The sequence below is a fragment of the Flavobacterium plurextorum genome, from assembly GCF_002217395.1.
GTDB lineage: Bacteria > Bacteroidota > Bacteroidia > Flavobacteriales > Flavobacteriaceae > Flavobacterium > Flavobacterium plurextorum.
The window spans coordinates 1-86231 of the sequence record NZ_MUHD01000035.1 but is presented as its reverse complement, the minus strand read 5'-3'; the positions used below and the strand labels follow the sequence as shown (position 1 = coordinate 86231).

Annotated in this window: 68 protein-coding genes; 40 read left to right on the top strand and 28 right to left on the bottom strand. The window is 34.1% G+C overall.

Annotation, left to right across the window (positions count from 1 at the left end; all coding sequences use genetic code 11):
• Positions 1-168: 168 nt before the first annotated feature.
• Positions 169-567 (top strand): hypothetical protein, encoded by a 399-nt coding sequence (locus B0A81_RS18470; RefSeq protein ID WP_123922208.1) that lies wholly within the window; start codon positions 169-171, stop codon positions 565-567.
• Positions 568-629: 62 nt separating this feature from the next.
• On the opposite strand, the gene B0A81_RS18465 is transcribed toward B0A81_RS18470, so the two are convergent.
• Together B0A81_RS18465 and B0A81_RS18460 are read right to left on the bottom strand one after the other, a co-directional pair.
• Positions 630-1754, bottom strand: a complete 1125-nt coding sequence (locus tag B0A81_RS18465; protein WP_089059367.1) for a glycoside hydrolase family 88/105 protein — start codon at positions 1752-1754, stop codon at positions 630-632.
• 22 nt (positions 1755-1776) lie between these two features.
• Positions 1777-4578 (bottom strand): glycosyl hydrolase, encoded by a 2802-nt coding sequence (locus B0A81_RS18460; RefSeq protein WP_089059366.1) that lies wholly within the window; start codon positions 4576-4578, stop codon positions 1777-1779.
• Between the two features lie 445 nt (positions 4579-5023).
• Here B0A81_RS18460 and B0A81_RS18455 point away from each other — a divergent pair, with 445 nt between their 5' ends.
• The 8 genes from B0A81_RS18455 to B0A81_RS18420 all read left to right on the top strand — a co-directional run bounded on the left by B0A81_RS18455 (position 5024) and on the right by B0A81_RS18420 (position 16491).
• Positions 5024-8167, top strand: a complete 3144-nt coding sequence (locus tag B0A81_RS18455) for a SusC/RagA family TonB-linked outer membrane protein (protein WP_089059365.1) — start codon at positions 5024-5026, stop codon at positions 8165-8167.
• 6 nt (positions 8168-8173) lie between these two features.
• Positions 8174-9709 (top strand): RagB/SusD family nutrient uptake outer membrane protein, encoded by a 1536-nt coding sequence (locus B0A81_RS18450; protein ID WP_089059364.1) that lies wholly within the window; start codon positions 8174-8176, stop codon positions 9707-9709.
• A 375-nt stretch (positions 9710-10084) separates the two neighbouring features.
• Positions 10085-11614, top strand: a complete 1530-nt coding sequence (locus B0A81_RS18445; protein WP_089059363.1) for a sialate O-acetylesterase — start codon at positions 10085-10087, stop codon at positions 11612-11614.
• Between the two features lie 264 nt (positions 11615-11878).
• Complete coding sequence (locus B0A81_RS18440) at positions 11879-12949, top strand: glycoside hydrolase family protein (protein WP_089059362.1); 1071 nt, start codon at positions 11879-11881, stop codon at positions 12947-12949.
• A 36-nt stretch (positions 12950-12985) separates the two neighbouring features.
• Positions 12986-13312 (top strand): L-rhamnose mutarotase, encoded by a 327-nt coding sequence (gene rhaM / locus B0A81_RS18435; protein WP_089059361.1) that lies wholly within the window; start codon positions 12986-12988, stop codon positions 13310-13312.
• 38 nt (positions 13313-13350) lie between these two features.
• Entirely contained in the window at positions 13351-14643 is a 1293-nt protein-coding gene (locus B0A81_RS18430) for a DUF4861 domain-containing protein (protein ID WP_089059360.1), read from the top strand.
• Between the two features lie 36 nt (positions 14644-14679).
• Entirely contained in the window at positions 14680-16008 is a 1329-nt protein-coding gene (locus B0A81_RS18425) for a rhamnogalacturonidase (protein WP_089059359.1), read from the top strand.
• A gap of 306 nt (positions 16009-16314) precedes the next feature.
• Positions 16315-16491, top strand: a complete 177-nt coding sequence (locus B0A81_RS18420) for a histone H1 (protein ID WP_029272605.1) — start codon at positions 16315-16317, stop codon at positions 16489-16491.
• Between the two features lie 214 nt (positions 16492-16705).
• On the opposite strand, the gene B0A81_RS18415 is transcribed toward B0A81_RS18420, so the two are convergent.
• Positions 16706-18187: a rhamnogalacturonan acetylesterase gene (locus B0A81_RS18415; RefSeq protein WP_089059358.1), complete on the bottom strand. Its 1482-nt coding sequence runs from the start codon at positions 18185-18187 to the stop codon at positions 16706-16708.
• 115 nt (positions 18188-18302) lie between these two features.
• Entirely contained in the window at positions 18303-21158 is a 2856-nt protein-coding gene (locus B0A81_RS18410; RefSeq protein WP_208861325.1) for a glycoside hydrolase family 2 protein, read from the bottom strand.
• A 330-nt stretch (positions 21159-21488) separates the two neighbouring features.
• Here B0A81_RS18410 and B0A81_RS18405 point away from each other — a divergent pair, with 330 nt between their 5' ends.
• From B0A81_RS18405 to B0A81_RS18380, 6 genes are all read left to right on the top strand, one after another.
• On the top strand, positions 21489-24896 hold the full coding sequence (locus B0A81_RS18405) for a DUF4450 domain-containing protein (protein WP_089059357.1): 3408 nt from the start codon (positions 21489-21491) through the stop codon (positions 24894-24896).
• A 330-nt stretch (positions 24897-25226) separates the two neighbouring features.
• A complete protein-coding gene (locus B0A81_RS18400) occupies positions 25227-27356 on the top strand; it encodes a hypothetical protein (RefSeq protein ID WP_089059356.1) in 2130 nt (709 codons plus the stop codon).
• A gap of 261 nt (positions 27357-27617) precedes the next feature.
• Entirely contained in the window at positions 27618-29471 is a 1854-nt protein-coding gene (locus tag B0A81_RS18395; protein WP_089059355.1) for a rhamnogalacturonan lyase, read from the top strand.
• A 274-nt stretch (positions 29472-29745) separates the two neighbouring features.
• Positions 29746-30207, top strand: coding sequence for a hypothetical protein (locus B0A81_RS18390; RefSeq protein WP_089059354.1), 462 nt, complete (start codon positions 29746-29748; stop codon positions 30205-30207).
• Positions 30208-30224: 17 nt separating this feature from the next.
• The gene (locus B0A81_RS18385) at positions 30225-30917 is read left to right on the top strand and encodes a hypothetical protein (protein WP_089059353.1); all 693 of its coding nucleotides are present in this window, start codon (positions 30225-30227) and stop codon (positions 30915-30917) included.
• A 12-nt stretch (positions 30918-30929) separates the two neighbouring features.
• Positions 30930-31643 (top strand): DUF1266 domain-containing protein, encoded by a 714-nt coding sequence (locus tag B0A81_RS18380; protein ID WP_089059352.1) that lies wholly within the window; start codon positions 30930-30932, stop codon positions 31641-31643.
• Positions 31644-31784: 141 nt separating this feature from the next.
• On the opposite strand, the gene B0A81_RS18375 is transcribed toward B0A81_RS18380, so the two are convergent.
• The 3 genes from B0A81_RS18375 to B0A81_RS18365 all read right to left on the bottom strand — a co-directional run bounded on the left by B0A81_RS18375 (position 31785) and on the right by B0A81_RS18365 (position 35051).
• Complete coding sequence (locus B0A81_RS18375) at positions 31785-32711, bottom strand: alpha/beta hydrolase (protein ID WP_089059351.1); 927 nt, start codon at positions 32709-32711, stop codon at positions 31785-31787.
• A complete protein-coding gene (locus B0A81_RS18370) occupies positions 32708-33763 on the bottom strand; it encodes a serine hydrolase domain-containing protein (RefSeq protein WP_089059350.1) in 1056 nt (351 codons plus the stop codon). The genes B0A81_RS18375 and B0A81_RS18370 overlap by 4 nt, the downstream gene beginning before the upstream one ends.
• 247 nt (positions 33764-34010) lie before the next feature.
• The gene (locus tag B0A81_RS18365) at positions 34011-35051 is read right to left on the bottom strand and encodes a GntR family transcriptional regulator (protein WP_089059349.1); all 1041 of its coding nucleotides are present in this window, start codon (positions 35049-35051) and stop codon (positions 34011-34013) included.
• A 394-nt stretch (positions 35052-35445) separates the two neighbouring features.
• Between B0A81_RS18365 and rhaT the strand changes: the two genes are divergently transcribed.
• The 9 genes from rhaT to B0A81_RS18320 all read left to right on the top strand — a co-directional run bounded on the left by rhaT (position 35446) and on the right by B0A81_RS18320 (position 50287).
• Complete coding sequence (gene rhaT, locus B0A81_RS18360) at positions 35446-36495, top strand: L-rhamnose/proton symporter RhaT (protein WP_089059348.1); 1050 nt, start codon at positions 35446-35448, stop codon at positions 36493-36495.
• Between the two features lie 24 nt (positions 36496-36519).
• On the top strand, positions 36520-38661 hold the full coding sequence (locus B0A81_RS18355; protein ID WP_089059347.1) for a bifunctional aldolase/short-chain dehydrogenase: 2142 nt from the start codon (positions 36520-36522) through the stop codon (positions 38659-38661).
• Positions 38662-39131: 470 nt separating this feature from the next.
• A complete protein-coding gene (locus tag B0A81_RS18350) occupies positions 39132-40406 on the top strand; it encodes a TIM barrel protein (RefSeq protein ID WP_089059346.1) in 1275 nt (424 codons plus the stop codon).
• Positions 40407-40442: 36 nt separating this feature from the next.
• Positions 40443-41804, top strand: a complete 1362-nt coding sequence (locus B0A81_RS18345) for an FGGY-family carbohydrate kinase (RefSeq protein WP_089059345.1) — start codon at positions 40443-40445, stop codon at positions 41802-41804.
• Between the two features lie 243 nt (positions 41805-42047).
• Positions 42048-42788, top strand: a complete 741-nt coding sequence (locus B0A81_RS18340) for a (Fe-S)-binding protein (protein ID WP_089059344.1) — start codon at positions 42048-42050, stop codon at positions 42786-42788.
• A gap of 195 nt (positions 42789-42983) precedes the next feature.
• Complete coding sequence (locus B0A81_RS18335) at positions 42984-44387, top strand: lactate utilization protein B (protein ID WP_089059343.1); 1404 nt, start codon at positions 42984-42986, stop codon at positions 44385-44387.
• Positions 44377-44964 carry a LutC/YkgG family protein gene (locus B0A81_RS18330; RefSeq protein WP_089059342.1) on the top strand — a complete coding sequence of 196 codons (588 nt, stop codon included), beginning with the start codon at positions 44377-44379 and terminating at the stop codon, positions 44962-44964. Before B0A81_RS18335 ends, B0A81_RS18330 begins: the two co-directional genes overlap by 11 nt.
• Before the next feature lie 416 nt (positions 44965-45380).
• Entirely contained in the window at positions 45381-49031 is a 3651-nt protein-coding gene (locus B0A81_RS18325) for a beta strand repeat-containing protein (protein WP_089059341.1), read from the top strand.
• 2 nt (positions 49032-49033) lie between these two features.
• Entirely contained in the window at positions 49034-50287 is a 1254-nt protein-coding gene (locus tag B0A81_RS18320; RefSeq protein WP_165768090.1) for a gliding motility-associated C-terminal domain-containing protein, read from the top strand.
• Positions 50288-50338: 51 nt separating this feature from the next.
• Here the strand turns inward: B0A81_RS18320 and B0A81_RS18315 are convergent, their stop codons facing one another.
• On the bottom strand, positions 50339-50671 hold the full coding sequence (locus tag B0A81_RS18315; RefSeq protein ID WP_089059339.1) for a YegP family protein: 333 nt from the start codon (positions 50669-50671) through the stop codon (positions 50339-50341).
• Between the two features lie 194 nt (positions 50672-50865).
• On the opposite strand from B0A81_RS18315, the gene B0A81_RS18310 reads away from it, so the two are divergent.
• Positions 50866-51351, top strand: coding sequence for a copper resistance protein NlpE (locus B0A81_RS18310; protein ID WP_089059338.1), 486 nt, complete (start codon positions 50866-50868; stop codon positions 51349-51351).
• A 71-nt stretch (positions 51352-51422) separates the two neighbouring features.
• Here B0A81_RS18310 and B0A81_RS18305 read toward each other — a convergent pair whose 3' ends face one another.
• The 4 genes from B0A81_RS18305 to B0A81_RS18290 all read right to left on the bottom strand — a co-directional run bounded on the left by B0A81_RS18305 (position 51423) and on the right by B0A81_RS18290 (position 54724).
• Positions 51423-51986, bottom strand: a complete 564-nt coding sequence (locus tag B0A81_RS18305) for a DUF2911 domain-containing protein (protein WP_089059337.1) — start codon at positions 51984-51986, stop codon at positions 51423-51425.
• 129 nt (positions 51987-52115) lie between these two features.
• Positions 52116-53300, bottom strand: a complete 1185-nt coding sequence (gene uxuA, locus B0A81_RS18300; RefSeq protein WP_089059336.1) for a mannonate dehydratase — start codon at positions 53298-53300, stop codon at positions 52116-52118.
• A 26-nt stretch (positions 53301-53326) separates the two neighbouring features.
• A complete protein-coding gene (locus tag B0A81_RS18295) occupies positions 53327-54139 on the bottom strand; it encodes an SDR family oxidoreductase (RefSeq protein WP_089059335.1) in 813 nt (270 codons plus the stop codon).
• A gap of 135 nt (positions 54140-54274) precedes the next feature.
• Positions 54275-54724, bottom strand: a complete 450-nt coding sequence (locus tag B0A81_RS18290; RefSeq protein WP_089059334.1) for a YhcH/YjgK/YiaL family protein — start codon at positions 54722-54724, stop codon at positions 54275-54277.
• A 191-nt stretch (positions 54725-54915) separates the two neighbouring features.
• Between B0A81_RS18290 and B0A81_RS18285 the strand changes: the two genes are divergently transcribed.
• From B0A81_RS18285 to B0A81_RS18270, 4 genes are all read left to right on the top strand, one after another.
• Positions 54916-55947: a LacI family DNA-binding transcriptional regulator gene (locus B0A81_RS18285; protein ID WP_317044424.1), complete on the top strand. Its 1032-nt coding sequence runs from the start codon at positions 54916-54918 to the stop codon at positions 55945-55947.
• 109 nt (positions 55948-56056) lie between these two features.
• On the top strand, positions 56057-56695 hold the full coding sequence (locus B0A81_RS18280; RefSeq protein ID WP_089059332.1) for an HAD family hydrolase: 639 nt from the start codon (positions 56057-56059) through the stop codon (positions 56693-56695).
• A gap of 558 nt (positions 56696-57253) precedes the next feature.
• Positions 57254-58279, top strand: coding sequence for an NAD(P)-dependent alcohol dehydrogenase (locus tag B0A81_RS18275; protein WP_089059369.1), 1026 nt, complete (start codon positions 57254-57256; stop codon positions 58277-58279).
• A 162-nt stretch (positions 58280-58441) separates the two neighbouring features.
• Entirely contained in the window at positions 58442-58816 is a 375-nt protein-coding gene (locus tag B0A81_RS18270; protein WP_089059331.1) for a SpoIIAA family protein, read from the top strand.
• 140 nt (positions 58817-58956) lie between these two features.
• Here the strand turns inward: B0A81_RS18270 and B0A81_RS18265 are convergent, their stop codons facing one another.
• The 3 genes from B0A81_RS18265 to B0A81_RS18255 form a co-directional block, all read right to left on the bottom strand.
• On the bottom strand, positions 58957-59238 hold the full coding sequence (locus tag B0A81_RS18265; RefSeq protein ID WP_089059330.1) for a hypothetical protein: 282 nt from the start codon (positions 59236-59238) through the stop codon (positions 58957-58959).
• A 274-nt stretch (positions 59239-59512) separates the two neighbouring features.
• Positions 59513-59896: a hypothetical protein gene (locus B0A81_RS18260; RefSeq protein WP_089059329.1), complete on the bottom strand. Its 384-nt coding sequence runs from the start codon at positions 59894-59896 to the stop codon at positions 59513-59515.
• Positions 59897-60194: 298 nt separating this feature from the next.
• Positions 60195-61112, bottom strand: a complete 918-nt coding sequence (locus tag B0A81_RS18255; RefSeq protein ID WP_089059328.1) for a DsbA family protein — start codon at positions 61110-61112, stop codon at positions 60195-60197.
• 165 nt (positions 61113-61277) lie between these two features.
• On the opposite strand from B0A81_RS18255, the gene B0A81_RS18250 reads away from it, so the two are divergent.
• From B0A81_RS18250 to B0A81_RS18235, 4 genes are all read left to right on the top strand, one after another.
• Positions 61278-61595, top strand: coding sequence for a winged helix-turn-helix transcriptional regulator (locus B0A81_RS18250; protein WP_089059327.1), 318 nt, complete (start codon positions 61278-61280; stop codon positions 61593-61595).
• A 61-nt stretch (positions 61596-61656) separates the two neighbouring features.
• The gene (locus B0A81_RS18245) at positions 61657-62055 is read left to right on the top strand and encodes a hypothetical protein (RefSeq protein WP_089059326.1); all 399 of its coding nucleotides are present in this window, start codon (positions 61657-61659) and stop codon (positions 62053-62055) included.
• 302 nt (positions 62056-62357) lie between these two features.
• Entirely contained in the window at positions 62358-62834 is a 477-nt protein-coding gene (locus B0A81_RS18240) for a TlpA disulfide reductase family protein (protein WP_089059325.1), read from the top strand.
• Positions 62835-62845: 11 nt separating this feature from the next.
• The gene (locus B0A81_RS18235) at positions 62846-63457 is read left to right on the top strand and encodes a thioredoxin family protein (RefSeq protein ID WP_089059324.1); all 612 of its coding nucleotides are present in this window, start codon (positions 62846-62848) and stop codon (positions 63455-63457) included.
• Positions 63458-63508: 51 nt separating this feature from the next.
• Here B0A81_RS18235 and B0A81_RS18230 read toward each other — a convergent pair whose 3' ends face one another.
• Both B0A81_RS18230 and B0A81_RS18225 read right to left on the bottom strand, forming a co-directional pair.
• Positions 63509-64243, bottom strand: coding sequence for an AAA family ATPase (locus B0A81_RS18230; RefSeq protein ID WP_089059323.1), 735 nt, complete (start codon positions 64241-64243; stop codon positions 63509-63511).
• 31 nt (positions 64244-64274) lie between these two features.
• Positions 64275-65006: a YggS family pyridoxal phosphate-dependent enzyme gene (locus B0A81_RS18225; protein ID WP_089059322.1), complete on the bottom strand. Its 732-nt coding sequence runs from the start codon at positions 65004-65006 to the stop codon at positions 64275-64277.
• Between the two features lie 161 nt (positions 65007-65167).
• Here B0A81_RS18225 and B0A81_RS18220 point away from each other — a divergent pair, with 161 nt between their 5' ends.
• Entirely contained in the window at positions 65168-65395 is a 228-nt protein-coding gene (locus tag B0A81_RS18220; RefSeq protein WP_089059321.1) for a thioredoxin domain-containing protein, read from the top strand.
• A gap of 281 nt (positions 65396-65676) precedes the next feature.
• On the top strand, positions 65677-65940 hold the full coding sequence (locus B0A81_RS18215) for a DUF2024 family protein (RefSeq protein ID WP_089059320.1): 264 nt from the start codon (positions 65677-65679) through the stop codon (positions 65938-65940).
• A 686-nt stretch (positions 65941-66626) separates the two neighbouring features.
• Here B0A81_RS18215 and pdxR read toward each other — a convergent pair.
• Positions 66627-68039 (bottom strand): MocR-like pyridoxine biosynthesis transcription factor PdxR, encoded by a 1413-nt coding sequence (gene pdxR / locus B0A81_RS18210; RefSeq protein ID WP_089059319.1) that lies wholly within the window; start codon positions 68037-68039, stop codon positions 66627-66629.
• A gap of 97 nt (positions 68040-68136) precedes the next feature.
• Between pdxR and B0A81_RS18205 the strand changes: the two genes are divergently transcribed.
• Together B0A81_RS18205 and B0A81_RS18200 are read left to right on the top strand one after the other, a co-directional pair.
• Positions 68137-68598, top strand: a complete 462-nt coding sequence (locus tag B0A81_RS18205) for a cupin domain-containing protein (RefSeq protein WP_089059318.1) — start codon at positions 68137-68139, stop codon at positions 68596-68598.
• Between the two features lie 12 nt (positions 68599-68610).
• Positions 68611-69501, top strand: a complete 891-nt coding sequence (locus B0A81_RS18200; RefSeq protein ID WP_089059317.1) for a dihydrodipicolinate synthase family protein — start codon at positions 68611-68613, stop codon at positions 69499-69501.
• 262 nt (positions 69502-69763) lie between these two features.
• On the opposite strand, the gene B0A81_RS18195 is transcribed toward B0A81_RS18200, so the two are convergent.
• From B0A81_RS18195 to B0A81_RS18185, 3 genes are read right to left on the bottom strand one after another with little or no spacing between them, the layout of a single operon-like run.
• The gene (locus B0A81_RS18195; RefSeq protein ID WP_089054716.1) at positions 69764-70057 is read right to left on the bottom strand and encodes a DUF3861 family protein; all 294 of its coding nucleotides are present in this window, start codon (positions 70055-70057) and stop codon (positions 69764-69766) included.
• 17 nt (positions 70058-70074) lie between these two features.
• A complete protein-coding gene (locus tag B0A81_RS18190) occupies positions 70075-70803 on the bottom strand; it encodes a LytR/AlgR family response regulator transcription factor (protein WP_089059316.1) in 729 nt (242 codons plus the stop codon).
• Positions 70804-70805: 2 nt separating this feature from the next.
• Positions 70806-71849, bottom strand: a complete 1044-nt coding sequence (locus tag B0A81_RS18185) for a sensor histidine kinase (protein WP_089059315.1) — start codon at positions 71847-71849, stop codon at positions 70806-70808.
• 267 nt (positions 71850-72116) lie between these two features.
• Between B0A81_RS18185 and B0A81_RS18180 the strand changes: the two genes are divergently transcribed.
• The 3 genes from B0A81_RS18180 to B0A81_RS18170 are packed head-to-tail and all read left to right on the top strand — an operon-like array spanning position 72117 to position 77875.
• Positions 72117-73280, top strand: coding sequence for an efflux RND transporter periplasmic adaptor subunit (locus B0A81_RS18180; protein WP_089059314.1), 1164 nt, complete (start codon positions 72117-72119; stop codon positions 73278-73280).
• A 2-nt stretch (positions 73281-73282) separates the two neighbouring features.
• Positions 73283-76450, top strand: coding sequence for an efflux RND transporter permease subunit (locus tag B0A81_RS18175; RefSeq protein ID WP_089059313.1), 3168 nt, complete (start codon positions 73283-73285; stop codon positions 76448-76450).
• Between the two features lie 18 nt (positions 76451-76468).
• Positions 76469-77875, top strand: a complete 1407-nt coding sequence (locus tag B0A81_RS18170; protein ID WP_089059312.1) for an efflux transporter outer membrane subunit — start codon at positions 76469-76471, stop codon at positions 77873-77875.
• Positions 77876-78232: 357 nt separating this feature from the next.
• Here B0A81_RS18170 and fucP read toward each other — a convergent pair whose 3' ends face one another.
• The 7 genes from fucP to B0A81_RS18135 form a co-directional block, all read right to left on the bottom strand.
• Positions 78233-79537: an L-fucose:H+ symporter permease gene (gene fucP / locus B0A81_RS18165; RefSeq protein WP_089059311.1), complete on the bottom strand. Its 1305-nt coding sequence runs from the start codon at positions 79535-79537 to the stop codon at positions 78233-78235.
• A gap of 151 nt (positions 79538-79688) precedes the next feature.
• A complete protein-coding gene (locus tag B0A81_RS18160; RefSeq protein ID WP_089059310.1) occupies positions 79689-80129 on the bottom strand; it encodes a MaoC/PaaZ C-terminal domain-containing protein in 441 nt (146 codons plus the stop codon).
• Positions 80130-80254: 125 nt separating this feature from the next.
• Complete coding sequence (locus B0A81_RS18155) at positions 80255-81313, bottom strand: Gfo/Idh/MocA family oxidoreductase (RefSeq protein WP_089059309.1); 1059 nt, start codon at positions 81311-81313, stop codon at positions 80255-80257.
• Positions 81314-81420: 107 nt separating this feature from the next.
• Positions 81421-82653, bottom strand: a complete 1233-nt coding sequence (locus tag B0A81_RS18150) for an extracellular solute-binding protein (RefSeq protein ID WP_089059308.1) — start codon at positions 82651-82653, stop codon at positions 81421-81423.
• 3 nt (positions 82654-82656) lie between these two features.
• Positions 82657-83793 carry a CaiB/BaiF CoA transferase family protein gene (locus B0A81_RS18145; RefSeq protein ID WP_089059307.1) on the bottom strand — a complete coding sequence of 379 codons (1137 nt, stop codon included), beginning with the start codon at positions 83791-83793 and terminating at the stop codon, positions 82657-82659.
• A 107-nt stretch (positions 83794-83900) separates the two neighbouring features.
• The gene (locus tag B0A81_RS18140) at positions 83901-85043 is read right to left on the bottom strand and encodes a CaiB/BaiF CoA transferase family protein (protein WP_089059306.1); all 1143 of its coding nucleotides are present in this window, start codon (positions 85041-85043) and stop codon (positions 83901-83903) included.
• Positions 85040-86188 carry an ABC transporter substrate-binding protein gene (locus B0A81_RS18135; protein WP_089059305.1) on the bottom strand — a complete coding sequence of 383 codons (1149 nt, stop codon included), beginning with the start codon at positions 86186-86188 and terminating at the stop codon, positions 85040-85042. Before B0A81_RS18135 ends, B0A81_RS18140 begins: the two co-directional genes overlap by 4 nt.
• Positions 86189-86231 lie beyond the last annotated feature (43 nt).

Here is an 86231-nt window from a genome sequence, read left to right as displayed (position 1 = left end):
AGACAAATGAGAGGAACATAAAGGAGTTGATTTCATTTGTAGAAAACAATGTAATTCATGTTGTGAAAGTATAATTGCAACTTGATGAAAAAATAATAGATAATTTTAAGAAAGATGATTAGGAAAGAGAGAGTTTTAGTGCGTGATAATAAGAAAGTTTTTTTAAAAATGTTCAAAAGAAAGTTTAAAGATGAATTTGAATTTTCTGAGGATTCTTTTTTATTAAAAAATGAAGAGAAATCGAAAGATTTTGATCGTTCTATTTTTGTTGTTTATGAAAAATCAGAATTAATCGATTTTTTAAAATTAGATAAAAAAGGAAGAAACGTTATGATTTGCTTTTCAAATAAGAATCTTTTGAGCGGTTTATTTTTTCTTGAAGATATAAAAAACCTTTGCTTAGTTGATATTACAAAAAGCAGAACGGAAATATTTAGAGATTTAAAAGTATATTTTAAAAATAAATCAGATTTGATGCCTAAACTGCCAGAAATTGCATTTTCAAATCCAAGTTTTACCCAGATGCAGTTTAATAGTTTTCAAAAGGCTTTATTTCAAATGTCATAACCTGTAGATTGAAAAGTAAGTAAAGAAATGGGCATATTTTAATATGCCCATTTTTATTTTTATTATTTCAACTTATAGATTTCTGATCCAGCCAGTAAAAAACATCCTAAACCATAATCTTCAAAATCCGGAATTTTGTCATAGGATAATGGTTGTCCATCTTTAGGTTCTTTTCCTGTTGATTGTAAATAGCCTAAAAAACCGTTTGAGTGAAGACTTTCAGTTGTTATGGCTTTCCATGCTTTTTGAATTACAGGAAGATAAGTCTCTCTTTTTAAAATGCCATTGTTTATACCGTATGCCATTCCGTAGATGAATAATGCGGTTCCAGAGGCTTCTTTTTCTCCAAAATTAGTTGGATCGTACAGACTTACATTCCAAAATCCATCCGCTCTTTGAATAGGAACTAGTGCAGCCGCCATGACCTTCAAATCTTTTACATATTGATCTCTATGCGGAGCATTTTCAGGAATAATAGTTAAAACCTTTGCAAGAGCAGCAATTACCCATCCATTACCGCGGCTCCAATAACAGTTTTTTCCATTTGGTTCTTTATAAGGCGGGTCAAAATCAGCATCACGCCACCATAAACCTTCTTTCGGATTGAATAAACCGTTGTCTCCATGTTTGTTTCTAGAGAACATATACATTTCATACATTTTTTCAAAATAGCGATTGTCTTTTTCTAAAACTCCCATTTTTGCAAAAACCGGCATTCCCATTTGTATAGCATCAATCCATGACCAGTCATTTACTTGAGGCGTATTTAAAAGCATATTAATGTTTGCCTTTGTATTTTTTAGTTTTTTAGAATCGGGTTCTAAATTATACAAATCGATATAGGTTTGTGCGGCGCAATAATTGTCAGCGTTTCGGGTTACGTTACCGCCATTGAATCCCCATTTATGAAATTCGGCCCATGCATAAGCATAATCATAAAATGAATCCTTAGGATAAATTTCATGAAGAGCCATTAATCCTTCATAATATACGCCTCGAGTCCAAATATTACTGGGACGTTCTTTGTTTGTAATTATAGTTTTTCCAGTATCAGGCCATTTTTGCATAAAATAATCATTTGCAAGTATCATTTGCTGCAGTACCTGTTTTTTATCAAAAGGCTCTTGCGCATTTAAGCAGCCTGACGAGAAAACAAATAGGAGTGAAAGAAAGAGTAATTTTTTCATTTTTCAATAGATGGTTATATAGTTAGTTTAGTTCTTTTAAAGGTGTCAGTGTTACTGGTCCTAAAAGCCCGGAAGGCATTGGATTCCATTTTGTCGCATCAAATTTTTTATAATCTTTGTCTACCATATTTATTTCATGGAAGATTTTCCATTCCTGTCCTTTTAATTCCATGTCTCTTATTCTGTTTACAGGCAGATTAGTCACTTCAATTTTCAGAATATTTTTACCGGGTTTTAATTTTTGAATATTCAATTTGTATGGAACAGACCAAGCAGTACCAGCAAAATCATTATTTATCCACACCTTGGCGCTTTCTCGAACATCGCCGAGATTAAGACTCCAATGGCTGATTTTAGGGTTTGGATTTTCAAACTGCAGCACATAAGCAGCTGTGCCTGAAAAAGCTTCAGCTTCTGTGCTTAATTTTGTCCAAGATTCTAACTTATTGATGGTGGTGCTTTGAGGTAATTTCGGCCCGCCTTTTTCAAAAGTTAGTTTCCAAGTTCCTGTCAATGGGAATTGTGTAGAAGCTGTTTCATAGTATTTCCATTTTTTTTGAGAAACTGTATTTTCAGTCTTTAAAAAATAGGATTGCCCTGGTTCTATTTTTATTTTAACGTAAGTCATTCCGTTCTTTTTCTCAATCAGAGCATTGCCGTATGCTTTTGTTAAAGGATCGAAAATAATGACTTCTTTATTTTCAATTTGCAACGGAATATAGTCATCTATCGTTTTTATAGTATGATTTACTAAGTAATAAATTTTTTCGCCGTCAATATCTCTTCTAATGAATTTCAGACCTGTGTTCACAAGACTTTCAGGTTGAATTTTGAAATCTTCTAAAGTTTTTAAAACATCAGAAACAGGCTCAATTATACTTTTATTTGAGACTAAAAGATTTTGAAGATTTTGTTCTTGTTTTTTATAATCATTGAAACCTGGGACTGATTCCGGCAGACCTTCAAAGATGATTACCGCACCTGCTTTTTTTAGTTCAATTAGTTTTTGCATTGTTGCAAATGGCATTTTTTTGCAAGCGGGAATAATCAGTGATTTATAACGTACTCCAGACACAATTATATTTCCGTTTGCAACTGCTGCATCAGAGATAAAATTATCAGAGATAAAATCAACACTATATCCTTTTTTCATCAGGCTTTTTGTAGTGTCATAGAAGGAAGTTCCATACAGCCACTCTGATAAAGAATGTATTTTGAATTGAAAGAATAAATTTCCGTTTTGAAACTTATCCCACGTGTCAAATATTGGCCAATAGAGAAGAATTTCATTGTCAGATTTTCCTTGTTGAAGCATCGATTGACAGTTTGAAATATAGGAGAACAAAGCGGGAGCATCTTCCCAAATTGTATTATTGGGATTAAAATTAACCGATGCGTAAAATTCCCATCCCGGCCATGCAGCACGTGTTGGAGAATAAGTCGAGCCATGAAGAAAAATATGATTGACACCATTAAGCATCAAATCTTCCGCTTCGGGCTTACATTGTGACAGTGCCGTTTTAAAATGTTCTCGCAGCCATGTGAAAGTTTCAGAAGAGACTAAATTTTTACCAGAAATATGTGCTGCCGATGAGGCAAATTTTAACATTACAGGATCAGCATCGCCTTCGCGAATGTCTTCTTTCTCGCGTCGAAAACCAGGAATATCAAATGGCATAGAACCAAAAGTTTCGCATTCGGGAATATCTGCAGAAGCGTAAAGATCTATTAAATTCCCAGGTGAACCATGTGCTTGTAATTTAGTTTTAAATTTTTTTGAATGAGCCCAATTTGTCCATGACTTGTCGAATTTATTCAGTAATAAATCAGCAATAGTCTGACGATAATCGCTTCTAATTCGATTTCCAATTTCATTATCAGTTTCATTCAGTAAAATCGAGAGTTGTTTTTTTAAATCGTAGCCTCTTAATTTTTGAAACTCTTCAAAGAAATTGGGTGTAAAGTCAGTTCCATAAACCTCAAAACTATCATTAAAAACGGCTCTTATTTTTCCTTCTCTTCCTTTAAACGCATTGTTAAACGGAACTACATATGCATTTAAAGCTTCTGCTGAATAATGATCTAAAGTGTAGCCTTTTCCTCCAGGAGCAGCTCTTTTTACCTGTTGTCCTGTTTTACCGCTAAATACGGCATAAATAGTATAATCTGTTTGTTTGGCTTTCCAATTTAATCGGTTTGGTTCCAGTTTATTCGGAAGCTTAATTGCAGATCCCTCAATTCCTTTATCTTTTGAAGCTGCTTTGTTTTTTTCGAGATTGTCCGTTAAATTTATATAAGAACCATCGCTTCCGTAAGCCACAACATATAAAAGTTCAGCGGGTGTTTTTTCTTTACTGCTGTCAAGCGTTATATTTCGATCAAATGTTTCATTTTTTTTAAGCGGATATTTTTCAACAATAAGTTTAGTTGCCGCATAAGGCAAAGTAACATGTGATCCTCCATAAGGCCATCCTGTACCTAAAACCATATCAACCTGCATTTTTAGACTGTCAGCAGTTTGAATAGTATAATCCAGCATTTCCATCCATTTTGGAGAAAGGTAGTCTATGTAATTGCTTTCTTCTCCTTTTACTCCGTAGATAGGAGTGATTTCAACTCCGCCAATTCCTGCTTTATTAAAATCGATTAAAGTCTTTTTTAAATTTGGCTTATCAACAGCGCTGCCCATCCACCACCAGCGTGTCCATGGCTGATTTATGTTTGCAGATTTAGGCCATGGAGAAGTATTGCTGTCCTGTGCAGAAAGGTTGTAATTACAAATAAAAAATAAGGTAATAAAGCAGAATGTTTGAAGTTGTTTCATTATTGATCTAAAAGATTTAGCCGTTATTAAAATTTATTAATTTTTTGTAAAAACAGAATTCGTAAAAACATATTTAAAATTCACTGTACGAAAGTAAAAGTATAAGCAACCTATCAAAATGCTATCCTGTTGCGTCCTGTTTTAATTGAATATTGTAAAAATTAAATTATCATTAAATAAGTTATAACGTTTTTTAATTGATATTAATTTATGGGAATAAATAGGAATAGTGAAAAAATAATTTACTAAAATTTAGTATAATGTATTTGTGTATTTTGTATATAGCTATCGGTTGTAAATCAGGTAGTTGAGTTATTTTTTGTTAAAGTAAACTTAATATTATTTTGTAATATATTGAAAGTTAACAGGATACTACAGGATGCCGTGAAAGTCGCTTCTAAATAAATTTGGTTTGAACTAATTACCTAACCAAATTTAACTTTTTATGAAAAACAAGCTTAATCTTTTGCTGATTATAGCCTTATGTGTACTAGTGTATTCATCAGGTTATGCGCAAGGAAAAACGGTTACAGGAACCGTTACTGACCCAGCCAAATTATCGATACCCGGGGTAAATGTAATTGTCAAGGGAACGAATAGGTCTACAAGTACTGATTTTGATGGAAAATACAGTATTAATGCTGCTCCAGGGGAGACTTTAGTATTTTCGTTTGTGGGATTTGTCAAGCAGGAAATAAAAATTGGCGTCGCACAAAGTTATAATGTTTCGCTAGATGCAGAAAGCTCAAACCTAAATGAAGTCGTAGTTATTGGTTACGGCACACAAAAGAAAAAATTAACTACAGGAGCGATTTCAGGAATAAAAACGGAAAATTTTACAGAACGTCCAATTTCGAGAATCGATCAAGGTTTGATTGGTCAGGTTGCAGGAGTTCGTGTGAAACAAACTACGGGATTGCCAGGACAGCCTTTTAGTATTGAAATTAGAGGATCAGGTTCGATTACAGCAGGAAATGAGCCTTTGTACGTTGTTGATGGATTTCCAATTTATACGGAAGGAAGTAACAGCAACGGATCATTCTCAAACGGAAGTCCGCTGGACAACATGAATCCAAATGATGTGGCTTCTATCGAAGTATTAAAAGATGCCGCAGCTGCTGCAATTTATGGTTCGAGAGCTTCAAACGGAGTTGTAATTATCACCACTAAAAAAGGTAAAAAAGGTAAAACAAAATTTACTTTTAATATGTATGGCGGGGTTAATAAAGAAGCAAACCGAGTTGATATGTTATCATCTCAAGGATGGATCGACAGAGCAAAAACAATGATCGATGCACAATGGGTTGGTTCAGGAATAGCAGGAGCATCGGCAAGTCAATCAAATGCAGAACGTATTGCAGCTTACAATTTAAAAAACCCAACCGCACCGCTTACAACAGCAAATACCAGATATTATACTTATCTATACGATGACAGATGGGATATTCCAGGACATCCAGGATTAGATTATATCGATTGGCAGGATAAAGTTTTCCGTACCGGAGAATTCAATAACTATCAATTATCTGCTTCTGGAGCTACAGATGCTGTAAATTATTATGTGTCTGCCAATTATCAAAAAAATACGGGATACATTGTGGGTACAGATTATTCATTATTCTCAGCAAGAGCAAATGTTGACGTGAAATTGTCAGAAAGCTTTAAAATGGGAATTAATTTAGCGCCTTCTTATTCTATTAAGAATGATCCAGGTGTTGAAGGTAAAGACAATACGTTGTTTAAAGCACTTACTGCAACGCCAGTTTTTGAAAGCGCTTCTAATGCTGCGGGAGAAAAGTATACAACTAGATATGCGTGGGGAAGCAGTACAACAAATATGTTGAACGCTCTAGCAAGAACTGGTAGAAACTCTATGTATAGAAATTTAATCTCTGGATATGCAAGCTATCAATTTGCCAATAGTTTTACTCTAAAAAGTACTATTAACTTTGATAATTCAGATAATACTACTGAAAGCTATACACCAAATGATGTAATTGCAAGTATTAGAGGAGCATATAATACGTACAGAAGACAAAATATTGTTAATGAGAATACTTTAACGTATGACAAAACTTTCGGAAGCCATAGTTTTAATGTGCTTTTAGGACAGTCTTTCAACTCATACGAAATAACAAAATCAACACTTTCTTCAGGAGCACTTTATAATAGTTCAAGTATTGAAACGCTTCCAGCAGGATCAATTGGATCTACAAATGCAGAGAAAAGTACATTATTATCTTACTTCGCACGTTTACAATACAACTTTAAAGAACGTTATATTTTATCTGGAAGTATTAGACGTGACGGTTCATCTAAATTTGGTTCTGACAGAAAATGGGGAGATTTTTACTCTGTATCATTAGGATGGAGAATTAAGCAAGAATCATTTTTAAAAGAAGTGAATTGGCTTAGCGATTTGAAACTTAGAGCAAGTGCTGGTACAAACGGAAGTAATAATATTGGCAGCTACGGATCTTATGCTACACTTGGAACATTCAATTATTCAATAGGAGGAGCAGTGGCAATTGGTCAAGGCGCAGCTTCAATTCCAAATCCTACTTTACATTGGGAAGAATCAAAAAGTATAGATCTTGGAGTAGATTTTGGATTTATCAAAAACAGACTTTCTGGAACATTTGAAGTATACAGAAAAAACAACAGCGAATTACTTTTAAGAGTTCCTGTTCCTGGAGATTCAGGTTTCCCTACTTACCTTACAAACATTGGAGAAGTTCAAAATCAAGGATGGGAATTTGAGTTGAATTCATTAAACGTTAAAACACCAAGTTTTGAATGGAGAACATCGGCAAATATAAGTCATAACGAAAATAAAGTATTAGCATTAGGACCAGATCAATCTAAAATTGAAATCAGTAACTCATTTGACGGAGGTGTACCATTTATTAAACTAGAAGTTGGAAAACCAATGTATACCATTTTTGGATTAAAACAAAATGGAGTGCTTACACAAGCAGATATCGATAACGGAGGTACTACAATTGGAGGAAATAAATTAGTATTAGGAGATCCTAGATATGTGGATCAAAACGGAGACAAAAAAATCAATTCAGAAGATCGTGTAGATTTAGGAAACCCAACACCAAAATATACTTGGGGAATCACAAATAGTTTTAAATACAAAGATTTAGATTTAAATGTTTTGGTTCAAGGTCAAAATGGAGGTACAGTTTATGGTTTAACAGGTCGTGCAATTGATCGTACTGGAATGGGATCTGTAGAAAATTCATTAAATGTAGATCCAGCAGTTAGAGGAAATTGGAGAACTTCTTTTGGATATCAAGCAAATTCTGACTGGTTGTACAAATCAGATTATGTAAGTATCAGAAGTATTTCTATTGGATATAATCTGAGACAAGCCTTAAAAGGAATTACAAGAATTGATAATGCAAGATTATATGTAACAGGAGAAAACTGGTTCTACTGGAACAAATATAAAGTAGGTTTCAATCCAGAAGCAGTAAATACTTCAGCAAGTTCAAACAGTGATTTCTCTGTGCCGGTAGATTACGGTGGAGCGCCTTTGGCAAAATCATTAGTTATCGGACTAAACATTAATTTTAATTAAACGAAAATGAAAAAATATATCTTCATAGCAGCAGGTGCGTTAATGTTGTTCGCACAATCATCTTGTACAGATGAGCTGACTCAGCTGCCATTATCGCAAGGCACGATCGAAAATTTTTATGCAACACCAGGTGATTTTGTACAAGCAAGAAACGCAACTTATTCCGTTGCTTTCCACGGAGCAACCGTATATGGTTATGCAAACCGATTAATGAATTTAAGCGAAACCAGATCTGATAACTTGATGGCAACTACAACGGCATCAAGAGATTGGGAAGGAATCAATAGTTTTTACACTTCCATCAGTTCAAATACTTATGTGAAAGAAGCATATCTTACCAATTACAATGCGATCTATAAAGCAAATCAGTTATTAGAAAAAATTGCAGAAAAAGGGGATGTAATTTTTACAAATCCAGCCGATAAAACCGCAATGGCTGCTGAAGCACGTTTTCTTAGAGCATTCTGTTATTTTGATTTGTTAAGATGGTTTGGACGTGTGCCATTAATTGACAAAACAATGACTGCCGGCGAAGCTTCAAAAATAAAAAGAACTGCAGTTGCAGATGTTTACAAACTAATTATTTCAGATTTAGAATTGGCAATTCCAGATTTGCTTCCTTCTTACGATAATGCAAATTACGGACGTGTTACAAAATATGGCGCAAAAGCACTTTTAGGACTTGTTTATATGACTCGTTCAAGCCCAACTTACGGAATTGATGGTGCAATGTTAGGTTTAAATGAATGGGATAAAGCCTATCAGCAGTTAAACGATATTAAGTTGAGCGGTTTATATGCTTTTGGTACAGATTACGAACCAATTTTTAAAACCGAAGGAAATGCTAATAAAGAAAACGTATTGACTATTTCTTACACACAAAATATTTCAACTCCTGTTGGTGGAAACTTCATGGTAGAGTTAGGTTACGAACCTTATTTTGCATCTGTAAATCTATCAGCACAAGGAGCTTTAGAAGCAAGACCAATTTCAACTGGTTTCATGAAATTGTTTACAGCCGCTGATAAAAGACAACTTTATGGTATTGCTACAAGTTATACTGTAGCTTCTGGAACTTACAAAGGAAGTTACACTCTGCCAGTTTTCAAAAAATACATTGATCCTGCGAGATACGGGAACGGACGTGAAGATTGGGGAGTTGATTTTATGATCACTCGTTATACTGATGTTTTGATGCTTATGGCAGAATGCACGCTTCACGGCGGCGGCGGTACTCAAGCTGATGTTGATGCAATTGTTAATAGAGTAAGAACCAGAGCTGGTGTGCCTGCAAATGCTGTAAACATTACTTTAGATCAATTATTTGAAGAAAGAAGAAAAGAGTTTTTTGCAGAAGGAACAAGATGGTTTGATTTAATTAGGTCTGGAAAAGCAGTGGCAACTATGAACGCTTGGAGAATTGCTGAAGATACTGAGAATAAAATCAGAACAATCGATAACAATTCATTACTGTATCCAATTCCGTTGCAAGAACTTCTAGCAGTTCCAGGACTTTATGATCAAAATTTAGGTTACGATTAGTAATTAATAAGCTGGACGAAATTTATCTAACACATAGAAACATTCCCGATAGCTATCGGGATTGAAGATTTTAAAAAAGGCGTTTCATTTATTTTAAATACACATAAATAGCTATGTGAAGGAAATGTGTTTCTTTTAGTCTTCTTTATTAAGGATAAAATCTATGTTTCTATGTGCTTAATTTTTTTAACAAATTACACCCAACAGGAATATATTAGTAATTAGTATTTTTTTATATATTTTTTTGTTTTAAGAAAGCTGTCTTTTTTAGACAGCTTTTTTGGGTTTTATGTGTAAAAAACAGGAAAGCACAGGATGCAAAAAAAGAACAGCTAATTTAAATTTAAAGTGTTACTTAGATAAAAAAAACTAACAATGAAAAATCCAAATAAAATTCTTTTACTTTTATTGGTTTTGAGTGCAAAACTCTCACTTTCAGCTCAGGTAAAACTTCCAGCTTTGGTAAGCGATAATATGGTTTTACAGCAAAATGCAAAAGTTAATTTATGGGGTTGGGCTGCTCCAAATGAAAAAATAAACATTCATTTAGGATGGTCAAATCTTCCGGTAAATGTTACTGCCGATGCTGAAGGAAATTGGAAAACAACAGTCGAAACTCCGCAAGGAGGACAAGCGGCATACGATATTACAATCGAAGCCTCTAATAAAATTACGCTGAAAAATATTCTTATTGGTGAAGTTTGGCTTTGTTCCGGTCAGTCAAATATGTTTTTCCCTGTTGGAAGAGAAGAAGGAACTTGGAAAACGGGTGTTAAAAACTATGAAGAAGAAGTAAAAAATGCTGTTTTTCCAAACATTAGACTTTTTACTGTTGCCCTCAATGCATCGACAAAACCACTTGAAGATGTTACAGGAAGCTGGAGAATCTGTTCGCCTGAAAGTATTAAAACATTTTCGGCAGCAGCCTATTTCTTTGGAAGAGATTTGTATCAAAAACTAAACGTGCCAATCGGTTTAATATCTACTTCTTGGGGCGGAACCAAAGCCGAAGCTTGGACCGCGCAGAATGTATTAGAAGAAGATGTTGCTTTTTTACCCATTTTGCAAGAAGATGCAAAAAACGAAAAAGTGTATCAAGAAAAACTGGAAGCATATTATTTGGCACTTACAAACGAACGAATCGCTAGCGCAGCAAATGCTCCAAAATCACAATTAAAAAAGCCTAAAAAAGAACCCAATAAAACTTCGTATGTTTTGTACAACGCTATGCTTCATCCTTTAGTAAACTACACAATAAAAGGAGCAATTTGGTATCAAGGCGAGAGCAATTCAGGAAAAGCCTATTTGTATCGAAGTTTATTTCCAGTCATGGTAAAAAGCTGGAGAGAAGAATGGAAACAAGGAGAATTTCCATTTTATTATGTGCAGATTACACCGCATAAAGGGCAAAATGCAGAAATAAGAGAAGCTCAATTAATGTCCTTAAAAACAATACCTAACAGCGGAATGGTTGTTACGACTGATGTTGGAGATGCACAAAATATTCATCCAATAGACAAACAGACCGTTGGTTATAGATTAGCGCTCATAGCAAGAGCTAAAACGTATGGAGAAAATAAGCTGGTGTATTCAGGACCTATTTTTAATCATATGAAAATCAAGAAACAAAAAGTACAGCTGTTTTTTGATTATGCCGATTCTGGATTAAAGAAAACTGGTGATACCTTGAAAGAATTTGAAATCGCAGGAAATGACCAAGTTTTTTATCCTGCCGAAGCAAAAATTGATGGAAAAACAATAATAGTTACTTCACCTAAAGTAAAAGAACCTGCTGCAGTTCGATTTGCTTGGAAAGCCGTTCCAGAACCTAATTTATTCAACAATGAAAACTTACCCGCTTCTCCTTTTAGAACAGATGAATGGGTTTTAGCTGAAAAAAAATAGAAGAAATAAAATTAAACACATAGAAACATTCCCGATAGCTATTGGGATTAAAAACTTAATAAAGGCGTTTCATTTGCATAAATACACATAGCTGTGTGTAAAAACTAGTTTTTTAAAGGCTCTTTTACAGAAATTAAAAATCTATGTTTCTAGGTGTTTAAGATTAAAACCAAAGATCAAATGATTGATTAGTTTGTAAAATAAAATAGGCTCAATCTGTGTGAGAATATTTAAGACATAAATATAAATCTGAATAAAAGTTAAATGAATCGAAGACAATTTATAATTGGAAATTCTCTCGCCGCCATTGCGTTGTGTCTTCCGTTTTCAGCAGAAGCCAGTGCTTTTTTCGATGATCCAAAACTTTCAGATTTCGAGAAAAGACTTCGACCAGTCGGGCGTGCCTTAGAATTTGAAGATTATTACGTTTGGTGTAATAGTCCAATTGAAGGTCCGGATGGGAAGATTCATGTGTTCTTTTCTCGTTGGAAAAAATCAAAAAGCATGAGCGGCTGGATAAACGGTTCTGAAATTGCACATGCAGTTGCCGATAAACCAGAAGGACCTTATGAATATGTCAGCACTATTTTAGCACCAAGAGGTGAGGGTTTTTGGGATGCTACAACCTGTCATAATCCAAGTATTCATTTTGTAGATGGAAAGTATGCACTTTTTTTCATGGGAAATTCGAACGGAAAAATGGATACAAAGCGAATTGGTTTAGCAACTTCAGATTCACTTTACGGCCCTTGGGAACGATCAGATGAACCGTTATTACAGCCTGGCGAACAAGGTGCTTGGGATGATTTATTAACTACAAATCCTTCCTTCTTAAAACATCCAAACGGCGAATATTGGCTTTATTATAAATCATTAGATACGGAGAATTATGTGCATCCAAAATTCCCTATAAAAGGAAACAGAAAATACGGATTAGCAATTTCTAAATCGTTGACAGGTCCTTATATAAAATACAAAAACAATCCATTAATTGATTTTTCAAAATTAGGAGACAATAAGCAATGTGAAGACGCTTTCGTATGGTATGAAAATAAAAAATTCAAAATGCTGGCGAGAGATATGGGGGTTTTTGGAATGGATTACGGACTTTATATGGACTCCAAAGATGGGATTCATTGGAGCGATCCGCAAATTTCATATCAGCCATTAAGCAAATATGTAAAAGAACCAGAAGCTCCGAAACATTTAAATCGATACGGACGCGCAGAACGCCCGCAATTATTATTTCAAAACGGAAAAGCAACTTATTTATTTACGGCGTCGCAAGGCGGAAACTATGAAACTTCATCAGCGTTTATTTTTAAAATCGTTTAGATGAAATTTTAAATCAAACAGTTTAATAGAGAAAAAATGGAAAATCAAATTGTTAGAAATGCCTTTACAATGAAATTGAAAAAAGGTTTTGAAACCGAATATAAAATAAGACATGATGCTATTTGGACGGAGTTAATAACCTTATTGTCTGAAAATGGCATTCAGGATTATTCTATTTTTTTAGATGAAGAAAGCGGAGTACTTTTTGGTGTTCAAAAATTAAGTTTAGATTTTGATCGCTCACAGCTTTCAAGCCATCCTCTTATGAAAAAATGGTGGAATTACATGGCTGATATTATGGAAACAAATCCAGATAATTCACCAAAAACAAACGCACTAAAAGAGGTTTTTCATTTAGATTAAATGAGTAAATTGTTTTAAATTAAAAAGTTATAATAAGAATGAAAAATACAATAAAACTTTACGCACCAATTGCATTATCGATCTTGGTTTTTGCAAACTGCAATGCGCAGAAAAAAACAGCTGAAAATGCAATTGTTTTAAAAAATACTTTCAATTTAGAACTGACTCAAAAAGCCATTTCTATCAAAAGAAACCAACTTTCTGTAAATAAAGAATCTGGAACGTATCCTATTTTAATTTACAAAAAAGATACAATTCCGGCGCAGGTAAATGATTTAGATGGTGACGGAAAATGGGACGAATTGTTTTTGGTGACTGATTTTGCAGCAAACCAAGAAAAGAAAGCTGTTTTAAGCTGGTCAAATAAAGATCCAAAGTTCACGATTAGAACAAGTGCCAGATTTGGAAAAAGAGAAGGTAAAAATCTGCCCGTTCATCCAGATACGCAAGAAGTTTTATTAGCTAATCAAGTGCATAAAAAACTTGGTTACCAAAAATACCAAACTGATGGTCCAACTTGGGAAAATGATAAAGTAGGTTTTAGACATTATTTAGATGGAAGAAACTGCAAAGATGTTTTCGGAAAAAAAACGCCGGGAATTACACCAGAAGATGTTGGAATAAACAGCAAAGGTGCAGTTGAAGACAATTACCACGTAATGCACGATTGGGGAAGAGATATTTTTCCTGTTGGAAGCTCAGCAGGATTAGGTGGTTTTGCTCTCTTGACCAATGACAATAAAATAAACAGACTTGGAATTTTAGCCAATGATACTATAAATAATATCGAAAAAACAACATTTAAAATTGTAAGTGAAGGACCTGTAAATTCAGTTTTAAACTATAAATACCAAAATTGGGAAGCGTCGGGAAATAAATATCAAGCAGAAGAAACAGCTTCGATCTGGCCTGGAATGTACGGTTATAAAAATACAGTTTCGGTAAATGGTTTAAAAGGAAACGACACATTGTTGATTACACTTTCTAATTTGAACAATCAAAACCCTTTACAAGTAATCGAGGCAGGAGATTTTGTTTGTTTTATTCAGCATGATAAACTAACCTACGAACGTCAATGGATTTTAGGAACCGCTGTAATAGTTCCTAAAAATGTTTACAAAGGATATATAGAAGCGCCAAAAACAGGACAGCTAACAGATTCATATCTTATAAAAGTTTCTGTAAAAAATAATCAAGAAGTAAGTTATTACCCAATCGCCGGGTGGGAACTCAGCGCCGACAAAAACTTTAAAGATTCAGCATATTTTACCAATTACGTGACAACTTTGGCAAAGCAGTTATCGGCTAAAATTAAAGTTGAGGTAAAATAACAGTCATACATAACTACAAAACTAACAACTAACCAAATGAAAACTATTTTAAGAATCCTTTTTTGCGTTATTGGCTTTTCTCAAGTCACATTCTCGCAGAATTATACTAATGACACATTCCCAGATGGAAGTCCAATTTCAAATTGGTTTAAAGATTATTCTAAAATTCAATTAAAGAGTTTAGGCAAACAATACCTTATTACAGATTTTAATGTTGGGAAAGACAGCACTAAAATTCAGACCGCTGCAATACAAAAAGTTATTGATAAAGCTGCGGCAAATGGAGGAGGAGTAATTGTTATTCCAAAAGGAGTTTATTTAAGCGGTGCTTTATTTTTTAAACCAAAAACAGCATTATACGTTTCAGAAGGAGGAGTTTTAAAAGGCTCAGATAATATTGCTGATTATCCAATAATGCCATCACGAATGGAAGGGCAGAACCTAGATTACTTCCCTGCTTTAGTAAATGCTTACGGTGTTGACAATTTCTCGATTTCAGGAAAAGGAACCATTAACGGAAATGGTAAAAAATACTGGGAAGCCTTTTGGGAAAGACGAAAAATTAATTCAAAGTGCACCAATCTAGAAGTTTCGAGACCAAGACTTGTTTTTGTATGGAACTCAAACAATGTACAACTTCAGGATGTAAAATTGATTAACTCTGGTTTTTGGACGAATCATTTTTATAAATGCAATGATGTAAAACTGCTGGATTTGTATATTTTTTCACCTCATATCGAAATTAAAGCACCAAGCACAGACGCCATCGATATTGACATTTGCAGTAATGTGTTAATACGAGGTTGTTATATGTCAGTAAACGATGATGCAATTGCTTTAAAAGGCGGAAAAGGTCCTTATGCAGATCAAGATAAAAACAACGGTCCAAATTCTAATATAATTATTGAAAACACCAATTTCGGATTTTGTCATTCCGCATTAACAAACGGAAGTGAATCTATTCATAACAGAAATGTCATTATGAGAAATTGTAAAATAGATGGAGCTTCACGAATGTTATGGCTAAAAATGAGACCAGATACACCGCAGCGATATGAATACATAAGAGTGGAAGATATAAAAGGAGAAGCCAAAACTGGATTGGCGATATTTGCTTGGAAACAATTTTTTGATTTAAAAGGCCGTCCAGACGTTCCATTGTCTTATGGAGACAATGTAACCTTGAAAAATATTGATTTAAAATGTGAAACCTTTTATGGTGTAGAAAACGATCCAAACGTACGTTTATCTAATTTTGCATTCGAGAATTTGAACATTCAAGCGGCCAAAACAAGTATTGATAAAAGCCTAATAAAAGGTGTGAGTTTTAAGAATGTCTATGTAAATAAGCAGTTAATAGAGTAATTTTTACGCATATCCTCAATAAACAATCACCAGTTTTTAACTAAAACAGAACTAATTTTAGCTTTTTTTTAAAGTTTGTATGTTTTTTTAAACTAGCATCTCGAAGCACTTGTAAGAGCATTGTCTTTTTTATTTGTTAGTAAATACCTGATTAATAGTTTGTTGTAATGAGTAAGTTTTGATAGAAATAAAATGTGATTTTAACGCTAATTTAAAGCACAAAAAACAATGATAATTTTAACAGCAAATTTATTGTAACTATCAATCAAACCTCTATTTTTGCGCCTTAATTTAATAAGTACAAGCATGAAAGATCTATTAGTAAAAATCAACGCCGAAATTGACGCATTCAAAGCAGAAGCTGAATCTTTAACTGAAAAAGGTATCAAAGCTGCAGGACCAAGAGCACGTAAAGCTACTTTAGAAATCGAAAAACTTTTGAAAGAGTTCAGAAAAGTTTCTATCGAAGAATCAAAAAAATAATACAACTAAAACCTCGTCAACCTGACGAGGTTTTTTTTTGTTTCAAGTTTCAGGTTTCAGGTTTCAAGTTTCAAGTTTCAGGTTGGCTTCGACTCCGCTCAGCTTGACAAATGAAAAAAAGCTGTCAGCCTGAGCGAAGTCGAAGGCTTGCTCACAACTCACAACTCACAACTCACAACTCACAACTCACAACTCACAACTCACAACTCATAGCTCATAGCTCTTTCCCCATAACCTTCCTAATACATTCTGCTGCGGTCAATGCATTTAAGTCAGCGCCTTCTGCACCCGTATGTGTGTGGTCTTTTGGGAAAAAGCTCTTTACTTTTTCTTTTCCTAGAGCCTCATATTTTTTAGCAAGCGCTTCGCTTAAGTCTATATAAAGAACATTTTCTTTCTCCGCAATTTCTTTCGACCACTTTATATACGTATCTACTCTGCGTTCTACTTTATCGTTTGGCCATTCATTTCTTGGCGTTAAGCTTAAAACAATTGGAATCGCGCCTTTTTCTTTAGCTTCTCTAATAAACTTTGTCATATACCAGCCAAAAGTATGTACAAGCTCTTTTGATCCATCAGGACGAATTACTTCCTGTGTTTCATCGCCGATTCCTTTTAACGAACCTCTGAATTTTTCCTTATCAACCGCACCGGCATCATTATGACCAAACTGAATTAAAAGAAAATTACCCGGTTGTAACTGATTTTTTACTTCATCCCAAAGACCTTCAGAAACAAAAGTTCTACTACTTCTGCCGCCTTTTGCTTTATTGATAACCGCAATGCGAGTAGTATCACAATATTTTGGAAAAGCAACGCCCCAGCCAACAGCATCTGGATTTCCATTATCAGCCATAGTAGAATCCCCTATTAAAAAGACTTTGTTTTTTACAGGCAGAACAATTTTCGGGTTTTCAAGAACATAAATTTTTAAGGAGTTTTTACTGTGCTTTACTTCATCAATTATTGTTGAAGCAGATAAAATAGCCCCTTTTGCAGAGGTGTGTGTATGATCTCTTTTATAAAAATAAGTTCCCGTTACTTTTTGTTCCCCTAATTTTTCCATTTCAAGAGCCATTTTTTCATTCAAATTAATGAATGTAACTTTTTCCTTTTCCGCAATTTGTTTTGCCCATAAACCATATGAATTATCGTTTCGAGGTACTTTTCCATCTTTCCAGTCATTCCTCGGAATTGGTGAACAAACAATCGGAATAGCGCCTTTTGATTTAGCCTCACGAATTACTTTCTGAATATACCAGCCATAACTGTGTACCGTTTCTTGCTTCTTAGTCAGTATATTATCAATTTCCTGAGTTTCATTTCCAATACCTTTGATCGTTCCTCGAGCACGCAGACTGTCATTTAAAGGGCCGTCATCATTATGTCCAAATTGAATTAGTACATAATCGCCTTTTTTAAGTTTGTTTAAAACCACATTCCACAAACCTTTATCTTGAAAAGTACGACTGCTTGTTCCGCCTAGAGCATGATTTTCGATTTTAATTTTAGTAGTATCCAAAAACTGTCCAATAAAATCTCCCCAGCCCCAAAGTCCGCCTGCGCCATTGCCTTTTCCGTTTTTTACAGTAGAATCTCCCACCGTAAAAAGAGTAGGTTTATGGTCTTGTTTCGGTGTAAAATTGATGAATAATACAGCCAAAGAGAAAATGAAAAATATCTTAAGTGATTTCATGTTTTTTCAATTATAAGTTATGAGTTGTAAGTAGTAAATTAGCCTTCGACTTCGCTCAGGATGACAGCTGTTTTTATTTGTCAGGATGAGCGAAGTCGAAGCCTTTAGGAAAAATCTAAAATCTAAAATCAAACCACAAATCCATCTTTATCCCATCGTCGCCTTTTTTAATTCGGATGTTTGTCGGCTGGCTTTGCGGTCCTTGTTGTTCCAAAGGTTTAAAATCTCTCATTGCCGGAATTTCATACATAAACGAAATATCACCTTCGGGAAAATCGGGCTGCGGGTAACTTCCTGAAAAACTATTTTTAGGCAGATCTGGTGTAAATAATCTCAAAAACAAATTATCAGATTCGCTGAAAACTTTAAACGATGAGGTTCCTGCTTTTAAATTGGCACCCAATACATTAGCATGATATCCTTTGAATTCTGGATAAATCAGGTTTTCAAAGCTTTCTCCGGTAATCGTATTGTTGTATTCTTTCTCCCAAAAACCGTATGTTGTGCCTTTGATTCTGTTTTTCCAAACTCTATACGGACCTCTTCCAAACCATTTAATTCCAGTAACTTCTTTTTCAGGAAAACTAAATGTAATACCAAAAGCACTGATTTTATCTTCAAAAAAAGCACCATCAAAACCTTCTCCGCCAGAAGTATTTTTTAAAGCCAGTAATTCCATTTTCAATCTTCCATCAGCTTCCATAATCCATTTTATAGAAGATAATCCACCTGAATAATTTACAATGCAGACTGCTTTTTCACCTTCTTGCGAAATCTGAATATCTTTTAATTTTGCTTTCATTCCAATTGGGCGCGGACCATTTGTAAGCGGAATCACAGCAGTTTTATTGCTGATTTTTTGAAGTTCTCCCGTTGCTGCATTTATAATTACCGTAACATCGTTTCCTTTTAAAATAATTTCAGAATTGCTTTTAGTAACTGAAGCTTTTGCTTTTGTATTTTGAATCGCTAAAAATTTTGAAGCATAAAATGCAGCTTTGTGAATTGTCCATGTCCAAGTATAAATTTCCTTTTCAAATTGGTCAAAAGCCGTGATTGATAAAATATCACCTTCATAGAAATTTTGCGGTACATCAAATTTTATCTTTCGTGTTTCTCCTGGTTCAATACTTGGAATTTCAATTTTCCCTGAACTTATTTCTTGAGCTGTTTTATTCGTATATAGAACATCATTTTCTGACTTTAGAACTTTAAATTCCATTTTACAAGAATTCAAATTGCTGAATAGATAATCATTCGTTATTAAAAAAGTACCATCAAAAGCATCCGTAATTTGTTTGGACTGAAATTGAATCGGCGCCCAAATTTCTTTAACCGAAAAATAACTCCCTTCCTTTTCACGATGAGGTCCTAGAATTCCATCAGCTGCCAAAGAACCTTTTGAATCAAACTTTTGTTCGCCTTTCCAGTCCGAGCGTTTTACCGCTTCATCAAGCATTGCCCACATAAAACCTCCAGCAAAAAGCGGACTTTCTTTATACCGATTCCAAAAATCTTCTAATGCAGCTCCGTGACCGTTATCGTAAGTTCCGTGCATAAATTCAGTTGGGAAAAATACATTTTCACCCGAATTAAAGCGATGCATTCCTGTTAGATAAGTTGGGTAATGGTGTGTGTCCCAACCATTAAAATCGGCCCACGGATGAATGACAATTCTTTTTTGCGGATCATTTTCGGCAAATACTTTATCAACATCGTAATTCCAGCCGCCCTCATTTCCGTTATCCCAAATTATAACTGATGGATGGTTTACATCGCGCGTCACCATTTCTTTAACCAATTTAGTTCCCGTTTCAGTATTATACGAATTTTGCCATCCTGCCAATTCATTTAAAACAAAAAGACCAAGCGAATCACAGACTTGCAGAAAATGATCGTCAGGCGGATAATGACCGCGAACGGCATTCATATTCATATCTTTAATTAGTTTAACATCTAGTTCACTGATACGTTTACTTGTACTGCGTCCGCCTTCCGGCCAAAAAGAATGACGATTAATACCTTTCATGATAATTTTGGTGCCGTTTACATAAATGCCGTCTTTCTTTTTAAATTCTAAAGTTCTAAAGCCAATCTTTTTCTCGTATTCATGAAGTACAGTTCCGTTCTGTTTTACAGCCAGTTTTAGATTGTATAAATTAGGAGCTTCAGGATTCCATGGTTTAATATTTTCCCATTTTGCCGTGATAGTTTCTTTTGTGGTTTTCGCTTTAAGCGGAAAAGTAAAAGCAGAGAAATTTTCTCCATTTTTACCAGAAAGAGAAACTTCTAAAAGCGTGTTTTTTGGAATATCTTGCAGGTTTAAATCAACAGTAATCGAACCGTCCATTTTCGGATTTACAGCAATATTCTGAATATGGGTTTTGGGAGAAACTTCCAGCCAGACTGGACGATTAATGCCGCCAAAAAGCCACCAGTCCGCTCTTCGTTCAGCATTGTTCACAGATTTATTAGCAGAATGTTTCCAAACATGAACCTCCAACAAATTTTTAGAACCAAACTTTAATAAAGAAGAAATATCATATTTAAACTCATAAAAACCACCCTGATGTATTGCACCCGCAATTTTTCCGTTAATTTTTACTTCAGTATCCGTCATTGCACCGCCAAAAGCGATTAGAACATTTTTATTTTTATAATCTAATGGTATTTCAAATTCATATTTATAAAAACCTTCTTCCTTGCTTGGTTCTTTTTGGTTCAATTCCTTGTACCAGCGTCCATATGTATACTCGCCAAAACCTTCCAGTTCCCATTGAGAAGGCACATTTATTTTAGACCATATTTTACTGTTGTTCCCATCAGTACAATAAAAATCCCATTGCACAGGATGCTCAAAATCTTTGCCCGAAAGGTAAATTAAATCTGTTTTTTGTGCTTTAGAATTTTGACTAATAAAGAGGTGAAGCGAGATAAAAAATAGAATTTTGATAGTAGGATTTGAAAACATAGTATTTTGTCGAACTTTAAAATTAAGTATGGTGTAATCCGTTTAGAATGTCATTTTACAAATTCTATTTCTTTTCACTTAATCAATAAATAGAAATTGTAATTTCAAATCTACTTGTTCCTTTTTTATATTGTATCCTGTACTATGATGTTAAAAAATATTAGATAATTCTAAAAATTAATATATTTTTTAAATTTATAAAATCAGGTAGGTGCAGGATAGTATCCCGCTAAAAAACAAAGAAATTGCATCTCAATTATTGAATTAATAAAATAAACGAGTATAAATTTTATTATTCAAATTTTAATAATTATCAATTATTTGAATTTTATGGGAATTAAAAAACGAACTATTTGCACTTTAGCGGGCTTATTTCTGACTTCAACTATGATTGTTTTTGGTCAGGAAAAAACACCCATTCGTAAACTACATTACGTACCCGAAGAGAATAGTTTTGTTTTAAAAAACGGAACCCGAAAATTTAATCGTGCACTTTATGGTTCCAACACCGGATTTAGAGTTGAAACTGGAGATTTGCCTGAATTCGCTATGTATATGCCTGGAATGGGCGGTAATTTTAAATTAGGATTAACAAACGGAAAAGAAAGCAAATGGATTACCGAAGCAGCGAAAATTGATACACGTTATGTTTTAGGAACAATGCAATACAAAATCGAAGATCCAATCTTAGAAGGAGGGAAATTGTTTATTGATGTTGTCGCATTAAAAGAAAGTGAAGGTTTTATTGTAAAATTATACAGCGAAAAATGGTCTAAAAAAACTAGTTTAATTTGGGCTTATGGCGGTGCAACTGGAAAAAAGTTCAGTCGTGACGGTGATATTGGCGCAGATCCTGAATCGGTTTTTTATTTACAGCCCAATTACTGCCTCAATAATAAATATACGCTGAAAAAGGAATCTTTCCTTCTGGATTATGGTTCTGAAAGCAACAAACAGAAAACAGGAAATAATAAAAGTGTTACTGGATTTTTTCCCAATTCTGATGTTCGTTTAGCAGATGCTAATGTTCAGAATAATCCCATAGAGCTTTTTAATTCTAAGTCTGAAGCATTGCCGTTAATAAGCGGGAAAGTAAGTTCTATTTCAGAAAAAGGAACCTATTGGCTTTTTGTTCCCGAAGTTTCAAAAGTAAATTATACACAGAAAACCATTGCCGAACTCTATGAAAAATCGGTTACAGCAACACATCTTTTAGCCAATCGAATTAAAGTGAAAACGCCTGATGATTATATTAATACATTAGGTTCAGCGCTTGCTATTGCTTCTGACGGAATTTGGGAAAGTCCAGCTTATCTTCATGGTGCAATTGCCTGGAGAATGTATTTAAATGCTTGGCGCGGAGCTTATACAGCAGATCCTTTAGGATGGCACGATAGAGCAAAAACGCATTTTACAAGTTACAGTAATTCGCAGGTAACATCGCCTGAAAGCGGTCCGGTTGTGTTTGATGAAGAAAAAAATCTAGCGCGTCAGAAAGAAGAAATAGGAACCTCAATGTTCAGCAGCGGTTACATCAGCCGAAGTCCGAATAAAAATAACGTCGCGCATCATTATGATATGAATCTGGTTTTTTTCGATCAGATGTTTCGTCATTTTAAATGGACAGGAGATTTGACTTTCTTAAAAGAAATGTGGCCGACAATTGAACGCCATTTAAAATGGGAAAAACGAAATTTTGATCCAGACAATGACGGACTTTATGATGCTTATGCTTCAATTTGGGCAAGCGATGCTTTGCAATACAGCGGCGGCGGCGTAATTCATTCTTCGGCTTATAATTATTATGCGAATAAAATGGCAGCAGAACTGGCTAAAAAATTAAATATAGATGCCGTTCCTTTTGAAAAAGAAGCTGATAAAATTTTAAAAGCCGTAAACAATCAGCTTTGGATTCCGAAAAAAGGAATTTTTGCCGAATATAAAGATGCTTTAGGGAATAGAATATTGCACGATTCACCCGGAGTTTGGAGCATTTACCATACAATTGATTCAGAATTATCAAACCCTTTTGAGAGTTATCAAATGCTGGATTACGTCAATAATCAAATTCCGCATATTCCAATTGCAGCAGACGGATTGGATAAAAAAGATTTGTATGTTATAAGCACTACAAACTGGCAGCCTTATACATGGTCAACTAATAATGTTGCTTTGGCAGAACAATTGCATACTTCGCTGGCATTTTGGCAAGGCGGACAATCTGAACAAGCATACACAATGTGGGAAAGTGCTTTGATTGAGAGTATGTATTTAGGCGCTTCTCCAGGCGGTTTTGAACAACTTATGTATCAAGATGCTATGCGAGGCGAATTATACCGTGATTTTGCTGATCCAATTGGAATGGCTTCTCGAACGTTAGTCGAAGGACTTTTCGGGATTCAGCCGGATGCTGTATATGAAGTTTTAACCATAAAACCTGGTTTTCCTGAAAAGTGGGAAAACGCATCTTTAGAAATTCCTGATATTTCGATTGATTTTAGTCGAAAAGATAAGAAAGACAACTATCATATCGAAAACCATTTTGCTGCAAAAATGGGCTTGAAATTACTATTAAATGCTCCTTTTGACGGAGTTGAAAGTATTAGTGTGAATGGAAAAAATGTCTCTTGGAAAGGTATTTCGGAGAGCATCGGAACTCCAAAAATCAGCATTGAAGCTCCTTATAATAAAGTTTATGATGTAGTCATCAATTGGAAAGGCGGAACTTTTAGAAAAATGTATACTAAGCCTTCATACAATTCTGGTGATGCTTTAAATATTATCATTGCAAAAGGAGAAATGGTTTCAATTTATGATCCTCAAGGTGTTTTAAGTCAAATTGATAAAAAAGAAAGAACACTTCAATCAATTGTAAAAGGCGAAGGAAATAAAACATTCTTTATTCAGATGAAACAGGGTGAATTATCATGGTGGTATCCTGTTGAGTTAAACATAAAACCTAAAGAATCAAATAAGAAAGACTTTAACTGGGATATTCCGCTGGACAAATCACAGCGAACAGAAACGATATCATTATCCTCTTTTTTTAATGCAAAAATCACTGATATATTCAATTACGAATATTTGTCGCCAAGACCTAAAACGGTAACCTTACAATTGCCAAAACAAGGAATTGGAAATTGGTGTTATCCAAACGTTTCAGTTCAAATTGATGATAAAGGTTTACGTGAAAAAGCAAAGCAGACAGGAAAAATTACAACTCCAAACGGAGTTCCTTTTCAAACACCTTCTGATGAAAATCAGAAAAATATAATCTTTACTTCGATGTGGGATAATTTCCCAGAAAGTATCAATATTCCGTTAAGCGGAAAAGCTTCGCACGCTTATTTTATGCTTGCAGGAACTACAAATCCAATGCAAAGTAGAATCGTAAACGGAGAAATTAAAATAGAGTATACTGACGGAACTTCGGAAGTTTTACCATTAAAAAACCCTGAAAACTGGTGGCCAATCGAGCAAGATTATTTTATTGACGGACTTGCCTTTACAACCGATGCTCCGAGACCGCTAAGAGTTTATTTTAAAACAGGAGAAATTTCTAGAGATTTTAAGGATTTTAAAACCATAAAAGGATTTAGCAGTTATGGAGTTGACGGTGGTGCAGGAACGATTTTAGAATTGCCTTTGGACAAAAATAAAACTTTAAAAAACCTAACTCTGAAAACTATTGCAAACGATGTTGTGATTGGTTTGATGAGTGTGACATTAATTAGATAATTAGTCAATTACATAATGAGATAATTGTAAAAATGGGCTTCGACTAAGCTCAACCTGACAAACGGTGGGCTGTTAAGTTGGGCGAATTTGAAGCAAGCTTAAACCCCTAAACTTCAAAAAAAACTATCAAAAAAAATAGCCATATGAAAGTTACAAAACATAATTGATTTAACATCCTTTTGTCATTTCGAGGAACGAGAAATCACACTCGAAATTCCTCAATCAAAATCGACAATCTATTTAGAACAGCAAACGAAGATCTAGTCGAGATGACAATATTGAGCAGGCTTACTGAAAACTAATCTGATACCATTAAAAATATTTAACCAAATGAAAAAATATCAAGTAATTATTGCATTCCTATTTTCGATATCAATTTTCGGACAGCAGAAAATCGATCGAAAGGCATTAGTAACAAGGCACAATGTCAAAATTTCGGCTATTGATACTTTGGCGTCTTTAACGGTTGGTAACGGTGCTTTTGCTTTTACGGTTGATGCAACTGGACTGCAGACTTTTCCGAAAGAATATCAAAACGGAATTCCGCTTGGAACACAATCGGAGTGGGGTTGGGATAGTTATAAAAACACCAATAATTATAAGTTTTCAGAGACTTTAAGAGATTATAAACAATACGGAAGAGACATTTCGTATACGGTTCAGATTAAAGAACCAAAACGAAAAGTTGAAGCAGTAAACTGGTTCAGACAGAATCCGCATTTATTGCAGCTGGGAAATTTAGGTTTTGAAATTACGAAGAAAGATGGAAGTTTGGCAAAGCCATCTGACGTAAAAGCCATTTCGCAAAAACTAAATGTATGGACAGGAGAAATCGAAAGTTATTTTGAAATTGAAGGAACTCCAGTAACTGTTTTAACAGCTTCACATCAGGAAAAAGATGAAATTGGCGTAAAAGTAAAATCCGATTTATTACAGCAAAAACGTTTAAAGATAAGTTTACGAATTCCATTTCCAACAGGAGATTGGGCAGATATGGGAACAAAATGGGAAGGAAAACAAGATTATAAAAGCACACTTACAGCAAAGTCAAAAACAGAAGCCGTTGTTACTCATGTAATGGATAGTATTTCGTATAATGTAAATTTAAATTGGAAAGGAAACGCTCAGATAAAACAAACTTCAGATCATTATTTTGTTGTTGAAGCTTCGAATACTAATACATTAGAATTGAGTTGTCTTTTTGCTTTAGCAGAAAAAAAAGCGATTAAAAATTCCACTTTCACAGACATACAAAACAGCAGTATAAAAGGGTGGGAGAAATTCTGGAACAGCGGTGCTGCCGTTGATTTTTCTGGCAGTACAGATCCTCGTGCCAATGAACTGGAGCGCAGAATTATTTTGTCACAATATCTTACGAAACTTCAATGTACAGGAAAAGTACCACCTCAGGAAACGGGTTTAACGTATAACAGCTGGTACGGAAAACCGCATTTAGAAATGCATTGGTGGCATGGTGTTCATTTTGCACTTTGGAACAGACCAGAATTGTTAGAAAAGAGTCTTCCTTGGTATCAAAAGGTTTTTGATAAAGCAAAAAACATTGCCAAAAGACAAGGTTTTGAAGGAGCAAGATGGCAGAAAATGGTTGATGCAGACGGAAATGAAAGTCCATCGTCTGTAGGATCATTTTTAATTTGGCAGCAGCCGCATTTTATTACTTATGCGGAATTGATTTACAGAGCAAAACCAACAACTTCAACTTTAAATTTATACAGCGAACGCGTTTTTGCAACGGCCGATTTTATGGCTTCGTTTGCTAATTACGATTCTAAAACCGATCGTTATGTTTTAGGTCCGGGCGTGATTCCGGCTCAAGAACGTTTTAAAGCAATGGAAACTTTTAATCCAACGTATGAATTGGCATATTGGAACTGGGCCTTGAAAACAGCAATTGAATGGAAGAAAAAGCTAAACCAAAAAGTCCCTGAAAAGTGGGAAACCGTTTTGGCTAAATTGTCAAAACTTCCAGTTGCAGATAATGTGTATTTGGCAACAGAAAGCGCAACAGATTCCTATACCAATCCAGAATTTAAAACCGATCATCCGTCTGTTTTGGGAACTTTTGGAATGCTGCCGGAAACTTCTCTTTTAGATAAGAAAATCATGAAAAACACTTTTGATCTGGTTTGGAAAACTTGGTCGTGGGATAAAACCTGGGGTTGGGATTTCCCGATGACTGCGATGTCGGCAGCACGTTTAAATATGCCCGATAAAGCGGTTGATGCTCTTTTTATGAAAGTAACAACGAATACATATTTAAAAAACGGACATAATTATCAGGCGGAACGATTAACACTTTATCTTCCAGGTAACGGCGGAATCCTAACAGCTGTTGCCATGATGTGTGCAGGCTGGGATGGATCTGAAGGAGAAAATCCGGGTTTCCCAAAAGATGGAACTTGGAAGGTTAAGAGCGAAGGATTTAAGAAGATGTTTTGATTTTTGAGGTTCTAAGTTTCTAAGATTCTAAGGTACTAAGTTTTTATTTTCGAGCTCAGTTTGTCATTTCGATTCCGAAGTCTCGGGAGAGAAATCTCCACAAGTAGCTCCACAACGAAAACCCAATCTTTATAGAGTTTCTTGCGAAGATTTACTTCTTCTGTTCACTATAGCTCTAGTCTCTTTCGTTGAAATGACATAAAGATGGCGTAAAAAATAAAAAAGGAAAGTCCGGTATCGATTATAATTCAAATAACAATTATGAAAAAAATAATCCTTCTAATAGTATTGCTTTTATCGGTTTCTATTTTTTCGCAAAGACAAATGGAAAATCTAGACCGCGGTATTATCGCGATAAAAGATAAGGGACATTTTTTTATCAGCTGGCGGGTTTTAGGAACAGATTCTGATGATCTGGCTTTTAATCTTTATAGAAAAAGCGGTGCTAAAAAAGCCGTTTTATTAAATGAAAAGCCTATTACAGGCGCGACCAATTTTGTTGATACTAAAGCTAATGCTAAAGAAGAAAATACTTGGTTTGTAAAAACCGTTTTAAAAGGAAAAGAATCTGAAGCTTCGGGGAGTTTTACAATTTCGATGAATGCTTCCGATAAACAATATTTATCGATTAAATTAAAAGAAATTGAGGGTTATACTGCAAATGATGTTTCTACAGGTGATTTAAATGGAGATGGAAAATACGATTTGATTGTTCATATGACGGGAAAAGGGCATGATAATTCTCAAACAGGAATTACAGATCCACCAATATTTCAGGCTTATACTTTGGATGGAACATTTTTATGGCAGATTAATCTTGGAAAAAATATCCGCGAAGGCGCACATTATACGCAGTTTATGGTGTATGATTTAGATGGTGACGGTATTGCAGAATTGGTTTGTAAAACTGCAGATGGAATAACAGACAGTCAAGGAAATGTGGTTGGAGATGCTTCAAAAGACTGGGTTGACCGCGATCCTGATTCTAAAACGTATGGCAAGATTTTAAAAGGCCCAGAATATCTTTCGGTTTTTGACGGCAGAACGGGAAGGCTGGTTACAACTGTAGATTATATACCACAACGAGGCGATTTAGCAGGTTGGGGCGGAAGAGGAGGAAGCGGTGGCAATGATACGAAAGGAAACCGAATGGATCGTTTTATTGCCTGTATTGCTTATCTCGACGGAATTCACCCAAGTGTTGTAATGTGCCGTGGTTACTACGGCAGAACGGTTTTGGCTGCTTGGGATTTTAAAAATAAAAAATTGATTTCAAGATGGACTTTTGACAGTAAAGATGCTGAAAACCCATATTCGGGAATGGGAAATCATAATCTTACAGTTGCTGATGTCGATAATGACGGAAAAGATGAAATAATCTACGGATCGATGTGTGTTGATGATAATGGACAAGGTTTGTATACAACGGGTTTTAGACACGGAGATGCGATTCATGTTTCTGATCTAGATTTGGATATTCCGGGTTTAGAGGTTTTCGGAATTCATGAAATTGAAAACGGAACAACAGGTCCGGGCGTCACTTTGTTTTCGGCTAAAGATGGAAAAGTACTGTTTACAGGTTCTCTTAATGAAGATGTAGGCCGAGGAGTTGCAGACAATATTGATCCAACCCGAAAAGGGGCGCAATGCTGGTGGTCAGGTTCTCCATATCTGCATGACATGAAAGGAAATAATATTGGAAAAGCACCAAGCTCAACTAACTTTTTAATCTATTGGGACGGCGATACTTCGAGAGAACTTTTAAATTCAAATTATATCGATAAATATAATTTTGGAAGATTGTTTACTGCCGAAGGAGCTGTTTCAAACAACGGCACAAAATCGACACCTGCACTTTCCGCAGATATTCTTGGTGATTGGCGTGAAGAATTGATCTTGAGATCTGAAGATAATAAAGAACTCAGAATTTATTCAACAACAATTCCAACCAATGTGCGACAATATACTTTAATGCATGATCCGCAGTATCGATTAAGCATCGCTTGGCAGAATGTAGGTTATAATCAGCCGCCGCATACTAGTTTTTATATGGGAGCAGCTATGGAACCAGCTCCAAAGCCCAATATTATACTGGTTAAGTTTCAGGATAATTAAGTGCGACAGTCATCCTAGTATTTTGTAAAATGTTAAAATAACATTTAAATAAAATGATAATCAGCCTTTTAAAATTAAGGTTATCGTAGTAAAAAAGTTAAAAGTTTAATTTCATTGTTGTTTGGTGTAAGAAAAATGATATATATTTGAGAGTAGTAAAGAAGCTCTCACAGAGGCCGTCTTTAGGAAATATTTATGCAGTTGTTTTTTTTAAGTTTTACAAGATCAAGACTAACCCCAAAAGCCTATATTAAAATTGAGACGATTTAAAATTATGGTATCTATAAAAAAGGATTTCGTTCTAGTAATTATTAGTTTATTTTCTTTCAGTGCAGCTTCAGCCAAATTAAAAATACCAATTGGAAAAATTGATAGAATCGAGATTGTCTCAGACTTGCCAAACACCGATGAATACCTTTCAAAAGAAGAATCAAATGTACACTTAGATCTTGGCAGACTTCACCAAGAATATAGTATAGCATGGATACCCGCTTGGATTACTCAAGAACCAAAGCTTGTGTTAGTAAAACCAGATTCTGACCGTTATTATGAGTTGTCAGATGAACAGCTTGAAAAAATAATCAGTACTAATAAATTAAACAAAATCAAGTTGTTGAAACTTGGATTTTATACGCAGTATGGCGGAAAAATAATTCTATTTCTTCTGCTGTGCTTGATTTTTTACGGCTTGTTCGGAAAAGAAAAAAAGAAAGATGTCAAACCACTTAACCTTTAAATAAATTTAATTAAATTATGAATCCACTATTTTTAATTCCCATTGTTTTAGTAATTGCCGGTATCATTTTTATGGTATACATGAATAAAAAACATGCTTCGGTAAAAAAAGAAATTGATTTAGATTTTGAAAGAACAAAGTATGATCTTCATAAAGAAGAGGTTCTAAAACAAGATTTTCCACAACTAAAAGAATGGATGAAAGGAAAAACAATCGATGCCTATACTTCTGCATCTGTGCCGCAGACTAAAGCTGAGAAAGTTCAAGAAGTTGTAACCGATGGTCTAAAAAATGTTGCCCTTTCGGCAGTAGGCGTTAAACTGCAAAGAATAGAAACGGAATGTTTTTGGGTATTGAGCGGTAATGATTTGCACTTTTTTAGTACTGATACTGTTGGAGAGTTAGACGAGCACATTGTTTTTGATAATTTCCGAATTGAAGAAGCAAAACTGAAAGATGGCGGAATCTTAAAATCACAGTTAGGAGTATACTCAAAATCGGCTGAAGAATATTTACCAAAAACACACATCATTACATTTAACATAGACGGTAATCCTTTGTCACTTGAAATTCATGACAGATTGCATTATACACCAGATCCAGCAGATATTTTAAATGTAAATAAACAGTTCTTAACAAGAGCAAAATATCAGGTAGTAGGAGAAAAATTCGTAAAAGTGCTGCAAAGCAAGTTTCCAAATCTGCAATAAAAACAAGTAGACATGGTTTTTCTTTCAAAGATTTTTAATGCGTTTAAAAGTATACGATTAAACGATAAAAATGTGGTCGTTGGTCAGCAATTAGACTATTTATTAATTAGTGCAATGTATGCTGAACAGCAATCGGCCTATCTTAACTCTTACGAAACAGGACTCAGCAAAAGTATTTTAAAAACAATTTTGGAGGATTACTGGAGTATATTTGATAAAGATGGTGCCATCGAAATACTTTTAGATTTACAAGAAAGAAATCAAGACGAATATATAGACGTTGTGTATGATGCTTTTGAGAATAGAGAAGAGTATGTTTCTATTTTAAAATCGAATTTACCTCATGAAGAAGAAATTTTTAAAAGATATTTAGAGATCTACAGAAATCTAAATAATGTTGTTCCTGAGTTAATTGAGCAAAATGTAATTAAGGATTTTGCACAAATAAGAAGAATAAAAGACTCTGCTTGGAACTATGGAAGAGGAGCTTTCTTAGCACGTTGTTGTTATGACGCTGGTTATCTTTCTGAAGTAGAATTGAAAGAATATCTTAGAAAATCATATACAAGTCTAAAGAGTTATTGCGTGACTTGGGAAGAATATACCAAAAGCTACATATTTGGAAGACAGCTTTGGGGAGGTTCAAACAACAGCGGAATGATTCAAATTGCTGACGATTTACTTCATAACAAAAAAAGCCCTATGAGTAATAAAAAGTACTTATAAGGCAGAGATTAATTCGCAGTTTAGCAGAATAAAATTAGATATAAATTAAAAGAATCGCAGCGTATACTTTTGTAAATGCTGCGATTCTTTGTTTTAAGATTGGTTTCTCGATTAAAAGGAATTTAAATTAAAGCCAAAAGATCAGCCTTTGTTTTTTAATTTATTCGATACAAAATTTATAAAATCATTTTGCTGATCTACAAATAAATAATGAGAACAGTTATTCAGTATTTTGAAATTATTTTTACCAGTAATTTGCTGCATGTCTTTTAATTGCTTCTCTGAAAATATGCCGTCGTTTTTACCATAAATGGCATAAACAGGAATCTTTTCAGCTTTTATTTCTCGAAGTATCGATTTGGTGTCGATGTTGTTTTTTGATTCATTTTTGTAAAACTTGATAGGCGATTCCGCATTTTTGACAGCAGTTTTATAAAAAATGCTTTTTTCATATTGATTTCTTAAAGCTGTACTTTCTTTTGTTGGTTTTGGCATTGCGAAATAATTCATTTCACTTGCTATATCATAACATCCCTTTCGGTATTCTGCAGTGCTTTTGTTTAGGTTTTCAATCTTCTTGATCTGAGAAAGTTTAGAAGTATCATTTTTAAAATATTCAGCTGCATTTTTTAGAATGTGATCGTAAGTTTCCTGTTGTGAGAACAAAGCTCCTGCAAGAACTAATGAACTTACTTTTTTCGGAAATTTAGCGGTATACAAAGTGGCAGCGATTCCTCCAAAACTATGAGCAAGAATATTGGCTTTGCTTATGTTGTAAGTCTTGTAAATTTGATTTAAATCGTTAAAACTTTCATCAAAAGTCATTACAGCATTTTCATCTTTAGATCTTCCTTCTCCGCGTCGATCATAAACAATAACATAAAAACCTTTACTTGCCAGTATTTTGGCAGTTGTTCCTTCAAAAAGGTTAGAGTTGCCGCTTGGTCCTCCGTGAATAAAAATAATAGCCGGATTTTTACTGTTTCCGTATGCTTTTGAGTAGATATTCTGAGCAAAAATGGGTATCGAGAAAAGAACCAAACTCACTATTAATAGCAGCTTCTTCATTTTAAAAGATTAGATTTTAAAACAATTCTTCGTATCTGTTGTTCAAAATAGTACGCAATATCAAAGTTTTCATTTGCTTGATTTTCCATTACTATTACGCTGGTATTACTTGCAGGATAATACAAATTAACGGCAGTAAATCCTTCACTAGGATGAAATCCAGTATGTCCGATTTCTTTTACAGCACCTTGATCATTAATTCGTAATCCATATCCATAACCAATTGGTTTGTCACTAAAAAGGAGATGCGTGTTTGTAATAGAGTAAGTTGTCATCAATTTATAAGTCTCACTTTTTAGCAGTTTACCATTATGTAATTTTTCATCCCATTTTGCTAAATCTGGTGCTGTTACAATTAAATTGGAACCAAAATATTGAGACGGCTCAAAATTAATTTTTTCATTTACTCTAAATGTTCCGTCAGTTTTAACAGTATGTCCTTTTGTTAAAGTTTTTTGGGCACTTTCCGAAGGGTAAGAACTATTATTCATACCGCATTTTTTAAACAATGCTGTTACTAATTGATTATAGCTTTTTTTGCTTTGCTTTTCGAGAATTTCACCCAAAAGAGAATAGCCGGGATTAGAATAACTAAAATTACTCCCTGGAGAAAATTTCAAAGGTTTATCAAGGCTTTCACTGCCGATTCCTGATGTATTATTAAGCAATTGATGTACAGTTACAGAATCTGCCCAGCTGTATTTAAAATCAGGTAAATATTTTCGAACAACAGCCTGTAAATCGATTGTTCCTTTTTCAACTTCAGTTAAAACAAGTACTGCAGTAATTTGTTTGGCAATAGACATTGTTGAGAATCTATCAGAAATTTTAAGGGGTTCCTTTGTATTGAAATTACGATAACCGAAAGCTTTAGCGTACTTTGTTTTTCCGTTTTGTTGTATATAAACTACTCCATTAAATGATCTAGGACTTGTGACTTTAATTAAGCTGTCAATTTTGGCGGAATAATTATCTTCTTGTTGTGCAAAAGAATGACAGGAAGAAAATAACACAACAAATAGCGTACACGTTAGTCGAAGAAAATGATTCATTTAGGCTTTAGTTTTTTTTAAGTTAGTATGTTTTGTTTTTGATATTTAATAAAAGGAACGCTTGTTTTTTGTTTTTATTTTAACAGGATAAATATAGAAGTTAAAATTTATCTGCAGTTAAATTTGGAGGGAATTTAAAAGAAAAAATATAGCTTTTGGAATTATATTTTATTAAATAGAAAAGCAAAGGTTCAAAAGCTTTCTTTTAAAACCTTTGAACCTTTGCATCTATGAACCTTTGAACCTCTTAAATAGAATTTCTATCAATAAAATTAAAAGGAACTTTTACCTGTCCTTTTTCTTTATTTAAAATCATTCGTGCAGCGGTTTCTCCCATTACATTAAAATCTGTAGACATTACAGTAATCCCTAATAATTCTTTCAAGGGAGTATCATTATAAGAGATAACACCGATTTCTTTTCCTAAAACAAATTCTTCATCACGAATCTGCTTCATTAAGTTTACAAGATCAGATTCTTCAATGGTAATAAATAAATCTCCTTTTTTAAGAATCATATCATCATAAACCTCGCTTAGAATTTCAAAATTAATTTCGTGTTCTACACAGAATTTTCTAAATCCGTGCAGGATTCTTCTTGGATAAGGATAAACAGCTTTGTCGGGATAAACTAGAATTAGTTTTTTGTATTTTGATATCTTTTCTAAACCTTCTTTTAAAGCATTGTAAATATCGTTTTCAAAATCCTGATATATTTTAATAATTTCGCCTTCCATTCCTAATTTAATGTTGTCCATTAAAACTAGTTTTTCCTGCGGAATTCTCTGAATTGCTTTTGCAACTTCATCAGTAAAACTCAAATGTTTTAACTCATCTGTTTTAAAATGTGTGGTAATTACATAATAATCATAAGCACCTTCAAACTTGTCTAACAAATTCAAAAATAATGTTTCATCGCAATGATAAATATGAAGGTCAGTGTGAGCATTCGCACCAAGTGTATTAATAAACGAGCTGTACGTTTTCATTTTATAGGCGCTCAGTTTATTAAATAAAAACAGAATATTTACTTTAGATTCTAGTTTTGTTCTCGTAATATAATATCCTTTTCCTCTAATTGATGAAATAATTTTTCGCTCTTTCAGTATATTATATGCCTTTTCTACAGTATCACGTGACATGTAAAACTCTTCACTAAAACTGTTTATAGAGGGGATTTTTTGATTTATTTTTAAATTTCCGTTAGCAATATTTTGTAAAATCGAGTCTACAATTTGTTTGTATTTTGGAACCCTCGAATCTTCATCTATTTTAATTAATTTAATCATGATTATGTTTTGCAAACTAGTTTCATATTTTGGTCATGAAACATAATTTTAAATTATAATATTAAAAAAATGGTTTTTAAAACCTGCTTTACATACTGATTTTATTACTTTCCTTACAAAAAAAGCGGAATTAAATACGGCTTGTTTTATATTTAAGTGTTTTTCACAATTTAGTAGTGAACTGAGGATATAATAATTACGAAATCAATCGCTAAAATAGCGTTTTTAAATTTACTTTTCCAATACTTAAGGATTGTTCTTTGCAAATAATAAGCAGTTTTAACATAATTACAAGATTCATAAAGGATAGTACAGGACAGTTTTCTTTCGAGCATTATATTATTTTACAAAACCAAATTAACTATCACAATTAACCAAAAAATAAAATTATTAAATGGAATCATTATTAGGAATTATTTTTCACTCTATCGGAGGATTTTCTTCAGGTAGTTTTTATATGCCTTTTAAAAAAGTTAAAGATTGGGCCTGGGAAAGCTATTGGCTTGTGGGCGGTTTCTTTTCTTGGTTAATTGTACCACCAATTGCGGCTTATTTAACGATTCCAAATTTTACAGAAATCATTGTTGCTGCTTCTCCTTCTATTAAAGCTTTCACTTATTCAATGGGATTAATTTGGGGAGTTGGAGGTTTAACATACGGTTTAGGAGTTCGCTATCTTGGAATGTCATTGGGGAATTCAATAACCTTAGGATTTTGTTCTGCTTTTGGAGCATTAGTTCCCTCGATTTATTACGATTTGTACCCAACAGAAGGTAAAATTTCATTTTCGGATATGCTGGCAAGTTCTGGCGGACAATTGGTTTTGTTGGGCGTTGCAGTTTGCCTTTTAGGAATCGCTATTTCTGGGAAAGCTGGAATGTTGAAAGAGAAAGATTTTTCGACTGGACATGAAGATAAGGATAAAGATTTTAGTTTAGCAAAAGGTTTAACCGTAGCGGTTATTTCGGGTATATTAAGTTCGTTTTTTAATTACGGAATTGAAGCTGGAAAACCAATGGCAGAAAAAGCAGTTGAACTAGGTTGTAATCCTTTATTTCAAAACAACGTAACTTATATTGTCTTGCTTTGGGGAGGTTTGACTACCAATTTTATTTGGTGTTTATACCTTAATTTCAAAAACAAAAGCATTGGTGATTACACCAATAAATCTACTCCAATTACAAAAAATGTGCTCTTTTCAGCACTTGCCGGAACAATGTGGTTTTTGCAGTTCTTCTTTTACGGAATGGGCGAAAGCAAACTTGGAAACGGTGCAAGTTCATGGATTTTACACATGGCAACTATTATTCTAACGGCTAATTTCTGGGGATTCTATTTGAAAGAATGGACAGGAGTATCGAAAAAAACATTTAGAACATTCCTTTGGGGAATCGGATTAATTATGCTTTCGATTGTTTTAGTGGGAATTGGAAACTCTTTATAAATACTGAAAAAACATATGATAACAATGTCAAATACAAATACAAAAAATATGAATTTTAAGCATGTTAGCTATCTTTGGGATGAGGCAAAAGCTCAAGAACTAGCTGGTGATGAAGTAGCGCTTTTCATTTATCGCTCTAATTTATTAGGAGCCGATTTAAGATTGACAAACTACGGAGGAGGAAATACTTCTGTAAAAATTACGGATAAAGATCCATTAACTGGAGCAAGCTCTGAAGTTATGTGGATTAAAGGTTCTGGAGGAGATATTGGAACTTTAACAAAATCAGGTTGTGCAGCGTTATATTTAGACAGACTTCGCAATCTTGAAAATGTGTACAGAGGAATTGAGTTTGAAGATGAAATGGTAGAATTGTTCAATCACTGTATTTTCGACTTAGCTTCAAAAGCGCCGTCTATCGACACACCTTTGCATGGTTTTTTACCATTCAAACACATCGATCACTTACATCCAGATGCGGCAATTGCAATCGCAGCAGCAAAAGACGGAGCAAAAATTACAGAAGAATTGTTTAACGGAGAAATTGGCTGGGTAGGATGGCAGCGTCCGGGCTTCGATTTAGGACTTCAATTAAGAAGTTGTTTAGAAGAAGCTGAAAAGAAAGGTAAAAAACTAAGAGGAATCATGTTAGGTTCTCACGGTTTATTTACTTGGGGTGATACTGCATACGAAAGTTACATCAACACATTGGAAGTAATTGAAAAATGTGCTGAATATCTTGAAAACAATTACGGCAAAAAACGTCCCGTTTTTGGAGGTCAGAAAATTGATAGCCTTCCAGAAGCTGATCGTAAATTGAAAGCTGCAAAAGTTGCTCCAATTTTAAGAGGTTTCTGTTCATCAGAGCGTCAAATGATTGGTCATTATACAGATGACGCAAGAGTTTTGGAATTCATTAATTCAAATGATCTTTCAAAATTAGCTCCATTAGGAACTTCTTGCCCAGATCACTTTTTAAGAACTAAAATCAGTCCGTTAGTTTTAGAATTAGATCCAAACGAAGATTTATCAGATGTAAATGCGGTTAAAGCAAAACTAGCTCCGGCTTTTGAGGCTTACCGTGCTATGTACAAAGACTATTATAATGCCTGCAAGAAATCAAATTCTCCTGCAATGCGTGACCCAAATCCAGTTGTGATTTTATATCCAGGAGTTGGTATGTTCACTTTTGCAAAAGATAAAACGATGGCACGTTTGGCATCAGAATATTATGTGAATGCAGTAAATGTAATGAAAGGTGCAGAAGCTGTTTCAGAATATACTTCATTACCGCACCAAGAAGCTTTTGATATTGAATATTGGTTATTAGAAGAAGCAAAATTACAGCGTATGCCAAAACCAAAAGCATTGTCTGGAAGAGTAGCTGTTATTACAGGTTCTGCGGGCGGAATTGGTAAGGCTATTGCTAAGAAATTTGCTCAAGAAGGTGCTTGCGTGGTAATCAATGATATCAATCAAGAGCGTTTAGAAGGTGCAACAGCTGAGTTTATTAAAGCTTTTGGAAAAGATGCAGTTGCGAGTACATTACTTAATGTAACAGATGAATCTAGTACAGAATTAGCTTTAGATCAAGCTTCTTTAGCTTTTGGTGGTGTAGATATTATTGTAAACAATGCAGGAATCAGTATTTCAAAATCTATTGCAGAACACACTCTTGAAGAATGGGATAGATTATATGATATCTTGGTAAAAGGACAATTTATTGTTTCTAAAGCCGGAATTGAAGTAATGCGCAAACAAGGTTTTGGAGGTGATATTGTGAATATTGTTTCTAAAAATGCTGTTGTTGCGGGTCCAAATAATCCTGGATATGGCTCTGCCAAAGCAGCACAAGCACATTTAACACGTTTAATGGCTGCTGAATTAGGAGCTGATAAAATTCGTGTAAACACAGTAAATCCTGATGCTGTAATCTCAGATTCAAATATTTGGTCTGGCGGATGGGCAGAAGGTCGTGCGAAAGCATACGGAATTACAGTTGAAGAACTTCCGGCTTATTATGCAAAACGTACGTTATTAAACGAAATCATATTGCCAGATGATATTGCAAATGCTTGTTTTGCTTTTGTTGGAGGTTTACTTGGTAAATCAACAGGGAATGCTTTAAACGTAGACGGCGGCGTTGCAATGGGCTTTTATAGATAAAGATTGTTTAGGTTTTTTTATAAGTTTGTTTAAGCAAAAGTGGTTTTTTGTGGTCTAACGTTCGATTTTTCGGGCGTTAGATTTTTTTAGATATAAAAGACTTTTACTGTGCAGACTAAACAGCATAAAATAGTAAAGTTAAACGCAGAGTTTAGATCATATAAATTATTATGCAAAAGGTTTTTAAATGCATAGAAAAAGAAGAATAGAACGTTGATAAAACGGATTCGCTATCGTGAAGACGCAGAAAAAAAACTGATTTTTCATAATGAATGAATTAAAAAAAAATCTGCGTAGATCAGCATTTTCGCGATAGCGAATCTGTCTAATCTGCGTCTAAAATCTTATTATTAAAATAAATAAAAATGTTTTTTAGTCAGCCATTTAGTGGCTTAGAATTTATGTGTTAAAAATACACATATAAAATAAAATTGCATATCTTGTTACACTCTATTAAAATATAAAGTATTATGATAATCGGATCAAACAATATTGAATCTCATAACGAGGAATTATTAAAAAAACACCAAAATAAACTGGTTTTTACAGCGTCAGAAATTGATAATACTGAGGCGATTATTCAAAAACTAATCGATTTTCAAATTGCAATTCCATCTTGGGCTTTAGGAACTGGAGGAACAAGATTTGGACGTTTTGCAGGTGGAGGAGAACCGCGTTCAATCGAAGAAAAAATCGAAGATGTTGGTTTGCTTCATAAATTAAATAATGCTTCAGGAGCTATTTCTCTGCATATTCCGTGGGATATTCCACAAGATTATAAAGCAATAAAAGCACTTGCAGCGCAGCACAATTTAAAGTTTGATGCCATGAACTCGAATACATTTCAAGATCAGGCAGATTCAGAACATACTTATAAATACGGTTCGTTACAAAACGTAAATAAAGCAGTTCGCAAACAGGCGATTGCACACAATATTGAAGTTATTAAACACGGAATCGAATTAGGATCTGAGTCATTAACAGTTTGGCTTGCTGATGGATCTAATTTTCCAGGACAGTTGAACTTTCGTAAAGCGTATCAAAATACATTAGAAAGTTTAGAAGAAATCTACGATGCATTGCCTTCGAACTGGAAATTATTTTTAGAATATAAATGTGCTGAGCCTAACTTTTATTCAACGACAGTAGCTGATTGGGGACAGTCTTATTCGTATGTTAAAAAGTTAGGCGATAAAGCGCAGACATTAGTCGATTTAGGACATCATTTACCAAATGCAAACATCGAGCAGATTGTTTCTTTATTATTAATGGAAAACAAACTGGGCGGATTTCACTTCAACGATTCAAAATACGGTGACGACGATTTAACAGCAGGAGCTTTAAAACCATATCAGTTATTTTTGATTTTCAATGAATTGGTTGAAGGAATGGATGCAAGAGGAATGAATCATGCAAAAGATCTTGGCTGGATGATCGACGCATCGCACAACATCAAAGATCCATTAGAAGATTTATTGCAGTCTGTAGAAGCTATTATGATTGCTTATGCACAAGCACTTTCTGTAGACAGAAAAGCATTAGAAAAAGCACAACAGGAAAATGATGTAGTAAAAGCACAGGAAATTCTTCAAAATGCTTTCCGTACAGACGTTCGCGCGTTAGTTGCTGAGGCTCGTTTCCGTTCTGGTGCCGCTTTAAATCCAGTTGAATTGTACAGAAGTCTTTCTGTTAGAAAAAATCTTATTGGAGAAAGAGGATTAAAAACATTAGCTACAGGCTTATAATTTATAATTGGTAATTAACAATTTACAATTAAAAAAATGAATGTAGTTGCAATTTTTGATATTGGTAAAACAAACAAAAAAGTATTCTTATTTGATGAAAACTATAGAATTGTTTGGGAAAAATCTGTTAATCTAGACGAAACAGTCGACGAAGATGGATTTCCCTGCGAGAATATAGAAGTGCTTAAAAACTGGATTTTTGAACGCTTGGAAGAAATAAAAGCTTTAACCAATTATGTATTAAAAGCCATTAATTTTAGTACCTACGGTGCTAGTTTTGTCTACATTGATAAAGAAGGAAAAGTTTTAACTCCTCTGTATAATTATCTAAAAGATTATCCAGAGGATTTAAAAAACGATTTCTATCATAAATATAAAGGTAAAGAACGATTTGCTGTAAAAACAGCTTCTCCGGTTTTAGGAAGCTTAAATTCGGGAATGCAGATTTACCGTTTAAAAGAAGAAAGACCAGAATTATTTGAAAAGGTCGAATATTGCTTGCACCTTCCGCAATTTTTGAGTTTTCTTTTAACCAATGAAGCTTACGCTGATATTACAAGCGTGGGTTGTCATACCAATCTTTGGAATTTCAAAAAAATGAAATACCATAAATGGTTGAAAAATGAAGGCATTTCATCTAAAATTCCAGAGTTTTATTCTGGAAAAGACGTTATAAAAACAAAAGATGGTTTGTCAGTAGGTGCTGGACTTCACGATAGTTCATCAGCTATAATTCCTTATACCATAAATTTTACAGAACCTTTTGTTTTATTGTCAACAGGAACGTGGAGTATTTCCTTGAATCCATTCAATAATAAACAATTAACTTTCGAAGAATTACAGAATGATTGTTTGTGTTATTTGCAATACACAGAAAAACCTGTAAAAGCGGCAAGACTTTTTGCAGGAAACGAACACGAAATACAAACTAAGAGATTAGCAGAACATTTTAAAGTTCCCGTTGATACATACAAAGAGGTTTATTTTGATAAAAATATTGTATCTAATTTAAGAGCCTTAAATTTTCAGATTATTTATCCTAAAAAGTATAATTTTGATATACTGAAAGAATGTCCTTTTCAAGAAAGAGATCTTTCAACATTTAAAAGCTATGAAATCGCTTACCATCAATTGATGTTGGATTTGGTAGAACAACAAGTATTTTCAACTAACTTAGTCATTCATAACAGTCCTGTAAAGAAAATTTTTGTTGATGGAGGTTTCAGTAAAAATTCAATTTATATGAATTTATTAGCCGAAGCTTTTCCTGATGTTGAAGTTTATGCCGCATCGATGGCGCAGGCAAGCGCTTTGGGAGCAGCATTGGCAATTCATCAAAACTGGAATCCTAAACCAATTCAGAATGACTTGATTGATTTGAAGTTTTATAAGCATTGAAATAATTAAAAATTAAAAAGTCTGATTGGTTTATAAGAAATCTTAATAATCTTGTCATTTTGACAAAGATTGATGCTTTTAGCTCTGGAGTTACTTACGAAGATTTCTCTCCCGAGACTTCGGGATCAAAATGACAAACAGCAAGTAGATTCATTCAGATTTAATTTTTAAATATTTGTTCAATCTGTCAAATCTGCGAGAAAAATATAACATCTAGAATGTTAAAAATAAAAATAATAGAAAATGAAAATCGGGCTATTTATACCGTGTTATGTTGATCAGTTTTATCCAAAAGTGGGTATTGCGACATACGAACTTTTACAGAAATTAGGATGTGAAGTTCATTTTCCGATGGGACAAACCTGCTGCGGACAGCCAATGGCAAACAGCGGTTATGCACACTTAACAAAAGGCTGTGATGCTAATTTTATAGCCAATTTTTCAGGATTCGATTATATTGTCTGCCCTTCAGGAAGTTGTGTTTTGCATGTAAAAGAACATTTGCATGATGATCAATTAGAGATTGCAGCGACAGAAATAAGAAATAAGGTTTTTGAATTAACAGAATTTATAACTGATATTTTAAAAATTGATCATATCGACGGACGTTTTCCTTTTAAAGTAGGAATGCACGTAAGCTGCCACGGACAACGTGGTTTGAAGCTTTCGCAGATGTCAGAATTAAATGCGCCATTTTTTTCCAAACCAGAACAATTACTTCACAATATTGAAGGACTTGATTTAGTTGCTTTAACCAGAAAAGATGAATGCTGCGGTTTTGGAGGTACATTTTGTGTTACCGAAGAAGCCGTTTCTGTAAAAATGGGACAAGACCGAATTAAAGATCACGAAAGTCATAATGTCGATTATATTACGGGAGGAGATATGTCTTGTTTAATGCATTTAGATGGAATTTTGAAAAGACAAAAAAGCAGAATCAAAACCATTCATATTGCTGAAATCTTAAATTCACTTGAAAACTAATTAAATTTAAGAGAAAAATAAATTTCTTTTTTTTAGCATTAAGATATTAAGTTCATCAAACTTTGACGTAATGTTAAAATAAAGAAATCACTTAAAATTGAAGCTTAATTTTCTTTTATCCTTAAGTATTTAAGTTCATAAAGTTTCACTTATTTAACTTAATATCTTAATGGTGAAATACTCAACTTACAAAAAATGTCTTCAGAAAAAATAATACAGCACAGCGAAGCTGCAGCAAAATTCAACAAAGATGTGGAGCGTGTCAATTGGCATGATGAAACACTGTGGTTTGTTCGTGCGAAACGTGATAAATCGGCGCATCAAATTGATGATTGGGAATTATTACGTGAAACGGCTTCAAGCATCAAAGCTAATGTGCTTTCGAATATTCACGATTATTTAGTAGAATTTGAGGCTAATGCCCAAAGAAACGGAATCATTGTACATTGGGCTGCTGATGCAAAAGAACACAATGAAATTGTACATTCGATCATGGCAAAACATGACGTAAAGCAAATGGTGAAATCAAAATCTATGCTTACAGAAGAATGTCATTTGAATGATTATTTAGCCGAAAGAGGCATAGAAGTTATCGATTCAGATTTAGGAGAATATATTGTGCAGCTTCGTAAAGAACCGCCAAGTCATATTGTTTTACCTGCCATTCACTTAAAGAAAGAAGATGTAAGTGAAACTTTTCACGAACATTTGGGAACAGAAAAAGGTAATTTTGATCCACAGTATTTAACTGAATCAGCACGTCATAGTTTAAGAAATACTTTTTTGACTAGAAAAGTAGCTTTAACTGGAGTGAATTTTGCCGTAGCCGAAACAGGTGAATTTGTCGTTTGTACCAACGAAGGTAATGCTGATATGGGCGCACATTTAGCCGATGTTCATATTGCTTGTATGGGATTTGAAAAACTGATTCCACAACGCAAGCATTTAGGCGTTTTTCTAAGATTATTGGCAAGAAGTGCAACAGGACAGCCTATAACAACTTTTTCAAGCCATTTTAAGAAACCAAGAGACGGAAAAGAACTTCATATTGTAATTGTCGACAACGGAAGAAGTAAACAATTAGGACGCGAAGATTTTAGAAATTCTCTAAAGTGCATTCGTTGTGGTGCTTGTATGAATACCTGCCCGGTTTACAGACGAAGTGGCGGACACAGTTATCACAATGCAGTAGCAGGACCAATTGGCTCTATTTTAGCGCCCAATTTAGACATGAGCAAAAATGCCGATCTGCCTTTTGCAAGCACACTTTGTGGTTCTTGTACTAACGTTTGTCCAGTAAAAATTGATATTCATGATCAATTGTATAAATGGCGTCAGGTTTTGGTAAAAGACGGTTATACGCCAAAAGCTAAAACAATTGCAATGAAAACTATGGCAACAGTATTGGCAAATCCAACAATTTTTAACATTGCGGGAAAATCAGGAAGATTTGTGATGAAAAATATTCCGGCAATGGTTAATAATAAAATGAATAAATGGTACGATCAGCGCGAAATGCCAGACGTTCCTGAGGAATCTTTTAGAGAATGGTACAAGAAAAATTCGAGAGAATCTAAAGCAAAAGACAATGAGCAGTAAAGCCGAAATTTTAAACAGAATAAAACTAAATCAGCCTGATTTGGTTACAGAACTGCCAGATTTAAGTCTTTTAGGTTCCGAAGATTTTGATACACTAGAAACCTATAAAACGGTTTTGAAAGGAATTGGAGGTGATCCTGTTAAAGTATCTAGTTATGAAGAGATAATCGATTATATAAAAGCAAATTACAATCTTAAAAAGAGAGTAATTACAACATTGCCAGAGCTGTCTGAAATAGCTTCTTTAGATTGGACAGCTGTTGATCCGCATTTGCTTCATGATGTTGAATTAACAGTTGTAAAAGCACATTTTGGAGTTGCAGAAAACAGCGGACTTTGGGTTACGGATGATATTTTAGGACAGCGTGTTTCTCCTTTTATTGCACAGTATTTAGCAATTATCGTTCATAAAAAAGATATTATCCGAACTATGCAGCAGGCTTATGACAGAATTGGTAATCAGGAATATGGTTTTGGAACTTTTATTGCGGGACCATCTAAAACGGCAGATATTGAACAATCATTGGTTTTAGGAGCACATGGTGCAAGAGGACTGATTGTTTTTTTATTAGATTAAGAGAAAGATTTTATAATAGAAAGAGGGCTTATAAGCCCTCTTTTTTTTTGTTTTAAACAAGAGCCGAATCTAAAAATAGGAATAAGCAGTTGTAAGTAAAATTATATGTTTATTTTATTAAGTGGTTGATGTTGAATGTTTTGTGAATATTTTTATATATATTTACATATTCTTAATAATGAATATCTTCTTTTATGTCCGTATCATATTAAATTTCATTATCCGCCATTAAAATTTTAAATATTTTTTAGATTGGTGATTCTTCACATTTTTTTTTAAAACCGAAAGTACTATTTATAGTATTTAGTATTGGTTGTAAGTAATTAACTTATGTAGCATGCTTTACATGACTACTTGTGTTTTTTGTTTGTGTATTTACATTTTTAAAGTGGTTTAATAACGATAATTTGATTTGTATGAAAAAACATCTTCTTTTTATAGTTTTATTTTTTGGTGGTTTTGCTGCCAATTCTCAAGTTGGTATTGGAACGCCAATGCCCAATTCTTCTTCTCAGTTGGAAATTGTTGCATCAAATCGCGGAGTATTAATTCCACGTGTGAGTTTAGTAAATTCTACAGATGCTTCGACAATAGTCAATGGTAATGTAAATAGTTTATTGGTATTTAATACGGCATTAATTGCCGACATAAAGCCAGGATATTACTATTGGTATAATAATAAATGGAACCGAATTGTAATTGACAGTGAAACTTCGACAGCTCCAGGAACTGTAATTTATAACTCTACTACAACAACGTTTTCTTATGTTGATCCTTCTGGAAATTTACAGCCCATTGATTTTAGTGCGATAGTAAAAGCAAATGAAACGATTACAACACAGACTCAAAATTTAGGAACGGGAGCAATTACATATATTAATGAAGCTGGAGCAGCATCAACATCTCAAGTAGTGAGTACAAACGCAAATAATTTACTAATAGTTGGAACTGATGGCGGAGCGATGTTAAATCCGTCGGCTATTGCGAGAACAATTACGGTTTCAAATGCTTCAACTGGGAATACTTCAACTATAACTGTAGACGGAATTACAAGTGTGGGCGCTCCAATTGTCAATACAAATGAAACAGCATTATCAGGAACCAGTTTAACGACAACGGTAAATGGTGTTTTGAGTACAGCTTTAGATTTGGCTCCAGTACTTTCAGCGGGAACAACAAATAATTTAAGTTTGTCTGGAAATACATTGACTTCTAATGTAAACGGTGTTGCTTCAACATCAGCTGCTGTGAGCGGTGTTTCGAATGCATCAGATATAAATACATCGACAATTACCGTTAACGGAATTACGAGTGCGGGTGCTCCAATTATAAATACAAATGAAACAGCATTAATAGGAACAAGTTTAACTACAACAGTAAATGGTGTTTCGAGTACAGCTTTAGATTTGGCTCCTGTACTTTCAGCAGGAACAACAAATAATCTAAGTTTGTCTGGAAATACATTGACATCTAATGTAAACGGCGTTGCTTCAACATCAGCTGCTGTGAGCGGTGTTTCGAATGCATCAGATATAAATACATCGACAGTTACCGTTAACGGAATTACAAGTGCGGGCGCACCAATTATAAATACAAATGCATCATCATTATCAGGAACAAGTTTAACTACAACGGTAAATGGTGTTTCGAGCGCAGCTTTAGATTTGACTCCTGCAATTGCCGCAGGAACTACTGTTTCTAATACCAGTTCTGTAAATTCTTTGAGTACTACTGTAAACAGTGTAACTGGAACAGCAGTAAACATAGTTAATAGTAACACTTTGACGGCTGCAAATGGAAATCTAGTTTCAACGGTAAATGGCGTTGCAACAACACCAGCAGTTTCAGTTTTAATCTCCGTAAATAATGGTTTAAATTCGACCAATGGCAATGTACAGTTAGGTGGAAGTTTAATCAAAGGGACAACTATTACGACTGATGCAGTTAACACATTAGCCATTTCAGGTTTGCAGTCAAGTGTTTCAGGAACAGATAATTTGATAGTTGCTGATGCATCTGGAGTTTTAAAAACACTGCCATCGTCTGTAATGAATAACTGGCGCACAACAGGAAATTCTGGCACTACAGCAACTACATTGAGCGGGGGCAATTATATAGGTACTATAGATCGTGTTGGATTAAATTTTAGAGTAGGGAACGATCATGCAGGTTGGCTGGGATATCAAACAGGAGGAATTGGTACGTCATCTGTTTATTTCGGAGTTAATTCAGGATTTGCAGGAGCGGCTCTATCAAATGCAGCTTATGGGAATATTGGGATAGGGGATAATGCTTTGGCAGCAAATACAACAAATGCCAATACAGCAATTGGAACTTTTGCGCTTCAACGTACTGTATCAGGTTTTAACAACGTGGCTCTTGGTTATCTCACACTTCAAAATAATGTAGTTGGTCAGTCGAATACAGCACTTGGAACGGGAGCACTTCAAAACAACGCAGCTTCTTTTAATGTTGCAGTTGGAAGTAGTGCAGGAGTGAATAATACAACAGGAACGAATAATAGCTTTATAGGATCTACGGCAGATCTTACAACATCTGGTCTTAATGTGACTAATGCAACGGCAATAGGTTATAATGCAAAAGTGGGCGCAAGTAATACTATTGTTTTAGGAGGTACTGCAGCAAATTCAGTAAAAGTTGGAATAGGTAATACTATACCAAGTAATACATTACACATAAGCAGTACAGCTGATCCTATTCGTGCCGAAGGCTTGCAGACAGGAGCCGCAACAGATAATTTTGTTGTAGCCACTTCTACTGGTGTACTTAAAATAATTGCACCAAATACTCCAAGCTTCTGGAGACTTTCAGGTAATGGAGCAACTGATTCTTCTTTAAATTTTTTAGGTACTACAGATGGCCAGCCTTTAATGTTTAGAATCAATAATGTAAAGGCTGGAATGTTATCTCAAACTGGTACAACAGCATTTGGACTTCGAGCGTTATCAAATTCTGTAGGTACAAATAATACGGCATTTGGACATAATACATTAACGAGTTCAGCAAGTGGAACAGGAAATGTTGCAGTAGGATATAGAGCACTCGAAGTAAATACAGGTAATTATAATATTGCTATGGGAGTAGGTTCACTTTTAGTGAATACCTCAGGAAATCAAAATGTAGCTGTTGGAAATACCGCTCTGGGTATTTTAACTAGTGGTACTGGTAATACGGTATTGGGTTATCAGGCTGGATATACTTTAACAACTGGAAGCCAAAATATTGTCATAGGTAATACAATTGGACTCCCTTCAGCTGTAGCAAGTAATCAATTAAACATAGGTAATGCAATTTTTGGAACAGATATTAATAAATTAGGATCTTCGGCTAAAGATGCAAAGATTGGTATTAATATAGATACACCTAGTAATACATTACATGTTTCACCAAGAACTATTGGTACAGATGATCCAGTACGTATTGAGGGCTTGTTGACAAGTGTTTCGACAACAGATAATGTCGTAGTTGCGGATGGATCGGGTATTTTAAAGATAAAAAGCCCTTCTTTAATAACTTTAGAACCTTGGCAGATACAGTCTACGACAAATAAAGCCATTTCAAATACTGATGCGATATATCAAATGGGTAAAGTCGGAATAGGTACTACAGATATGTTTGGAGGAACTGCAGATCCCGGTACTTGGCTTGCAGTAAATGGTTCCATTAAAACTACTACGACCACTTATCCTGATTATGTGTTTGAAAGTTATTTTAATAAAACGAAGTCCAATACTGAAAAATATTCTTTTAAATCGTTAAAGGAAATCGAAGAGTTTGTGAATGAAAATAAACATCTGCCTGGAGTTACAGGAATTGCTGAGTTGTCAAGAAATGAAAAGGGAGATTATATTTTTAACGTTACAAAATTATCTGTTCAAGTTTTAGAAAAAGTAGAAGAGTTGTATCTTCATGTTATTGAACAGCAGAAAGAATTGCAAGCAAAGGATAAAGAAATTCAAAATCTTAAGCAGAAATCGGCTGAAATGGATTTGCGTTTAGAGCATCTGGAAAAATTATTGGCACAAATATCATCTAATAAGCAATGAAGATGAAAACGAAACATTTGAAATGGTGTATAATTACAATTTTCTGCATTGAAAAGTTGTTTGCGCAAACTGTAAACACGGGCGAATTGTCAGTTTTATCCAATACGCAGCTTTCTACTGTCGTAGATTTTGATAATAAAGCAAGTGGTGATATTTTAAATGATGGAAATTTTTATGTCTATTCTAATTTTAAAAACGACGGACTATTTACTTATACTGATTTAAGCGATGGAAAAACTCTTTTTCTAGGCAATAATGTACAGTTTATTGAAGGAACTTCAGCACCTTATTTTCAAAATATCGAGTTTAATAATACTTCCAGTAAAGAACCTTTTCGATTAGCATCTACGATTGTTATTAATAAAATGGCAGTATTTAAAAACGGAATTGTCGACGCCGCTAATGATATAGGAAAAATGGTTTTTAATGAAAATGCATCTCATTCAGATACCAGTAATTTGAGTTTTGTAGATGGGAGAGTAGAAAAGAAAGGTTCTGTAAAATTTGAATTTCCAATAGGTGATGACATTTATTACAGACCTTCAGTAAATGATGGAACCTCAAATGTAAATAACATTTATACAACAGAATATTTCTTTGAAAGTATAGGCAGCATTTATCCTTATACAAGTAAAGAAGAAAAGATCATAACAATAGATCAGGTCGAATACTGGAACTTAATTCAAGAAGGAGGATCAGATAAGGTAGTTTTAAGTCTAACATTAGACAAGAATACTACACCAAATGCTTTCTTTTTGGAAAGTAATGAAACAGAATTGGCGATTGTAAGATGGGATACAGCATCAGCTAAGTGGATTAATGAAGAAGGTATAACTACTGATCTTCTTACTGGAGCAGATTTTACAAAATTAATAACGGCACAAGTAACTGGTTATGGTGTTTTTACAATTGCTATGGTCAAAAAAGACAATCCGGCTCCTCCATCTGATGAAATTATAATTTATAATGCAGTTTCGCCCAACGGAGATGGTATAAATGATAGTTTTTTAATTAAAGGAATTGATAAATTTCCTGATAACAGAGTTCAAATTTATAATCGCTGGGGAGTAAAGGTGTACGATGCAAAAGCGTACAATGAAAAGGACAATATGTTTTTTGGATTTTCAGAAGGACGTGACACCATAAAGAAAGATGAGGGGCTGCCGGCAGGAACTTATTTTTATATTTTAGAATACAAAAAAGGAGAGGAAACACTCAAGAGATCAGGGTATCTATTTATTAATAATAATAAATAGAACAGAAAACGAGGCCTTAAGCCTCGTTTTTATTTTCAATATATGATTTATCTAAGCCGTTTGATCGTCAGTAGTTGCATCTGGAGCATTTTTCTTTACAGACTCAATTCCGTTTTCTCTTGCCGCTACACTTTCATACATTTCACTTGAACCAATTATCTGTCCATTGCTGGCTTTAAGATTAAAATACGGTTTTCCATTGCTGGATTCTTTTCTGTCATAACGACCATCATCTTGTGAGTTTGTTTTTACAGATTCGATTCCGTTTGTGCAGGCCGCTTTTGTTGTATAGCCTTCACTTGTTAAAATTGTCTGGCCGTTACCAGCTTTCAAATTAAATTGAAATTCACCATTGGTTCTTTTAGTAATTACAAATTTTCCCATTTAGTTTTTTATTTAAGTTAACTATAATATTTTGCTTTCTATAAAAATACAAAACTTAGTTATACAATTGTTAGTGTCAGAAAAAATAATTAATAGGATAATTATAACGGAATATTTTCTTTACAATTTAGTGGTTTTGAATAATGTCATAAGAGATTTCTTTATATTTGAATTAAATATTAGCTATAATTATTATGAGAAAACTATGTATTGTATTAGTAATTGCAACGCTGATTTCATCTTGCAATTCTAAAAAGAAAGAAGATACAGTAGAAACTGCTGTAAAAGATTCAACAACCGTAAGTGCCGAAAAAAGCACTGCTGCTAAAGTTGATGTTTATGAAGGATTATTACCATGCGCAGATTGCAGCGGTATAGAAACTGTTCTAAAAATTTATCAAGGCGATGGCACTATGGAAAGCCATAAGTTTGAATTGTTTACCGTATACAAAGGAAAATCACCTGAAAAGGAGTTTATAGAAAAAGGAACTTTTAATACCGAAAGAGGTTTAGAAAACGATCCAAATGGGACAATTTATATATTGAATTGGGATAAACCTGCAGAGAACCAGATTTATTACGGTTATTACAGCGCAGATCCTCAAAAAATATATATGTTAGATCGAGAGAAAAAAATAATCAAGTCAGAGCTGAATTATGCTTTAACATTGAAAAAATAATAGTTTGATTACTATTTATAAAAAAAGAGACTTTTTTAAAGTCTCTTTTTTTATATATGTAAAATGCTTAATTATTTAATTGTAATAGGCAGTTCGACTGTTGTTTTATCCCATCCAATTACCAAATTTGCTGTAGTACCTTGTGATGTAAAAGCAATTGATAAAGCTTCGATTACAGTAGAAACTGGCTTTACAGGAACAGAAACTCTAACAACATCTTTGCTTTCATCATAAGCATAAGCGCCCCATAAATCAAGTTCCTTGTTGATAATAATTGTCCATTTGTCTTTTTCAGGAATTGCAAATAAACTGTAAGTTCCTGCAGGAACATTTTTACCGCCAATAGTTACAGGTTTGTAAAATTTGACTTCTGTATTTTCATTAGCACCAACTCTCCAAACTTCTCCATATTTTATCAAATCACCAAAAATAGTGCGTCCTTTTACAGACGGTCTTGCATAGATAACTTTAACAACGGGAGCTGGATTATCAGTTTTTTTGAATTTAACAGCTTTGTTAGGAAAATAAGAAATATCTACAGGACTTGCATCCAGTGGAGCAAATTTTACAACTTCCTGTGCTTGAACTGTAAATGCAGCAAATAAAGTAACTGCAAGCAAACTTAATTTTTTCATAGGATTACAATTTTTAGAATAAGTACAAAGTAAGTTAATAGTCAATAAAAATCACATCAATACAATTAGTTTTTTGTTAATGAATTGGTAATGACTCTTAAATTTAGTCTAAAACGACATTGAAAAATTTTAAAGCGATTTTTTAATTCCCATTTCAAGCCCTCTTAATTCAGCTAAACCACGTAAGCGACCAATTGCAGAATATCCTGGATTTGTTTTTTTCTTTAAATCATCCAGCATTTGATGTCCGTGATCTGGACGCATTGGCAGTTTGCTGTTGTTTCTTTTTTCAACCTCTATAATTGCTTTTACCACTTCGTACATATCTACATCACCCTCAAGATGATTCGCTTCATAAAAGCTGCCTTCTTCATCCCTTTGTGTACTTCTTAGGTGAATAAAATTCATTTTATCTCCATGACGTCTTACAATTCCAGGTAAATCATTATCAGCCCTAACGCCGTATGAACCGGTGCACATCGTAAATCCGTTTGATTTTGAAGGCGCGGCATTCATTAATTCTATCAAATCCTCCTCAGTACTTACCACTCTTGGCAAGCCTAAAATTGGGTAAGGAGGATCATCAGGATGAATGGCCATCAAAACACCTTTACTCTCTGCAACTGGAATAATCTGCTTTAAAAAGTAAAACAAATTGTCTTTTAAAGCCTGTCTGTCAATATGATTATAAGCACTTAATGTAATTAAAAAATCCTCAACAGTATAAGCTTCTTCTGCACCTGGAAGTCCAGCAAGAATATTTCGCTGTAATTTTACCTTATCCTCATCAGTCATGGCTTCAAAATAACTTTTTGCTTTTTGAGTCTGCTCTGGTGAATATTCCTTTTCGGCACCAGGTCTTTTCAAAATAAACAATTCAAAAGCAGCAAAAGCATTAATGTCAAAGCGAAGTGCTTTCGAGCCGTCTTCAACCGTATAAGATAAATCAGTTCTCGACCAGTCTAAAACCGGCATGAAATTATAGCAGACACATTGAATACCGCATGAAGCCAGATTGAGAATGCTTTCTTTATAGTTTTCAATGTATTGAAGATAATTTCCAGTTTGTTTTTTAATGTCTTCATGTACTGGTATACTTTCTACAACTGACCAAGTTAACCCTGAAGCGCCTTTTTTAGGATCGCCGTCTTGGTATTCAATTGCAGCTTTTCGTTTGTTGATTTCGTCAATGCTCCAAACCTCTCCGTTCGGAATATGATGTAAAGCAGTTACAATTCCGGTTGCTCCAGTTTGTGCAATATCTTGCAAAGAAACAGGATCATTTGGTCCGAACCATCTTAATGTTTGTTCCATTTTGTATTGTGTTGTAATTTAGTTTATTAAATACTCGTCGCAGCAAATCCGCCGTCAACCTTTAAGATTGTTCCTGTTACGAATTTTGACATATCACTGCACAAGAATAAAAGAGCACCGTCAATATCTTCTGGCGTTCCAAATCTTCCCATTGGTGTATGATCGATAATTTTTTCGCCTCTTGGAGTTAGATTCCCTTCAGGAGTTAATAATAAAGCTCGGTTTTGTTCTCCAATAAAAAATCCAGGTGAAATAGCATTTACACGAATTCCCTCGCCATATTTTTGCGCTAATTCAACCGCCATCCATTGTGTAAAATTGTCGATCGCCGCTTTTGAAGCCGAATATCCCACAACTCTCGTTAACGGTCTTTGTGCTGATGCTGATGAGATGTTGATGATATTTCCTGATTTCTGCTTCGCAAAAAGCTCAGAAAAAACCTGAGTTGGAAGCATAGTTCCAATAATATTCAAATCGACTACTTTTTGTAAATCATCGCTTTTCATATCATAAACAGCTTGATCCGGTTGTACAGTTGCTCCCGGCATATTACCGCCCGCAGCATTAATTAAAATATCCAGACGACCGTATTTTTCAACAATAAAGTCTTTCGCTTTTTCTAAATCCTCTTTATTCAAAACATTTGCTTGAATCGCAAAACCTTGTCCGCCATTTACTTCTATTTGCTGTACTGTTTTTGCTGCTTTTTCAATAGATTGAGAAACGATCCCAACTATAACACCTTGTTTAGCCAAAACGTTTGCAAAATTGCTGCCTAATACGCCGGCACCGCCAGTAATAAGGGCAATTTTCCCTTTTAGATTAAATATTGAATCCATTTAGTTTTATTTAAAATACAATACTTTAAATTCCAAAATCTAATTTTTGAAAAGTAAAGTAGATTATATAAGTTTGATTTTAATGATTAAATTTTTTCCTTGGAATTTGGAATTTGGATTTTTCCCGAAGAGGAATTAGATCTTTACTTTAAAAACTAGTTTTTTCAAGAACCCTTCGCCAATCATAGCTGCGTGAACATCATCCGGAAATAAAATGGCAAATTGTTTTTCCTGCAATTCAAAAAACATATCTGGTTTGTCATAGAAAAAGCGAACATCTCTTTCGTCACTGTAATCTCCATTTGGTTTTACACATTTTTCTCTTGGCTTCCATGCAAAAGTTTCCGGTCCTTGAATCGAAATTTGAATATCAATGTTTTTATCATGGCATTCAAAACCTTTGATACTTTCTTCTCTAGTACTTCCATCGCCATGAATAACAATAAGTTTTAAGCCTTCGCTGATTTCAAACGAACCAGTTTCAAGACTTGCAATATCAGTTTGATTTACATACTCAAAAGCTTTTTGAAAATTGGGATGCAGACCGTAATATTTTGCTGCATTATGTAATGAATCTATTATCATGAGGTAAGATTTAATTTTTAGTTTTTGAAATTAATAGTATAAAAGGTTCTGCCGTTTATATATAATGTGTAATTTTACGTGTACGCACACGGTGCTTTACAAATGTATGTAAAATGTAAAGTATAACAACCTATTTTGCTTAAAAAAATAGAATTTTATAATAGAGCTTTTATCATTTTAACTTAAAAAGAATCAATATCATAACAATAAAGAAAATTGCCGAATTAGCTAATGTTTCTCCAGGAACTGTTGACCGAATTATTCATAATCGCGGACAAGCAGCACAAGAAACTGTAGATAAAGTCAATGCCATAATCGAAGAATTTGGTTATAAACGTAATATTTTGGCGAGTAATCTTGCTTTAAATAAGAAATTTCATTTTGCCGTTTTTCTTCCCAAACACGAGAATCTTGAATATTGGCGCAGTCAAGCTGAAGGAATCGAAAAAGCGGCTGCAGAGTTTAGTAAATTCGGAATTGTTGTGGATTATTTCCATTATGATTACAATACAGTTTCTTTTAAAGAATCAGTAAAAAAAGTAATGGATTTTGAGTGCGACGGATTGCTTTTTGCACCCATTTTTCACGAAGATTCAGTCCGTTTTTTAAAGGAATACAAAAAGAAGAATATTCCAGTTGTGATGATCGATTCGAATATTTCAGACAACAATGAATATGCTTATGTAGGTCAAGATGCTTTTCAGAGCGGTTATTTGGCTGGAAGACTCATAAGTTTTGCAGTAAAAAATGAAAGACATGTTTTGATTTTTAAAATCACCCAAGAAATCGAAAGTACATCCGTTTATTTGCAGCGAATAAAAGGATTTTATTCCTTTTTTGAAGACAATGACGAACTTACAAATTTTAAATTTTCAGAAGTTACTCTAAAAGATTCGAAGATTGAGGAACTAAATCTTGAAATGTTTTCTGAAATAAGCAGCATTTTTGTGCCCAATTCGAGAGCGTACATTGCGGCCCAGTTTTTAGAACAAAACAATATAAAAGGCATCCGCATTATTGGCTATGATTTATTAAAAGAAAATATAGAATATCTAAACAAAGGCGTAATCGATTTTTTGATCAATCAAAGACCCGAAGATCAAGGTTATATGGCAATTCATTATTTATATAAAAAATTAGTTTTAAAAGAAGATACAGAGCAAATACATTATATTCCGCTTGAAATTATTTTGAAAGAGAATTATTCTCCAGCCAGAAAGTAATTTTTTTTCCATCTATAATAATTTGGCAGCTAAGTGAATTATATTCTGTAATTTACACGAACTAGCTTTTGAGTAAGTTAAAATTGTAATTAATTGAAAATCAATAAAAATGGTTAAATGTATTATTTTCGATTGTGACGGTGTTTTAGTAGATACAGAGAAAATTGGTAATGGAGTATTACTGGAAATGGCAGCAGAGCACGGATTTGAAATGAAAATTGAAGATGCATATCGTAATTTCAACGGTCGTAAGTTAAAAGATTGTTTCAAGTATATTGAAGAAACTATTGCTAAAAAACTTCCAGAAACTTTTGAAACAGAATTCCGCCAGCGAAGTTTTAGTGCTTTTAAAACGCAGGTTAAACCAATGGAAGGAATTGTTTCATTTATAGAAAAACTTACAATTCCGTATTGCGTCGCCTCAAGCGGACCAGTCGAAAAAATTTGCTTAAATCTTGAGGTTGCTGGTTTGCTGGATAAATTCGAGAATAAAATATTCAGTTCCTACCAAATTGGGAGTTGGAAGCCAGAACCAGGAATTTTTTTGCACGCAGCCAAAGAAATGGGTTTTGATGTAAAAGACTGCATTGTGGTTGAGGATAGCGTTGCAGGTGTGCGAGCCGGAATAGATGGAGGTTTTAAAGTGTATGGTTTTGCAAACGGATATAATGATAGTGATTTAGAAAAGGAGGGAGCAGTGCTCTTTAGAAGTTATGATGAACTTGCTTCTATTTTAAATTTAGAATAGAAAAATGGCTGTCACAAAATGACAGCCATTTTTTATTTAAGACATGTTCGTTTCTTAATGTAATTCATAAAAGAAAGCATGAAATATTTTATCTGAATTCCGAAACATTATGATTTAGTAACAATGCCATAAACATAATAGCATTTTAAAGTTCTAAAATTGCAGCTTCTTACTAAGTTTATATCAAGCATAGTTTTTTTATTGTTTAAGTTTTTAATGAATGTAAATACGGCTCATTTTTTAAAATTCGACATTTATAAACTGTATGAGATAAAACTATAATAACAACAATAAAATAGTTGCCGGTACTTTAAAATAGACCAATAGAGTTTATAATATGGTATTAGAAGACAATTAGAATGTTGTGTTAGTTTATTTTTTATTTTTTTGACAAAACCTATTTCTTTAAAGAAATAGGTTTTTGTGTTTCTACACTTGTTAGTTGTGCTTTTAATTCTTGTTTTAGATAGCGTTAAGAAATGTATAAATAGCCTTGAAAATGTGATAGTTGAAATTTATTTGATTAAATTTACTAAACTAACTTATAAAAAAAATCTTATGAAAGCAGTGCGTTTTTTTGGGCATAAAGATGTTAGAATAGTAAACGATTTAGAAAAACCATCTCCAAAGGGCGATGAGGTATTATTAAAGATTGGAGGTGCTGGAGTATGCCATTCAGATTTACATATAATTGATGATGGCATTGTATCTGGTGTTACTTTTACATTAGGGCATGAAAACGCAGGCTGGATAGAAGAAATAGGAGAAGATGTAAAAGGATTTAAAAAAGGAGATGCAGTTTTGGTCTACGGTCCTTGGGGATGCGGGCATTGTAAACCTTGTCAGCATTCTAACGAAAATTACTGTGATCACCAGTCTGAAATGGCTTTTGGCGGCGGACTTGGATTAAATGGCGGAATGGCTGATTACATGCTGGTGCCTTCTTCACGTTTACTCGTTCCAATTCATGATTTAGATCCTGTTATTGCTGCTCCTTTAACAGATGCTGCTCTAACTCCATACTCGGCTATTAAGCGATCATTACATAAGCTGATGCCTGATGAATATGTAGTTGTAATAGGAGTTGGCGGATTGGGGCATGTTGCTCTTCAAATTTTATCAGAAATGTGCGGCTCGACTATTATTGCCTGCGATATAACTCCTGAAAGACTTGAATTTGCTAAAAAGCTAGGTGCTTCTTATGCTATTAATTCTACAGATAAAGATGCGGCAGAACAAATAAAGAAGATTACAGGAATTAAAAAAGCCAAAGTCGTAATCGATTTTGTTGGTGCTACTTCTACAATAGATTTAGGAACAAAAATAATTGGACTAGACGGTGATTTAACGATTGTTGGTCTTGGCGGCGGAAATTATGAATACAATATGAATGGTCTGCCTTTTGGTGTAAGCTTAACAAATCCTTATTGGGGTTCTAGAACCGAATTAATGGAAGTAATTGGGCTTGCGCTTCAAAAGAAGATTCATATTGAAGTTGAAAAATACAATTTGGATCAAGCAGTTGAAGTTTATGATAAGCTAAGACATGGACAAATAAAAGGGAGAGCAGTATTAATTCCCTAATTGTAATCTTGTAAAAAACGAATGAAAGAGTGTAATGAAAAATTAAAAACTAATGGTAAATTTGAGTTGCCTTTTACTATTCTAATGGTAAAATTCTAATAAAAATTTTTAAGGAATAAGACTTGGCAGGCTCAAAAATAATAACTCAAAAAGTGTAATATTATGATACATCAAATTGACACAACTGATAATTTAGTTGCTTTTAGAGCATTGGCAGAAATGACAAAAGAAGATTTTTTAATTGTTGTTGTTCCAGCCGTCGAGCATTTGGTAAAGCAGACTAATGAAATTAATTTTTTACTGGTTTTAGATACTGAAGTAGAAAAATTTACAGCAGGCGAGTGGCTTCAAGAAGCGCTGCTTGGACTTAAGAATCTTGGAAAATGGAATAGAGCGGCGATTGTATCAGATTCTGAAGAAATAATTTCGCTTGCAAACGGATTCAGCTATGTCGTTCCAGGCGAATTTCACGGTTTTAGAAAAGAATCTTTTAATAAAGCACTAAACTGGGTAGAAGGAAATATAAATCTGGCCTAAATATTTAGTTCAAATTTCACTTTTAAACTTAAAAAAAAACACCTGCAAATTCACTATGTTATCAGATTATAACTTGTGAGTTTGCAGGTGTTTTTTGCTTTATATTTTAAGTATTCATAAACTGAAACTTAAAGCGATGCTTAATAATTATATTCGATACCGCTGCTGTCTGTTTTTTCTTTTTTTTCTTTAGAAGTCTCTGTTATTTTTTTATAGCAGGCAGCTGCAAGCAAAGGTACAGCAAGACTTCCTACTACTGCAGCAGTTTTATTTTGTCCGGCTTTTTTAAGTACAGCTCCAGCTAAAAGAGAGCCTAATCCTGCAAATACTAAATGTTTAACTGATGGCCTGTAGTCTTTGTAATCTTTTTTTTCAGGTTTAATTCCGTGTAATAATGGGTCTATAAAATTTAGTTTTTCCATAATTATGATAATTTATTTAATGATACCTAATTTTGTCTAATGTAATAAAAATGTTACGTTTATTCTAGTTTTAATCGATGATTTTTTTTTCACGAATTTAAACCTAAAAGAAATAGTAAGATTATAAAGATCGGCGAAAATCTAGCCAAAATCAATCCTCAGAGAGCGTTTAACAAAAGTTTATAATAGTAAACGATAAAAACGTTAATTGTATCCTAAAGCATGGATTCTTATTTTCTATTATAAAGTATTCTGTTCTAAAATTTGTCTGTTATTAGGCTCTAGGATGATTTTCTGGATAATGTTCGGCATCAAAATCAGTTAAATCTTCATCCTCATCTAAATCTCTTTCTTTTTCTAAATCACTTTCATAGTTTAGTTCATTAGTACTGTGATCTTTTTCTTGATTTGCTTTCTCGCTGTCATTAGTTACCGAGCGATCTTCGTTTATAATTCGTTCTTCGTTAGGAATGTTTTCCATTCTTATCGATTCGTTTCCTGTAAAATCAGTAGTTTGATTTCGTCCGTCATCGATAAACTCTTCTTGGTATTGATATGGATCTTCGTCAGGTGAAAAATTCACAGTATAATCAAAATTTTCTTGATCCATAAAATCAGGGTCTCTAAGACCATAATCTTGGTTGTTTAGCTTTTTCATAACTTTTCTATTTTTTCATTATTTCTTAGCTTCCAAAGTTTTGTATGCATTCCGAAAATATAGAAAAAGACCTCTTTTATAGTTGATTTAGAGGTGTTTAATTCTCACTGATTTTCGATCATAATTACAAAGGTACTTTAAAAAATGAAAAAGATTTTATAGAAAAACAGATTATAGCTGCATAATTTTCAGGTAGTTAGGTTAAGTTCTGAAATTAAAAGAAATTGCAGCTTGCAGTTAAGTATAAACATTAAAAAAGCCATAAAGAAATTGATCTTTATGGCTTCGGTCCAAAAAACTAACTTCTAAAATAAAGTGAATAATTTTTTACAGATATTTTCCCCAATTTTCCATCCTTAAATAATTTATCAAGTATTTCTTCCGCCTGATTATATGAAATATCTAAAATCACGGCATATTCTTTTGGAGCCAATGTTGGATAAATCTCAAAAAGAGATAATGGATCATCATTTTTAAAGGTTTTCTTTTTTGCTTCAGGATATAATGCCAGCAAAGCATTTTCATAATAAGCATATGGTTTAGAACCGTAAACAGTGAGTTGATTGTTGTTTTTATCAGCAAAAAATAAGGTTGGAAAACCTCTAACGCCAAGTGTTTTTGCTAAATTTAAATCTTCCTGAAAAAGTTTTTTAGCATCTCCATCATAGTCATTTTTTAGTTTTTCAATATCAAGATTTGCAATTTTGGCAGCTTCAGCAATATTTTCCCATTTAGCGATATTCTTTTTTTCGAGATATAATTTCTCACGAAGGATACGCATAAAAATGACTGCTTTTTCTTTACTCTGAATTTGAGCCGCTTTCATAGCAATACAAGAAGGATAGGAAGAACTCAAAGGATCTTCAAGCCAAACATTGCCGTCAATTGGCATTTGATAATGCAGACTCGCTTCATCCCAATGATGCGCAACATCTGATGGTTTACTGATTCCGCCGCTGTTGTAACTCCAATCAGGAAGCAAACCGCCCATTTTGTAATCTATTTCAAAATATTCGGGATATTCCAGTTTTAGTTTTCTCAATTGCGGTTCAATTCCCCAGCATGAAGAACAAATTGGGTCGGTATAATAAATAATTTTTACAGGTTTATTATCTGTTTTAATAACCGCTGTTTCATTTGATGCTTCGCTAATTGGCATTTCACACATACCACTTTCAGTGTCGCACAGTAACGGATTTGTTTTATTATCGTTCATTTTAGAATTAGTTTGCGATTGACAGCTCACACTGAAAATCAGGATTAATAACAGCGAAAGTATTTTCATAATTACTGTTTATAATTCTTGCTTTAGGTTTTAATTTATATTTTTACATAACAAAGTTCGTCCGTATTTAATCACAAGTCAATTAGTCTAAAAAAGATGACTACAGAAAATAAAACAGAAAAAGACAACGAATGTCCGGCACAAGGACTTTTGAAGTTGTTATCAGGTAAATGGAAACCACAGATTTTTTTATTGGCTGTAGATGGTCCGCTGCGTTTCAATACGCTTTTAAGAGATTTAAAAGGATCAAATAAACAATCGATCGCAGTCGCACTTCGGGAACTAGAAGATTTTGAACTTTTAGATAAAAAGGTTATCAAACTGAAACCGCTTCACATCGAATATACTTTATCTGAAAAAGGAAAATCTTTGATTCCTGTTTTTAGACAATTAGAATTGTTTTTGGAGAAATAGAATGTTTGAATAAGTAATCATAATTAAGACTTTTTTTGAAGTCTAAAAACTGGAATAGAATATGAAAAAGCTGTTTTTAATTTTATTGATGCTGCTGCAATTTCCTGTAAGTTTTGGGAGCAATCAAATAGAAGACCCTTCCTCAAAGAAAATTATTGGAACTTGGTATGCCGACAGGAATAGAAATACAAAATGGATTTTTACGCAAGACAGGAAAATCTATAATTACGATAAGGATGTTTTTAAAGTAATGTATGGTTATACCATTTCTAACCGCTGTCAAAACAATTCAAGCGATACTACCGAGTTTTTAACTTTCATGGACCGAGATGGTAATGAATTCTGTTTTAGAATAAACGGAATTGACGAGAATAAAAACGGAATTTTATCTCTTACTAAAATGGATAATGGAGAAACGCTTTTGTTTGTTAACAATTTAAATGTAGTAACTGGAAAGTAGTATTTATTTGTTGTGAAAGCTCCAGCGGAGCGTAATATTTATAGCACAATTTATTTCCATGCCCAAAAAAAAGCTACAGCGGAGCTGCATATTTTTAAAAAATTAAATGTTTCGCTCCTCTGGAGCTTGAAATCATGGGGATATAATTACTATAAATATTATGCTCCACTGGAGCATTTTTTTTACTAAATAGTCTAATTATACTCAACGTTTTTTCTAGTATTAAACTTTCATTAACAAAAACTAAAACTTCATTAGTTTATATTTGTGAGGCACAAATTAATTCTAAAGTATTGTAAATCATGAAAATTAAGTCTGTTTTTTATCTGTTTCTATTTGTTGTTTTTTCAGTTTCATCGTATAGTCAAAATGTAAAACTGCTTACAATAGATCAGCTTAACGAAAGAATTGAAAAGGGAAAAGACAGTACTTATGTGGTTAATTTTTGGGCAACTTGGTGTGCGCCTTGTATAAAAGAATTACCTCATTTTGAAAAATTGAGTGCAGAACACAAATCAGATAAGTTGGCGGTATTACTAGTAAGTTTAGATTTTAAATCGAAGCTGAAATCGAATGTGATTCCGTTTGTGAAAAGAAAAAATCTGAAAAACGAAGTATTTCTATTGAATGAAGGAAGTCCGCAGGAATTTATCGATCGTATCGACCCAAGTTGGTCAGGAAGTATTCCGGCAACGCTTTTTATAAAAAATGGCAAGCGAAAGTTTGTTGAAAGTGAATTTACTTACGAACAATTATTAACTGAATATAAAAAACTGTAAATCCAAAAACCATGAAAAAAATAATTCTTTTATTAATGCTGGCGTTCTCTGCCTTTCTAGCTCAGGCTCAAACAACAACGCTTAAAGCTGGTGATACTGCTCCAGATTTTAAACTGAAAAATGTAGATAATAAAGATGTTTCTTTTGCAAGTTTTCCAAAAGCAAAAGGTTATATAGTAGTTTTTACTTGTAATACGTGTCCTTACGCAGTAGGTTACGAACAAAGAATAATTGATTTAGATAAAAAGTTTAAACCACAGGGATATCCTGTAATTGCAATAAACCCTAACGATCCAGAAGCTTCTAAAGCGGATACTTTTGACAAGATGCAGGATTTGGCAAAAGAGAAAAAATATCCTTTTCCGTACTTGTTAGATCCAGGACAAAAAATTACCGATGAGTATGGTGCAAAACGTACGCCTCACATCTTTATCGTTTCTAAAACAGCAAAAGGAAATGTGGTAGAATATGTTGGCGCGATTGATAATGATCCAGAAGGTACAAAAGCAGATAAAGTAAAATATGCCGAAGATGTAATTGCAGCTTTAAAAAGCAATCAAAAACCTGCTGTAACACAAACTAAAGAAATTGGCTGTACTGTAAAAAGAAAAGCTAAAGCTTAATAATAGTTATTCTATAAAATGAAAACGCCTCAAATTCTTGAGGCGTTTTTTTTATGAAATAGTTTCAATAAGTTTCTTTTGTTCTTGAAGTTCCAATTCAGCAATAATTTGTCTTTTCATTGTCGTGTGAACGTAATCTTTTGCTTCGGCATATGAAATATCATATTTACGTGAAATATCCTGTAAATGGGCAGGAAAAACATCAAGTATTTTATCATAATAAACATTTAGTTCGTTTTTACTGGGCATTTCAAATTTTAGCTTAATTTGAAACCTGCGAAGTAAGGCTGAATCAATACTGTTGTAAAAGTTTGTAGCACAAATCAACAAACTATCTGTTGGGAAATAATCAATTAACTGAATGATCGTATTTACCAAACGTCTCATTTCGGCAACATCTTTATCGTCACTTTCTCGGCTTCTGCCAATTTGATCAAATTCATCTAGAAATAAAACCGCTTTTTCGCGAATCGCTTTGTCAAAAAGAGCCTTTACATTTTTTGAAGTTTCTCCGATTTTAGCATTGATTAAAGTACTGAGGTTGATAATAACAATGCTTTTATTTAGAGCTGTTGCTACAGCTTTTGCTGTTGTAGTTTTACCGCAGCCGGAGTGACCGTGAAGCAGTATTTTATTGTCGACGTTGAGGTTGTATTTTTTTAATTCGTCAATATACTTATGCTCTTTGATTGTGTTAAGTAATGCCGTTTTATTTTCTTCGCTGAAAAGCAAATCATTAAGTGCAATTTTTTCAGTATCGTTTACAACAAGTTCGTACAGATTCATTTGTGTGTTTTATTAGATGCAAAATTATGCTTTATTCTGCAATATTTTCATTCCATATTTCTTTTCCTAGAAAACGATTACCAAATATTGAAGTTCCTACTCTTACCATATTAGAACCTTCGGCGATAGCCAGTTCAAGATCTTGAGACATTCCCATTGAAAGCTTTAAATGCGTTATACCTTCAATTTGAGCATCATAAATTTCTTCTCTTATTTTTCTAAGTAATTGTAAGGACGGACGCATTTTTTCTTTCTCAACGTCTAGTAAACCAATCGTCATTAAACCTTTTATATTTAAAGTTTTGTACTTTTTTACTTCTCTAATAAAAGAGACAACTTCATTTGGTGCAAGTCCAAATTTGCTTTCTTCAAATGAGGTGTTTACTTGAAAAAAAACATCGATGCATCTTTCTTCTTTTAGTAATTGTTTATTTAGTTCTTCCGCTAAAGATAATCGGTCTAAAGATTGAATGCAGGAAACATATTTTAAAACATCTTTGACTTTGTTGGTTTGAAGATGTCCAATAAAATGACGTTCGATATTTAAATTTTTTAAACCAGAATCTTTATCGCGAAGTTCCTGCATTTTGTTTTCGCCAATAAGAGTTTCGCCAGCTTCTATTGCAATTCGTATTTTGTCTGCAGGGACAGTTTTAGTCGCCAATAATAATTGAACATCTGATGGATTTCGGTTAGAAAGTCTGCAGGTATCTTCAATACGTTGATGAACTTGCTTTAAATTGTAAATAATATCTTCCTTCATAGCTGCAAAGTTAAAAGCATTATGAAGCGTAAAAAAGATCCAGTTTTGAGTATTTTAAATGGTCCAGTTTCTTCTATAAATGAGAAAACTGGATTATTTAACGCCTTTATATCCTTTCTAATTTTGTCATGGCAATAAAGTCAAATTAAAAACAAGTAAAAATGAGCAAATCAATTTTTTATCACGCCGGCTGTCCAGTTTGTGTAAGTGCCGAACACGACATTTTAAATTTAGTTAAAGATGTTGAAGTAGTAAACATTGGAGAAGACAGAGCGAGAATTTCAGAAGCTCAAAAAGCAGGAGTACAATCTGTACCTGCCTTAGTAACTCCAAACGGAAATGTGCTTCATATTAATTTTGGAGCTTCAATTGCTGATGTAATTGGATAGATATAAGTACCTCTTTAGGAATTATCTAAAGAGGTTTTATAGCCTTTAATTTTAGAATAATTTATATGTAAATAATTTATTGGGTCTAATTAATAAAATAGGGTTTAACAAATAGAAAAATAGATTTTCTGTGCGATACAAGAATATAAAAGAGAAATATATTTCTCTCACTTAGTTGACTAAGTATATTTAGAATAACTGAAATATCTTTTTGAGACTAGCATATTATGTTTCTATGAGTTTAAATAATGGCACCCAATATGTAAAATAATAAAAACAAGATGAAAGTAGCAGTATGGGATACTTATGTTACCCGAAAAGACGGAGAGATTATGCATTTTGACATTTTGGTTGATGAAAATACAAGCGATACAGAACAGGTTTTTGAATATGGAAAAACGTATCTAAAAAGTGTTTCGCAGGAAGGTCAGCCTTTAACTTCGAAAGAATGCAGATTTTGTCATATCGATAAAGCGCCTTTAGAAGTTGAAAATCAAATTCGTAAAAACGGCTTTTCGATTATTGAGATGGAAAATTGTAATTAAATTAGGTTTCTCAATTTAATATAGACTGAAAATCATGTATTTTCAGTCTTTTTTTTGTTTTGTAGATATTTAGAGAGCGCAATGATCCTTTCTATTGGCTTTATTCCGATGAAGAAAATTTTATTAAACACATAGAAACATAGGTACATTTTCTATAAAAGAATATAAAAGAGAAATACATTTCTGCACATAGCTCTTTATGCTTAAAATAAGTGGAACGTCTTTTTTCGAATGCTTAAAAACCATACAGATAGTTCAATGTTATTAAGTTATGCGTTTTTTTTTTTTTTTTTTTGAATACCAGTAGGTTATTGCACATTTTTTTGTTTTGAAAGCTCCAGCGGAGCGGAATATTTATAGCACAATTTTTTCCACGCACAAAAAGCTCCAGAGGAGCGACATATTTTTGAAAAATACATATTCCGCTCCGCTGGAGCTTGAAATCACGGGGTATCTAATTTTCTATACATATTCCGCTCCGCTGGAGCTTTTTTTTAAATAGTATAATTTCAATGAATGTTGATTTTACGATGTTTATTATATCTAGAATTAAAAGTCATTACCCAAGCCTGAAAGGCGAACAGGTGAAGCAATCAAATTAGGACTAATTACATCATGTAATCCTTAACTTAATGACATTGCGCGACAGCTATCGGGACTATATGTTGAAAAAGTATTTAATTAGTCTATAGATATTTAGAGAGCGCAATGATGCCTTCTTCTAGTTGCTTTTCACTGAGAGAAGCATAACCTAAACGCAAACCTAAAACAGGCTTTTCAAAACTGAACTTCTCAGGATTCATGACTTTGATTCCTTTGGTTAACAATTCATCACAGACTTTTTGAAGATTGGTTTCTGGACTTGGAACAATCCAAAAAGCCAAACCGCCTTCTGGTTTTATAAAAGTAATTTTGTCTTTAAGATGTAGTTTGCAAAGGCTTTCAAAGTAATCTCTTTTTGCTTTGTAAATTAAGCTCGTTCGCTTGAGATGTCTTTTTATTTTGCCTTCGTTAATAAGGTTTAAGACAGCTTCTTCCATGATATTGTCGCCTTGAACGTCGATGATTTTTCTGTGTTTTCCAATTTTCTCTACGTTTTCTACTGAACTTGCCAGATAACCAATTCGCAGTGCAGGAGCTACAATTTTGCTTAACGTGCCTATATAAACAAAGTTTTTTGCTTTGCTGTAACTCGAAATTGGTAAAATTGGTCGTTGTCCGAAATGAAATTCGTTATCATAGTCATCCTCAATAATTGTAAAATTATATTGATTGGATAATTCGATTAATTTCAGCCTTTTTTTTAAGCTCATTGTAACCGTCGTCGGAAATTGGTGATGCGGTGTAACATAAATGGCTTTTATATTTTTATGTTTTTTTAGATAAGCTTCAACTTCATGTAAATCTAAACCATCTGATTCGACACTTACTGGCAGCAATTTTGCACCTGCATTTTCAAAAGCTTCCCAAGCAGGTTTGTAGCCGGGATTCTCGATTATCACAAAATCATCTTTAGTTAGCAAACAATGAGCCGCTAGATACATTGCCATTTGACTTCCTCTTGTAATACAGATTTCATTTGCCGAGACGTTCATGCCTCTTTTAAAATTCAGCATCTGGACTATCGCTTTTCTAAAATCAATGTCGCCAAGCTCAGTGCTGTATCCCATAATTTGTCTGCGGGATTTTCGATTAAAAATTTCCCTGTAAGCACGTGCAAGATCATTCATTGGCGCAAGACTGCTGTCGGGTAGTCCATCATCAAAAACAAGATGCGTTTTTGCTTCCGTTATCGATGTGTTAATCTGAGAATCGTTCTTTTTATCACAGAGCATATCAGGTGATAAATCGGCAATAAAAGTGCCTTTTCTATCGATTGTAATGAGCCAGCCTTCGGCGGTTAAAACGTCTAATGCTTCAATGACTGTGTTTCTGTTTACGTTCAGTAAACCAGCAAGTTGTCTACTTCCAGGTAAAGCATTTCCTGAGGTAAGTTTATGTGACTTAATTGCGACGATAATAGCATCGGCAATTTGCAGATAAAGTGCTTTATCGGATTTCTTATCTAATTGAATTTCAAATTGCCATGGTCGTAACATCTGGACTAGTTGTTTGTTGTAAAACTGTGTTATCTGTGCAGTCCAAAGTTACAATATTTTTGTCACGCAATAATGCATCAACTAAAATTTAATGAACATGGAAACTAAAGAAAAAAAATTCTCATCAAAAGATTTTCATCAAACTTATGCAAGACCAAGTTTTGTAATGCCTGAAAAATTAATTCATAGAAATGTTGAAAAAGCAGGTGTTCATGATCAGTTTTCTACAGAAAGAAAACATCCAGTGTTTTTTGTCGATCTGCCAAGTAAAAATGTAAGTATGACTATTGGAGGATTATTGCCTGGACAATTAACGAATAGACATAGACATACTTATGAAACATTGTTGTATGTAATTGAAGGTTCTGGATATACTGAAATCGAGGATCAAAAAGTAGAGTGGAAGGCTGGAGATGCAGTTTATATTCCGGCTTGGACATGGCACAGACATCAGAATTTAAGCAATACTGAAAATGCAAAATACATTGCGACTGAAAATGCACCGCAATTGCAAAATTTAGGAGTTGCACTTAGAGAAGAAGAGGGAAGAGATTTATAAAAAAGAAAAGAAATGAAAAACAAACAGTTTAAAGGTATTATTGCCTATCCAATTACACCATTTGATGAAAATGAAAAAGTTGATATTAAGCTTTATAAGCAATTATTAGAGCGGTTAATTGTATCAGGATCTCACGCAGTTGCTCCACTGGGAAGTACAGGAGTTATGCCTTATTTGAATGATGAAGAAAAAGAGGCTATTACCGAAGCAACTGTTGAGCAGACAAAAGGGCGGGTTCCAATATTAGTAGGGGTTTCAAATTTAACGACTGAAAGAACTATTTATCATGCAAAAACTGCCGAGAAAGCGGGAGCCGATGCTGTAATGATTATTCCGATGAGTTATTGGAAACTAAGCGATGACGAAATTGTCAAACATTACGATGCTGTAGCAAAACAAATCTCGATTCCAATAATGGCTTACAATAATCCAGCTACAGCAGGAATTGATATGTCGCCTGCATTATTGAAAAGACTTCTTGAAATTCCGAATGTTACGATGATTAAGGAAAGTACAGGCGATGTTCAAAGAATGCATTATTTGAAGAAGGAGTTAGGCGAAGATGTTGCTTTTTACAACGGATCTAATCCGCTGGCGCTTTCTGCATTTGCTGCAGGAGCAGCGGGTTGGTGTACAGCAGCTCCCAATTTAATTCCTGAATTGAATATTGCCTTATACAACGCCATTCAAAACAATGATTTAAAAGAAGCTCAAAAAGTATTTTATAAACAGATCAATTTATTGAAGTTTATTGTAGAAAAAGGACTTCCAAGAGCAATAAAATCTGGTTTGAATACTATGGGAATTGACGGCGGAAAATTAAGAAAACCGTTATTGCCGTTAACTGAAAAAGAAAGCAGCGAACTTAGTACTATTTTGAAGTTAGTTAATGATTTGAATTAGTTAAGCGGAATAATTACCGTAGTATAATCATTAAACACATAGAAACATTCCTGATAGCTATCGGGATTGATTACTTAAAAAAGGTGTTTCACTTATCTTAAATGCACAAAGACGACTATGTTAGAGGAATATATTTCTCTTTTGTATTCTTTTACCGAAAATGAAGCTATGTTTCTATGTGTTAATAAAAAATGATCATGAATTAGGACAATAAAAAAACAGCCAAACTTGATTTTCAGGTTTGGCTGTTTTTGAGTATAAATTATAAGCTTTTAAGCTTTTTCATGAAGATCGGAAACACTTCGTTTAATTCGTCAAACAAAGGATTTTTGCGATGCTTGATGTGTATTTCATTAAATAGTTTTAAACCTACTGCAAACTGTGTTGCTTCATGCGGATTATCGAATATGTTTTTGTCTTTTATTTTTTCTATGATTCCAAAGATTTCATCGTGATTACTAAACTCCAGTCCAAGTTCTTTTGCGGGTTCTGTTTCACCATTTGCATATTGTTTTAGACTTAATGTCAAATGATATTTGTTTGATCTTTTTTCCATGATATTCTATTTCAATTTTATTTTAACCATTTATCTACGATGGTTTTAAAAGTTTCTTTGTATTGCTCGCCTACTGTAATTTCAAATTTCCCAATAAAAAGGGAGTTTTTACTAATAGCAGTAATTTGATCCAGTGAAACAATAAATGAGCGGTGAACTCTCATAAATTTGGTTGAAGGCAGTTTTTCTTCCAGTGCTTTTAAGGATATAAGTGACAGCACAGTTTTTTGAGAATCATCGAGATGTACTTTTACATAATCTTTCAAACTTTCTATATATAAAATATGCTTTAAAGAAATTCTAACCCACTGATATTCTACTTTTAAGAAAATAAAGTCATCATCGGCAGTAATAGACTGAAATTGGTTAGAGTTATCTTCTGTTAATTGAAGTACTTTGTTTGCGGCGCGTAAAAATTCTTCATAGCTAAAAGGCTTTAACAAATAATCTACGGCATTTACTCTATAACCTTCTATTGCATAATGGTTGTAAGCTGTTGTAAAAACAATTCGCGGCAGTGATCCCGGTTGATCTTGCAAAAGGCGAGCGAGTTCCATACCGGTTAAATTTGGCATGTTTATATCCAAGAAAACAAGATCTGGCTGTTTATCGCGAATCAAAGCCATAGCTTCAACTGCATTATCGCAGCTTGCGCTTAATTGTAAAAAAGGCGTTTGCTCAATAAAAGTTTCCACGAGCTTTAATGCGAGTGGTTCATCGTCTACAGCTATACATTTTAATACCATCGTTAATCTAAAGTTAAGTGCAGTTTTACATTGTATTTGCCATTTGGGGCAATACCGGCTTTTAAAGTATGCTTGTCAGGGTAAATTAAATGCAGTCTGCGTTTTGTATTTGTTAACCCAATACCGCCTTCATTTGTAGTTGAAGATTTTTCGAAATATGTATTTTCTACTTCAAATTCTAATGTGCTGTCCTTCTGCCTCAGCGAAATATGAATTTCACTTTTATCAGTAGCATGAACACCATGTTTAAAGGCATTTTCTACTAAAGGTAGTAATAACATTGGAACTATTGGGTAATCGTGAATTTTTTGCGGTATATCAGTTGTAATAGTAAGTTTACTGTTGGCACGAAGTTTCATTAAAGCAATAAAATCCTTCATAAAGTCAGCTTCTTTTAGTAAAGTTGTCGTTTCTTCAGTGCTATAAAGTAAGTAACGCATCATTCGGCTTAAAGTATGCAGCGCATTTCTAGAATCTTCAATATCAGTATAAGTCAGCGAATAAATACTATTAAGGGAATTAAAGAAAAAGTGCGGATTTATTTGAGCTTTAAGCATTGCCAGCTCAGCCATCGTTTTATCCTGTTCGAGCTTTTGCTTATGCTGAGCCGCTTTTTGCCAATGCTGCAGCATCGCCCAGCTTGTACTGATTCCTAGAACCAATAAAGTCAGCATTAAAACATAATTGTCAAAATAAGGACTTTTATACTTTCTTAATCCTAAAACCAAGCGTATTTTACTGTGAAGATCTGTTTGCGATGTATAAAAATAAGCAATGATCTGCATGGCAAAAACAATCAGCAAAGCCCACAGCAGAAATGGCGAAGTATTGTCTTTTATGATGGTTTTTGGAACTATAATTCGGGCATTCGAATAGAAAACAATTATTAATAAAAACAGCACTATTATCTGCCAAATCCAAAAAACCGTTGGAAGCACAACGTTCCAGGTTAAAGGGATGTAAAACAACATGATAAATCCCAATAACAACCAGCTCAAAATATGCAGTCCAGTAAATAAATAAGGTCTAAAAATGTTTGAAGCCATTATATGTTTTTGTTTTTTTATGACAATATTACATTTTATTTAAATAGGATATAAAAGCAATCGCTAAAAAGAGATTTAGAGACTTTATAAACCTCATTATAACCGATGAGTTTAGAAATTAAACAGTTGTTTAATTTCTGAAAAATTTCATCGGCTGTCAGCTGATCTCTATCGATTGTCTTTTGCTTTTCGTCTATTTCCTATTTTTCGCGTAGTGTATTTTAGTTCTTTTGCTTACTAATAAATAGATAATTACACATTTTAACAATGAATAAGCAATCGTTTTTAAGCATTTTCGCAGCATCAATTATTATCGCATCTTGTGGTAATAAAAATGATAAATCGGCTCAAGCCGGAGGCGCACCACAAGTTAAAGAGTATAAAACGCTGACATTACAGCCGGAATCGGCTACACTAAACAGCGATTATCCTGCTAGTATTCAAGGACAGCAGAATATAGATATTCGCCCAAGAGTTGAAGGTTATATTGACAAAATTTTTGTTGATGAAGGTGCGGTAGTAAAAGCAGGCCAGCCATTGTTTAAAATCAGTGCACCAGAATATGAGCAGCAAGTACGAACTGCTGCAGCAAGCATTAAAAGTGCACAGGCAGACTTAAGTACTGCAAAACTTGCAGTTAACAAAGTAAAACCATTAGTCGAAAAAGGTATTATAAGCAAATACGATTTAGAATCAGCTCAATATACTTATGAATCGGCATTAGCAGCTTTAGCGCAGGCAAATGCAGCTTTGGTAAATGCCAAAATCAATTTAGGATATACAACAGTAACAAGTCCAGTTGACGGCGTTGTAGGTTCAATCCCATTTCGTTTAGGAAGTTTAGTAAGTTCTAATACTGTCGAAGCTTTAACAACAGTTTCGAGCATAGGAAATGTATATGCTTATTTTGCTATGAATGAAAAAGCACTTTTAAATTTTACTAAAGATAATACGGGAATATCGTTAAGTCAGAAAATTAAAAGTCTGCCGGATGTTTCTTTATTGCTTTCAGATGGTTCAACTTACGATCAAAAAGGAAAAATAGAAACTGTAAACGGGCTGATTAATACCGAAACAGGAACTGTAAATATTAGAGCTCGCTTCTCAAATCCAAAAGGAATTATTAGAAGTGGAAGCAGTACAACAGTAAGAATTCCGAGTGAAGTAAAAGACGCTATGATTATTCCTCAAAGTGCAACATTTGAACTTCAGGATAAAATTTTTGCTGTAGTAGTAGGAAAAGATGGCAAAACTAAAAATGTCAATATTACGATCCTTGAAAATACTGCCAAAAACTATTACGTAGTGACAAGCGGCTTAAAAACAGGAGATGAAATTGTATTAGAAGGAGTAGCTTCTCTAAAAGAAGGAAGTGAGATTAAAGCTAATAATCAAAAATCAGAAATGATTTATGCTGACTTAAAACAATAAAGATGTTTAAAAAATTTATACAAAGACCCGTACTCTCGACGGTAATATCTGTTATTATTGTCATTTTAGGTATTTTAGGCCTAATAGAGTTACCAATTTCTCAATATCCGGATATTGCGCCTCCTACAGTAAACGTAGCGGCAAGTTATACAGGAGCAAATGCCGACGTAGTACTTAAAAGTATTGTAATTCCGCTTGAAGAGCAGATTAATGGTGTAGAGAACATGACTTACATGACTTCTACAGCAACAAATGATGGAAATGCTTCGATTAAAATTTTCTTTAAAGTTGGTACAGATCCTGATTTAGCAGCGGTAAACGTTCAAAATAGAGTTTCAAGAGCAACAAGTTTATTACCAGTTGAGGTAACTCAGGCAGGGGTTACAGTAACCAAAAGTCAGAGTAGTAACTTGTTGATATTCTCTTTATACAGTGATGATAAAGCTTACGATCAAACGTTTCTTCAAAATTATGCCAAGATCAATCTTGTTCCGCAGATACAGCGTGTAGTTGGAGTTGGAGATGTAACTGTTTTTGGTGCAAAAGATTACTCGATGCGAATTTGGCTGAAACCAGATGTAATGCAGCAATATAAATTGATTCCGAGTGATATTTCGGCTGCTTTAGCAGAACAAAATATCGAAGCGGCGCCAGGTAAATTTGGTGAAAACGGAAATCAAGCATTTCAGTATGTAATTAAATACAAAGGACGTTTAACCAGTGCTCAAGAATTTGAGGATATTGTTATTAAATCGGTAGGAAACGGGCAAATGCTCCGACTTAAAGATGTGGCTAAAGTTGAGTTAGGATCTTTAAGTTATGCTCAAACGATTAAAACAAACGGTGTCGAATCGGCAGCGATGGCGATCAGTCAGACTCCGGGATCGAATGCACGTGATGTAATCATCAATTCTAAAAAGTTAATTGAAGAAGCGGCAAAGACTTTTCCAAAAGGTATGAAATATACCATTATGGTGGATGTTAATGAAAATCTAGATGCTTCTATCGAGAAAGTAATTCATACTTTGATCGAAGCTTTTATATTAGTTTTTATCGTAGTATTTATTTTCCTTCAAGATTTTAGATCAACTTTAATTCCAGCAATTGCGGTTCCGGTTGCGATTGTGGGAACATTCTTCTTCCTGAATTTATTCGGATTTACGATCAACTTATTGACGCTTTTTGCTATGGTTCTTGCTATTGGTATTGTCGTCGATGATGCAATTGTCGTCGTCGAGGCGGTTCACGCCAAATTAGATGACGGTTATAAATCGGCTAAAAAAGCGACTATTCATGCAATGGACGAAATTTCTGGAGCGATTATTTCGATTACTTTAGTAATGGCAGCGGTATTTATTCCAGTAACTTTTATTACAGGATCAACTGGGGTTTTCTATAAGCAGTTTGGTATTACACTGGCTGTAGCGATTATACTTTCGGCAGTAAATGCCTTGACGCTGAGTCCGGCTTTGTGTGCACTTTTACTTAAACCGCATGCTGACGATCATAAACATAAAAGTTATTTACAGCGTTTTTATACTTCATTTAACGTTGCATTTGATAATGTAACAGAAAGATACAAACGTTCGGTAAGTTTCCTTTCGGTAAAAAAGTGGATTGTATTAGCTTCAATTCTGATTGCTGGTCTGGCATTATTTTATATGATGAAAACAACGCCTTCTGCTTTCGTTCCTTCGGAAGATCAGGGAACTGTTTTTGCCAATATTAGTTTACCGCCATCAGCTTCTATGGAGCGTTCGGATATAATGGCTAAAAAAGTCGACAGTATTGCAAAGACAATTCCAGGAGTTAAAAATACACTTCGTATTGTGGGGCAAAACTTTACAGCTGGAGCGGGAAGTGCTTACAGTATGGTTATTGTAAAATTAGTGCCGTGGGATGAACGTGAATTAAGTGTAAATGATGTTATTGGACAGCTTTTTGCTAAAACAAGCGGAATTCGTGAAGCCAATATTTTCTTTATTTCACCGCCGACTATTCAAGGTTTCGGACAAAGTGGTGGATTCGAATTTCAGCTTCAGGATAAAGGAGGGCACACAACTGCTGAGTTCTTTAAAGTGAATACGGAGTTTTTAGAAAAGTTATCTAAACGTCCAGAAATACAATACGCGACAACACCTTTTAATCCTGGTTTCCCTCAATATATGATGGACATTAATTTGGCAAAAGCCAAAGATGCAGGAGTTTCGATAAACACAATTTTATCAACTATGCAGGGGTATTATGGTGGATTGTATGCGTCGAATTTCAATAAGTTCGGAAAGCAATATCGTGTGATGATTCAGGCTTCGCCAGAATTTAGAACTAATACAGAAGGGTTAAATAAAATCTTTATTCGTAACAGTGCTGGAAACATGGCTCCAATTACAGAGTTTGTAAAAATGACCAGAGTTTTTGGACCAGAATCGATTTCAAGATTTAACCTTTTCTCTTCTATTTCGATTACTGGAGCTCCAAACCCAGGATTTAGTTCTGGAGATGCGATTAAAGCAATCCAGGAAGTTGCAGCAGAAAATCTGCCTGCAGGTTACGGATACGAGTTTTCGGGATTAACACGTGAGGAATTAGCATCAGGAAGTGAAACGATTTTCATCTTTATTTTGTGTTTAGTATTCGTTTACTTCTTATTAAGTGCACAGTATGAAAGTTATATTCTGCCGTTTGCGGTATTATTTTCAATTCCGTTTGGATTAGCGGGAGCATATTTGTTCTCGATTGTGTTCAAGCTAAATAGTAATATTTACCTGCAGATTTCCTTAATCATGCTTATCGGACTTCTTGCGAAGAATGGTATTTTGATTGTCGAATTTGCCCTTGATAGAAGACGTAAAGGTCTTCCAATCGTACAAGCGGCAATTGAAGGAGCTGTAGCACGTTTGCGACCAATTTTAATGACTTCGTTTGCCTTTATTTTAGGACTTGTTCCTTTAATGTTTGCTACTGGAGCAGGAGCTGTAGGAAATAGATCGATTGGAACTGGAGCTGTTGGAGGTATGTTAATTGGAACTATTTTGGGAGTATTTGTAATTCCGGTTCTGTTTATCATTTTCCAAACCTTACAAGAAAGAGTAAGCGGTCCTGCAAAAGACGGTTATGATGATGAAGACGATGATGAGGAAACTCAGTTACTAGAAGCTCACAAAGAGTAAAATTTAATTAAAACAGAGATGACTAATAGTTCAAATAAATATATTCTGATGGTAATCACAGCCGCACTTTTAAGTGCGTGCTCGATTACCAAAAAATACGAACGTCCAACAACGCTCTCAACAGATAAGCTGTATCGTGAGCAGACTTCTGCCGATTCAACTACAATTGCTGATATGCCTTGGCAGAGTGTTTTTAAAGATGAAAAATTAAATGCGTTAATTCAAAAAGGATTAGACCAAAATCTTAATCTGAAAAATGCAATTGAAAATATTGTGCAGTCGAGAGCAGCTTTACGTCAAAGTAAATTAGCGTATTATCCAACATTAAATGTAGATGCAAACATTACGCGAAATAAACAATCACAAGCGGGACTTAATTTTCCTCCAGGAATTAATATCAATACATTAACTACAACCCATAAACTTGGCTTAAGTTCTTCTTGGGAAATTGATGTTTGGGGAAAACTAAGCAGTTCAAAAAGAGCAGCTTTAGCTTCTTATCTTGCTACAGATGCTGCAAAGCAAGCAATTCAGACACAATTGATTTCAGACATTGCAAATAATTATTTCTTGTTGTTAGCTTATGATAAACAATTAGCAATTACAGAAGCTACATTGGCAAGTCGTATTAAGAACGTTGAAACCATTAAAGCATTAAAAGAAGGTGCTATTGTAACCGGTGCAGCTGTAGTGCAAAGTGAAGCCAATCAGCATGCTGCTGAGGTACTGATTCCAGATTTAAAACAAAGCATTCGCGAAACTGAGAACGCAATAAATATTTTGTTAGGGCAGGCGCCTGGAGCAATTGAAAGAGGAGTATTAGGTACGCAGATTATTCCTGAGAATATTGCTGTAGGCATGCCTTCACAATTATTGCACAATCGCCCAGATGTTCGTCAAGCGGAATTTAATTTCAGAGTTGCTTTTGAGTCGACGAATTTGGCTAAAACTTATTTTTACCCAAGTTTGACACTTACAGCCAGCAGCGGATTTTCGAATTTAGAGTTGAAAGATTTCTTTAGTAATTCTATTTTCTACTCGATTATTGGCGGTTTAACGCAGCCAATTTTTAATCAAGGGCTTAACAAAATGAGATTGACAACTGCGCAGTCACAACAATTACAAGCGTACAATAATTTTCAACAAAGTCTTTTAAATGCTGGACAAGAAGTTTCAAATGCTTTATATGCTTATGAGATGGCAGTAGAAAAAGAAGATTCAAGAGAAAAACAAATTGAAGCTTTAGAGAAAGCAGTCGATTTTACGCAACAGCTTTTAGAATACAGCTCAGCAACAAATTACACCGATGTATTGACTTCAGAACAAAACCTTTTAGCGGCGCAATTGAGCGGTGTAAATGATAACCTGCAAAAACTGCAAGCCGTTGTTGATTTGTACAGATCTCTTGGCGGAGGCTGGAAATAGAAGTAAAAGCAATAAAAATTCCACAATGATCATGTTTCTTCGATGATCGCCTATTAATTAAATTTAAACATGACGAAAAACGCCTCAATTAATTGAGGCGTTTTTTATTAAGTACAATCCGTTAAATGTATTTTTTTAACACATATTAGCATTCCCAATAGCTATTGGGATTGAAAACTTAGTAAAAGGCGTTTCGCTAAATTAAAATACACAGAGCATTTTTATGTGTAAGAAACGTGTTTCTTTTTGTATTCTGTTTTTAGCTATAATATCTATGTTTCTATGTGTTTAAATAAAATATTTAAGATTGGAGGTAAGAAGCAGACAATATAGTTTAAATCTAAAATTTAAAATGATTTATTGTTTTAAAGCTTTCACTTTATGTCCGTACAAACCAAACGATAAAATAATCACAAAGCACAAAAGCGGAATAATATATCCTGATTGAATATCGTCATGTTTCATATCGATTAAAGTTCCCATTGCATAAGGAAGAATAGCACCGCCCACAATAGACATTACAAGCCAAGAAGAACCTGTTTCTGTATTCGATTTCAAACCAACTAATCCTAATGAGAATATAGTTGGAAACATAATTGACATAAAAAAGCCAATACCGCCAAGTGCGTAAATAACCACAATTCCAGTTCCGTAAATTGCTAATAAACAAAGCACAATACTGGCAGCGCAGTAAATAGAAAGTAAAACATAATCCTTTACAAACTTTAAGAAGAAAGTTCCAATAAAACGTCCTGCCATAAACAAGAAACCATAAATACCAAGATAATATCCTGCTGTTTTTTCATCTAAACCTGCACCTTGCTGTGCAATTCTAATAAAGAAACTCGTAATACAAACTTGTGCACCAACATAAAAGAACTGCGCTGCAACAGCCCAGCTTAAATGACGAAATTTTAAAACTGAGAAAAATCCTGGTTTAATTTCGGCTTCAGTATGTTGAGGTTTCATTGAAGGCAGATGCATGAAATAGAATATAATCGCCACCAAAACCAATACACTTCCTAAAATAATATATGGCATTTTTACTGCAGCAGCTTCGCCTAATAAATACGATGCTTTCTCTGCTTCAGGCATTGCTGCCATTTGTTCCGGTGTGTGATTTGTGCCAGAAAGGATAAATAATGAACCTACAATTGGAGCAATCATAGCCGCTAAACCGTTGAATGAAGCTGCTAAATTCAATCTTTTAGAAGATGATTCTGCAGGTCCTAAAATGGCTGCATACGGATTGGCGCTTGTCTCTAAAATTGTTAATCCGCAGCCAATTACAAATAGTGCAAATAAAAACAATTCGTAAGTTCTCGTATTTGCGGCAGGCACAAATAAAAATGCTCCAGCAGCGAAAACCAATAAACCTGTGATAATACTGTTTTTATAACCAAATCGCTTAATGAGCATTCCGGCTGGAATCGCCATTATAAAATAAGCAAAAAACACCGAAGTATCAATCAATGTCGATTGACGGTTGTTTAATTCGCATGCCTTTTTTAAATGCGGAATTAAAATAGAATCCAGATTATGTGCCATTCCCCAAAGGAAAAATAAGCTGGTAATTAAAATAAATGGCAAAAGGTATTTTGTTCCCTTTCCGCCTTCTGACGTTACTTCGTGTATGTCGCCAGTTTGGTTTGTTACTTGCATTAGTTAGTTTTTTTTTAAGGTTCAAAGATGTGGAGGTCCAGAGGTTCAAAGGTTTTTTGTAGAGACGGACAGCAGTGCGTCTTAATCTAAAGGTAATGAAGGTAAAAACCTCTGTGCCTTTGCCGCTTTGAACCTCTGTACCTCAAAAAGATTATTTCTTTTTGACTAAAAGAAGATGATCACATACCAAAACCACTTCACCTCTTTGGTTAATGATTTCAACATGTTCTGTTACGGTTCCCATTTCGGGATTTTTGGCTTCGCCTTTTTCAGATATGGTAATTTCAGAATGGATTGTATCGCCGATATGAACTGGTTTTACAAAACGCATTTTATCATATCCTCTAGAAAAAGCTTCAGGATTTATTTCGGAAGCCGTTAGTCCGATACCAATGGCAAAAACCATAGTTCCGTGCGCAATACGCTGTCCGAATGGCTGTGTTTTACACCATTCAGCATCCATGTGATGAGGAAAAAAATCTCCCGTATGTCCGGCATGAACTACAAAATCAGTTTCTGTAATGGTTCTGCCTAAAGTTACTCGCTTGTCATCAAGTAAGTAATCCTCGAAAAATGTTGATTTGAAATACATAAATATTTAGTCGTAAAGTTGTAAAGTCTAAAGTTTGAAAGTCAAAAGTCTAAATTTGTAATGTTAAAAGTCATAAAGTGTTATAAAGCCAAACCTTTAAGACTTTCGACTTTTGACTTTAAGACTTAAATTAAAATTCCTCCGTTTGTGTTACTGATGTAGCAGGCTTCAACGACTTTCATGGTATCTAAAACGTCTTGAACGCTTGCTAATAATTTAGAATCTGAGCCTTCTTTAAAGCGCATTAAATTTGACATCGTTCCTATGAAAGCTTCTGGAAACCATGAGCCTTCAAGATCAACTTTTTTCCATTCATATTTGCCTTCTTCGTTTTCAATTGCATATTCAAAAAGGTCTGGAAGTCCGTCAGGATAATTCATCAGTAAACCCATTTTAGCTTTGATCGCTCCTTTTGTTCCTTCCCATTTTATGTAGCTTTCTTCGTGATTTGGACCAAAATGATGATCGTGATTTGTGTTGATAACAACGTGTTTATCTTCGCCATAATCTAGAATAATAGTAGAACGGCATGATGATAATTTTTTAAGCGGATGTTTGGCTGTTTTCGCCATTACACTTTTCGGGTTTCCTAGAAAAGATCTGATACAATCAATGTAATGCACGCTGTGAAAAAGAATCTCCAATCTTGGATGTTCTTTGATTAGCGGAAACAATTCCCACGGTGTATTTACCGTAACTTTGAATTCAAAATCGTATAAATCGCCAATCAATCCTTCATTAATTAAATATCTCGCGGCACTTACAAATGGTGAAAAACGAAGCTGAAAATTGATTGCTGCAACAAGATTTTTTCTTTCGCATACTTCGACAATCTCTTTTGCTTGAGCCAAGTCATTTCCCATTGGTTTCTGAATCAAAACTGCTGCGCCGTCAGGTAACTGTTCTAATATTTCGATATATTGATCAGGTAAAACCGTAATGTCGTAAACCGCATTTGATGGTGCGTTTTTAACGGCATCGGCAACATTTTCAAAAACATGCTGAATCTCAAATTCTTTAGCTAGATCGTGTGCTTTTGCAATCGTTCTATTCGTAATGCCAAAAACCTTAAAACCAGCCATTTTATAGGCAGGCAAATGTGCGTCTTTCACAATTCCGCTGGCTCCGATAATGATAATCGGCTGTTTGGTTTCGGGCAGTAAAGGTTTATATGGAATATTCATTTTTTATATGTTTTTAGTTAATCAAGGAATTTTGATGAAGGTCTTATCACCAAAACCCATATCCTCATTTTTATCATCCTAAGGAACGAGGGATGACAAGATTGTGGTTAAACATTTTGAATTAATTTTTCAATATTATGCTGTGTTATTTCTAAAAGTATTCGTGATGGAATTTCTGTTTCAATCGCTTTTAAAACCATCTGATCTATAAATTCTGTCACTTTAGGCCAAATTGGAGTTTGCGGTAAAGTCAAAGCATTTTCATGCAGTATTTCCAGTTTATGGTAATACGGAATCGTTTTATTGATTTCGCCATCATTCCAAGTCGATTTTCGGCATCCTATTCCACCTTCAGTAGTCAATAGTTTATCGCTTTCAGCCGTTGTTGCGAATCGTAAAAAATCGTAAGCCAATTGCTGATTTTTACTTCCTGTGCCAATTGTGTAGAGCCAATACACATTTAACGAAGCTGTTTTGCAGTCTGCATTAAAAGGTAATTCTGTAATATTAACTTTGCCTTTTACTTTCGATTCATCGATAACTTCACACATTGAGGCAAAACCAAACCAATTTATAGCCATTGCCGCTTGTCCTTCGGCGAAAGCCATTCCTGCTTCAACAGAACCAAAATTTTTAGATCCCGGATGAACAGCATCAGCATTACTTACTATAGTTCTATAATAATCTAAAGCTTCAACTGCTTGATTATGATTGATGTTAATTTGATTGTTATTGTCCAAAAGTGAGCCGCCGCGTGTCCATAACTGTAAACAGAAATCGAAAACCATATTATGACCGTCAGGATAATTGGCAAAAACACAGCCGTATAAATTGCTTTCAGGACGGTTAAAAAATGTTGCGATTTGGGTGAATTGCTCCCAAGTTTTAGGAGGGAACAATTCGTAACCAAATTGTTTCTTGAAGTTTTCTTTTTCAGTTGGATTTTCAAATAGATCCTTTCTAAAAATCAAGCACTCTGGACCATCATGAAACGGAAGACCAAACGTTCCGTTTTTAATTTGTTGTAAATGCAATAAAGATTTATGCCAGCCGTCAGGATAATTCTGCGGAGGATTTTGAGAAATAAAAGAGGTTAAATCTAGAACTGCTTTTTCATTTGCAGCATCAAAAATCCAATCTGTATTTATGTGTGCAATATCCCATTTTCCTTTTTTTAAACCTTTCTTTGTGATGGTTTCTTCATAAAGATCGTGCAGTTCCATTGGAATCATTTCAACGCCAATCTCAATATTGTTTTTCAAACAAAAAGCATCCCACAACTTTTGCAGCGTGCTTTCGAAAGGAGAAAATTTTCTAACAGCGATTCTAAATTTGGCCATATTTTATGCTATAAACTCGTTTATAATTCGCTCGTTATCCTGTCCTAATTTTGGAGAACCTTTAGTTGATGTAAAATATTCACCGTCAATTTTTATAGGACATCTTGTAGTTTTGTACGAATAGCCGTCAAGCATTTCAACCTGTTGTGTAAACTCTAAAACTTTAAAACCATCTTCTTTGAAAAGCTGTTCATAGTTTAAAACGCCTGCGCACCAAATGTCAGCCGGTTCTAAAATATCCAGCCAAAATTGTGTTTCCTGTGTCAATAGGTGAGAGGCTAAAATATTTTTGATTTCATCTCTAAGCGTAAACTTATTCTCTGGAAATTGTAACAATTCATCACATTTCAGCAATGAAGCCAAAACAGGAATCGAACCCATTGCCAAAGCCATATAACCGTTTTTGGTTTCGTAAATTCCGTATGGCGCGCCTAGATAAGCATGAGCATTATTAGTTTTAGTTCGAACGGGCAATTCGCCGCCATCATTAAAGAAAGTTGTAATAGTCTCAAACTGAAAATCAAAAGCAGATTCGAGCATACTTACTTGAACAGTTCCGCCTGTATTTTGTGTTGTTTTTCTATATAAAGCAGCTAAAATTCCCTGTGCTAAATGTGCGCCCGCAAGCATGTCAACAATTGATAATCCCATTGGTACAGGACCATCTTCCTGATTACCGCTCAGCCAAGTTAAAGCCGTTAAAGATTGCAACAATAAATCCTGTCCGGGTAAATCTTTAAGTTCAGGATGATTTCCAAAACCCGAAATCGAAGCATAAACCACCGTTGGATTTATTGCTTTTACATCATCATAACTTAAACCAATGCGTTCCATTACGCCCGGTCTGAAATTATGCATGACAACATCGGCTTTTGCTAATATTTTTTTTAATTTTTGAAGTTCCTCAGGTTGTTTAAAATCAATGGCAAACGATTCTTTATTTCTGTTTATAGTATGAAAAACAGACGATTCACCATTCATGATTAAGTCAGAAGTATATAAGGTTCTGCAAATATCGCCAGTTCCTGGTTTTTCAATTTTTATAACGCGTGCGCCCAAATCAGCCAAGCGAAGACTTGCCGATGGACCTGAAAGAAACTGACTAAAATCTACTATTAAATAATCTTCTAATGGTTTCATTTTTTTTGTTTAACCGTTTTGTCGTTTTATCGTTAATTCGTTTAACCGTTAATTCGTTTATTTGTTTAATATGATTAAACGATTCAACAAATAAACGATTCAACAATCTAGCGAATAAACTCTTTGTGTATTACTAAATTGTCTTCGCCCACTTTAGGAGCTGCTTTTGTACTGCTTAAAATTTCACCGTCAAGCTGAATCGGACTTCGGGTTGTAACCAAAGTTTCTCCGTCTGAATTTTTTACGGTTTGTTTTAATTGTAAATCCTTCACAAAAGGCTGTTGGTCTAAAGTTTCATAATCGAGAACTTTTTCAGCCCAAATTCCTTGTTTTTGAAGTAATTCTAACCAATAATCTGCTTTTTGTTCGGCTAGTTTATCGGCTAAAAGGATTCTGATTTCGTCTCTTTTTTCAAACCAAAGATGTTTGTCAGCATATTGATTTAAATCGACTCCAAGTGTATTTCCTATGAAAAGTAAATCGCCCATTGCCAGCGAAATATAATCGTCTTGTGTTTTGTAAACTCCGTAAGGCGCACTCAAAAAAGCATGTGCGCTTCCTTTAATATCGCCTCGTTCTGGTTGTTGTCCGCCATCGTTTAAGAAAGAAGTAAGCGCTTCAAACTGAACATCTAAAATCGATTCCAGTAAACTCACTTCAACCAAAACGCCTTTTCCTGTTTTGGCTCTTTTTAATAATGCAGCTAAAATTCCTTGTACAAAATGATTCCCGCACATTAAATCGGCCACAGCCAGACCAAACGGAACTGGTCCTTGACTTTTTCGTCCGCTCAACCAGCTCAAACCCGAAAGTGACTGCAAAAGCAAATCTTGTCCCGGTTTTTTTGCCCAAGGTCCTTTATCTCCGTAACCTGTTATAGTTCCGTAAATAATCTTCGGATTAATGGTAAGCGTTGTATTATAATCCAGTCCGATTTTTTCCATTACGCCCGGTCTGAAATTATGTGTCATAATATCAGCCTTTTCGATTAGTTTTTTAATTAAAACCAAATCATCGGGATTCTTTAAATCGGCTGCAAAAGATTCTTTATTTCTGTTAATGGTGTGAAACAAAAGGCTGCTGTCATCAACAAAAAGATCTTTGATACTTAATTGTCTGCAAGCTTCACCTTTCACGGGACGTTCGATTTTGATAACTCTCGCACCTAAATCGGCTAATTTTAATCCAGCAGAAGGACCCGCCAAAAACTGGCAGAATTCTAATACAATTAATCCTTCTAATGGTTTCATGAGTTTTGCAATTTTAGAGATTTGGCATAAAGTGAATCCAATTCTGATAAAACCAGTTCTTCGTTACCGCCGTATAATAAATAATCGCGAACTACATCGCCGGCATGATCCTGAAAATACATATGTCCAGAGTATCTTGGTCTTAAAAATGCTCTTTCTAAAGCAGGCAGCGTATTTTTGAAATAATTATTTGTGATCGAGTTGATTCTGTCGTTTTTCCATGCTTGCAAATGTCCTGGCTGACCGCCATTATCGGCAAAAATATTCTGCTGAACATAAGAAGATCCTGTAAATTCGGCATAACGAATCGCTTCCGAAATATGGCTGCTGAAAGAAGAAACTGCTAATCCTGTTCCGCCCAAAGAACTAATCATTGGCGCATTATTCAGTTTTACCAAATCATAAAAATGAAGCAGTTTTTTGCTGTATCCTGCTCTTGAATAGTTTGAATATCCATAAGCAAAAGGGCAGTAGGCAATTTCATCTGAATTAACCATCGCTTCGTAAACCTGAATTGGATTTCGATTAAAGTTGGAAGGATCAATTAATTGAGCTAATTCTCGAAACAATTGTAAAGCTATTTTTCCTGTTTGCACAGAAATAACTTTATCTTCAGATTGAAAAGGAGCTTCGCCCAAACTGCAGCAGAACATATAAAAGCTCATTAAAACATCAACCGGAATTCCAGCAAATGCAACCAAACCTTTTTTGGCTAAAGCCAATAAATCGTCATATGTTTGAGGAACCTCAAGTCCTGCTTTTTCTAAAATATCCAAACGTGCTGCTGCAACTGGAGTCGCAGCATCAATAGGCAAAGCCCATAATTTATTGCTGAAAACATAACTTCCGTATGATTTTCCAACCGTGTTTATTTCTTGATCTTTTATATAATCATCAGACAAATAATCAGAAAGTGGGAGTATAGCATTAGTATGCGCTCCAAAACCTGTCCACGGATGATCGATTACAAGTAAGTCAAATCTTTTTGCAAGATCTTCAATTGAAGCATCTGCAAATTCTTGTAAACTTCTTTTCTCCCAAGTAATTTCGATTTCGGGATTTAACTCGGTAAAGCGCTGTGCCGTTGCAACCATAGGCAATAAACCTCTTGTATGATTCCACGTAATGCCTTTTAATACTGCCATTTTTGATTGAATTATGTGTATGGAAAATAATAAATGTAAAAAA

Coding starts and splice junctions, on each gene's coding strand:
- B0A81_RS18470 (WP_123922208.1), top strand. CDS start 169: ATGTTCAAAAGAAAGTTTAAAGATGAATTTGAATTTTCTGAGGATTCT.
- B0A81_RS18465 (WP_089059367.1), bottom strand. CDS start 1,754: ATGAAAAAATTACTCTTTCTTTCACTCCTATTTGTTTTCTCGTCAGGC.
- B0A81_RS18460 (WP_089059366.1), bottom strand. CDS start 4,578: ATGAAACAACTTCAAACATTCTGCTTTATTACCTTATTTTTTATTTGT.
- B0A81_RS18455 (WP_089059365.1), top strand. CDS start 5,024: ATGAAAAACAAGCTTAATCTTTTGCTGATTATAGCCTTATGTGTACTA.
- B0A81_RS18450 (WP_089059364.1), top strand. CDS start 8,174: ATGAAAAAATATATCTTCATAGCAGCAGGTGCGTTAATGTTGTTCGCA.
- B0A81_RS18445 (WP_089059363.1), top strand. CDS start 10,085: ATGAAAAATCCAAATAAAATTCTTTTACTTTTATTGGTTTTGAGTGCA.
- B0A81_RS18440 (WP_089059362.1), top strand. CDS start 11,879: ATGAATCGAAGACAATTTATAATTGGAAATTCTCTCGCCGCCATTGCG.
- rhaM (WP_089059361.1), top strand. CDS start 12,986: ATGGAAAATCAAATTGTTAGAAATGCCTTTACAATGAAATTGAAAAAA.
- B0A81_RS18430 (WP_089059360.1), top strand. CDS start 13,351: ATGAAAAATACAATAAAACTTTACGCACCAATTGCATTATCGATCTTG.
- B0A81_RS18425 (WP_089059359.1), top strand. CDS start 14,680: ATGAAAACTATTTTAAGAATCCTTTTTTGCGTTATTGGCTTTTCTCAA.
- B0A81_RS18420 (WP_029272605.1), top strand. CDS start 16,315: ATGAAAGATCTATTAGTAAAAATCAACGCCGAAATTGACGCATTCAAA.
- B0A81_RS18415 (WP_089059358.1), bottom strand. CDS start 18,187: ATGAAATCACTTAAGATATTTTTCATTTTCTCTTTGGCTGTATTATTC.
- B0A81_RS18410 (WP_208861325.1), bottom strand. CDS start 21,158: ATGTTTTCAAATCCTACTATCAAAATTCTATTTTTTATCTCGCTTCAC.
- B0A81_RS18405 (WP_089059357.1), top strand. CDS start 21,489: ATGGGAATTAAAAAACGAACTATTTGCACTTTAGCGGGCTTATTTCTG.
- B0A81_RS18400 (WP_089059356.1), top strand. CDS start 25,227: ATGAAAAAATATCAAGTAATTATTGCATTCCTATTTTCGATATCAATT.
- B0A81_RS18395 (WP_089059355.1), top strand. CDS start 27,618: ATGAAAAAAATAATCCTTCTAATAGTATTGCTTTTATCGGTTTCTATT.
- B0A81_RS18390 (WP_089059354.1), top strand. CDS start 29,746: ATGGTATCTATAAAAAAGGATTTCGTTCTAGTAATTATTAGTTTATTT.
- B0A81_RS18385 (WP_089059353.1), top strand. CDS start 30,225: ATGAATCCACTATTTTTAATTCCCATTGTTTTAGTAATTGCCGGTATC.
- B0A81_RS18380 (WP_089059352.1), top strand. CDS start 30,930: ATGGTTTTTCTTTCAAAGATTTTTAATGCGTTTAAAAGTATACGATTA.
- B0A81_RS18375 (WP_089059351.1), bottom strand. CDS start 32,711: ATGAAGAAGCTGCTATTAATAGTGAGTTTGGTTCTTTTCTCGATACCC.
- B0A81_RS18370 (WP_089059350.1), bottom strand. CDS start 33,763: ATGAATCATTTTCTTCGACTAACGTGTACGCTATTTGTTGTGTTATTT.
- B0A81_RS18365 (WP_089059349.1), bottom strand. CDS start 35,051: ATGATTAAATTAATTAAAATAGATGAAGATTCGAGGGTTCCAAAATAC.
- rhaT (WP_089059348.1), top strand. CDS start 35,446: ATGGAATCATTATTAGGAATTATTTTTCACTCTATCGGAGGATTTTCT.
- B0A81_RS18355 (WP_089059347.1), top strand. CDS start 36,520: ATGTCAAATACAAATACAAAAAATATGAATTTTAAGCATGTTAGCTAT.
- B0A81_RS18350 (WP_089059346.1), top strand. CDS start 39,132: ATGATAATCGGATCAAACAATATTGAATCTCATAACGAGGAATTATTA.
- B0A81_RS18345 (WP_089059345.1), top strand. CDS start 40,443: ATGAATGTAGTTGCAATTTTTGATATTGGTAAAACAAACAAAAAAGTA.
- B0A81_RS18340 (WP_089059344.1), top strand. CDS start 42,048: ATGAAAATCGGGCTATTTATACCGTGTTATGTTGATCAGTTTTATCCA.
- B0A81_RS18335 (WP_089059343.1), top strand. CDS start 42,984: ATGTCTTCAGAAAAAATAATACAGCACAGCGAAGCTGCAGCAAAATTC.
- B0A81_RS18330 (WP_089059342.1), top strand. CDS start 44,377: ATGAGCAGTAAAGCCGAAATTTTAAACAGAATAAAACTAAATCAGCCT.
- B0A81_RS18325 (WP_089059341.1), top strand. CDS start 45,381: ATGAAAAAACATCTTCTTTTTATAGTTTTATTTTTTGGTGGTTTTGCT.
- B0A81_RS18320 (WP_165768090.1), top strand. CDS start 49,034: ATGAAAACGAAACATTTGAAATGGTGTATAATTACAATTTTCTGCATT.
- B0A81_RS18315 (WP_089059339.1), bottom strand. CDS start 50,671: ATGGGAAAATTTGTAATTACTAAAAGAACCAATGGTGAATTTCAATTT.
- B0A81_RS18310 (WP_089059338.1), top strand. CDS start 50,866: ATGAGAAAACTATGTATTGTATTAGTAATTGCAACGCTGATTTCATCT.
- B0A81_RS18305 (WP_089059337.1), bottom strand. CDS start 51,986: ATGAAAAAATTAAGTTTGCTTGCAGTTACTTTATTTGCTGCATTTACA.
- uxuA (WP_089059336.1), bottom strand. CDS start 53,300: ATGGAACAAACATTAAGATGGTTCGGACCAAATGATCCTGTTTCTTTG.
- B0A81_RS18295 (WP_089059335.1), bottom strand. CDS start 54,139: ATGGATTCAATATTTAATCTAAAAGGGAAAATTGCCCTTATTACTGGC.
- B0A81_RS18290 (WP_089059334.1), bottom strand. CDS start 54,724: ATGATAATAGATTCATTACATAATGCAGCAAAATATTACGGTCTGCAT.
- B0A81_RS18280 (WP_089059332.1), top strand. CDS start 56,057: ATGGTTAAATGTATTATTTTCGATTGTGACGGTGTTTTAGTAGATACA.
- B0A81_RS18275 (WP_089059369.1), top strand. CDS start 57,254: ATGAAAGCAGTGCGTTTTTTTGGGCATAAAGATGTTAGAATAGTAAAC.
- B0A81_RS18270 (WP_089059331.1), top strand. CDS start 58,442: ATGATACATCAAATTGACACAACTGATAATTTAGTTGCTTTTAGAGCA.
- B0A81_RS18265 (WP_089059330.1), bottom strand. CDS start 59,238: ATGGAAAAACTAAATTTTATAGACCCATTATTACACGGAATTAAACCT.
- B0A81_RS18260 (WP_089059329.1), bottom strand. CDS start 59,896: ATGAAAAAGCTAAACAACCAAGATTATGGTCTTAGAGACCCTGATTTT.
- B0A81_RS18255 (WP_089059328.1), bottom strand. CDS start 61,112: ATGAACGATAATAAAACAAATCCGTTACTGTGCGACACTGAAAGTGGT.
- B0A81_RS18250 (WP_089059327.1), top strand. CDS start 61,278: ATGACTACAGAAAATAAAACAGAAAAAGACAACGAATGTCCGGCACAA.
- B0A81_RS18245 (WP_089059326.1), top strand. CDS start 61,657: ATGAAAAAGCTGTTTTTAATTTTATTGATGCTGCTGCAATTTCCTGTA.
- B0A81_RS18240 (WP_089059325.1), top strand. CDS start 62,358: ATGAAAATTAAGTCTGTTTTTTATCTGTTTCTATTTGTTGTTTTTTCA.
- B0A81_RS18235 (WP_089059324.1), top strand. CDS start 62,846: ATGAAAAAAATAATTCTTTTATTAATGCTGGCGTTCTCTGCCTTTCTA.
- B0A81_RS18230 (WP_089059323.1), bottom strand. CDS start 64,243: ATGAATCTGTACGAACTTGTTGTAAACGATACTGAAAAAATTGCACTT.
- B0A81_RS18225 (WP_089059322.1), bottom strand. CDS start 65,006: ATGAAGGAAGATATTATTTACAATTTAAAGCAAGTTCATCAACGTATT.
- B0A81_RS18220 (WP_089059321.1), top strand. CDS start 65,168: ATGAGCAAATCAATTTTTTATCACGCCGGCTGTCCAGTTTGTGTAAGT.
- B0A81_RS18215 (WP_089059320.1), top strand. CDS start 65,677: ATGAAAGTAGCAGTATGGGATACTTATGTTACCCGAAAAGACGGAGAG.
- pdxR (WP_089059319.1), bottom strand. CDS start 68,039: ATGTTACGACCATGGCAATTTGAAATTCAATTAGATAAGAAATCCGAT.
- B0A81_RS18205 (WP_089059318.1), top strand. CDS start 68,137: ATGGAAACTAAAGAAAAAAAATTCTCATCAAAAGATTTTCATCAAACT.
- B0A81_RS18200 (WP_089059317.1), top strand. CDS start 68,611: ATGAAAAACAAACAGTTTAAAGGTATTATTGCCTATCCAATTACACCA.
- B0A81_RS18195 (WP_089054716.1), bottom strand. CDS start 70,057: ATGGAAAAAAGATCAAACAAATATCATTTGACATTAAGTCTAAAACAA.
- B0A81_RS18190 (WP_089059316.1), bottom strand. CDS start 70,803: ATGGTATTAAAATGTATAGCTGTAGACGATGAACCACTCGCATTAAAG.
- B0A81_RS18185 (WP_089059315.1), bottom strand. CDS start 71,849: ATGGCTTCAAACATTTTTAGACCTTATTTATTTACTGGACTGCATATT.
- B0A81_RS18180 (WP_089059314.1), top strand. CDS start 72,117: ATGAATAAGCAATCGTTTTTAAGCATTTTCGCAGCATCAATTATTATC.
- B0A81_RS18175 (WP_089059313.1), top strand. CDS start 73,283: ATGTTTAAAAAATTTATACAAAGACCCGTACTCTCGACGGTAATATCT.
- B0A81_RS18170 (WP_089059312.1), top strand. CDS start 76,469: ATGACTAATAGTTCAAATAAATATATTCTGATGGTAATCACAGCCGCA.
- fucP (WP_089059311.1), bottom strand. CDS start 79,537: ATGCAAGTAACAAACCAAACTGGCGACATACACGAAGTAACGTCAGAA.
- B0A81_RS18160 (WP_089059310.1), bottom strand. CDS start 80,129: ATGTATTTCAAATCAACATTTTTCGAGGATTACTTACTTGATGACAAG.
- B0A81_RS18155 (WP_089059309.1), bottom strand. CDS start 81,313: ATGAATATTCCATATAAACCTTTACTGCCCGAAACCAAACAGCCGATT.
- B0A81_RS18150 (WP_089059308.1), bottom strand. CDS start 82,653: ATGGCCAAATTTAGAATCGCTGTTAGAAAATTTTCTCCTTTCGAAAGC.
- B0A81_RS18145 (WP_089059307.1), bottom strand. CDS start 83,793: ATGAAACCATTAGAAGATTATTTAATAGTAGATTTTAGTCAGTTTCTT.
- B0A81_RS18140 (WP_089059306.1), bottom strand. CDS start 85,043: ATGAAACCATTAGAAGGATTAATTGTATTAGAATTCTGCCAGTTTTTG.
- B0A81_RS18135 (WP_089059305.1), bottom strand. CDS start 86,188: ATGGCAGTATTAAAAGGCATTACGTGGAATCATACAAGAGGTTTATTG.